Genomic DNA, 103989 nt, shown 5'->3' with positions numbered 1-103989 from the left:
AAATGCCATTTGGGTTGAGCAAGAACAGGTTGGCTGTACCGTTTGCCCGAATTAATCCATCAATATTAGAAATTGACCCACCTGTGACTCGTGTCAGGATGTTCTGGATGTTAGCAGCATTGTTGAAGAAGGCAGTACCGCCCCTTGGCACTGAAAATTGGCTGAAACTGTGGAACAGATTGCCACCACGCGTTGCCCCACCGTCAATCTGAAAATTGGGATTGCCTGAAACTTGCGATCGCTCTGCTCTTGGCAGCGTCTTATCGGGAACGACTTGAGCTGTGATCGGTTGGCCACAGTGAAGCACACTCAAGGCACTGCCAATTAAGAACCATGATTTCAGATGCCACCCGTTCATGAAAGCTGTTTTGCCCTCCGCATCCCTAACGACAACTCAGGCACTGCTTAAAAAACCTTAAACAATAGTAGCGATCGCCCTTAGTGTTTGTTACAAACGCTTCAACTTTATTAACAACAGCTTGAGCGTTCCTTAGGGATTTCCAACCAATAAATTATCCCATAAGAAAAGTTAGATATTTTTTAATTTGGAAGTCCCTTACAAGTTAACAATTCCTCGTTTCAACGCAACAATAGCTGCCTGTGTCCGGTCTTTGACATTTAACTTGCTTAAAATTCGGTTGATATGAGTCTTAACAGTACTCTCGCCAATACATAGGGCAGCGCTAATTCCTAGATTGCTCATGCCCTGTGCAATTAAACGAAGCACTTCTAACTCGCGATCGCTCAACTCCGGACTGGTCATTCGCTGCACTAGTTTGGCGGCTACTTCAGATGGAATGTATTGTTGTCGGTTGTAAACAGTGCGAATAGCAGTTCGCAGTTCGTTCGGTTTCAAGTCTTTGAGCAGATAACCCTTTGCGCCTGCCCGTAACCCCTGATAGATATCCTCATCTCCATCATACGTTGTTAGTACGATAATTTTCGCGTTGGCAAATTCAGCGCAAATGACAGCAATAGCTTCGACTCCTGCCATTTGAGGCATCCGCAAGTCCATTAAGGTTACGTCCGGTTGCTCTTGCCGAAATAGCTCGATCGCATCGGTGCCATCTTCAGCCTGACCAATCACCGTCATATCGGATTCTCCATTGATGATTGCTGCTAACCCTTGCCGCACAACCGGATGGTCATCAACGAGCAAAACGCGGATGATGTTTGTTTGACTCACGCTCGTTCATAGCATTTGCTTACACACAATTCACTTTATGCGATCAACGCCAGGTTGTCGTCAAACCCAGCATTGATATTCTAGTCAATCAAAAGGGCGACTGTTGATCAACCTTGGGAGGCAGCAGGGAATCAACCTTTAGATTACATCTATATCCACCTATAGTTTGATAGGCAGCACAAGCAGGATATTATCATGCTTTTACTGCCCTATAGGTGAACTTGGAGAAGTCGATTGAATTGATTGTTGTGTTTCTCGTACCTCCCACTGGCACCGTTTTTCATTCGGTAGGTTGTAATTAATCGCCATTGTAAAACTGCGGGATTGGACGCTGTTGTTGCGGAAATTTACAATAGCCTTAATATAGTTTCCTCCTGCAAGCCCCGTCCATTGCAACGCATTACCCGAAGACTGATCGGGAACGAAGCGCACTTTATACCTCACCCACTCTGGGGAGTCACCAGAACGGACAAACAGCAAATCATCAACAATGTCTGCTGATCGTTGCAGCAGATCGGTGGAGATAAAGCTACAACTGTTAGCAGTGTCTCCTTTAACTAACGCCAAGTAGGGACGGTCAAAGGAAGACTCTGCTTGTTGGGATTGGGCTCTCTGGTTAGAGAAGAGGATTAAGGTAATAGGGAGTATCAGGAAAACAGCTTTTCTCATAGTTCAAAATCTAACTAAATGTCGGGTAGAGAGTAGCAGAGTTTGGTTTCAAGTCATCTCTGCTTCATTCAGTTACAGATGAAAAAATTCATGCACCAGAAATTGTAGTCATTGTTCTAGCTTTTACGGATTCGTCAAAGCCTCAACTTCGCTCCCCGCAGCGATCGCTGCGGAGAGAGCGCTCTCGAAAGACTATGTTCAATTTCAACGTGCTACTTTACCCGTTGCAAATATTTATTAAGACAGTCTATTCCTAACAGCGTAAATGATGCTGTTTGATTAAACGTATATCATAGGAACAAGTTGACCTGCTCTACAGACAGAGTTTTAAATCAAGTCAATCTGTGATCTTCAATACATCTTGTTTTTTATTTTACAAGCGTGAACAATAGACTATCCGTAGTTGGTTGCATCACGCCTACAATTATGCTATCAATGCAGAACAATTCAACTGTTTAACTAATTTGGCGTAATTCGCAACAGCTTTATAGCCTGATGTGTTTTAAGTATAAAATTTACTTATAAGCAATATTACTTATTCATATATATTTTAAGTTTTATTTACAGGCTTTAGAGGATATTCTAAAAACTATATGTCATTAATTCATGACATTTGTGAGGTTGCTAAATTTTTTCAATTTGCACAGATGAAAGTATGTGAATTTTGCACTCTATTGAAACGCTGATTTGTCGGGTGGATATACCAATGAAATAGCAGGTTAGAAACCTACATTGTAGAGCCAGCCTGTTTACAAATTTGAGGTATTTTTTTGTCCACTGAAGTTGTCGTTGCTTGCCTTGTTCATTCGTAAATTTGAGGGTTGGCTAGGACACAGTATTATGCAGGCAACTTTCCCAACTTGGTGCCTGTTTGTTTTGATTGCTATGGAGAATTATGAAAGGCTATTTACCCAAAGGGCAAATTAATTACACCTATCTATCCAGATTGAATTACAAAAACGTTCAGTTGAAATGCAAGAATTACTGGTTCAAGATACGCGGGAGTAGGCGTTCACTTCCTCTAGATAAACCTCATCACAGACATATCTTTTGGAGTTGGTTCGGTAGTTTCCTGGGAATATCAGCAACGGCTTACCTCTCGGTGAAAATGAATTCTCCTCTGCTGATGGCTCCCTTTGGTGCCACGAGCGTATTGATCTTTGGTGTACCTGACAGTCCCTTGGCTCAACCCCGTAATGTGATTGGCGGTAATTTCGTGGCTGCTTTAGTCAGCTTGACTATTCTACATCTTTTCGGTTCAGAACCTTGGGCGATGGGAATGGCAGTGGCAACAGCGATTGGGATGATGCAGCTTACTGGAACTTTGCATCCCCCTTCGGGAGCAGTTGCATTAGTTGTGATGATGACGAAAGCACCCTGGCAATTTCTACTAACTCCTGCACTTGAAGGTTCTATTATTCTGGTACTTTGCGCTGTAGTTTTCAATAATCTTGCAGAAGAGAGGACTTATCCCAAGTACTGGCTTTGACCTCATCAGAACGAATCTCTATCAGGGATTTAAACTACTCTCAAAGGGTGGGCATTACCCACCCTACAATTTATCTTTCCAAGTCCGCGACTTCCTTAGGCACACCAGCAGTCAACACTTCATGACCTGTAGCCGTCACCAAAACATCATCCTCAATCCGAATGCCAATACCAACCCAACGCGGGTCTGTCTGTGGCTGGTCTTCAGCGAGCTTGGTATCTGGCACAATATAAAGTCCCGGTTCTACAGTTAGCACTTGACCTGGTTGTAGAATCTGCGGTTTATCTTCACCGTGCTGATACACACCCACATCATGAACATCTAAACCTAGCCAATGACCAGTACGGTGCATATAATATGGCTTGTATTTCTCCTCTTCTATGAGCTTGTCAATTTCGCCCTTAAGGATGCCAAGTTCGACTAAGCCTTCTGTCAGGACGCGCACAGCGGTATCATGAATGAGTTTGTAGGGATTCCCTGGTTGCACTTGGGCTATGGCTTGCTTTTGTGCTTCCAAAACTATCTCATACAGCGTCTTTTGTTCTGGTGTAAATTTACCTCCCACTGGCCAGGTGCGCGTGATATCGGAGTTGTAGTAACCATAAGCACAACCAGCATCAATCAGCAGCAACTCTTTGTCCTGTATCTGCCGATTGTTTTCAATGTAATGCAGCACACAGGCATTCACTCCAGAAGCCACAATTGAGGGGTAAGCAGGTCCATTCGCACCCCGAAGGCGAAAGATATGTTCGATTTCTGCTTGAATTTCGTACTCGTAGCGTCCGGGTTGCGTAAACTCCATTGCGTGATTATGTGCTTCAACTGCAATATCAGCAGCTTTGTGCATCAACTCCAATTCTGATTGACTTTTAATGAGTCTCATGCTATGGAGAATGGGACCAGTATCTTCAATGGCAATTGGTCCTGTACCCCGCTTGGGATAAGTCCGCATCAAACGCTGCCAAAGGTTGAGGATTTTGTCGTTGAAAGTGCGATCGCGTCCCAAATGGTAGTAAATGCGATCGCATGACTCCAAATACTGGGGCAACTTTTCATCAAGTTCGCTAATGGGGTAAGCTTCGTCTGCACCATACACTTGTTTTGCCGCTTCTACCCCACAGCGATAACCACTCCAGACTTCCTGTTCCCTATCTTTCGGTTGTACAAACAGCACAAACCGATGTTCTGGGTGTGATGGCGCTAAAACTGCTACTGCTTGCGCTTCGTTAAACCCAGTCAGATAGTAGAAATCGCTGTCTTGGCGAAAAGCGTATTCGACATCGTTGTGCATCACCGCTGTTGGCGCACTGCGAAAGATTGCAATACCATTGCCAATTTTTGACATCAATTGCTCACGGCGCTGCCGATATTCTGCCTGCATAATTCTAGTGGTGTTTTTTTATTACCTATCTTCTCAAAAGTATAAATTTATGAGTAAAATATGCGCTTCTTGAAATCCAAAATCATTATTATTATACTTTTGATAGATTTTCTTTGTTAAGATAAAAATGATCATGATGGTTATTTTACCGATCAACCAAATCGGACAAGAGCTGATACCATCTACTGACCGGGTCTCTACCTAAGTATTATTTCTCTATCAAAACATATAGCTTGTACAAATGAGTACAAGTTTGTTTGAGTTGAGCGGCTCAAACATGTTCCCTAGTCAGGCTAGAGATGACAATGGCTAAATTTCCCATAATTGAATACGATCAGCTGACGGATACCAAAGTCAAAACGATATATCAAGAAATCCAGGTTGAACTTGGGTTTGGTATAGTACCAAATCTCTTTAAATCAATGGCAATCAATCCTGATGTGCTGGAAGCGAACTGGAAGAAATTTCGCGCTACAGTCCTAAAAGGAGACGTTCCACGCACACTCAAGGAAATGCTGGGAATTGCTATTTCTCAGGCACATAGCAGTACTTATGCATTGAATGTCCACTTGCATGGATTATCATCCTTAGGCATGAGTGAGGAAGTTTTAAAAACGTTGGTATCAGATTTTGCAGCCTGTCCGCTTCCTCAACGTGAAAAAGCAGTGATCAGCTTTGGCTTGAAAGCCGCCACTGAACCCCATCAGCTGACAACTCAAGATTACCAACACCTGTATAAGCTAGGTTTGGACGATTCTGAAATATTTGAGATTGTTGCCACAGCAGACTTGTTTACGAGTATAAATATATATACTGAAGCGCTTGTACTCGAAATTGATACATTATGACTTTTATCCCCGCCTTTATTGGTAGTAGGCTGGACGAACAGGATTATCAACAACTGTTGGTTCTTTCCCGTCGCCTGCTTGCTGAGGCGCAAGCGCTTTCCAGTCGTATTGCTGCTGTTAATGAAATTGCGATCGCAATGAATCGTTCGCTCAAGTTGGATGAGATTTTGCAGGTAGTGGGCAAACAAGCAAAATGGTTGTTAGACTTCGAGCATTGTAGTGTTTGCCTGTGCAACACTAACAATTCTTGGCGTATAGTCAGGCTGTTTGGTCCTACTGTCGAATTTGACTTTTTTGATCTGACAAACATGGGTGCAGTTGGTATGAGCCTGAAAACAGGTCAAGTTCAACTCATTCAGGAAAATTCTGCAAGCGGTTTTCTTAGTCAGTACCAATCGCAGGTAATCATTCCTTTAGAATGCGATCATCAGGTGATTGGTACTATCAACTTTGCCACAAGAGCACCGAACATCTACACTCAAGAAGATGTACGCATTGGCTATTTACTAGCTGTGCAATTATCAGCAGCTATTCGTAATGCTCAACGTTTTGAAGAGTTAAATCGGTTGTATCTTCAATTAGAAGAAGAAAAACGTAAGACTGACCAATTGCTTTTAAATATACTACCAACAGATATTGCTTCTGAACTCAAGCAAACTGGTACAGTTCAGCCTGTTTATTATGAATGTGCCTCTGTTCTGTTTACAGACTTCAGGAATTTTACCAAGTTATCAGAACAGCTGACCCCACAAGAACTAGTTGATGAACTGGATTACTGTTTTTCTTGCTTTGACCAGTTTATAGAAGCACATAATTTGGAAAAATTGAAAACAATTGGTGACAGTTATATGTGTGCTGGAGGAATTCCTACTCCTAACAAAACCCATGCCATTGATGCTGTACTAGCTGCTATCAACATTCGTACCTTTATGGAATGGCGCAAAAAAGAGAAGCAGCTTTTGAACCAACCATACTGCGACATTCGTATTGGTATCCACTCAGGACCATTATTAGCAGGTGTGATTGGACACAAAAAGTTTGCTTACGATGTTTGGGGCGACACTGTTAACACCGCTTCCGGGATGGAATCGTCTGGTGTTTCTGGAAGCATTAATATTTCCCAAGCAACTTATGAGTTAATTAAAGATTTTTTTGCTGTTCAATACCGAGGAAAAATTACTGCTAAAAATAAGGGTAAAATCGATATGTATCTTGTGGATGGTATTAAAGATAGCCTGGCTTTAGATCCAACTGGTCTATTACCAAATAAAGAATTTAATCAACTGTATTTTGCTATCCAATCAGGTGCAAATACACAAGAAGCATCGGATTTTAGATAATTCCTTGATCAGATTGGCTGTTATCTTCGTTTCCAAACTCTTACAGGTGATTGAATCATGTGTCTAACCCAGATTCCCCATGAGTCAATGTACTTAAAAATTCTGCTCTCAGCAGCTTGTCGCTTTTCTCCCGTCGCTACACCCGGTACTCGGGGTGTAGCGGGGGATTCACTCATATTGCTCTTTGGGCTTCCTCTTTGTGTGAGTTGACTTGCTTGAAGGAGTTTCCTCACTCAAGTAGGGAAAGGGGCGTATGCCGCCGCCACGCTCTTGTCTTACCTTCTGCCTTCGGATGAGCGATTGGGGCTGCCTTTGTTTTGACACCTAACCCGGCTACAGCCGGATTCCCTCAATCACGCTTACGTTTGACTTTGTGGTAATGATTTTGGACAGCTTGAAGCCAGAAGCCTCAAACAGAGCTTCATATTCCATTTTTGTACGTTCACGACCGCCTGAAATGGCTATTAGCATATGGATGTCTAGAAACTTGCCCCAGAAAGGTTCATTGCCAGGTGGAATGATCCGCTCGACTAGCAAAAGTTTTCCATTTTCCACCATAGCGCGGTGGCAGTTCTTAAGAATAGCGATCGCACGTTCATCATCCAAAAGATGGATGACGTATTTGAGAATGTAGGCATCACCACCACTGGGTACAGACTCAAAGAAGCTTCCGGCAACGAGTTCGCAGCGTTTTGAGACTCCCTCCGCTTCCAGAACACTCTTCGCTCCTTCGATTACGGACGGTTGATCGAAGAGAATGCCTTCGATTGTGGGATTTGCCTTAAGGATAGAGGCTATGAAACTTCCGCGTCCACCACCAACATCAACTAACTTGCGGATAGATGAAAAATCGTATTCCCCATTGATCTCGGTTTTGTCCGTTGCTGAAACACTCGTCATCGCCTCGTCAAAAGTCTTTCCCGCTTGCGGGTTTTGCGCATAATACTGGAAGACTGGCATACCGTACAAATTCTGGAAAGCGCTATCGCCAGTCTGTATGCTGTGGATAATATCTCCCCAAGCGCGGTAATGTTCCTCACCAAAACTAATCGCAAAGGCACGTATTGAGTTAGGAGCATCGCTCTGGAGATAAGTGGCTAGTGGTGTTAGGGTGAAGCATTCCTGTTCGTCGAGAGCAAAGATCCCCACACTAGCAAGCCCACGCATGAGTCGATAAAGAGATCCTGCATGCGTTCCAGTTGAACAAGCCAGATGATCACAACTCTTTGGACCGTCTTTCAACAAATCTGCTATACCAAGCTTCGCCGCAGCATATAGCGCTCGCGAAATCCAGTAGCTAGTTGCCAATTCAACCATTACCATCTGCGACGGCATATCTTGTGAGATTTGGGTATTTTCTTGCAGGAACATGGTTGTTACTCCTAGTTAAGACAATTAAGTGAACGGGATTGGAGGGTACAACGCGAAAAATTATGTCCGAGGCAACAAAGCAAAGCTCTCCCAAATGCGTGAACATTTTCCCCTCCAAAGAGCGCCCCTTCACCGCGTTCCACCGAAGTTCTGATCCGAGGCTTCCTCGGATCAGACAACTCTTAGCGTTTAAAAAAGTTACGAACTTATGCAATTTTGTACTAACGATGTAGCCACCTGTATTGACCTGGAGAATCACTCGCCAAAACAGCAATCTCCTGTCAGTTATCTGTTAACTTGTCAAGAACCGAAATTATGCCATCTTCAGGCAAAGGTATAGGCTCAGGGTTCATGAGGAAAGTAGTCTGTGAATACCACTGTCCGTTAACCTCGAACGTTTCAAATTCGCTTTCTAATATGGCCCAACTACGTTGATTAAGTGCAGCATCATATCGCCACTTGAAACGGCTTGCAACCTGAAATTTACCTTCCAGTATTTCTAAGTCGCTGGGACGCCAAAAACGAGTCATTATCCGTTGGGTTGCTTCGATAGCAGGAGTTTGTAAAGCTATCTCCATTGGTTTATTGATAATGATTTGTTTGCGATCAGAACGTCTGACGATGGAGATGGGTCTTTGACTTTCTCCTACCTGCACTATCCGCTTTAGTAACGGCATAGGCAAATCTAGCAGAGAACAAAATACTGCCCCACCTGTGCGTAAAATCGCTTCTGCCGTTTCATATGCTGTTGGTGGTTGTTCTAATGCCATCCAGCTAAAAAATTGGATGGGACACTTGCAGCGCCGCCAGCCGATTTTTACCTTGCCTTTGATTCTGTGGGCTGTCTCAATGAGGCACTCCCGATACATTAAAGCTAACTGTGTTGCAGCCTCCTTGCTAGGAGCTTTGATTGTTACACCCTCATGGGTAAAGAAATAGTTCCAGTGAGGTTGGTTGAGAACTTTAAGTAGTTCCATTTTCGATGCCTTCCTCATGATTAGAGTTGTTGCCATATGTTGCAAACCAAAGCTTTTGCTGTAAGTTTTCAGGTACAGCTAAGGCTTGCATGATCAGAAGGAAATTATCTTTTGTCGGTAAAACCTCAGCGTTAGCAATTTGTTTGAGGTTTTTAATGCCTGTATGTCGTCGCAGCTTGTTGAGATTGCGCTGAACTAACTCATGAATATTTGCTGGCTCTGGTTCGGCTTCTTTTTTGATAGGTTTTTTACCTTGTCTTGTGGCGATCGCTTCACCAACAATCCGTCCCACAAGGCTACTAATGGTTTGTCCTTCTTCTTTCGCCCAGTACTCCAGTTCATTTTTTGTCTCTAAGTCACAAATGAAAGTGACTTTTTCTTTCTTTGTTGGCATCCTACACACAACCGCACTTGTGAAACCTTCATTACCTTCATTAATGATGCTCCCTGAAAAATCTTTTTTTTGGTTCTGACCCCTTGACAGGTTCCGAACCAAAAATTAATATACCATCAGCAACTAAAAAATGTCTATAGCAAATGCAAGTAATACCAAAAAGCGGTTTCATTGTCTGTGTTGTTTTCAACATTCATCTCATACGCCAAAATTAACAAAACACTGTATTTGACAATGCCCCAAGGCTGTCGATGAGGTTATGGTACGCTACCTTGCGTGTGCAACAATGATGCCTAGAAGTTAGCGAAACCAATGCTTTTGGCGTTTGATGTGATTGGCTCGAAAAGCTATCAAGGAGTTTGAATGAGATGATTTGGACAGCTGTTTTCGCAAAAAACAGGCAGTTGTCTTGCAAAAAAATTTTGTAGGGAAAAGCTTTGGGACATCACAGAATTAAGAAGCGCAATTTTTCATAAGTACAACTCAAAGGGCTTTATCAATCCCCACACCCAAGAGTTGTAAAACAAAAACTTAACACTTGGCACGTAAGCATAATTGCCACTCTCTCAATTTTTCTCTAAAAAAATAAAACTTAGTGGCACTTGATGATTATATCTGGATAAAACAGGGATCTGAAACCTGCTTTGGGTTGACTGACATCTAGCCAATTGTCTCAAGAGGGTGGAGGTGCTTGAACCTGCTTGCATTAAAACTAGCTGGGGAAGCAGCAATTTAAATTGTTTTCAATTGAAAGTGTCATTAAATACATCGGAGTGTCTCATGTCTAATCCTGCTATTGCGGTCATCGGGATGGGTTGCTGGTATCCCGGCGCGCATCATTTATCACAGCTTTGGGAAAATATACTTGCAAAGCGGGTTCAATTTCGCAGGATTCCTGAGCAACGGCTGCCGCTTTCTGAGTACCACGATCCAGATCCGACTGCACCCGAAAAGACCTACGGGACTCGTGCCGCTGTCATTGATGGTTTTGAGTTCGACTGGGTCAGTAAGCGCCTTCCAAAAGGAACCGTTGAGTCTGCAGACATTGTCCATTGGCTGGCACTTGAAGTTGCACTCAAGGCTTTGGAGGATGCCGGGTACACGCGTGGAAATGTTGTTACTGAGCGTTCAGGCGTAGTGCTTGGCAACACGTTGACTGGGGAGCAAATGCGATCGCACATGATGCGCTTGCGCTGGCCCTTTGTTCAACGGGCAATGCGCGCTGCAGCCGAGGCAAGAGGGCTGCCATCACAACTGGTAAATGAACTGGTAGAGACTACCGAGGAGTACTACAAGTCGGCATTCCAACCGATTACTGAGGATTCCCTAGCTGGATGCCTTTCCAACACGATTGCTGGGAGAATCTGCAACTTTCTTGACTTTAACGGCGGCGGATATGTAGTGGACGGTGCTTGTTCTGCTTCACTGATCGCAGTTGCTACTGCAGCTACAGCTTTAGCTAATAACGATCTGGATTTAGCACTTGCTGGCGGTGTCGATGTCAGTCTAGATCCTTTTGAAATCGTTGGATTTGCCAAGATGGGTGCGATCACTCGTCAGGACATGACGGTTTACGACCGTCATGCTAGCGGTTTTATTCCAGGTGAAGGTTGTGGTTTTGTTGTCCTAAAGCGTTTGGAGGACGCTCGCCGAGATGGCAACTATGTGTATGCAGTGCTGCGTGGTTGGGGTATATCCTCTGATGGAAGGGGTGGCGTTACAGCACCCAAACGGGAAGGTCAGGCGATCGCCCTTTTGCGTGCCTACACTCGCGCTGGCTACAGCCCAAACGATGTTGATTTTATTGAGGGGCATGGTACAGGTACGCCTGTGGGCGATCGCACAGAGCTGGAAGCCATTGGGCTGGTCATGGGTTCTGATCGAGAAGAAAGTACCCGCAGCTGTGGCATCACCTCCTTCAAATCAATAGTTGGTCATACCAAAGCGGCGGCTGGCGTAGGAGGGTTCATCAAAGCTGTGATGGCAGTCAATCGTCGAATTCTGCCGCCAACGGCTGGTTGCAAAGAACCTAATACGGTATTTGAAACTGCTGCTCGCTATGTTTACCCAATCCTTCAAGGAGAAGTCCGAAGCAAAACAGAGACTCTCCGAGCAGGTGTTTCTGCAATGGGATTTGGCGGCATCAACTGCCACGTGACTCTTGAGTCTGGTGATAGTCCCTCTTCTCGTCTCGAAACGTCTATTGAAGAGCGTGCTTTGCTTGTTTCTCAACAAGATACAGAACTGTTTGTGCTTGGTGCAGAGTCTATTTCCGCCTTGCGTCAACGCGCCCAAGCTGTGATCAGCATTGCAGAAGGAATCAGTGTGGGCGAACTCGTCGATCTGGCAGCGCACCTTGCCCATGAACTAGATATGAAATCACCAGTTCGGGCAGTTGTCATTGCTGAAACACCTGAGGAGCTGATTGGCACTCTCAAGCAACTTGAAAAAATGCTGGACGAAATGCCTCCTACCAAAGGAGAGGTGGTAATTAGCCCTGAGAAAAATGTCTGGATCGGAAACACAGTTTCCCGCAACCGAATTGGTTTTCTGTTTCCCGGTCAAGGCTCCCAACAGTTGAATATGGGGCGTACACTTGTTGAGCGTCATAGCTGTGCCCGCGAACTCGTGGAACAAGCAGATTGTTGGCTCGGCGAGATAGGAGCACAAGCAGTTAGTCAACTCATATTCCGTCCATTGGATCGGACTTTTGATCTCAAGCAGATCGAGGAGTGGTCAGCTACACTCGCACAAACGGAAGTCGCTCAGCCTGCTATTTGCCTTGCCTCCCTCCTTTGGACCCGTAAACTTGCTAACCTTGGAATCAAGCCTGTTGCCGTGGCGGGGCACAGTCTTGGCGAACTGACTGCTTTTCGGGTAGCGGGTGCCTTTGATGACAAAGCTTTGCTTAGCTTAGCGGCAGTTCGAGGACAAGCCATGTCTGCACCTGCAAACGACGCAGGAACTATGGTCAGTTTAGCCTGCTCACAACAGACCGCTGTTGAACTCTTGAAGCAAGTCAGTGGCTACGCAGTTGTGGCAAATATTAATAGTCCGAAGCAGGTGGTGATATCCGGTGAGCGGACAAGCATTCAGGAAGTTATTGAACTTGCCGCAGCTCATGAAATCCGGACGTATCAGCTTCCAGTTTCCAATGCGTTTCATTCTCAATTGGTTTCAGCAGCAGCTGAGCATCTGAAAAAGTGCGCACCAGTTCCTGAGCTACTTGGGGAAACAGACGTACAGCTGTTTTCTAGCGTGGATGGACAGCAAGTCAAGCGCGGGCTCAAACTACGTGAGCATTTTGCACACCAAGTTCTTGCACAAGTGAATTTTATCGCTTCAGTCAAAAAACTCGCGCAGGAATGTGATTTGCTTATAGAGGTAGGTCCTGGAAAAGTTCTTTCCAACCTGGTGAAAGATATTACTGAACCGAGCGGTCCTGTATGTCTTCCGATTGAATCGAAACCTGGATTGGATCGGGATTTGAATACTGTGTTAGCCAGCCTTTTTGTCCACGGTGGCGAAATCCGATGGGAAGCGCTTTACGAAAACCGTCTTGTCCGCCCGTTTGTTCCAGCGTCGGATCGTATTTTCATTGAAAATCCCTGTGCGCAACCATTTAAAGTATCCGCTGTCACTCCATCGTTTACCCTACCGACCTCTGGAGGTTGGGTGAAGTCAATGCCCAATGAACCCAGTGACGCGACTAATGTTTCACCGCAGGTTGTGTCTCAAGCGCTGTTCAATTACCTGACTCACAGAGGGAAGTTTTTGGCTGAGGTGATTCGAGCAGACTTGCAAACTCTGCCATTGCTCCCAGTTCCTGATAATAATGGCGTAACAATTCAAGAAAGCCGTGTACCGACTGCTCCCATCGCTAACGAACCAAAACCAAAAACAACAGTTGAAGCTCCCAGGAACTTCAACAAGACTGAGGCGATTGAGGAACTCTTAATCGATCAGGTTGTGCAACGGACAGGATATCCCCGAGAAAGTATCACGTTGCAAGCACGGCTGCTCGACGATTTGAACCTAGACTCTATTAAGGCTGGTGAACTGGTTGCCACCGTTGCAAAAGAATGTGGTATAGCAGGTGAGGTCGATCCATCTTCTTTAGCCAATGCCACGCTACAAGCAGTCGCTCAGGTGATTCGCGCAGTTATAGCGAATAAGAAAGCAGACGTTGAAGCGATCGCACCAAAGCTTCAAGTACCTAGTCAAGCACCCAAGGCTTCAGTAACAATACCTAATCTTCTCTTGGAACTGGTAGAACAACGTACTGGTTTTCCACGAGCAACCCTATCTCTAGACTTGCGTCTGCTGAGCGATTTGAATCTTGACTCAATTAAAGCAGGGGAGTTCGTTGCAGAAGCAGCCAAGTCTGCGGGAGTGGCAGGACGGCTTGACCCTTCAAAATTTGCCAATGCCACATTGACAGAGGTTGCAGACGCTCTAGAGCAGCTTTTTCAAGAAGGAAGCATTCTAAATCAGCCACAGCAGTTAGGATTGAGTACACCCAATACCACCAACGGTAAAGCAATCCCTGCAAGTAAACCCACAAGTTTGACTAGCCTTGAGGAAAAGTCTTGGGCGCGTAACTTTATTGTCCAGTATGTAGCCCAGGAAGCTCAAGCAACTCGCACCGCCAGCCAACAAAACCAGTGGCAAACTGCAAACGTATTGATTCTCTGCACTCCAAACCAGGCAAGCGTGGCAGAAGCGCTGTACCAAGACCTGCAAAGCCGGGGTGCCCGCGTTCAAATCAAGCCCTTTGCGGAAGCACAGGAGCAGCTACTGACTAGCAGTGTGAATTTCTCCCACTTGATTGCTGTTCTGCCCCAAGTACCAACTGACCAGCTTTCAGCAAACGTTAGCTTACAAGAGAGCATCAAACGACTACATACTGCGGCAGCACTCACACCTGTCTCAAGCAAATCGCGCCAGCCCATGACCTTAGCTTTTATTCAGTTTGGTGGTGGATATTTTGGCAAGCAACCACAGATAGCTAATATTGAGCAATGCTGTGCAACAGCCTTTGCAGGTAGTATCCATTTCGAGCGACCCGATTTAAAAGTCCGGGCGATCGATTTTTCTTGTGATGTTAATCTTGCTGCACTAGCAGAACGTGTGAGCAATGAACTCTCCACACCTGAGACTTACGTGGCTGCAGGCTATGATTCAGAGCTGACTCGACGTATTCCCCGACCAGTTCTGCAGCATCCAAAAAGCTACCAAAGAAGAGCGATTTCATGGTCATCAGATGATGTTATTCTGGTTACTGGTGGCGCTAAGGGCATCACTGCTACTTGTGCCCTTGCCTTTGCCCAAGCGACAGGCGCACGCATGGCGCTAGTTGGCAGCTCACCTTATCAGCAAGGAGCTGGTGAGCAAGGCAACAGCAACGAGCTTGTTAGCACTCTTGAAAGCTTCCGCAACGCAGGACTGACTTGCCGATACTATCACTGCGACGTTACTGATGCACAAGCGGTGACCGCTCTCATTCACCAGATACGCCAAGAGATGGGCAAGATCACAGGCGTGATTCACGGGGCTGGACTAAATAAGCCAAGAAGGGTAGAGCAGGTCTCTGCTGAGGCAGCTCGTGCGGAAGTTGCGCCTAAACTCGTTGGCGCTCTCAACCTCTGCAATGCATTGAAAGACAATCCACCAAAACTGTTTGTGGGTTTCGCATCGCTCATCGGCATCATAGGGGTGCCAGGCAATGCTTGGTATGCCTTCTCAAATGAAGCGCTAGATCTCATTTTGCGCCGCTTTGAGGCGGAACATCCAGAAACATCAGTTCTTTCCATCGCCTTCACTGTGTGGGAAGAGGTCGGCATGGGGGCACGCATGGGCAGTATTCCGGCTCTAGTGAAGCTCGGGCTATATTCCATCTCCAAAGAAGAGGGAGTGCGTCGATTCCTAAACTTGATGCTGAACGACCCTGGTGAGCGCCAAGTTGCGGTTGCGGGAAGGGTAAAAGTTGATACATGGCTACCAGCGCTTCCCCCACTACCAGCTGCATCAAGGTTTTTAGAGCAGCTCCTCTACGTCGAACCAGGCGTGGAAGTTGTCTCACGCGTCCACCTTAGCATAGAGCAGGATCTCTACGTCCAGGATCACGTTTATAAAGGATCGTACCTGTTTCCAACCGTGTTTGGTCTGGAGGCTATGGCTCAAGTTGTTGCTTACGCCATAGGTCAGTCCCACTTCCAGGCGCTGCGTATTGAAGATATCCGCCTTGAGCGACCCATCGTGGTAGATCCCACAAAGGGCGTGGACATCGAAATTCACGCAGAGGTGATTGAAGACTGGTCTTTTGGTGCTAAGCAGCGGGTGCGTGCGGGCATTAGAACAGAGCAGACAGGCTTCGCTATGGATCATTTCTCAGCAACCTTTGTCCTAAATATCGATAGCGATGTGCCCAAAGCAACTGTCGAACTCCCAGAGACCCCGTTAGATATTCAGCCCCAGCAAGATTTGTACAGCTGGTTGCTATTCCAGGGTCCTCGCTTTCAGCGCCTACAGCAGGTTTATACCCTCAACGCTAACCAGTGTGTCTTCAGCACAGAAATGCGCTCATCCTCGTCCACAGGTCAAGACAGCTTTGCTGACAGGATTTCAACACCTTTACTACTTGGAGATCCGTTTTTCCGAGACTCGCTGCTCCAGGTTGTACAGCTTGTCATTCCACAAGACATTAGCCTTCCTATCCGCATCGATAGTATAGAACTCTATCGCCCAAATGGAGATGTCTCAAACAAATGTATTGGAGTTGCCATCCTTGAGGGTCGCTCTGATCGACAGTATCGCAGTACCGTCTTTGCCCTTGACGAGGATGGGCGAGTCATAGAAAGGCTTGAGGGTTATCAGTTACGGATTCTGGAGCATCGAGAGGACCATCCCACGGCTGAAGAGTTAGCAGATCCCAGCCAACGAGATGAACAAATCCTACGCAGTAAACTGGCTCGCTGGGCTCATGACTTCAAGATAATTGTGCCAGAAGTTTCACTGGCTCATCTTCCAGGGTTACATGGGCTATCTGCAGCAGAACGCCACCAACGAGAAGTACCTATATTCTCAAAGGCGATCGCTAAGCTACTCAATCCTGGCAACTCATGACATGACCTCTAATTAGGTAGGTTAACGCTTACGCAATCAGATTGTCCACCCTCCATCTGTGGTCTTTATGCAGCTGCATAAACCTATTGAATACAGGTATTTCAAACATTCAACAGCAAGGAGAAGTGTTAAATGGTGAACACATCGCTACCAACTTCAGTCGAAGCTGAGGACAAGACAATCAACTACACAGCTACTCAATTGGATTCAATGCCCTTGCAGGTTGCAGGTTTCCAACAGGTTCAAATCAAATGGCTTAATTCAGGCAAACCAGTGCTTGAGGGCTTAGAAGAAAAAGCTGTGAATGTGTCCCTTTCTCATGATGACCGTTTTTGCTTGTGTGTTGCTGGTTATGGATCACAAGGTTGTGATATTGCCCCCATAACACACAGAACGCAGCAAGAATGGACTGCTTTGCTAAGCTATGCTCGCTCGCCATTGATGCAACAGTTGCTAGCTGTTAACGACTCGCTGGATCACGCAGGTACGCGCATCTGGGCAGCGGTAGAAGCCCTGCGTAAAGCCACGAATGCTTTGAATATCGATTTGGCGATCGCCCAAACAGAAGAAGATTGTGTTTTGTTTCAGGAGACAGTTTCTGGTAGTCAGTTTAAAGTTCTCACCTTTCCAATCGCGCTCACCCGAGGTCCTGAAAGAATGGTCGCGCTGGTTGTACAAAACACCTAGCTTACTCAAGCCATAGCGACCAAACATTCCTACTAATACCAACTTGCGTTCATACATCTTACCCTCACTCCCTCTCTCTCTCCCTCTCTCCCTTGTCTCCCCTCCTCACATCTGGAGCATTAACGACCACAATGCACAGCGAGCATTGCTCACGCGAATGTCCTCAAGAACTGACCAACAGTTTTGCAACAAAAACTCAATCCATTAGAAATGGAGTTATGAATGTACACCACTCAAGTATCTGAATATGACGTCATAGTCCTGGGCACGGGATTTGCTGGTAACTGCCAAGTCCGACATCTCTTGCTCAAAATTCCAAATATTCGAGTAGCCCTCATTGATCCCCGTCTCGAAGAGGACTTAGAAGAGGACTTCAAACCTGGCGAGTCAATGATTGAAATTGGCACACTCTTGCTTAGTAAAGAACTGGGGCTTTATGATTATATAGTTGAAAATCATCTGCCTAAAGTTGGCTCAAACTTCCACTGGCCGAAAGACCCAACTCAAACACAGAGCACAGATGACTACTATCACATTTGGTGCAATCGACAACCTGAACTCGATTCCACTCAAATAAACAGCGCCAGATTTGAGCAAGACTTGCTTCATATGAACAAAGAGATGGGCGCTAGCTTCTATAAAGGTCATGTGGTTGCCGTAGATTTGACTTCAGGTGATGCCCTAAAAACAGTTAAGATCCAGCTGGGCAACGAAAACATCGAACTGAAAGCCAAACATATCATTGATAGTGCAGGTCGCAAGTTTATTATCGGACGCAAGACAGACAACCTCCTGTTTGAACCAGAAAATCTTGATGGAGCGAACACTGGCTCAGCTTGGGTACGTGTCAAAGGTGTAGACCGTAACATTTTCCACAATGGTTATGACCCATTTAGTGCAACTTGCAGCCATTACTATGCCGGCAATTATTGGTTTGGTTATGGTCACTGGCTGTGGATGGTTCCCACAGACAAGTACACTGAGGAAATCTCGATTGGTATCATTCACCACCATGATATGATTCCTGCTTGTGACATCAACACCCAGGAAAAATTTTACGCCTTCCTGAAAGCAAATCATACCAACTTGTATAAGCTGCTGAACACTGGTGATAAACTTGATTTTCACTACTTGCCAAGAATCACTCACACCAGTAAAGTCATATTATCCCCGGACAACTGGTATGTGCTTGGTGATGCAGCTTGCTCTTTCGATATCTTCTATTCTTCGGGGACAACGATGATTTCATTTGGCATTGAGAGCATCACAGAAATCATCCGCGCCAAACTGGCTCTTGAACCAGATGCTGAGGAGAAGCGCTCTGCTTATAACGACTTCAGTATCGCCTACGCACGTCAAGTCAACCATCTCATGAAACATCGTGCGCAGCAACTTGGTCACGCCAGCGTCATGAGTTGGCGCATCTACTTGGAGCATATGTGGATTTTTGGGTTGAGTTTGCCAATGTATGTAGGCAAATGGTTTTTAGACCCGAAGTATATTCGTGCGTATCTGAAGAAAGCTCCTAGTATACAAAGAGTGATTTCTGAAGTATACGAGCAGTGTAACAAGTTAGTAGACCGAGGTGCCAACATCGGGTTGATAGATATCTACCGAGCCGATCAATTGTTTGGAAACTACACTCCGGTTAAGCCTCAGGGCGACTACTTGGAAAACACAAAATTTGAACCCAAGCATTGCAACATCTTCGCCAGCTTAAAACAGACTTACTTTTACACTGCTATCTGGTACATCCTCTTCCAGTGGAAAGGCTTTGGTCTTTTGGGAGTGCTGGCTCCACGCCATCTCTACAACTTCTTCCGTTTGTTGAAGGGAGCATTAGATGCTGCTCTTAGTGAGAAGGCTTACTTGCAAGAGACTAAGCATATGCCTACTAACACTGAAGTGGCTAAAATGCGGCAAGAGTTCAAAAACTATCGATATCGAGCGCAATTGCAGCCAAGGTGTGAGGTTGGAAACTAACAAGCCCCTTCACTAAAGTTACTCAACGCAAAAATTTAAGCGTTTGATACAGAGCTGATTTGCAAATTGATTGTTAACAAATTAAAACTGGAGCGGTAAATGCATACTACTCAACAGCTAGAATACGACGTCGTCATTATGGGTGCAGGCTTTGTAGGAGTTTGTCAAGCTCGGCACCTCTTACTTAAAATCCCAAATATCCGAATTGCACTGATTGATCCTCGCCCAGAAGAGCGCACAGAGAAAGACCTCAAACTTGGTGAATCAATGGTCGAAATTGCGACGCTCTTTGTGTCTAAAGAATTGGGTCTCCATGAGTACTTAGTCGAAAACCATCCTCCAAAATCTGGGCTGAACTTTCACTGGGCTAAAGACCCGGCGAAAACAGAGACAACCGACGATCATTACCACGTTTGGTCCAATCGACGCTCACCCATTCAAACTTTTCAAATGAACCGCGCTAAATTTGAGCGGGACTTACTGAGGATGAACAAACAAATGGGTGCTGTCTTCTACCACGGTCGCGTGGTTGATGTAGATTTGACCCCAGGGGATGCCCTAAAAACAGTCAAGGTCAAGCTAAGCAACGAGGACATCGAACTGAAAGCCAAACATGTCATCGATGGCTCGGGTCGTAAGTTTATTATCGGACACAAGACAGACAACCTCTTATTTGGACCAGAAAATCTTTTTGGAGTCAACACCGGCTCAGCTTGGGTACGCGTCAAATATGTGGACAGAACCATTTTCCACGACGGTTATGACCCCTTCGGTGCCACCTGCAGCCATTACTATGCCACCAACCACTGGTTTGGTTGTGGTCACTGGCTGTGGATGATTCCTACAGACAAGGACACTCAGGAAATATCAATTGGCATTGTCCAGCACCATGATGTGATTCCTGCTTCTGAGATCAACACTCAGGAAAAGTTTTACGCTTTCCTGAAGGCAAATCATACCAACTTGTATAAGTTGCTAACGAGTGGTGAAAATGTTGACTTTCACTACTTACCAAGACTTGCCCACAGCAGCAAGGTTATGTTCTCCCCAGATAACTGGTATGTGCTTGGTGATGCGGCTTGCATTTTCGACGCCTTCTATTCTTTGGGGACAACGATGATTTCGTTTGAGATTGAAAGTGTAACGGAAATCATCCGCGCTAAGCTGGCTGGTGAACCTGACGCTGAGGAGAAGCGAGCTCTCTATAACAGCTTCAATCTTGCTTACACACGCACGGTTAACCATGCCATGAAAAATCACTCCAAGCATCTTGGTCATGCCAGCATCATGAGTTGGCGCATTTACTTTGAGTATATGTGGTTCTTCGGGTTGATTCTACCCATGTACGTGGGCAAATGGTTTTTAGACCCGAAGTATATTCGTGCGTACTTGAAGAATGCTGGTGTTGGCAAAAGAGTGATTTCTGACGTATACGAGCAGTTTAGCAAGCTAGTTGATCGAGGTGCCAACATTGGGTTGATGGATGCCTACCGAGCCGATCAATTGCTTGGACATTACTCCACGATTAAGCACTTTGGCAATTATCTAGAAAACGCAAAGCTTGAACCTAAGCGCCATAACATTTTTACGAGTCTGACATATGCCTACTTTTACCTTGCCATCTGGTACATAATGTTCCAGTGGAAAGGCTTTGGGCTAAAGGGCGTGTTGGCTGTGCGAAATCTCTACAATCTCTTCAGCTTGTTGTCCTCATCAGCGAAGTTTAGTTTAAGCGCCCTTAGTTACTGGCTTAAAACCAGAGGTGTGCCGACTAACACTCAGGTGGCAAAAATGCACCAAGAGTTCAAGAGCTACCAGTATCGACGTGAACTACAGCCTTGGATAGAGGATATAACCCCTCTAGGCGTACAAACTCAGGGTTCTACTAAGCAACAGTCTAACACCACAAATGTCCCAAGACTTCCAGAACTTTCGGTCTCTGGTTAACTGACATAAACTCCAATACGGTTTAGTTAAGAAGAATTGTAGGTTGGGTTGAGCGTAAGCGAAACCCAACAAATGCCTAATAATGTTGTGTTTCGTGCCTCAACTCAACCAAATTGGTTTCGAGTTTTTAGCTTTAACTGAATCGTATTGACACAAGCAATTATTTGGCGTTGCTGAATTTGGTTATGAATTATGTTTGTACACATTTTTGTAGTTAAATGCACAATCCTTGTTTGTAGAGACGTGCCATGGCACGTCTCTACACAGCCATGAATTATAAATTCATAGCTTGATTCAGCAACGCCAACTATTTATTTAGCCGATGCTTGGATAATCCCCAGAGTTTTGATTTAGCAACTATCCATAATGGAAGTTCTTGGTAGGGCAACAATATGTCCAAATTATCTCAAACTCTATACAGTCACGAAATTCAGAAAGGTATTTATCTCCTTGGATTGAATATCTCAGAGTCTGAACTAAAAGAATTGTTGTCTGGCAATAGCATTTCACTGGAAAATAGAGGTTTAAGTGAAATAGGTTTATTATTTATTCTTGCAGAAGCTCTTTCGGCATTAAATTCATTTAAGAATGTGACTTTTCGAGATTTATCAGAGGTGGTGACAGAAGCATCATCCAGTTGTGGAATTCCAATTTTCTGTTGGGATTCTGAACTCGGTAAGTGCTGTCTTTATTTAACTTTAGTTAATGGTAAGCCAGCCCTAAAAACTTGCTACCAATTCTAAGCTGTAGTGGAAAGCAATTGAGGAAGAGGAGATAGTAGAGATGGTGTTTCTATCTGCAACACGTGCGCGAGTGAGAAGACCTCTTTATCAGCTGCCGTTTCTCTTACATACTATACTGAGTACATTTCAACTAAACCGTGCATCCGGCAAGCTCAGTGCTAAGTTTCGCTGGCGACCGAACGAGTTTTGGACGTTGAGTGCCTGGCAAGACAAAGCATCCATGCTAACCTACCGTAATACAGGGGCACACCGTCGACCCATGCCAAAGCTGACTTTGTGGTGCGACGAAGCATCCTTTGTGCATTGGCATCAAGAAAGTGCTGAACTTCCAAATTGGCAGGCAGTAGAACAACGCATGATGGAACAGGGAAGGCTGGTAAAGCTTGAGCATCCTTCACAAGGGCGTTACATGATATGAGGATGAAATTTCCTCATCATGCATCCACAAAACCCTAATAATCAAATAGCCGCTACATTTTTCCGAGACTTAACAGGACTTCCTTGGCGCAAAGCTCTGCGGGGGAAGCTTCCCCCGCAAGACTTTGCAAAAAAGGCGGGTTTATTTGTCAACAAGTACGGATAATTGAGAATGACCGCCGGGAGCATGCCCCCACCACAGATATCTGAGGAACCATTAGGAGTACTCGTGGGGGATGTTGTCCTGTTTTGTCATGGTTTCACCCAACCCTGCCCGCCACCGGGGAGGGGTTAGGGGTGGAGTTCCAAGGCATCGCTGTTTTCTAATAACGTACTAGTCGTATTTACGACAACCTGCGCTACTCCGGTAAAAAATTTGCGGTCGAGAGTTGCTGGTACATCGCTGGGTTGGTGGTAGTGAGGAGTACGTAGATTTGCGGTATCTGTTACCAGCACTGCACCGACTCCTTGATACCAAAATGGGGCGTGGTCGCTACGTAAAGTATCAGGTGTCAGCAAGCCTTTGAGGGGTATTGGCAGTGTTAGCACAGGTGGCATTGATTCAATCGTATCCCCCGTACTTGCCTTATTAAAAGAGATTGGAGGAAGCATCTGTGAATTTTGAAAAGCATGAAGCAGTGGTAAATGTTCTGCATCGCCCACCACCGCCAAAAAGTCACCCTGATCACTGGGTGGAGTCATTGGTAAACCCGTGGGGTATTTCTGACAACCAGGACTGTGACAAGCATAACCCACCATATCCATGACAATCACGCCTTGGAGGTTTTCCAGATGTTTCTTGTTTGTCACAAAAGCTTTACTACCTAAAAGCCCTGCTTCCTCCTTGTCAAAAAAGGCGAGCTGTAACGTTCTAGGAGTGGGACGCGAACCAAGAAGTCGGGCAATTTCCAAAACTACAGCAACACCACTAGCATTGTCATCAGCCCCAGGAGAGATGTAGACTGTGTCGTAGTGAGCTCCCACGAGAATTGCTCCGGCATTTTTATCAGTTCCCAGTCTTTGGGCAAAGACGTTGACACCATCTTCAAACTTCTCTAGCTGAGGTTTCCAGCCCAATTTTTTCAGTTCGGTTGTGATGTAAGCGCGAGTCCGCGATCGCTCGGCTGGAGTTTGGCGTGTAAAATTTAACCTTTGAACGTGGGCGAAAAGCTGATCACCAGAAACTTGTAAGGAAGCAGGGATACGGGGACGCAAAGACGTGGCAGAATTTTCTGTCTGCGTATCTTTGCCTTTGGTTGTCTTTACATCTTTCCCTTTTGGTGTCTTTGTGTCTTGATTTGCAGTGAGGGAATTGTCAACTCTAATACTGTAAATGACTGACTCTCCATGCTGCTTAACAAACGCGCTCGTGACAACCACGGCAACTATTGTCACCAGTAACAAAAGTACCAGCCAAAACCGTTTTTTCACATCTCTCATTAAAATCCCCTCATTGGTTATCCCCTTGTCACCTTCCTGTATTCCTGACATAGGATAGCGCAAACGCCAAGTTTGACACCGTGTCTTTTGACAGAACAACTCACTTCATATAAAGTTCCCATGAAACTTTTAAATTAAGAGCAATGCTCCAAAGACTTTTCTTAGCATCTACTGCATTGATTTGCCTGACAGTACTGGGGAACATGGCAATAGCCCGAGGTGATACTCCAGATAGTAATAGCACTCATCATCATAAGACAATGGAAATTGCTCCTGGTCAACCTGTCCCCTCAGTTAACGGAGGTTGTGCATCCAGATGCTAATAAAGGATGGAATTTGGAGGTAAAAGTGACTAACTTTAGCTTCGCACTCCTAAGCGTCAATACACCTGCCAAACCTGGAGAAGGTCACGCTCATCTTTATGTGAATGGACAAAAAATTGCCAGATTGTATGGTAATTGGTACTATCTGGAAAATTTACCACCTGGTAAAAACCGGATTACTGTTAGTTTAAATAGTAACAGTCATGAAAGTTTAGTTTCTAACGGAAAAGTCATTCAAGATACCGCAATTATAGAAGTTCCAGCAAAAAGTACCCACAAATATTAGAGATAATTAAGTCAAAAACGCATCAATACAATAAAAAGCATAGTATTTTTAATGAGTTATATTTTTCATTCTTAATTGTTGTCATTTATTTAATTTTTAATGACTGATGCTACATTTGTTGCTCATCATGGCTCTGGGGTTCTTGGGAAGTTTTGGACATTGCTTTGGGATGTGTGGTCCTTTGGCGGTGGCGTTTTCTCTGTCTGACAAGCAGGATTGCCATTGGCGACAGCAATTGCAGTTTCACGCACTCCTGAACTTGGGGCGAATGTTAAGCTATGTTCTCGTGGGTGCTGGTATTGGGGCATTGGGTTCAGTGTTGCTCGCCAGTGGACAAATGGCGGGAATTGGTAGCGAATTACGCCAATGGATAGCCATAATTACTGGTGTTCTGCTGATTTGGTTTGGGATTGGACAAATAAAACCCGACTTTCTGCCTAGAATTCCATTGCTACACCCTCTGATGCAAACTCGTCTACACAGCTCCCTCAGTCAGGGAATGGTGAAGCTTTCTCTACAAACTAAATGGTGGACACCAGCGCTTTTGGGTATGACTTGGGGTTTAATGCCCTGTGGTTTTTTGTATGCTGCCCAAATTAAAGCTGCGGAAACTGGCAATTGCTGGATGGGTGCTGCAACAATGCTGGCTTTTGGCTTAGGAACTCTGCCTACAATGTTAGGTGTAGGTGTGTCTACATCGTTAGTCAGTAAAGACAGGCGCAGTCAATTGTTTCGCTTGGGTGGCTGGGTGACTCTCACCATCGGCGTGCTAACGCTGCTGCGGACTGGTGACACAATGGTAGATTACACTGGGCACGCTGCGTTAATCTGTTTAATCCTGGCGCTTGTTGCTCGCCCCATCAGCAGCTTGTATGCCGCACTTTTGCGTTACCGTCGTGCGTTGGGAGTAGGCGCTTTTGTGCTGTCTTGTGCTCACACCACCCATATGATGGAACATTCCCTGCAATGGAATTTTGCAGCTTTCTTTTTCTTACCGCCAGAGTTTCAGTTGGGCATGGCTTTGGGTGCTGTAGCACTGGTATTAATGACTCCCGCAGCCCTCACCAGTTTTGATTCCTTGCAGAAGTCATTGGGCAAGCGCTGGCGATTCATTCATCTATTCAGCTTACCCGCTTTGCTGTTAAGCTCCATTCATGCTGTGATTATTGGCTCCCACTACTTAGGTTCTTTTCAATCTGGTTGGGGGAATAAATTAGCAGCAGTGTTTTTGGGATTTGTGACGCTGACTGTGTTGCTGGTGCGTTGGCGCTTTTTTTGGTCAATGTTATCTTTACAGAAATTTTATGTTCCCCCAAAAAAGACGTAACCCCACCCCTAACCCCTCCCCGCAAGCGAGGAGGGGAAAAAGTACTCCCGCCTCTGTTAACCCCTCCCTGCAAGCGAGAAGGGGAAAAAGTACTCCCCCCTCTCTGCTTGCGGAGAGGAGGGGGGTGAGGTTGTTTCAATCGATAATATTACTAGCGATTTTAGTAATATTTACAACAAACACTCTGATCGCCTCTGCCCATAAAGTAACGACTGCAGCAGATGTTGGCGCAACCTTACATCTAGAACCAAATGATAATCCCCGCGCTGGGGAAGCGACAAAAACTTGGTTTGCCCTGACTCGTAAAGGTGGAAAAGCTATCCCTTTAGCAGAGTGTAATTGTCAATTAGTTGTTTACGCTGAACCTCACTCACCTAAGGAACCACCACTCCTCGAACCACCCTTACAACCTGTTACCGCAGAACGGTATCAAGGCATACCTGGTACTGAAATTACCTTTCCCAGACCAGGAGCCTATCAGCTACAGCTAAGTGGCAAACCGAAAGACGGAAGGAGTTTCCAACCATTTGAGTTAAAGTTTGCGGTGACAGTAGCAGCGGGTTCAGCATCAACTCAAGAATCAGCAAAAGTACAAAATGTCAATCAAAATCTAGAAAACGTAACAGAGGAGCAAACACAGGGAATACCACTTTGGGCGATCGCCCTATCAGGTCTTTTAGCGGTGGGTGTTTTCTTTGGGGTACTGCGAATGGTCAAGAGGAGGTAGGTTTTAGGCACGACAATGTAGAGACGTGACGCCCTATGCCTGTGGCACGCCAAGGGCGTTAGCGTAAGCGCAAAGCGCAGGCTCCGCCAACGCGCTTTGCGTGTGCCTTTGGCACTCAGCTCCTCTGTTAGCGAAGCTCTCCCGAAGGGAGCAAGAGGCACGGGTATCTCCTCGCCTTGAGGCTGCGCCTTAGCGTAGCTCCTCATGCACAGAGGCACGCCAGTTCCCAGGGCGCGGGAAACCCTCATTCGCCCTGCGGGCAGGCTACGCCAACAGGACGCTTACTCACCAGCCACCTAGTAGGTCGGGAGAACGCCACTTGCTACAACCGGGGCAACCCCGGCAACGCAGTGGCTCCCCTCCTGCATAGCGCTGGCTCGCCATGGCACGTCTCTACAGTATGGAATTATCACAAATACCCTCTACTGCGCCTACTCCTTACTGGTGGCGACTCTGGTGCCACTGCCAAGCGTGAGTGATAATCTCCTTGAGAGAAGAGTATTGTGGATGCCAGCCGAGGATTTTTTTGGCTTTGTCCCCACTACCAATCAGTGCTGGTGGATCGCCAGGACGGCGATCGCACTCTACGACTTTGATATCTTTTCCTGTAACTTGCTTTGCAGTTTCAATAACTTCTTTGACTGAGAAGCCGTTACCATTTCCTAAATTAAAAACTTCGCTGTCACCGCCTTTGAGCAAATACTCCAATCCCAAAACGTGAGCGTCTGCTAAGTCGCTAACATGAATATAATCCCGAATGCACGTCCCATCAGGCGTGGGGTAATCAGTGCCGAACACGGAAATAGATTCGCGCTTACCTAACGCTGTCTGCAACACAAGGGGAATCAAATGGGTTTCTGGGTTATGGTCTTCGCCAAGCCTACCATTGGGATCAGCACCAGCAGCGTTGAAATAGCGAAACCGCACCGACTTGAAACCGTAGGCAACATCAAAGTCAGATAGAATCCGTTCTACCATCAGCTTAGTCGCGCCATAAGGGTTAATCGGATTCTGGGGATGGTCTTCCGGAATTGGCACAACTTCAGGCACCCCATATGTTGCACAAGTAGAAGAAAATACAAAATTCTTAACAGACGCTGCTAGCATGGCTTCTAACAGGGTCAAGGTGCCGAGAACGTTGTTGCGGTAGTACTTCGCAGGGTCGCTAACCGATTCCCCCACGTAAGCGTATGCCGAAAAGTGGATGACAGCGGCTACATCGTGCGTTTTGAATAGGTCATCCAATAGCGCGCGATCGCCTGTGTCTCCTACCACAAGTTCTACTTGTAAAACTTTTTCTACCAAATCGCGGTGCCCATACACCAGATTATCGAGTATTATCACGTCAAAACCAGCCTGCTTCAGAGCAAGCACTGTGTGCGAACCGATGTATCCAGCTCCCCCTGTCACCAAAATGGTGGGTTTTCCAGGCGACATATTTTTTCCTTTTGACTTGACAACTACTAAATTAATTTAATTTACGGGAGGCAGATTACTGATCTGGAAAATTACAGATTGTGGATGCAGTTGTAAGAAATTGCTCTAAAATCACTACGATGGTTGTCGTGGTGTGAGGGTGTGAGGTATTTGAAGTCAGGTAACAGTACGATTACAATTTGACGATACAATAACCCCACTGCCCCAAAACCTGTAGGCTGACCGCAAAATGAAGCTTTGAGAGTCAATCTATGACATTTGTACTGTTAAGCCGGGTATTACTGTGGCTGCTTGTTGGAACAATCTTATACTCTTTGTTCCAGAGATTCTTTCCCTCAGGAAATTACGTCGCACGATTATTCTTAGTCATTCTGTTCGTCGTCGTCTTGCTGTCGTTTATCAATCCCAGGGAGCCAGCTGTCGCCTCCTTGTGGAATGTGATATCTTTTCCGCTCAAACCTCTGGGAGCAGCGATTTTACTGATGATTTTTGCGGCACAGAGGATAAAAGGTGGAGGGGGAATGGACGCACCAGGAGGATATTTAATAGGTTGGGCGCTGACAATTTTGTTGTTGGCAAGTACACCAGCTTTTGCTTATTTCCTGGAGCGTTCACCTGTAGCAATGCTGGGCGAGCCATCCATAGCTAGTCTTGACATTGTCCAAGGGCGGCTTGCATCGTCCATAGGACCAACCGTGCCAACATCTGGGACGCTTGTGGCATTGAGGCAAGACAATACTGTAGCCGACGTCAGTATGACACCATACCTGGCGCAAACGACTGTAACTGACATTCGCAGACGAGGGTTGCGACTGGAAGACTTTGTACCTAATGCGGAAGCACTGCAACAAACAACGCGAGTGTGGGAAAGTTATCTCACCTATATTTCCGGTTTCTTACGTGGGTAGATAGGCGTTGAGCTAGAAAATGAGTTATCACAAGGTCAGCACGGTATACTGTCGTGGCTGACCTTATTTTTGAGTCATGAGTTGCTTTTTGCACCTGTAGTATGAAGACACCTCGGCTTTAGCTTAGTCTAATATTGAAAAGTTACCAGGATTGAACTCAGAACACAGTTGTCAGAACCTAGAATAAAAAACTCTCATACGTTGCTCGGTATAACTTCTGACAACCGGGTGGAGAGTATTGGTATAAAGCCCTTGGCAACTTCCGTGGAGACCAAGAAACCTTTGGTAATTAAATCCCCCCGAAGTTTGCTTGAAAGGAAACAAGGACTGGCAACTTCTGTTTTGGATTCCATCCGTGGGAATATTCTGACTACTGCGTTCTGCGTTCTGCGTTCTTCTTAAGTAATTGCTTCAATGGCAAAATCACGACGGCTGGCTACACTCTTTGCATACCTGCGCCCCCATTGGCGGGAGGTGACACTAGGCATTATCGCCTTGTTGATTGTTAATGGGTTGGGTGTTTACATCCCTCTGTTGATTCGCGCTTGCGTTGACCAACTCTCAATAGAATTCAGCTTAAATCAAGTTAGAAATCTTGTATTACAAATTGTATTGTTTAGTTCAGCCATGTGGCTGATCCGGATGGCTTCCCGGATTTGGCTGTTTGGCGTAGGGCGTCAGGTGGAATTTGACCTAAAACAACGGATTTTTGGACACTTGCTGACACTGGAACCGTCCTATTTTGCCAGCAATACCGTAGGCGATTTGATTAGTCGGGCGACGAGTGATGTGGACAATATCCGGCGTCTGTTAGGTTTTGCAGTCCTGAGTATAGCAAATACGATATTCGCCTACGTTCTTACCCTACCAGTCATGCTGTCGCTCAGCGTGGATCTGACATTAGCTTCACTGGCAGTGTATCCTGTAATGTTTTTCTTGGTGCATTTGTTTAGCGATCGCTTACGCAGCGAACAGTTAGGTGTGCAGGAAAGACTCTCCGACATCAGCGAACTGATTCAAGAGGATGTCAGCGGTATTGCCTTAATAAAAATTTACTCTCAAGAAGAAAACGAGCGCCGTGCCTTTGCTAGCAACAATCGGCAGCTATTGCAGGCTAATTTAAAACTGGCAAAAAGTCGCAACACACTGTTTCCACTGATTGGTGGGCTAGCCACAGTGAGTTCTTTTATCATCATCTGGCTGGGAGCGACGCGGATAGTCAATGGAAGCCTTGCTGTTGGTGATTTTATCGCACTCCTGCTTTACGTAGAGCGTCTGGTTTTCCCCACAGCTCTGTTAGGATTTACGATTACTACCTACCAACGGGGTGAAGTGAGCATTGACCGCCTTGAAGCAATTCTTAGTGTCAAACCTAAAATTAAAGATGCATCAGATGTTATTCATCTGCCACGAGAACAGGTTAAAGGAGAACTCAGAGCAAAAAACCTCAGTTACACCTACCCTGGTTCCACCACTCCCGCGCTAGAAGACGTAAACTTTACCATAGCTCCTGGGGAAACGGTGGCAATTGTGGGCGCTATTGGTTCGGGGAAATCAACTTTGGCAAATGCTGTGCCAAGACTGTTGGATATTGAACCAGGACAGTTATTTTTAGATGGCGTGGACATTACCAAAATCGCCTTGGCGGATTTAAGGAGTGCGATCGCCTATGTCCCTCAAGATAGCTTTCTCTTTAGTACAACAATTAAAAATAACATCCGCTACGGCGACCCCGTTAGCGAACAACAAGAGGTAGAATACGCTGCCAAGATGGCGCAAATTCACCAAGAAATTACCTATTTTCCCCAAAATTATGAAACCATCGTTGGGGAACGCGGCATTACTCTTTCTGGCGGTCAAAGGCAACGTACTGCTTTGGCTAGAGCAATGCTCGTTGATGCTCCTGTGTTAATTTTGGATGATGCTCTTTCCAGCGTAGATAATCAAACAGCGACAGCGATTTTGAGAAATCTCTCTGGTGGTAAGCAACGAAAAACAGTCGTTTTCATCACTCATCAACTCTCTGCTGCGGCAGCGGCTGACCGAATTTTAGTAATGGACAAGGGTAAAATAGTTCAGACAGGTACGCAGATAGAACTTTTGCAGCAACCAGGGCTTTATAGAACTTTATGGAGCCAGCATCAGGTAGAGGAATTATTGCATTAGTTATAAAAATCTGGTGTAAATAAACAAAGCCCGCGTCGGCGGACTTTTCCAAAAGAAGGTTATTGAACTCGATTGTGGATAATAACTGATAACTGATAATTTAACACTATTAATCACGTGGTTAGAAAGCTCCGACTCGACCAAGAATCATGAAGAATGTCTTCACAATTAATAACACGTCGTACATTGGATACCATTTCTTCTGATACTGCAAGTCTAAGTCAACGACTTGCTCAAAATCTTTGATATGAGAACGACCGTTAACTTGCCACTCGCCAGTCAAACCTGGTTTAACATTTAAACGTTGCCAGTGACGTTGATTGTAGTGAACAACTTCATCTGCTGTCGGTGGGCGTGTGCCTACTAAGCTCATTTCGCCTACCAGAACGTTCCAAAACTGTGGGAGTTCATCTAGGCTTGTACTTCTTAAGAAGCGCCCGACCTTTGTGACTCGAAAGTCACTCTTATTTTTAAAGATTAATCCGTTGACTTCGTTCTGAACTAAAGATTTTAACTTCTCCGCGTCAGAAACCATAGAGCGGAATTTACGGATACGAAATGGGAGTCCGTTGAGACCATAGCGTTCCTGTGTGAAGAAAATTGGACCAGGACTGTCGATTTTAATAGCGATCGCTATTGGCACAAACAAAATAGCGAAAATTAATAGTCCTACCAAGCTCCCCACAATGTCCAAAAATCGTTTAAATTTAGAATTTACTGAGGCGTGAGGAGTCAGTAGCAATTCCCAAGTATCGGTAGTTGCACCTTCAATAACAGTCGTGCGCGAGGATATTTCGTACATCGTTAAGCCAATTATTCAATGAACAACGTATTATTACGTAGCATTAACTTGAATATAGACTTAGCTTCTCAAAAGGAAATCAAGCTCTCCCGTACTTTCACCGAATCTTCATCAGAGTTCCTGGGATCATCATTTTTTATAAATTTAAGTTAAAGCAGAATAAATATATCTTATGAAAGATGAGAAAACAGTATAAATGTGACGATTGAAAACAAGTGTGTTAGGATCTGCTACCAACTCAGTCCATCAGTTGGAAAGCTAAACTTATACCTGGCTTATGCAAACAAACGGCAAAATCCATCGTCTCTTTTTCATATCCCATAACGGAGTTGGGGGCTTGTATCCTACCGTTCTTTATTCTGAATCCTGAGTTCTGAGTCCTGAGTTCTTTTTTTCGGTCAGGCGTTCTTAAAAAGGCGTCTACACATAGTCTTAAGATGGCAGTCGCTATTTGGCACTGCTGCTTATATTCACCTGTTCAAAAATAACAGTAATTCTACTGTAATGAATCTGAAATGGGGGTGCTAAAAAAATGGTTGTAGCAGAAGTTGGAGTTAAAGTTAGTCGCTTGGAATCGATTGTTGAACAAATCGGGGAAGCAGTACTTGCAACCACTGAGACGATTGAACGTCTGGCTGAAAGAGTCGATACTCTCAGTTCACAAGTTGAAGAACAAGGAAAGCAATTACAGCAGCAAGGATATCAAATCCTTGCTTTGTGTGATGCCGTGCAGACTCTTGCTGAAACCCAAGATGATTCTCTTCAAAAACTCACCCAACTGACACAAAGTTTAGAGCGCTTGATGGCAATGATTGAAGAACCATCTGAATGAAACGGAACTATAGGGGCTTCCTTTCTTAAAAAATATCCAATTTTTTCTTGTGGGATGGGGGCACTAAGATGCCCACCCCACTGTTAGGGGATAATTTATTTGTTGGAAATCCCTGAATTAAACCGTTTCATACCCTCAGTTTCGTAACAGCTATTTTCCCTGAAAAACAGACATCAACATCGCTGCCTGGAGTGCGATCGCGCTTGGCATATTCTCCTTCATAATAAAAGTTATTGCCCTCAATCCGGTAATTGACGGGCAACGGTTTGGTAGAGGGTTGGCAAAACACAACTTCTGGATCGGGTTCTCCTGGAAGCAGATGAGGCAAATTCACATTCCAGAAAGTTCCTGGTTCCAGAGAACGGTTGAGTAAGTCAGCTAAAACAGAACTCGTCCACCGTGCTACAACATCCCAATCAACATTCAACTGGCGTTTGCGATAGTGGGAAACTGCAATCCCAGGAATGCCGTGTATCGCTGCTTCCCGTACGGCGGCGACAGTACCGGAAATGTAAGCATCCACGCCCATATTGCCTCCAGCATTGACCCCAGACAGCACAAATTGGATATTTTTGCAAATATGTGTTGAAGCAATTCTGACACAATCGGCGGGAGTACCTGCAATAGCATATTCGTTCTGGGAGCGTTGCTCGACATGAATTGCTCCAGTCGTGGTGACTTGATGTCCACAGCCAGAAAGATGGTCGCGAGGAGCAGCGATAATTATTTCTTTACCATTGACAGCTTTGCGCAACGCTTGAATACCGGGAGCGTCGATACCGTCGTCGTTGGTGAGAATTAAGGTCATAGATTGTCTTGTTAGGGCTGGTAGAGATCTAAGCAACAAGACCGATTTTCAAGCAAATTTGCTTTGGAAGCAATTACTTACAGCAGTTTTCTATTGGGTAGAACACAGGTTGGTTGTAGGGGCACAGCATTGCTGTGCCCTTACCATCGCTCTTTGTGGTCTATGGAAATGAAAAGCGCTGTAACCAACAACGATGTGAATTCTTGTTAGGAATAGGTAATTTGTTCTTGGTAATTCAGTTTGAATTCATCAATTACGAATTATTACTTAGGCATGAGTTAATGAATACCATTCTTGATACTTATGTATCAAGGATGTCTACAAAAATACGTAGAAGAACATTTGAAATCAGAATTAAAAAAAAATTCATGATTCTTTCTTACACCTTTACAGTTACTTATCAAATACTTATCAAAGTTTTTTTTACTTTATTAAATACACAATCTACTAACCAACTGCTTATTAGATTGGCAAGTCGATTGTTAAGCAAATATGAAATTAGTGGCTAGAGTCATTCAATGCAAATATTGAAATCAGAAAAATCTACCGAACAGAGGTTGCGTCTTCATTACTTAGATGGCTTACGTGGGTTGGCAGCTCTGTATGTGGTGATAGTTCATATAAATCGATACATGGGGCAAGAGCCTGTATTTTTGCAATTAATAGGTAAAACTCTAAGATATGGGAATTTTGCTGTAGCAGTTTTCATTGTGCTTTCCGGTTACGTTCTCATGCTACCGGTAGCGCGTTCGCAAAGCGGTTATCTTTCAAGAGGCTTGTGGGATTATATTCAACGGCGATCGCGTAGAATTTTGCCCCCTTACTATGCGGCTCTTCTTTTTAGTCTGGTTATAGCAATCATCGTATTAGGGCTGATTAAATTTTTCCATTTTCAATGGCATGAATCTCCACAATATGGAGAATTTCATCCTTTCTTTTCCCCTATTGATGTCATCACCCACTTGCTACTCATTCACAATCTTAGTCGCGACACACTTCCTTCTATTAATGCACCTATGTGGAGTGTTGCCACTGAGTGGCAGATATACTTTTTCTTTCCACTATTACTGCTACCTATATGGCGGCGTTTCGGCTTATTTTCGGCTATTATTTCTGCCTTTTCAATTGCCTTAGCACCGATATATCTCCTGAATGGATTTTTGGAACCAGCTCATTCTTGGTTTCTCGGCTTATTTGCCTTAGGAATGGCAGCAGCAGATATTGGATTTTCTCAAAAACCGCAGTTAACAGCAATGAGAAAATCGTTACCTTGGGGTGTGCTGGCTCCTATATTCTTTGTTGTTGCGCTGATAACCGAGTGGCAAGCACTAGGATTAGACAGGTGGATTGGTGATAGTTTTTGTGGTTTGGCAACAGCCTGTCTACTGATGTACTGCACGAAAGTAATAGTTGAAGGTAAAAAAGTACCTCCAGTTTTGCAGTTATTTGAGAATCGTTGGGCAGTTGCACTGGGAGGATTTTCCTACAGTTTATATCTGACTCATGGAGTCGTAGTCACTGTGGTGGGTAATTTCCTTCTTAATCTTCAATTGCCACCAATTAACTTTATAGCTACATTTTATCTGGTAGCTGTGCCACTGTCGTTACTAATTGCCTACCCGTTTTACTTGGTCTTTGAGCGACCATTCATGTCCAATTTTCTGAAAAAGCGCGAGGTAAAAGATGCGGTGAGTTAATTAAAGTCAAAAGTCATTAGTAAAATACTTTTGACGAATGACTAATAGACGAATTGCACTCATTCCGCTTTACTAAGATCAAGCCTCGAGTTGCAACAGTGAGTCGGCTGAGCCTCCAAACCCTCGTTACCAGGTTCAACCTGGTAACGAGATATTAGAGCCTCTGGCTCTTGTTGAGAATGATGCAAGATCTGAGCCTCTTACTAGCGGCTTACGCCTACATCTGTGGTTTTATTTTCATTCAATTGACTTTTGCACTCTTGTTTAATGACCCATAACTCATAACTGTCTTCAAAACTTCAAAGTACGTGGTTTCCCATCGTCTTGAAATTGCTGCTCACCAACTCCCACAACTTCAACAATCACCCCACGCGGCGATGGTATCCATTCTCCCTCTCGCGCTTCAATTTCTACAATTGTTTGTTCCCCATTGGACGAAACACGGTATTTTGTAGTTGTAAAAGCTCCTTTTTGATACTCAAATGTATGTCCATCGTCTTCGTAAAGTGTAAATTCACCAGTACCAGGGAAAACACGTAGCCGTAGCTGCTCAAGTGGATGTTCATCAACATATTGCATGACAGGTTGCATGGGGATAATCGCACCAGCACGCACATAAAGAGGCATTTTTTCCAAGGGTGCATGAGCGAGGATATGAACCGAACCAGAGTAACTCTCACCAGTCCACCAGTCATACCAAGTCCCTTCGGGTAAGTAGACGGCGCGATGCTCAATTCCAGCACGGTAAATTGGTGCAGCCATCAGGGACGGACCGAGTAAAACTTGGTCGTAGAGTGTGTAGGTTGTGGGATCGTTGGGGAAATGGTAGAGTAATGGTCTTAGAATGGGCGCTCCTGTTGTTGCTGCTTCCCAAAAGAGGGTGTAAATGTATGGCAGCAACTGGTAACGCAGATTGATGTATTCTCTACAGATTTTCTCCGTGCGCTCCCCAAACACCCACGGCTCATGACGAGCTGTACTCATTGCCGAGTGACCCCGCATCAAGGGGTACAGCATTCCTACCTGCATCCACCGCGCGAATAATTCAGCTGTGGCATTACCAGCAAATCCGCCGATATCGCAACCCACAAACGCTACACCAGAAAGTCCCATGTTACACAGCATTGGCAGGGACATTTCTAAATGTTCCCACAACGACTGATTATCGCCCATCCACACCGACGACCACCGCTGCACTCCTGCAAAACCAGAACGAGTTAGCACAAAAGAACGCTCATTTCGGCGCAGTCGTTGCAAACCCTCCGCAGAAGCTTGTGCCATTGACAAACCGTACAGATTATGCACCTCTGCATGAGTCGCCCTTTCCTTAGATGAGGAGGATGAGGAAGATTTTACTCCCTCATCTCCCCCATCTCCTCCTTGCGGTGCATCCAGAGGAAACCAAATTTTATTACCACCATCCCCAAAAGGGCGATCGTCAATGGCTGGTTCGTTCATATCATTCCAAATTCCTGCAATACCAATATCTGTCAGGGTTTTGTGTAAATCGCCCCACCACTGACGCACATCGGAACGCAGAAAATCAGGAAAAACGGATTTTTCAGGCCATACGTAGCCATGAAATAATCGTCCATCGGCTTGACGCACAAAATAGTCGTTTTCTATGCCTTGCTCAAAAACGTGATAGTTGGCTTCTGGTTCGTACTTTACACCTGGATCGATAATTGTCACTGCCTTAAAGCCATCTTGCGCCAAGTCACCGATCAGTTTTGCAGCGTCGGGAAAGCGTTTGGGACTCCAGGTAAACACGCGATAGCCCCGCATATAGTCAATATCGAGGTGGATAACATCGCAGGGAATGCGGCGATCGCGGAATTCCTGCGCCAGTTCACGCACAACGATTTCCGACTCATAACTCCAACGACATTGATGATAGCCAAGCGACCACTTCGGCGGTAACGGCATTTTACCAGTGAGCTGGGTGTAGGTGCGGAGAATTTCCGCAGGTTCAGGACCATAGATGATGTAGTAGTCCAACTCGCCGCCGCGAGTTTCCATTTTCCAGACACCTGGTTTCTCTGCACCAATGTCGAACTGACTCCAAAACGTTGTGTTGAACAAAATACCGTAACTTAGATCAGGACGCAAGGCAATAAAAAATGGAATTGCCTGGTACATTTCATCAGTCAGGGAACCGTAATCTAAGGCATCAACTGTCCAATTCGTTTTGACTTCGCTGAGTTTGTCAAGAAAGCCTGTGCGTTCCCCAAAGCCGTAGAAATGCTCTTCGGCTTCAATGTGTTTCCATGCAGCAACTGCACCTAAGCGCCAACCCATACCTAAATCTGCATCTTGGGCAAAGGGACGACCAGATTTGTCGAAGCAGGTGATACGGCAATTTTGCCGTTGTACACTCACACGTATTTGCTCTGTTTCAATTTCTACTGTTGCGTCAGTTTCCCGCACCTGGAAGGGTATGACTGCCCATTCTGCATCATCCAGTGCGATCGCCCAAGGACGGCGGCTTGTGAATTCGCCATTAGGTGACATCCGTACACGAACTAAATTTGGTGCTAGCACACTGATGGCTACGCGTGAGTCACCACACTCAAAGTTGATAGTGCGTTCATCCCAATGTACGGCTTGCACTGTCCCAATAGTTGTCCAAGGTTGGTCAGTTGTGGGCAGTTTTCCAAAGTATTGCGGCATGCATCCTCCAATCTAGACGGCTGATCACAACTGCAACTGTAGTACAGCTAACCATTGGGTATAAACCTACCGACGGATGAATTAGTCAATACTTCGTTTTTGACCTTATTTTTAAACTGCTTTAAGTACCTGTAACCAGAAACATTCTTACCAAACTTGCGTCAATTAGGGTATTAAATCATTCTTAAAAAGTTTGTATATCTTCCCAAGGTAAGAAGTTAAGCCTTTGGAGGCTTGTAAATATTTAAATTGTGAAATGTATCACATCTATTATTTTGAAGAATTAATGCACCAAAGGTTATTTATGTCGCTTAGGGAGAAAGAGGAATTTTTGCATACAGAATTAGTCAGACATGGTGTGGAATACCACAAGGCAGCAGAAGTTGCTAGGATTTTAGTGTCTGGCAAACCTGATGAACTTTTAACGGACAAAGAGATACAACTTGCTACAGAAGTTTGCAGAAAGTGGGTAATACAACGTAAACGCTTGGCTTTCATACACAAGCAATAGAGTTTACTCCAACCCATGAAATGAAGATAAACCACACATGAGCAACAGCAGCAGATTACCTTTGTTGTTCTGCTGTCTTCTCTTGCTCAGATATTGTCTTTAAATCATCCAAATTACACAGCAAACGTGGCTTTTCTGGATCTGTTAAATCTAGTTTGTCCCAAGGTATACTGTACCCACTGTGAATTTTTTGCGCTCCAAATAGATGTAAAATTCCCAACGCAATTGTCCAGGCTGATAGCCGTTCTAATATAGCAGGGTATCCGATAAGATATTCTTGAACGACCCATTCCGAGCCTTGCTTTTCGCCACGTACTTCTTCAATGCGTCCTACAGCCTTGCCTGTTGAGTCTAGCACCTGTTTACCTAGCAGCAGTTCCAAATGAATTTCATGATTCGCCATGTTCTGCTCCTGGAATTCGTTCGATGATGTGTTCGCTCACCCATTCTTCGTAAGCTAATGCTGGTGTTGCTTCTGCTTCCACATCGACTTTCACATCGATACCAACGTCACGCACTTTTGAAAAGGGAATTCGCAACGATTCACTACGCTTTGCACCCCACTTACTTTGAATTGTTGCTATCCAACGTGCTAATTGTGGATGTAATCTACGGGCTAGGGTGGGCATACCAACTTCAATATATGTCAATCGTGGCGGTTGGTTGTCGCGCAATTCCATAACAATGCCGTCAACTTTCCCCATTTTTCGCCCTTTAGTATCAACAAGTTGGTTATCGAGTACATCTCTGATAATGTCCATGAATCCAAAATTCCAAATCTAAAATTAATTTAACCGCCAATAATTTCTAGGGGAATGGCAGCGATCGCTAACACAAAAGCCAGCACCATTGTAAAAATGACAACGCTGTTACTCAGAAAGCCGTTACGATATTTACCAACGTATAATTTGTCATTCATTAACACCAAAAATGGCAAAATAACGGGTGGCAAAATGACTGCTGTAATCGCCATTGAAAACAAAGTGAGTTGCAACGGGTCAATACCAATCGCCATCAGTAGCGAGGCAAGGAAGACAAAGACGGTGTAAACTAAGCTAAAGCGCGCTGCATCTTTGGGTTTAAGATTTTCCCCCCAATTCCAACCAAAAGCTTGAGCAACAATATAGGCTGTGTCGAGGGTGACTTCTAGCGCTGCACCAAAGCAGGCTATTCCCAGTGAGGCTGCAAATAAAATGAAACCCCAGTAACCGAAAGGTTCTGTCAGCATCAGCGCCGCCTGTTCATAGCTATCAACTTGGATGCCTTTAGGATGGAGTACCAGCGCTGCGACAATCAGCAAACCCAAGGATACGATGCTACCAAAACCCATACCCAAAGTGGCAACGGCACGATTAACACCAATGTGTCCTTCATCCCACTTATCTTCTACCGCACCAGATGAATAGAAATAAAACAGATATGGACTGATTAATGCACCCAAAATACTTACTGCAATAAATAAATAATGTGCCGTATCTTGGCGTGGTAGTGTTGGCAATAAACCAGAACCGATTTGTGTTAGAGATGGATGCAGTTTGAACGTGGCGACTACAAAAGCTAGCGTTATCAGTCCCAACAGAGAAATGCCATTTTCGATAATACTAAAGTTGCCGTACCAAATTAAAGACCAAATAGCAAATGCTACAGGTAAAGCAAACCATTGAAAACTGATACCTGTTACGAGTTGCAGGGCGATACAAACACCACCAATTTCAGCTGCTAAAACGAGAAAATCAACAGCAACTTCTGCAACCAACGGGATAATATAAAAGTTGAAGCCAAAACGCTCGCGGACTGCAGCAGCTAATGTATGTTTGCTAACTGCTGCCAAACGCCCGGACATTTCTACGAGAAAAATGACACAAATTGTCCCCAGAACAATCGCCCAAATGAGTTGAAAACCGAATGTAGATCCAGCTTCAGCTGCGGTTGCAATTGCACCTACATCCAGAAAGCCACCAATACTTGTGACTATTCCCAAGGCAATTTCAAGAATTTTCTTCATGGCTTTTCACCTGCTGATTTTGCCAGCCTGCGAATTGTTTGTTCTTGGGTTGAGAGCTGTTTGATCTGAGTTGCAATTGCACTCCGGTCTTTTTTTTCCACAGCTAGTGACATTTGATCTACTATATATTTAAGCTGCTGTATCGGCTTTAATAGACTCTGCTGCTGATTAGGTGGTATTGATAATTTTGACAAGTTATCTGTTTCTTTTTGGAGTTGTTCCTGTGTCGTTTTTAGTGTTTGTTTAGCATAGTTTGTCGGCACAGCCTTGCGTATCCATGCATCACCCACCATGTGTGCCGTTGCTGCCCATGAAGATATTGTGTCTAGATCTTTTGTCACTTCTTCTGTAGATTTTTTATTGCTACAAGAAGCTATTAATAATATCATAAATAAGAGAATATTACTTATTAATATCCATTTTCCACTTCCTGACATATTTATGTCCTCTTTTACCCATATGTAATTAACTTCTCAATATCATTTTACTTCTGGCAATATCATCTACTTTATAGTAGGTTTCTAAACTCTATCACTGTGCATATAGGTACTTTATACAGCGCTTTTTATTAAATGATGAGACTACAAACCTTCGGTTGGAACTACATACCAATATCTCAAATGTCCATTACATAGGCTTTTATGCGACAATGCCCACTTTGGAGAAAGTTATACAACAGCGATTGACACGATAGAAGCTATACACCAAACAGTGAACAAACCTGGACAACCAGTACGTAAGCTGGAGATATAGCCAGATCCAGTCTGAAAAGACTACGTTAATTGGGGCATGATACCCGTAGGTGCTTTCCAGCTTGCGGCACCGCAGTCGCCACAACGGGGGGAACCCCCGCAAGGCGCTGCTCTCTATCGTTGGATGTTAAACAGATGTATTTGCGTAGGTAGGTGCATCCAGCGTAAAAACTCTTTTTAACATGATCGAGGAAAACATTACCCTAATGACGGCTCTTTATGAGCAAAGTATTCGTACTCGACACCGAGAAAAGACCACTAGATCCCGTTCATCCGGCACAGGCAAGACAGCTTTTAAGAAATGGTAAAGCCGCGGTATGCGCGCAAATTTCCCTTTACTATCATTTTAAAAGAATCACGTCCAGATGTACCAGTACAACCTTTAAGAATCAAAATTGATCCAGGTTCAAAAACTACAGGGATAGCCGTAATTAATGATTCAACTGGTGAAGTCGTATTTACCGCAGATCTTAAACATAGAGAATTTTCTGTAAGAGTTGCTTTAACTTCTCGCAGACAATTAAGAAGAAGTAGGAGAGCCAGAAAAAGCCGTTATCGTCAACCACGTTTTAATAACAGAAAACGTCCTGACGGTTGGCTGCCACCAAGTTTAATGAGTCGTGTTTACAACATTCAGACGTGGGTAAGGCGATTGATGAGACTTGCACCAATTACGGCTATATCACAAGAACTAGTTAAGTTTGACACTCAACTCATGCAGAATCCCGCTCTTTGTGGTAAGGAGTATCAACAGGGAACATTGGCAGGCTACGAAACTCGTGAATACCTGCTAGAAAAGTTTGGTAGAAAGTGCGTATACTGCGACAAGCAGGATGTACCTTTACAGATTGAACACATTCACCCACGAGCTAAGGGAGGAACGAACAGAATTTCAAACCTTACCTTGAGTTGTGAAAAATGCAACATCAAAAAGGGAACCAAAGATATTAAGGATTTCCTGAAGAAAGACCCTGAACACTTGAAAAAAATTGAAGCGCAAGCCAAGAAACCATTAGCCGACACTGCTGCTGTTAATTCAACTAGATTCAAGTTACTTGAAGTTTTAAAATCCACCGGATTGCTAGTAGAAACAGGTAGTGGCGGTTTGACAAAGTTTAATAGGACAAAACTTGAACTACCCAAAACTCACTATTTTGATGCGGCATGTGTGGGTCGGTCAACTCCAGATAAGTTAATCGTTAAAGGCGTCAAACCTTTAATAATAAAAGCTACTGGACATGGAAGCCGACAAATGTCTGTAACTGACAAATTCGGTTTCCCTAAAAGCCATAAAACTAATACCAAGTTTCATTTTGGATTCACAACGGGTGATATTGTCAGGGCTAATGTCCCCAAAGGAAAAAATGCGGGTACTTACACAGGAAGAGTAACTACTCGCAAAATTGGACAGTTTGATATCAACACTGGAACAAAAACCCTACAGATAATCAATCACAAGTACTGCACAGTATTACAACGCCATGATGGTTATTTGTACTTGTTGTCGAGTATTGTCCATTGAATCCGCCATTAGAGGCGTACCGATCGCCACTAGGGCGTTGGGCAATGCCTAGCGTATCTGAGTGATGTCTGGGTTTTAGTGAGCATTGCCCACCCGAAAGATACTTAGTACTGCATTTCATAAATTCTTATCGCAATAAGGGCTTGTAGTTGCGCTAAGCGCGTGCCTCCTACGGAGGAGCTACGCTAACGCCGTCAGGCGAAGGCAGGTTCGACAGCGCAACTACGAACTATAACGCTACTTGCCTTGTGCAATCTTGTACTTAGATTTTTTTAAAAATAAAACCCGATTGCTATAGATGGTTACTTATTTCATGTTGATCTGATACCAAATCCGTTTTTATACCCCCCTTTTAACCCTGGCGGCTGGAAGTCTCGGCTACACAGACAAAGCCCGCCTCCGCGGACTACTGTAAAAGGGAGGTCATTGCTCCGGATTTGGTATGAGTTCAGCCGCAGATGAAATAAATCATGGTAGGCATCCTGCCCATCCTATTTCTTAGGCACTTGCAAACACTTGTCAAATATTTAGAAATATTGATTTTTTTTTAGGTATTTATACATTTGTGGGTTTGTAAAAAAAATTTCTGGTAAATTTTTAGTGTTATAAAAATTCGTACATCAGACTACCGAAGAAATAGCAATATTTCATCGCCCCTAGTCTGCTCAGATTTATCCTCTGTACCGTTTGACCTGATTTACCAGCAGTTATTTTCACGTCAGCGTTGTTTTTGATACTAAAAGTTGAACATGACTACAATACCCACCAAGATAGTGTTTTCTGTTCTGGGACTAGCAGGAATTAGTCTTTTGTCTTCTTTGACACCAGCAAGCGCCACCATTTTGGTGGAACCCATCGTGACGACACAGAATGAAGACATCTTAAAAACGAGAAACCCAAGAGCGCTTGGACCAGAAATAACACCTGGGCTAGTCATAGAATATGGTGTCCCAGATGTAGCAAACAACCTCTTAAACGCTACTGGGCAAGATATAGGAAGCTTGGTTTTTGAATTACAAACACTGTCATATTCTAATCCAAATTCCACTCCACCATTCAATAATGAGCCAGTGCAGTGGGGAGATGTCAATGGAGATGGCAAGATTGGTTTTTCTAATGTTCCTGGTCTCAATGATATTTTTACAAACGTTACCGTTACGGATAACGTCCTCACCTATAGTGGTGGTGTCATACCCAACGGAACAGTGTTTTTCAATCCATTCTCTACCACGCCTGATTTACGCCCAGGTCGTGGTATCATCCCACCAGCACCACCTGCACCAGCAGATCAAGATGGACCGATTCGGGTGAAAAGCTATTACACTGCTGTTCCCGAACCAACTGCCGCCTTGGGTTTACTGTTGCTTGGTGGCATAAGCTTAGCTTCAAGATTACAGCGGAAACTAAAGCAGGAAATTAATTCGTAATTAAATAGATTTCTTGCAAAAGTATGATGAATGGATGTTTAGAACCACCGATGCAGACTTATGGAACACAGATAAATTATCTGTGTGCATCTGTGGTTTTTTCATAAAATAGACTTAACTATAAGCTTCATTGTCCTTTTTAGTCAGGACTTACGCAAAAATCGCCCTTACGCTTAATTTATCAAACCGCCAAGACGAGGCAACGTAGAGACGTTGCATGCAACGTCTCTACACGTGTGGAATCTATGGCACATTCGTCGTGGCACGCTAAGACCGCTACATAAAACCTACTCAAATCTATCTATTAGGCTTGAGATGGCTTTACTTCCTGCTTCCACGCCCGGGAGTCGGTGAGCCAGCGCTGCAGGAGGGTTTCCCTCCGTAGGCGACTGGTGAACCCGAAGGGCTCCTTCTTGTCTACAGGCGTCAATTCGGGAGTAGCTCTCCCTATTTTCTCTAAATTTAAAGCTGCATTCAAATCTCTATCCCCGATCCACCCGCATTTTGAGCATTCAAAAATACGTTCACTCAAGGATAAAGATTCTTTTTTCTCACCGCAACAATGGCAAGTCTTAGAACTTGGAAACCAACGGTCAACTATAATCAGTTTTGAATCATAAAGTTGACATTTGTATTCCAGTTGTCGTTTGAATTCATAAAAACTTCCATCGCTAATCGCCTTTGCTAATTTATGGTTTGATAACATCCCACTGACATTTAAGTCTTCAATCACTACGAAGCTGTGGTTTTTAGCTAAGTAGGTTGTTAACTTATGTAAGTAGTCAGTACGAATGTTCGCGATTTGGTTGTGCAGTCGAGCTATTTTTATGTTGGAATCAGCCCAGTTTTTTGACTTGAGTTGCTTGTGACGATTACGCCATTGTAATAAGCTTAGCTTCTTTTGTAATTGACGTGTTTTTTTTGCCCCACAAAAGATTTCTCCTGTCGAAAGAACTGCCAGGTTGAGAATCCCTAAATCCACTCCCACAACATCAAAACGCTTGGGAGTTGGTTTGATATCAGTCTCTATTTTGAAGGAAATAAACCACGAGGCTGCTTTTCGACTCAGAGTAACTGTTTTGGGTTTTACCCCTGATGGTAGAGATTCATAAGTTTTTAAAACTCCGATGACTGGTACTTGTATTTGAGTCTCACCAATAATTTTAATTGTTCCATCTAGAGTGAAGGAATCATCACGTCCTTTCTTTTTAAATCTGGGAGCACCTGCTTTTTTACTAAAACATTTTTCCCAACCCTGCCTTAAATTTCTTAAGGCGAATTGAGGTGCACATTTAGAAACTTCATAGTACCAGGAATATTCTGATTTGACGAGCGCCACTAACCATTTGTGTAAATCAATGGAAGTGGGAAACTTTATTTTCTGTTGTGGATTGAGTTTGTTGTGATTGAGAATTGCTTTGGTCAGTCCTAATCCCCAATTCCAAGCATGACGTGCTACTCCCGCATGTTTGCCAAGGATTTGTTGTTGATGAGAGTTGATTTTTATTTCTGTCTTAAATCCGAGTAGCAATGTTGCCAGACTCCGCAACAACTATACAATACAAAACTAACATACATTTATTGTAATTCTTCTCAAGTATCCAGAGCCAAATATTAGTATTTTGTTACTGAAGGTTTAATGATGAGAAGATTTGAGTAGAATTAGATAGATTTTTCTTAACTGCTGCCAGCCCTTCGGGACACGCTGCGCGTTGGCGGAGCCTTCGCTTTGCGCTTACGCTATCATCAACAATCCTTAACTGAACCGTATTGCTTTTCGGACACCGTAAAAAACTAAATTTCAATGGTTTCAGCCCTACCTAATTTCCTTAACCGAGCAGTATTCTAACCCATCCTGCCCTTTGCGATTGATGCGTGAGCCGTGGCTCACACATCCTACAAAAAATTCTGTCCGCCTACTGAGCTTGTACTGGCACAACTTCTGGGTCATCATCAAGTGACAGGAGAAATTCAATCAAATCAGTTTGGTCTTGAGTGGAAAAACCAGCCTGTTTATCCACCCAGTAATTGTGCCCACTACCGTCTGCATTGGACTTTTGCAAGTCAGAATGAGCGCGGTTAGCTAAAACGACTTGTCTACGCAAGTTGCGGTCTACAAGTACCCGCAAACTGGTACTCGGATCTGGTAAAATGCCATTTAACAACGTGCCTGGTATTCCCAGCTCGTCAGGATTAACAATCTCATAACCATCTTTCTCCACTTTCAGGGCTTCCGGTCCTGCTGCAGCACCGCCATCATGTAGATACGGTGCGGTGACGTGAAGTCCAATCAAGCTAGGAACTTTGTAACCGCCTGCGTTGCCAATGGCAAAAGCAAGTTTAAAGTCTTCTTCTGATGTGATGTCTGTGGGAACTTCCAGTACAGGCGGGTTTGCTGGCAGAGGAACTGACACGTTACTGGGATATGTTTGCGGTGCCACGAAGTTGCGGGCGACGGGTGCTTGTGCCTTTGCCCGTGAAGGCTGAGATTTGATTTCCTGTTCGGCAATGACATGATTGTTAGTGAAATACCGCCCACTATGACATTCAACGCACCCAGCCTGTGTGAAAATCGCTGCGCCGCGCTTCACCGCGTCTGAGTTGGTAGATTGATTTGGCGGCGGTGCGAGCGAGTTTTGAAACGCTGACATTCCATTGAGTTGTGCGGCAACTGGCATTCCCGGTGAACTTGCCATCAACCCATCAAGGATAAATGGTGAACCCTTCGGGTATCCTGGCATGACAATCACCTCGTTGATGATAGGTGTGCCAGGAGTTGGGTCATTTTTCAGGAAAAATTCCGATGGTTTAGCACCTTGTGGCAACCTAAACATTGGATTGGCGGCATTCTGCAGAATAACGCCTAAATACGTATCTTTATCAATGCCTAGCAGCTGCTGGCTAGCATCAGCAGTTGATGTCTGGTCTGAGTTTGTCCCATGAACGTTGCTGTTGAGTGAAGTCAGTCCGTGGAACCAGCCAATCGCAGAATTTCCACTCCAGCCGTAGGGGTATGCACCGAAAGTATAGGAAGATGGATTTTGAGAGGGATTGTTGTCATTATCGGGGGTTGAGTCAAAGTTGCCAGGTGCCCAGGTGAGCAATTGGGCATCGACAGCATCTTCTAAAGCTTTTGCATCTGGTAGACGTGCTTTATTGTTGTCGGCTTTAATGTAAGTATGTTCACCACGGCGAATTGTCAAAGGATTAACACCGGTTTGCCGGAACCATGCTGCTGAGTTACTGGCTAATGCGACAATTAAGCCTGTATCAAGGTCGTTGTTGGGTGCGCCTTCGAGGATGCGTCCGGTATCTTTATCAACAGTCGCATGGCATGCCGCGCAGGTGATACCAATGCGAATTTTGCCGTCGTTGATGTGGGTGATAATTCCCAATGGAACGAGGGAATTAGCGGGAACGTCGAGCCCGGTGTTGAGGATATCGCCTTCTTTGAAAGTGCGTACGCCTTTGGCGTTGCCGGAGGCATCGCCCACCTTCATATCCCGATCCATCGTCACTTGCAGATTTGTTGTAGGCTTACCGCCAAGGGCTAATATTGCTTTCGTCAAGTTGCCGATATTCATTGGACCATCTAAGGCACCAGTGACATCAGTCAAGAAAACCTCATTCCCAAAGGTTTCTGTATAAAAAGCTTTGCGCCCGAAATTTATCAAATCCTCAGTGATCGCAACAGCTCCATTATCTGCTGAGAGTTGCTGTTTACCTTCTTCTGTTTTTAGCAAACTTGCTGCTTCATCTTTAGTGATAACCTTACCCAGCACATCATAGGAGCCAATCTCTTGGGCTGTAGGCTGCGTCAGGGGAGTATACGTGTTATTAATACTTGGCGTTCCTGGCAATGCAATGTCAATTTGGTATGCCCAAAACCCAATAAAGAGAATCAAGGCAAGCAGTATAATAACCCCGCGTAACCGCGTGAAAGTTTGAATTAATCTAACTTTCGGCGCTTTCGAGTTATTAGCTTCGTTTTCGGTTTGCTCTGGGGAAGACAACATGATACCTATAGCAGTCCTATTTGAGTTGTAAATTGCCTCATGAGGGCGCTTAACAGGGAACGGGGAACAGGAATTTTTATAAATGATTTAGGATTGCTATATGTTGAAAATGCGGGAGATGCAGGGACTTTAAAATCCTCGACCACAGATAGAATCAACAACTGCGGCTGGCTGACTACTATTGCGTTCTCGACAGAGTAAAATTTGAGCCAAACGTTGCTGGTAATAGTATTGATGAGCAATCCAGCCGATAGGCGTACCAGCAATAGTACCAATAATCAGACCAGTAATCAGACTATAAACAAGATGCTTTCTTTTGATATTATTTCCTCTAACAGCAGTGTCTTGTCCTAACATAAAACTCTTCTTAGATATTAATTTTCAAATAGTTAAACGGATATAGGTAGGGCACAGCCCCACCTACAGTTCTTTGATTTCTTTGAGCAGACCCTACTCTACAGGAAGCCTCTCTGGTGGGAATCAACCAGAAGCTTCAGAGCAAGCGTCTAGAGAACTTAGAATTTTTTAAACCACCTGTGTCAGAAAAGACACCAATTCATCAGTGTTCAGAGCTTGGATTGAGTTCAACACAATTGTGACTTGCTCACTAGGTGTCAACTCACTTAAAGCACCAATGATATTGCTTCCCAATCTTTGTGCTAACAGATACCAGAAAGCTATCCTAGCTTCAGCGCTCAATGAGCTATACTCATGAGCGGGAATTGTAGTTCCGCCGCCAGTAACAAGTTCACCAAGTGCCTTGCTTGGGTTTGGATTGAGGACCGTTGCATCTTGGTCATTTTTTTCTGCTCCTAGGAAGTCACGCAGAGCAGATAGCTGATTTTCTTGGGACAGTTGCTGAACTCGTGTTACCAAATTTGCAGCATCTTGTGTTGGCAAATTATTTGCAGCATCAGCGGGAACTGATTGAGCAATGTTGCGGTAGATTAACCCCAGCACTAGTAGCTGATCGTCGATAATCAAACCCTTAATTCCTCTTACAGCTTCTTGTACTGCATTGACATTTGTAGAAGTCATGAAACCTCCTAATTGGTAATAAATTTTTAGTGGCTTGGAGAAGGTTAGCAACATAAATTGATTTGCTAACATTCTTTCTGCGTATCATTCACGACAATCTAGGATAAATTAGTAACAAATCTATTCCTAGAATGGCAACATTGCTTTATGTTGTGAAAATCTTTCTGCTAAAGCAACAAAGTAGAAATATTGACTGCTCTTGCTCATGCCTCTTCCAAGATTAAAGATTTAAGTCATAACCAAATCACTGTTAAAAGATAGAAAATTTATTTGAAAACAATATTTTTATACCTGTCTAAAGAGAGATAAAAGAGGTACGAGAAAATTAGAAAATTGAAAATTACCAAGTCAAAGGCGTGACGGCTATTATTAGGGTGCAACGACTTTAGTGAGCAACATAGATAAACACAGAGTGAATACAATGCTTGGTTGACTCTGTGCTTATCTATGATTTTTTATTTGCTATTTGCCGAAGAGGCTGCTACTTTAAATTCTGGAAATTTTAAACTTCGGCACCTGGTTTTGGTTTAGCACCGAATGGCGCGACGTAATCGCGGAAAAGAGTAATTTGCTGTTCAAATTCAATTTGCTTAATTCTGTTGAGCAGTTCTTGAGATTGGGAGGAAAGCTTATAGTCAGCAGGCATAGGAACGATAGTAGCGTTTTCCATGCCTTGAGCTAGGCGATACCAAAACAGTAGCTCGGTAGTATCGCCTATTGAGCCATACATCCGAGTATATTGATTATCTACCTTGTTAATCAAATCGCGCTGGAACTGCAACTGTTCTTCATGGGATAATTCCTTAATTTGATTGAACAAACCGTCAGCAATATCTGAAGAAACAGTGCTAGCTCCGGGCGCAGCGGGGGTAATAGAACCGCCCATTTCTTTGTAAATGAACCAAAACAAAGCTAGCTGTTCATCTACATCTAAGCCTTGCCAAGCTTGGACAATTTCGCGAATAGTTGGGTCGTTCGTTTGAGTAAATGTCATAAAAAACCCCGATTGCAATTAATAACCAACAGTAGCAAGATTATCAAACGTGCATTTGGTGTTTAACCCCACTGAAGACAGATGTATTTAAATCAAAGAGAAGAAGAATTAGAAAACGAAGAACTCAGAAATCAGGACTTAGAACTCATAAGAGTTCTTTATTTTTGTTGTCATGACTCATGAGAAAGAACTCAAAATCCAAAACCTAAAACTCAAAAGGGCTTGTTGATTCTGAGTTCTTGACTAGATTTTCAGGAGGTTGAAACGTGGAGAGACGTTTAGAAGGAAAAGTAGCAATTGTTACAGGTGCGGGGGCTGGCATTGGGGAGGCGATCGCCGAAAGCGGCTCATGAAGGAGCATCGCCCACAAATTCGCCAAAGAAGGAGCATCAGTCGTTGTTAGTGACAACTCTCCCGAAGACAGCAAGCAATGTAGCGGGAGCATCTCAAGTTCACAAATGAGACTTGCTGCTTCACAGGACTTGCATCCAAGTATCCTCCACAGCCAGGAATCGGTAGTCCAACCGACCCATGTTTTAACACTCGAGTCGCTCCACTTGGGGAGCCAGTGCGTTGGCGGGGTTCCCCCGCTTGAAGCACCTGGCGTGAAACCCCAAGACCGCGCTACGAAGGTAAGCCTTGCCAAAAGCCTCAAAACTACGTTTCTGATGGGCTGATTGGTTTAGACTTGAACATTTCCAACATTGCCTTTGTTGGTGATAACCATGCTGAGTTGCTACCGTTCGCAGAGAAAGTCCCTACTTTCCAGCGTGAAATGACTGCACTGCAAAGAAAAATGCAACGCTCTCAACGTGCCAATAACCCAGACAACTTTGAACCAAACTTCAAGGCAAGGAAGGGACGCAAGACCGTTGTAAAAAAAGGTAAGGTCAAGAAGAACAGCCGTCAGTGGAACAAATCTAAGAATTACCACAAAGCTGCTGCAAAGAAGCGTGAGTTGGAGCGTCGCAAAGCTGCATATGCCAAGACTCAGAATCGTCGCGTTGTTAACGAGATTTTGAGACATGGCAAGCATATAAAAACTGAGAATGTCTCAGTAAAAGGATGGCAGAAACGTTATGGCAAAGCCATATCTGCTAAATCTCCTGGTTTTGTACAATCCGAACTTATCCGCAAAGCTGAGAACGTTGGCGGGTCAGTTATCAAGTTTTCTACTCAAACAACGGCGCTGAGTCAGACTCATATGGATGGGACACGCATCAAAAAGTCCTTGTCTCAACGAGTCCATCGGGATGTAACGGGGATTCCGGAACATCATCGCGACTTGTTCAGTGCATTTTTGAGTAGATACATAAATCAGTTGGGAGTTGGTGTTGCAGGATACCCTTAATGCGTATCCGGGGCTGGAACCAGTCCTGTTGGAGGCATATCAACGTTATTTAACCCGCGAACAAGTAGGCAAGTCTGAAAGTAGGCAGTCTGATTCTCCCGACTAGCGGGTTTCCAACGAGTTACTAACCTAAGCGCCAGATAGCCAATATGGGCAAAAAGCTAGACGGGGATGTGGCGTGATTCTCCGTGTATGCGCGACCGGAGAGGGTTCAACATTCTGGTTACGCTCTCAACCCAAGGGCGAATTACGCCTTGACCACTCGCGTGAAGGACTGGAAAATAAGGAGACAAAGAGTCTGATGTAGGAAGGAAGAACAAAGAATGAACACAGAAGAATTTCTTCATTCTTCCTTGTTGTTTCTTTGTTGCTTAGTCCCTTCTGTCTTGATAATCTGGCGAGGACATTGGGTCTAATTCCCACCGGTTGTCGTCGCGCTGCTCAAGTATTTCCGTTGTGCGTAGAAAGGCTCTGTCCTCCATTTCTATGCCAACAGCAGCACCAATTTCATCAACAATATCTTGATCGGGAGTCGGAGCGGTACCACCAACAGCCTCATCACCTACCATTGATTCGAGTTCCCAAGCTGCATCAATATCCCCCCCAGTGAGTTCTGGGCTACCACCAATTTCATCCTTCTCTACTCTAGCAACTTGTTCCCAAACAGCATCCTCATCTGCAGCAGTTAGCCCTGGGCTGTTTACTGTATATTCTGCCCACTCAGATGGCATAGCTCCTGCACCAGTGATAGGTTCCGGCTGGTCTTTAACACCAGTTCCGTAAGATTCGGTAACTACCTGTGGCAAATCATCCGTTTCAAGCTCATTATCACTATTTTGCTCTGCTAAATCTCTTTTTTCTGCCATAATCCTAGCCCTTGCTGCATCCTCACGATAACGCTTTCTCTTATAAGGATAGTCATCCTAAAGAAGTATGACTTCAGGAATAAAACAATCTCTTCCTTAAGAATGAAGAGATGCTACTCATTGATCCATAGTCTTGTATGTATCAATTCAGGTTATAGCCACTTCACACAAGGTTATGAGTTCATGAAGTAGGAGTTAAGAGATAGTTTCTTGTGCTAACTCCCATATTTTAACTTATAACTATTTTTTTGATTTGTGAAGCAAAGAAAAATAGTAAATACTCAATGTATCACTTTAGAAATAAAAAACATATATCCCCTAAGAACGACGAAAAAGTAGTCAGAAAAGCGTAATAATTAAGCTATACATGAATTCATGGTCGAGTGATAAGGGAGTTAGGATTCATGACTTGTGGTCTTATTGATTTGATAAAACCCCAACTCATGACTCCTAACTATTTTCTAAAATCTCGAATTCATTCCTCGAAAAATAAGTTAACTTTCTATAAAAATTCATTATTGAAACATACTGAATACTTAAGCCTGCTCAATCCAAGTATTTAGTTAGATAATTCGGAGGCAGAAAATGAAATACGGCGAATTTATCAAACACGTTGAAAGTGTAGGTCAATTGAATTCTCGTGAAGAGGCAGAACGTGCAACCCGTGCCACACTAGAAGTCATCAGAGAGCGCATCGTTGGCGACGAAGCAAAAGATTTAGCATCACAGTTACCTAAGGAACTGGGCGAGTATTTGCGTGGGCGAGAGGGACAAAACGGTCAACACTTCGATATGCAAGAATTTATCAGCCGCGTAGCTGAAAAAGAGGGAATAGAACCGACCAATGCCGTAATACATATTAGATCCGTTTTCGCAGTGCTGAGAAACGCTGTGACGCCTGGTGAATTTGAAGATTTTCAGGCAAATTTTACAAACGACTACGCAGAACTGTTCCCAACATCGCCCACGAGTGAAGTCCCTGCGTAAGGAGCGTCATGAGCGTAGTGAGCCGCAGCGCTTACTACTAACCAAAAATTCATCACTAAATAATTGCATAACTGAATAATTGCATAACTGAATATTCAATTAGTAAAAGGAGTAAAGGAAAGTCAATGGTCAGCAATCATACTGGTAAGAAAAAAGTTGCTATCCTCATTGAAAACTTTGTAGAGGATGCAGAGTTTCAAGTCCCTTACAATGCGCTAAAGCAAGCGGGAATGGAAGTGGTTGTCCTCGGTTCCCGTGTGAACGAAACTTATAAAGGTAAACAAGGAAAACTTTCCAAGCAACCCGATGGTACCACAACTGAAGCAATAGCTTCTGAATTTGATGCAGTGGTGATTCCTGGTGGTATGGCTCCTGACTATATGCGGCGCAACCCCAACACAGTCAGGTTTGTGCAAGAAGCAATGCAGCAAGGAAAATGGGTGGCTGCGGTTTGTCACGGACCACAAGTTTTGATTGAAGGCGACTTGCTTAAAGGCAAACAAGCCACAGGCTTCATAGCAATCCGCAAAGACATGATTAATGCGGGTGCCAATTATATAGATGAGCCTTTGGTCGTTGACGGGAATTTGATAACTTCACGTCAACCTGGAGACTTGGCAATTTTCACCACAGCTATATTGAGTCGTCTGGGTTATGGTGGCAAAGATGCAGCTTTACCAGATGAGAAAAATCCAGCCGCCGAATGGTGGAAACTGGCTGATGCTTGGGGTGGTTCTACCAAGGGTGAGATTGTCAAAGCTTTGAATACAGCCCTTGCTGGTGAGCGTTATTCGCAGGAAGCGCTGGATAAGTACGCCGAGAAAGAATCAGATGCAGAAGTGAAATCTGTCTTTCAAGAGATAAATGGCGGTAAACAGCGCCACATCCAAATTTTGGAAGCGCGTCTCGATCAACTGGGTGAGAAACCTTCTTTAGCAGCAAATATCGCTAACCACTATGCGAAGGTCAAAACCGCCCTCACAGGAAGTGACGATATCTATCAGTTGCGTTCAGCCTTGGGCGATGTGCAAACGGGTATCGGTGATATTGGCAACTTGATAGCAGCAACGACCGACCCAGTATCGACTGCAATGTTCACACAAATCCACAAAGAGCTATTGACGTACGAGCAGCGGCTGGTAGACTTGTATCGGGCGCGGATGGGTGCAGGAGTGAAGCCTGCTAAACCAACTACAGGGGCTGCTGTGTCAATGTAAGGTCTTTGTGGGACGAACCACGTAGGCGCAAAGTAAAGAGAGGAAACGATATCAAGAGGGGATCTTTGCGCCTTAATGGTTCGTATTTTAGAGTAAAGGGAGAGAGAAAAACGTGGCATCAACATCGGAAAATAACCAGAATCAAGGTCAGACGGAAGCCAGTGAAACTGAGCGTTGGGCTTCATTAATTGGCGGTGGTGCAATGGTGTTAATGGGGTTAAGTCAACGCTCCCTCAGGGGGGTGTTGACGGCTGTCGCGGGTGGCGGTCTGATTTATCAGGGTGCTACAAAACAAAGCACGATTAAGCAAGCACAGCAAGCAATCACTGGCAGCGTGAGTCAAGCGATCAAAGTTGAAAAGACGGTAACGATTGATAAGCCAGCTTCGGAGCTTTACCACTTTTGGCACAACTTTGAGAATTTGCCCAATTTTATGAAGCATCTCAAGTCTGTGAAAGTGTACGACGCAAAGCGTTCCCATTGGATTGCGAGCGCACCTCTGGGCGGAAGTGTGGAATGGGATGCAGATATTATTGAAGACCGGGAAAATGAATTTATTTCTTGGGCTTCAGTGGAAGGTGCAGATATTGACAACTCTGGTTTCGTTCGCTTTAAAAAAGCGCCCGGTGACCGTGGGACTGAGGTCAAGGTGGTTATCGAATATAATCCACCTGGTGGAGCGTTGACAGCTACTTTCGCTAAACTCTTCGGCGAAGAACCAGAACAGCAAATTGGTGATGAATTGCGCCGATTCAAGATGTTGATGGAAGCAGGCGAAATTGCCACAAATGAAGGTCAACCCAGAGGTGGGCAATAAGGAGATGAGGGAGATGAGGGAGATGAGGGAGCAATATGCTTCTGATGCCCCTCGTCCTTGTGATGTTCCCCACTTCTTCCAGGGCTTATAGAGGAGAACGCTTAAATGAAGGCAGTATGTTGGCACGGCGCTAATGATGTGCGGGTGGAGACGGTACCAGATCCAAAAATTCTTAACCCGCGTGATGCTATTTTGAAAATAACGTCAGCAACTATCTGTGGTTCTGACTTGCACATCTATGATGGCTACATCCCGACTATGAAATCTGGTGACATTATTGGTCACGAGTTTATGGGGGAAGTGGTTGATATTGGTAGTGAAGTTAAGAAATTGCGAAAGGGCGATCGCGTTGTCGTCTCTTCAATTATCGGCTGCGGTCAATGCCATTACTGCCAGCATCAGAAGTGGTCGCTGTGCGATAATTCCAACCCCAACGGATGGATACAGGATAAGTTATTCGGGTTTGGTACGTCGGGGATTTTTGGCTACTCCCATGCTTTTGGAGGCTATGCAGGAGCCTTCGCGGACTACATACGCGTACCGTTTGCTGATTACGGTGCTGTGAAAGTTCCGCAAGGCATTCCTGATGAAAAAGTGCTGCCCATCTCCGACGCCTTCCCCACCGGCTATATGGGCGCGGAAATGTGCGATATCCAACCGGGAGATATCGTCGCGGTTTGGGGTTGCGGTCCTGTGGGACTGTTCGCCATGAAAAGCGCCTATATGCTGGGTGCAGAACGCGTCATTGCGATCGACCGATTCCCCGAACGCCTCCAAATGGCTAGAGACTTCGCCAATGCGGAAACTATTAACTATGAGGAAATCGATGCAGGCGAAGCCCTCAAAGAAATGACGGGTGGACGTGGTCCTGACTCTTGTATTGATGCCGTCGGACTTGAAGCACACGGTATGGGTCTAGAAGGATTCTATGATGAAGCCAAGACAGCGGTGAGGCTAGAAACTGACCGCCCCCATGTGTTGCGGCAAATGATTCTAGCTTGTCGCAAAGGTGGTACTCTTTCAATCATGGGTGTTTACTCTGGCTTTGTGGACAAAATGCCACTGGGTGCAGCCATGAACAAAGCTTTGACCTTCAAAATGGGGCAAATGTTCGGTCAAAAGTATATGCCCATCTTGTTGGATCATGTTTTGAATGACAAAGTTGACCCATCCCGCGTTTTCACCCATCACTTACCCCTTGAAGAAACAAAGCAGGGCTTTGAGATTTTCAAGCACAAGAAAGACAACTGTGTAAAAGTTCTGCTTAAACCATAAGGCTTTGGTAACGAGTTCGTAGTAAGCTCTGCCATCGCTTACTACAAACAAATTACCACATTTCAAACTGAATATATCGGAGGAATTGTATGAATCGCTTGCGTCAGATTTTGACTGTTTTTCTAGTAGGATTAACATTTTTCGTAATGCAGGCTTTTGGCTACGGTAACGCACTGATAGCACAAGCTGAAGAAACCGTAGAATCCCCAGTGGGTATTTATTACAAGGGGACCCCTTCTGATACAGGCTCTAATACAAGCTCTAATAAAAGCTCTGATACAAGCAAGATCCAAAACGACAACAAGCTGGTTGAAAAAGCCAGAAAGAACCTGAAAGAAACTGCTGATAATGTCAGAGAAAAAGCTAACAATTTTGGTGAATCTGTTTCTGGCAGTAGTGATGGAAATGTAAAATCCCCAGTAGGTATTTATTACAAGGGGACACCTTCTGATACAAGCTCTGATACAAGCAATATCCAAGACGACAACAACCTGATTGAAAAAGCCACAAAAAAGGTGAAAGAAACTGCGGATAATCTCCGTGCATCGGTCGATCTAGATGAAAACGTCACAACACCAGAGGCGAATTATTACAAAGCACAACCGCAAACAACCACGACCAGTAAGGGCAACAACCCGATTAAACAAGCCACAGAAAGCCTCAAAGAAACCGCTGACAATGTCCGCGAAAAACTCAATCTAGATGAAGAACTTCCTCGCAGCACCAAAGAATTTCTGAATTCAACTGAAAAAAGAGTTGAAAAAACAGTTGCGCCAGTAACTGGAACAAAAGAAGGGTACTATCAAGAACCCCCTCAAGTTAGATAAGTAGAAAGAGAGTAGGGGAAGTGGAGAAAGTGGGGGGAGTATCTTCTTCCCTATCTTCCCTTACTTCCTTATCCCCATACTCCACTAAATTAAGGACTATTGAATATGAAAGCAGTTTGCTGGCATGGTGCCAAAGATGTGCGAGTCGAGACGGTGCCAGATCCAAAAATTATTAACCCCCGAGATGCTATAGTCAAAATCACCTCGACGGCAATTTGCGGTTCTGATTTACATCTTTACGACGGTTTCATCCCCACGATGGAAAAAGGCGATATCCTTGGTCATGAATTCATGGGGGAAGTCGTTGAGATTGGCAGCGCAGTTAAGAATATCAAAATAGGCGATCGCGTTGTCGTTCCCTTCACAATATCCTGCGGTAACTGCTATTTTTGCCAACGCGATTACTGGTCGCTCTGTGACAACTCTAACCCGAACGGCTGGATGGCAGAAACGTTGATGGGTTATTCACCATCTGGTCTATTTGGTTACTCCCATATGATGGGCGGTTACGCTGGAGGTCAAGCAGAGTATGCCAGAGTTCCCTTTGCCGATGTAGGCTTGTTCAAAATTCCTGATGGATTAACGGATGAGCAAGTATTATTTTTAACAGATGTTTTTCCAACTGGCTACATGGCAGCAGAGAACTGCAACATCAAACCTGGTGATATCGTTGCTATCTGGGGTTGTGGACCAGTTGGACAATTCGCTATCAAGAGTGCTTATTTACTGGGTGCAGAGCGTGTCATTGCCATTGACCGCGTCCCTGAACGTCTACAGATGGCGAAAGAATACGGCAACGCAGAAGTCCTCAACTACGAAGAAGTGGATGTTGGCGAAGCCCTCAAAGAAATGACTGGTGGTCGTGGTCCTGATGCTGTGATGGATGCAGTGGGAATGGAAGCACACGGCACTGACTTTATGGCGTTATACGACAAAGCAAAGCAAGCAGTGCGTCTAGAAACAGACAGACCTACAGCCTTGCGCCAAGTCATTCTCTCTTGCAGTAAAGGTGGTCATGTATCAATTCCGGGTGTTTACGGAGGCTTTTTAGACAAAGTACCGATGGGTGCTGCCATGAATAAAGGCTTGACGTTCAAGACAGGACAAACCCACGTCCACAAGTACTTACGTCCTTTACTTGAGTACATACAGAACGGCAAAATCGACCCAACATTTATCATCACCCACCGCTTACCTTTAGAACAAGCGCCCCACGGCTACGAAATTTTCAAGCATAAGAAAGACAACTGCATCAAAGTTGTACTGAAACCCTAACATCCTTTGGGAACTGGCGACAGGGGACTGGAAACTGGCGACAGGGGACTGGGTACTAGACAATTCCTAATCCCCAATCCCCAATCCCCAATCCCTAATCCCATTCACTCCGCGCTCCTGTGGGTTTAAATCTTAAATAACATATGTTTGACTCCCTCAAAAAAGAACTATCTCGCCGCGCTCTTTTACATAAAGCAGGTTATGGGTTCATGGGGCTCAGTGTTGCTGGGGCAGTCGGACACATTATCAAACCTGTACGTACTTTCGCTCAAGCAGCACCATCTAAAGAACCGTCTTTGCCTCCAGAAAAAAAGCTAGGATGGGCGGTTGTTGGTTTAGGTAAGTTTGCCACCGAACAGATCATGCCCTCGTTCGCTGAGTGCAAAAGCTCAAAGTTGGTAGCTTTGGTGAGTGGCGATCGCCCTAAAGCCGAAAAGTACGCACAGCAATACGGCATCAACCCAAAAAATATCTATAACTACCAAAACTACGACTCTATCCGTAATAACCCTGAAGTAGACGTTATTTATATCATCTTACCAAACGGAATGCATGCTGAATACAGCATTCGTGGGGCGCAAGCAGGCAAACACATCATGTGTGAAAAGCCGATGGCGATTACACCAGAAGAATGCCAAGCAATGATTGACGCGGCAAAGAAAGCAAACCGTAAGTTGATGATTGCCTACCGCGCCCAATACGAACCGTACAACCTCGCCACCATTCAACTTGCTCAAAGTGGCAAACTTGGCAAGCTCAAGTCGATCACCTCAGATCACGGACGCACACTGAACCCCAAAGACCCCGCCGACATATGGCGAATGCAAAAAAAACTAGCTGGTGGCGGTTCCCTCTACGACATTGGTATCTACAGCTTGCAAGCAGCACGGTACGTTACTGGCGAGGAACCTGTAGCAATTAGCGCCATGATGTACAGCACCCCAGGCGATCCCCGCTTCCGTGAGGTCGAGGAAAATGTCAACTTCGTGCTACAGTTTCCCAGCGGCGTCCTTGCCAACTGTACCTCAAGCTACGGCTACTCCAATACCAAACGCATTCAAGTTTTCGGGTCTGATGCTGTCTTGGAATTAGATCCAGCCACCGACTACTACAAACATCGCCTAGTGATTAAGGACAAGAACGGTAACCAAGAGCAAAAAATTGAGGAAAAGAACCAGTTTGCCCTAGAGATAGACCACCTTTCCGAGTCTATTATGCAAAATAAACAGCCCAAAACTCCTGGTGAAGAAGGCTTGCAAGACGTTAAACTTATGCAGCTCATTTACGAAGCAGCCCGTACAGGCAAAACCATCAAAGTTTAGCACTTCCCTACTCTTCTCTTCTTTCTCTGCGTTCTCTGCGCCTTGGCGGTTCTTTTTTTCATAAAACCTAATTGAGGAAACAAATATGGCTGACACAAGTGTTAAAAAAGTAGACTCCGCTTATTCCCCTAAAGGTCAACAAGGTCAAAAATATCTTGCATCCGGCAAAACTGTTTCAATGCGTCTTTGGGAGAACGAACAACCAGGCGAACCCAAAGAACCAGCAACGCGGGAATATGAAACCGTTGGTTATGTCATTAGTGGTCGTGCTGAGTTGCACATCGAAGGTCAAGTCATTTTACTAGAAACTGGCAATTCCTGGGTCGTGCCAAAAGGAGCATCCCACACTTACAAAATCCTAGAACCATTCACCGCCGTTGAGGCAACCAGTCCACCTGCTCAAGTTCACGGGCGAGATGAGGATTAATTTATACAGCTTTACTTTTTACCAGAATCACTCATAGTAACATCTTACCAGAGGCTGAACCTCTGGTTTTTTCTTTATTTTATAAGGATAGTAGTCCCTCGAATAGCATTTTTAGTCTTCTGCCTAAGAACTAAGTTCCCTCAGTCAATTTACTTATTTTTTCAGTATTTTTTATTTAACTATAGAGTGAGGTACAACAAGCATTAAATAGGTTTCCTAGAAAGCATAGGCGACACAAATATCAATTGAGCCTGAATTTGTGCCGCCCTGTATGCAAATGAGGTCACAATAATGTTTTACCACACTAAGAAGCTTCAGTACTTCAGACCACCAGAAAAACCCGATCCAATTTACGCCAAGAAAATTCAAGAACTCATCGGTGGCACCTTTGGTGAAATGACCGTGATGATGCAGTACCTGTTCCAAGGCTGGAATTGTCGCGGACCTGCAAAGTACCGCGATATGCTTTTGGACATTGGTACCGAAGAAATCGGTCACGTCGAAATGCTTGCCACGATGATTGCTCACCTATTAAATAAAGCACCCATCAAACTACAAGAACAAGGTGCACAAGATCCAGTGGTGGGCGCGGTTATGGGCGGTACCAATCCACAGGATGTGATTGTAGATGTTATGGCGGCAGCTATGAACCCCCAGCACCTTATCGTCTCCGGTTTGGGTGCCCAAGCAGCTGACAGCGTAGGCTATCCCTGGAACGGTCGCTTCATCGTCGCCAGTGGTAACCTGATGGCAGACTTCCGGTCAAATCTCCACGCGGAATCTCAAGGACGCTTGCAAGCAGTGCGGATGTACGAGATGAGCAACGACGCAGGAGTGAAAGATACCCTGAGTTTCATGATTGCCCGCGACACCATGCATCAAAACCAGTGGCTAGCAGCCCTTGAGGAGTTAAAAGCAGATGGACTGGAAGACACTCCAGTTCCCAGTTCCTTCCCGTTGGAATTGGAGAAGCGCGAGTTTGCTTATCAGTTCTGGAATCACTCAGAAGGCACCGAAAGTGCTCAAGGTCGCTGGGCACAAGGACCTTCCCCAGACGGCAAAGGGCAATTCGAGTATGTTGAAAATCCTAGACCGCTAGGACCAGAACCCCTACCACCCGTACCCGATCCAAGACTGCACGGGACACCTACAGACAGACAAGCGGAAGGTGGAGCAGACCCTTTAATTAAGCGCACAACCATTGGCGGCGAAGGAAGTACCAAATAAATTATCCATTATGTAGGGGGGCTGACGGCGTACGACAATTGAGATTTTACATACAGGACTTGCCGCAGCGCCGTAACCCACGATGCGTCACTACAAATTGGAGATTTTTTTAATTGCAAGTCCCTAATCTTGACGCTTCCCGCCATGATAATTTTGGTTGTCACTGGGAAAAATAGATAGTAACCAACTAACTGGCACGTACACCTCATACGTGCCAGATTTTTTATGCTGCATTTATAAATGTTAAAATCTTGATATTACATGTCTGGTAATTACCGATAACTACACCTGTAGCGCTGCTAATGATGGGTGTTGGTATTGCTAGTGCTATGACTTGGAGCTTATTATTCAAATGGTCGAGTGTTGTTTACCAAGTGCTTCCGGGAATGGGTGCCGGTATCCTTGTCTATTTGGTTGCTCAGCTTTTTACCCCCAATTCATTATCTTTGTTCCGCAGGCAGAAGTAAAAAAGAGTTTAGTGATTGCCTACACCCAACGAAAATCATGCTAACCTTCACCCAACGTAAACCGCCCAATGCTGAGACACAAGTGACCTTAACCCTGGCTTTAACAGCAGAAGAACGTACCCGCAGTCGTCATCGTTTTGAGAAAGATGGACAAGTTGTATTTTTGTGTTTACCCAGAGGAACGGTGTTACGAGATGGGGATATTCTCCAAGATGAAACAAGTGGTAGTTTAGTAAGAATTATTGCAATACCAGAACCAGTTTTTACTGTGACTGCCAAAACACAGCTAGATTTACTACGGGCAGCGTACCATTTGGGAAATCGCCATGTCCCAGTAGAGATGACAGCAACCTATTTACGGTTATCTCCTGATCCAGTTTTACGCACCATGCTAGAAAAACTTGGGCTGGAAGTCAAGGAGGAATTTTCACCGTTTCACCCAGTACCAGGTGCTTATGGACATCATCACACTCACTGATGGCAATCTTTTGTGTCTTTTGCAACTAGCTAGCCCAGCTTTACCAGTGGGAGCTTATAGCTATTCTGAAGGATTAGAAACGCTGGTTGAAAATGGCGCGATCGCTAATCAAGCAGCCTTACAGCATTGGTTAGAGGCAGAACTGCGTTACGGGGCAATACGGTTAGAGGCGGCGGTGATGGTACGAGCTTATCAGTCTGTCAAGATGGGTGATTTGAAGGCGCTATCCTACTGGAATATGTGGTTATCTGCTGCTCGGGAAACAGAAGAATTACGCGCCTCTAGCTGGCAAATGGGGCGATCGCTCATCCAGTTGCTTGGGAAACTAGAAACACAAATTATGCCGATTGTCAATGCTGTTGGTAATCCTTGCAATTATGCGATCGCTTTTGGCATTGGGGCTGCTCATTGGGATATCAATATCAAAGCGGCATTATTGGGATATCTGCATACTTGGGCAAGTCATATGATCACTGCGGTCGTAAAGCTGATTCCTTTGGGACAAACAGTAGGACAGCAGTTAATGCGATCGTTACAAGGATTGCTTTGTGATGTAGTCGTGGAGATTATGAATTTGGAAGATGATGAACTCGGTTGTTGTAGCTGGGGTTTGTCTTTGGCAAGTATGATGCATGAAACGCAGTATACAAGGTTGTTTAGGAGTTAGGGCAAAATGAAGAGGCAGGGAAGCCTGTCGGAAATTAAAGGTTGAGCCTTTGAGAGGATGTCTGAGAAGTTTTAGGTGAGCTTCCTTACTTTTCAGACATCCTCTAATGTTCAAAGAACAACTCTTTCTTTTCCACATCCCGTGAAAAGTCAGGATTTAATCCGAAATTTCTGTTTAGCGATCGCCTCTGGTGGGGCAAAGCATCCTCACTCGTTTTTGTCCGACTTCAGAAAATCGCGTTGCTCCCATGAAATGTTATAAAAATTTTTACTATCTGCTTAACTGTCTTAAATGTCTTAACTGTCCATATCATTATTCACTTAACTGTCTTAACTGTCTTAAATGTCTTAACTGTCCATATCATTATTCACTTAACTGTCTTAACTGTCTTAAATGTCTTAACTGTCCATATCATTATTCACTTAACTGTCTTAACTGTCTTAACTGTCTTAACTGTCTTAACGGACAAAAAGACAAAAAAGATGTGTTCGTGGATATTACAAAATCGCGTTGCTCCGAATTTTATTGTTTATGATATTGTCTTACTTGTGTACAAAAAACTAATTTTTTCATGGAGGCAATATAATTGATGTACACTCTTGAGCATCGCGAGCTTCAAGAAGGCGAATTTTGGCGTGAAATCCCTGTTTTCGCTAAGGTTTCTCAAAACGAATTTCTCGACTACAAATGGCAGATAAAAAATTCTATTTCCGACTTCATAAAGCTCGCCGAGACAATCAAGGGCGTCGTTAGCGACGATTTTATTGTAGCTATGAGCAAGGGATTTCATTTGGCACCAATGAATGTTCGTGTCACTCCCTATTTGCTGAGTTTGATTGACTGGAATGACCCCTGGAATGACCCAATTCGCAAACAGTTTATACCTGTAAGCACCCAGCTTCATGAAGACCACCCGATGCTGACACTTGACTCCCTTCATGAGCAGAAAGATGCTCCAGTATCAGGTCTGACACACCGCTACATTGACAAAGCACTTTTTTTGACAGTAAATGCATGCCCAGTTTACTGTCGTTTCTGCACGCGCAGCTATGCTATTGGCGCGGACACTGAAACTGTTAAGAAAGTTGATCTGTCCCTCAATTCCAAACATTGGGAAAACGCATTTCAATACATTGAGTCCCGTCCAGAGCTTGAGGATATAGTCATTAGCGGTGGTGACACATATAATCTATCTGCTGAAGCTCTTAAAAAAGTCGGTTTTCGGTTACTTCAGATGCCCAATATTCGACGCATTCGCTTTGCAACCAAAGGGCTTGCCGTCATGCCAATGAAAATTCTCAGCGATGAGAAGTGGGTAGACGCACTCACGGAAGTATTCCTTTTAGGACGTAAATTACACAAACAAGTAGCTATCCATACGCACTTCAATAACGCTAAAGAAATCACGATGATATGCAAACGCGCTATGGATAAATTGTTTGAGCGTGGTATAAGCGTACGTAACCAGTCGGTACTTCTGCGTGGCATCAATGACACATCTGAAAAAATGCAGCTTCTCGTTAAACGATTGAGTTATATTAACGTCCAACCTTATTATGTCTTCCAACATGACATGGTCAAAGGTGTCGAAGATCTTCGCACTAGTGTTCAAACTGCTATCGAAATTGAAAAGAATGTGCGTGGTGTGACTGCGGGCTTCAACACCCCAACATTTGTCTTAGATGCCCCTGGCGGTGGTGGCAAGCGTTGCATTCATTCCTACGAATACTACAACCGTGAGACGGGTGTAAGTGTCTATACAGCACCATCCGTCAAGCCAGGTCAGTACTTCATGTATTTCGACCCCTTCCACAGTCTGTCAGAAGAAATTCGTCAGGCATGGAGAGACCAAAAGAAACGACAACAAATGTGCTTGGATGCAATATACCATAGCGGTGTGGGAGTGTACTCGCGCTTAGCCTGAGAAGTAGGGGATTTCTATAGGTTGATTCGTCATGCCTACCCGCTTTGGGTGGGCTCGTAGGGCTGGTCATTTTTTGGGGAGTATGTTAGTGATTGCTTGAGGACATCAGGTGTATTATTACAAGTAGTCTATGATAAAATTTATTCCAGAAAGTCACAGACACTCTCTGGGTGTTGTGTTGATCGTTGTTACAGCTTTAATATTGGGAACTATTCCTGCAGCAATCAAGGAGGCGATCGCTAGTCTTTCGCCAGCTACGCAATTTGCAATTCGCTTCACAATTGGGGCAATAATTCTTACCCCGTTTGTTCGTAACCTGAGTCTAAAGTTAGTACGTGACGGGCTAATTCTCGGAGTATTACTTTTTGCAATCTTTGCTACTGCAACGATTGGATTGGAAACTATCTGTGCAAACCAAGCTTCATTTATCTTTGGTCTCAACATGGTCTTTGTCACCTTGTTTGAGCTACTGTTTCGCAAGCGCCTATCCGTTAGGGCGGTACTATCAGTGATACTTGCTTTTACCGGAATTGGGGTGATGTCTTGGAACAGTGGGGAGCCTCTTATCGGCGACTTTTGGTTGTTGGGTTCTGCCTTCAGCGATGCCGTTTATATCATTGTGCTTGAGATGTTTTCGCCACACCACCCACCCATACCATTGGTTACAATCCAGCTTTGGGTTGTAGCAGTGCTAGGCATATTGTGGGCTGGTTTCGGAGTGACTGAACACATTGAGGCAATTCAAACGAGTTTGGGTGTACTAATCTACCTTGGCGTAGTTGCCACTGCTATAGTCATTTTGTTCCAAACAGTTGCACAGCAATGGATATCTGCCCACGAAGCAGCACTATTCTTTGCTCTAGAACCTGTGTTCGGGGCAATTGTCGCATTTTTGCTACTCGGCGAAACCTTTTCAACTCGCAGTTTCATTGGTGCAGCAATGGTGCTGGTTGGAATAATTCTGACTTTGATCCGTCCCAAAATTGACGAAAGTGATACAGAAACCCCACAATTACAGGAAAGCACGGTTCCAGACGGTATGGCACAAAAAGGCGAAGTTTTGGTAGGAATGCTAAGTGCTAATCAGGAAATTGAGGAGCTATTTTAACAGTTATCAGTTATTAGTTTTTTTGGTCACTGTTTACTGTTTACTGTTCACTGTTCACTGTTCACTGTTTTAATTTTTTCTCATAGCCTATTATAAGTATCAATGTAAAAAATAACACATGAAAACACCTATCAATTCCATAAACTCCTCTCTTGCTAATGCATGTCAGCTAACTCAAGCTAGCTGCTGCAAGGCGGGTCTGTTGTTTTTGCCCGAACAAGAATATCAAGCAATTGTTCAGTGGCTCGCAGGCAACTCAGCAAGTGAACTTAGTGAATTCGAGTCTCGATGTGTTAAGTACGACGGGTTCTACCTCTACAATCAAAAAGATAATTGTCAGTTTCTAACCGAAACAAACCTGTGCAGGCTGCATCCAGAGGGTGTAAAACCGTCTGAGTGCTTTTGGTGGCCCGTCCATATTTACGGCACAGAGCCAGAAAATCTTGAATTGTGTGTTGCAACTAAATGCTGTACTGCCTGCGAGTACATTGACGCTAACTCATGTTTGCTTGACGACATTACGAAGAGGGCTCATGAACTTGGATGTGATGTAATTTGTCGCTTTAGAAAAGTCTACTCGGGAAGCTATGAAAAACGGTTCTTGCGTAAGTTGTAGCGGCTTTAAGACCCCATTGGGCACCCTAAAGTGTTAGACTACGGATTTTGGACGAGCGATCGCTATGAAGCAAAATTTGGTTGCTTAAGAAGTGGCGGAAATTGTATGCGATCGCCATGACATCACACGCGAACTTGCTTTTTTGTCCAAAGTCCAATGACTAATGACTAATGACTAATTGCTTATGAACGCTTTTCGAGTTGGTGTTGCAGGTCCAGTGGGTTCTGGGAAGACGGCTTTGGTTGATGCTTTGTGTAAGGCGATGCGTGATAAATATCAGATTGCTGTGGTGACGAATGATATTTATACGCAGGAGGATGCTCAGTTTTTGGTGCGTTCTGAAGCTTTGGTAGGCGATCGCATTTTGGGTGTCGAAACTGGGGGTTGTCCTCACACTGCTATTCGGGAAGATGCTTCAATGAATTTGGCAGCAATTGAACAGTTAGAAACGCGGTTTTCAGATTTGGATTTAGTCTTTTTGGAAAGTGGCGGTGATAATTTAGCTGCAACTTTCAGTCCGGAATTGGTGGATTTAACGATTTATGTTATCGATGTTGCCGCTGGTGATAAAATTCCCCGCAAAGGTGGTCCTGGGATTACTAAGTCTGATTTGTTGGTAATTAATAAAACTGATTTAGCTCCCTATGTCGGCGCAGATTTAACTGTCATGGAACGGGATGCTAAAAAAATGCGTGGTGAGAAACCTTTTGTTTTCACAAACTTGAAAACACAGGAAGGTTTGGCAGAGGTCATCCAGTTTGTTGCTATAAATGTTTGCTAATGTGGTATGTTCAGCAGCTTGACTGCACCCCACCCCGCCAAAGCTGTGCTTAGGCTCCCTGCCCCTAATCCCCAGAGGGGACCCCGAGTTCCCCGCGAGCGGTGAGTCCAGCGCTGCAGGCGGGTTTCCCGCCGTAGGCGACTGGCGTTCGCGTAGCGTCTCCGTTCGGCCTCAAGCCGTGCCCGAAGGGCTCAGGAGATACCCAGAGGGGGAGGGGATAAAGGGGTGGGGTTCTTCAGGAATGATAAGTAATCAACCGAACCTGATATGACTATTATCTAGCGTCTACGTCTTTGTATAAAAAAGAGGAAATCAATGGCAATTTTTGAAGTTATAGCAAGAGAAGGATTGCGTTTAGTCAAGGTTCTTTTGCAAAACGAAACAGTGAAGACAGAGTCAGGTGCTTTGTACTATATGCGTGGCAATATTACCATGCAATCTAAAGCACCTTCAGCAGGTGGTTTGTTGAAATCCCTAGCAACAGGTGAAAACATTTTTCGCCCCACTTATACAGGAACTGGTGAATTATATTTGGAGCCTTCTTTATCTGGATTTCATATTATGGAATTAAACGGCACTGAATGGATTTTGGATAGTGGGGCATATTGGGCAAGTGATGGTTCTGTAGAAGTGGGTGTTGAGCGAAATAAATTGGTTGCTGGGTTAGTGGGTGGTGAAGGCTTGTTTCAAACAAAAGTCAAAGGCAGAGGTAAAGTGGTCATGGTAGCACAAGGACCTGTAGAGGAGGTGCATTTGCAAAATGACCGTTTAGTTGTGGATGGTAATTTTGCAATTGCTCGCACAAGTACCTTAAATTATCGAGTTGAAAAAGCCACTAAGTCTATTTTTGGTTCAATGACTTCAGGAGAGTTTTTAGTCAATACCTTCGAGGGAACGGGTACTGTGTTACTTGCTCCTGTTCCTTATTGGGGAGTGATGTTGCTACGTCAAATTACCGCAGCGATTCCACATAACTCTGGTTCAAAATAACTAGAAAAATTTAGAAAAGGAAGGAATTAGAAATTACAGCTATTTTCAGCTAATTGAACCACAGATTTTTGTAGGGGCAAAGGCTAGCCTTTCTTTGCCCCAAAGAGCGTGGTTTATCTACTTGAAAACCGCTGTAAATCATCACAACTACCCCAACTAGTGGTTTGTTTCATTAATTCTAATGGGTTACAAGAACCCCGACTTTGTAAAAGTTGTCGGAGATCTGACTGTAATTTGTAATTACCAATACAATTACAAATTACGAATTACAGACTACTAATTATATTGCTTTTTGGAGTTTGCAGGCAAGCTGAATTAAGTCATCCGCAGCGGCAGGTTGGAAGAGAAAAAACAAAGATTCGGGTCAAGCTGTTTATTTTTCACTTGTGCGATCGCCTAACTAATAAAACGAGTAAAATTTATATTAAAAACCCGCTTACCCTGCCCCTGTTGATCTATTGCATTTTATAATATTTGCAGCCCAAGCAGCACCTTCTCTACGAAAAAATAAAAAAACACAAGATTAAACCAGAACAAAAGCATTATTAAAAATGCAGTCATAGCTTTTTTTAGTATAGTCTTATACTTAATTTTTTCATAAGCAATATAGGCTGACAGTCCTAGAAGCATTTCTGGAATAACCAAATACACAGCCCAGTGATTAATTATCATAACATTCTGAGAAGACCATGAAGGCAATGCCCACATTGTTTGTTCAGCTACTCCAAAAATTAGCAAAGAAACAGTAGCTACACAAATGTAAGCAGTTCTCTGAGAAATATGCTTCTGTACTTGCTTTCCTGCCAAGATTATCAGAATAAGAGGAATAGTCCACATAAAAGCCATGTAGACTGGTATTGGACCAATTTTTATAAAACTATCTTCGGGATAAACCAGCACACCAAGCCCAGAGCAGAGAAACCAATCTGGCAAGACCATAAAGAGACTAAAGGGGAAAACAAATAGCCACAAATCAACCCAGTCATTGTGTTTAAGCCACAAACCTATTCCAGGAATAGCCAAGTTATAAATAACGACTAAGGCGAATAGTCGAATGCCTATGGGTAGCCCCAGAGGAACCATGAGCATTACCATACAAAGAACGGTAAATGCAATATGTAAAATCAGAATATCCCGTTCTTTGTTTTCTATTAATAGCCTGTCCATATATCTGACGTTTTATTCCAAATTGTCTTGATGGTTGCAAGAATTCAGAATTCAGAATAAACAATGCTTACAGCTATAGGGATAAATAATTGCACAGAATCCATAGAAATGAGATTCCTTGCTCTCTATAACATTCTAAGTTCTGGCTCCTGATTTCTGAATTCTTACTAATGATTGGTACTGTTTGGACCAATTAGGTCACCAAACATCAAATGACTAAGAAATTAGAATTTTTCGCTTATGAAAAATCAAGTTAATCTCTGAGCGGTGATTTTTCGTATATCTTCGGATACTATCTCAGCTTTGTTCGGTGTTAATTCCAGCAATACACGCCAAAACATTCGAGGAGTAAAAAGTGAAGATGTTGGTTTCAACATATGCATTACCTCAGCAAAAGATTGGCAGATATCTGGTTCTCTAGCAGCTTTTTGTAAAAGCTGGTAAGTATATCTTTGAATTAATCTATAAACAAACCAAGGCTGGGGTTTAATACCCTTAGTTTTGCTCCAATTTAAGTCTTCTAAAGTTGCCAGTAACCAAGGATGAGCAATCACTTTGGCTAATTTTTTCTGAAACCGGATTGAAAAGCCAGTCAGTTTGCCTTTCTTGTATTTTTCTTCTTGGAGCAAATCATCTAAAGTTAATGCACTTAAAGCTGCTACTGTAATTCCCTGCCCATAAACAGGATTAAAGGCACAAACAGCGTCTCCAAGTGTAATAAAACCATCCGGCATTTGAGAAAGTTTTTCGTAGTGATAGAGACGGTTTTGTGTTTGACGATAACTGTGAATTTTCGACACAGGTTTTGCAGATTTTATCGCTTCATGTATTTCTAAACCTGGTAGCGTTTTACTAAACTCCAGAAAGCCTACTTCATCAGTTGGAGGATAGTCGCCATTAATTCCAATCAAACCAACATGCCAAAGATTATTTCCTACCGGATAGATTCCACCACCACGTAAATACGGTGGTCTTGGGTACATTTGAACAGCTTTCCAATCAAATTTGAATTCAGGCGAAGGTTGATATAAACGCGATGCATAACCAATTGATGCATCAACTACAGTTTTTTTTGGAAGTGTATAGCCTATTGTTGCTAACCATTTGTGAGCCTCTGTTGCTCGACCAGTCGTATCTACAACAAGTTCGGCAAGTAAGGAGTTAATAGATGGGCTGTCATCGTTTTTTCTGTTGTCGCTCCTACACAGTAAGACGCCAGTCACCCGTTTTTGAAGTGCGTCATATAATAACTCAGTGACTTCATGCCCCTCAAGAATGTGGAAGCCTTTAAAAGCTTCTAAACGAGATTTTATAGTCCAATCTAGAAGTGGTCTGCCCAGAAATAGCGTATTTAAATTGAAAGAAAATCTTGGCACTAATTGCGAACCATAAACAATTAATACATCTTTAGGCCAATCTATCTGTACTGCACCTAAATTCAGAAGTTCTTGCTCAATTCCAGGGAAAAGTGATTCCAAAATGATATTAGCGCGTACCATTAACTGATGGAGTTGATGGGCTTGAGCAATACCTCGGCGAAATTCTGGTTTGACAGGATAAATATCGCGTTCAATGAGTGTGACGCGTTCAAAATGATTGAGTAATATCCTACTGGTTAAAAGTCCGGTCATGCTACCGCCAATTACAATGGCGTGATTTAATTTTGTTGTAGTCATCATCATTTTTGAACAGAAGAAAACACTTTAACTAATTCAACGTGCATTCGATGAATCTCCCCCTCGCCTTCTCCCCCTCAGCCCTAACGATAAGTATTCAAGCCAACACAATATGGCGTCACTATTTTCAAGGAAGCTTTTACAACATAATGTTCCACTGTCTAAACTTCGCTAACAGCTTCTTGATGCCTATTATCAGCGCAGGATAACTTGACCTTACATGACTGCAATAAATTGAATACCTCACATCTTGCACCAAGAAAAACTGATGTAATTTTTACACACAGTACAAAGCCTAAATCCCTTATTTTAGCCAGCAAAGTCAAAAAAAATGCTGTAGCTTTATTGCGCTGCTTTTGACTAAACCCAGGGTTATACGGTTAGGTGCAAGATCTGAGATACTGCATTTGATCTCAAAATATTACTATTGAAAAAAAGTGTATTGAGCTATCTCGTAATTTAGCAGTATATCAACAAGCTAGTCAATTATTTATCGCAACTATATTACTTTTCCTACTTTTTATTGTCGAGAGCGCTCCAGCAAGAAATCGAAACTTGGATTTATTCCTAAAATCTTTACCCGATCAATTTTCTCCACATGAACTGAACGCAATGCTGCCAAGATTTTTTGTAAAACTCGTCTCATAATTTCTCGTGTAGCTACTGCCAAATTCAATGATTGTCTACCGTATAATTTCAAACTTTTAGAGAAAATGCAAGGACAGTTAAGACAGTTAAGACAGTTAAGCAAAGGTTTAAAGAAACTTAACACAATAGCTTAATAGCTTAATACTAACTTCAAAAAGTCAGCTGCACTCTTAGAACAATTGAACACACTAGCGCCACAGTGCCTGGAAATAAACCGATTACCATTAGACACTGGAGTTTAGACTAAAGCAGGCGATTGCGCGCAGCGCAGTACCTAAAGGGCGATCGCTACGCGGTCGCAATGCAAAAAAATGAAGGGATGCTTGTAGTTAGAACAAGCACCCCTTAAGCGGAAGATGAGAGAAGCACAACCCTTCGGGTTCGCCAGTCGCTACAACGGGGGGAACCCCCGCAACGCGCTGGCTCACCAACTCTCAACAAGCGCTATCGATTCTTTTGCCAGATTAAAAGCATTTCGTCAAACCGTAATACTAGTTGAACGACTTAAATGTTGCTTAGTCTAAACTCCAGTTTTTACGCTTCAGCAGTGAAGCGATGCCCAAAGCAGACAACATTAATACCCCTAATGTAGAAGCAGGTTCAGGGACACGCGAAATCGAAGTAAAGGCATTTGTGGAAGATAGGGTAGCTCCTGTGGGAGTATTGATGAGCGCAAATCCGGAGGACGGGAGAGTCGTAACTAAATCGGATAAAGCATTGGAACCCAGGGAATTAGGTAGGTAAGCAAACGTAGCCAAAAATTTAGGATTGGTAGGATCAAAGTTTTTAAAATCATTAAACCCGATGACGTCTGCAGAAAGCCCACTATTATCTGGTCTCGCTAAATTACTTCCCACTACAATCGAATTGGAAGAACCTTTAAAGATATCTTTTCCGGCATTAATAATATACTCTGGACTCGCGTTTCCATACAAAGTGGCACCGTCAGGTGTCACGCCCGCTGGGATTGAGTCATCAAAGACAAAGTTACCGCTAACTGGCTCACCAGTTTCTTGAGCGTTGAACTGGAACTTGAAGTTAAAAAGGGAAGCTTGAGCGGGAGCGCTACTTACAGTTCCCAGCAACGTAAACACTGCTCCGACTATAGCCATTAATAACTTTTTTTTGGCTTTCATAACACATCTCCGAAAAGTGCCAATGCGTCTCTATAAGTGGCTGAAGTGCAAAGACGTAACGAGAAAATCAACCAGTTTCTACTTTAAGAATATACTTATGCCTAAAAATAAAAAATGAATTATCTTTAGGAAAATTTAGTATGTTTTTTATTATTTAAAAGACGACTAATAAGGTATTGCTGATTTTAAGTATGAAACGCGATTTTGTCATGCTGTTAGCGTAGCTCGTCGCTCTGATAAGCACGCAGAAAACCGAAGAATGACAGCATTCATTCGTCGCTTGGGCAAGCCCACTCATAATATCTCCTCAAATTCGGTAAATGTACCCCCCTAAGAGATATTCTGCGGCTGATACAAAACTGAATGCAACAATGCAACTTTGTGTAAGTTCGGGCATAAAACCCGCTATTCTAGGCAATAATTCTGACAAAGCACCTTCAGCCGCCATGACTCACCACATTCTCAAAGCCACCAGAGAAACCGTGCATCTGGGTGGGTTCTCTCATCTTTTAGAACCAGCACTCACTGTTGACTCTGGCGACACAGTTGATGTAGAAACATACACTGGCTACTACCTTTACGACAAAGCACCACCGGAGTTTCTCACACCTGCCTTCGTGGATATTTGTCAAAATCTTCCCCCAGAACGCAAAGTTGCAACAGGACCACATCTACTCACCGGACCAATTTACGTGCGGGGTGCGGAACCTGGAGATGTTTTGGAAGTAAAACTAGAAGCAATCTCACCCAGTTTAGCCGTTGGCTTCAATGCGATTCGTACAGGTTGGGGAGCGTTACCACATCAGTTTCATCAACCCGCCTTGAGATTTATTCCCCTCAATTTAGAGGATAACATCGCTGAATTTCCCAAAGGTAGTGGTATTAAAATTCCCCTCAAACCCTTTTTTGGTATCCTAGGTGTTGCGACTACGGAAGCATTGCGAAACTCAATCCCTCCTGGTCACTATGGTGGTAATATCGATAACCAGGAACTACAGGCTGGTTCTAGGATTTTTTTGCCGATTTTCGTTCCTGGTGCCCTATTTTCTATCGGTGATGGACATTCAGCACAGGGAGATGGTGAAGTCAATGTCACGGCAATTGAAACTTCTATGAACGGCAAGATTCATCTTAAACTTCGCAAGAATTTGCCATTGACAATGCCAATTGCTGAAACTCCCACAGATATCATCACAATGGGATTTGGTCAAACATTAGATGAAGCCTTAGAGTTAGCTTTAAAAAACATGATTGACTTTTTAGAGCGCTTCATCAATTTGTCGCCGGAAGATGCTTATGTCTTGTGTAGTTTAGCCGTAAACTTTCGCATTACTCAAGTTGTCAATAGTCCACAAAAAGGCGTTCACGGAATGCTACCAAAATCGATATTTTCCTCGAAAATCAATCTATAATTAGCCATAATTAGCCATCTACCCACATTTTTATGTCTAATATAGCCATCCAATTGTTGCTTATTGGTTTAGCTGCTGGGGTTGCAGGAGGTATGTTTGGCATCGGTGGCGGTGCAATTATGGTACCGGCAATGGTGCTTTTAATAGGTATGGATCAAAAGTTTGCCACTGGCACTTCTATTGCTGCTCAAATATTGCCGATCGGTATTTTGGCAGCAATAGTTTACTATCGAAACGGTAACGTCAATATCAAGTATGCTGTGTTTATTGCAATTGGCCTGATAGTTGGCAATTTGTTTGGGGCGCTATTTGCTAATCAACCCTTTATTAGCAGTGAAACAATGAAAAAGCTGTATGGGATCTTTTTGTTACTAATTGGTCTGCGGTATTTACTAGTACGCTAACGAGAATTAACAATTTCACTTGCTTTGAAGGGTGGTATTTACCACCCTTTTATCAATAGACTTCTTGCAAAAATTGATTTTTCGTGAGGGGAACTTATAAGTTAGTACGGAGAACACAGTATTTTTTCTGAGTTATGTGTTCTTCTTTATTCTGTCAAAGTTTATCTTTAGTTTGTATAATCGAAATCATTTATATCTCAATTATTTATAACAGTTTGACCTGGTAGACAAATCGATAAATATGCAGCGTCGAAAATTTCTAAAGTATGCCACTTTAGTAGGAACGGGCTTTACGTTTGCTGGCTGTAGTGGCGGTCAGTCTCAACCACAAGGTGAAGTCCCAGTTCTAGCTTCCCCTATGGCAGCGAATGAAGTTCTCAAGGTAGGATTTGTCTATGTTGGATCTGTGGGTGATTTTGGGTGGACTTATGCCCACGATTTAGGTCGCAGAGAAATGGAGGCAAATCTTCAGCAGAAAGTGAAAACGACTTTTGTGGAAAATGTCAGCGAAGGTGCGGACGCTGAGAGGGTGATTCGTCAATTGGCATTAGAAGGCAATAAGTTAATTTTTACGACTTCTTTTGGCTATATGAACCCCACAATTAAAGTAGCAAAAGACTTTCCCAATGTTGTTTTTGAAAATTGTACTGGATACAAACGCGTCAGGAATGTCGGTACCTATCTAGGACGCTTTGAAGAACCGCGATACCTCACTGGTATGATTGCTGGCAAGATGACAAAATCGAATATGATTGGTTTTATTGGTTCATACCCAATTCCTGAAGTCATTCGCGGAATAGGTGCGTTTAAGCAAGGACTGCAACAGACAAATCCCAAAGCAAAAGTGAAGGTGGTTTGGGTGCAAAGTTCGTATGATCCAGCTAAAGAAAGAGAAGCTGCCCAAGCTTTAGTTAATTTAGGTGCGGATGTCCTAACGCAGCATACCGACTCGATCGCTCCTATTCAACTAGCAGAGGAAAAGGGTATTTATGCTTTTGGCTACAACACTGATATGAGTAGGTTTGGTGCAAAAGCTCATCTAACATCAGCTATCAATAAATGGGGGAAATTTTATACAGATAAAGCCTTGGCTGTGATCAACGGGACTTGGAAGTCTGAGGAAGTTTGGTATGGAATTGCTCAAGAAATGGTGGATATTTCGCCCTTGAATCCTGTGATTCCTGAAGATGTTCAACAATTGGTCATAAGGAAACGAGAGGAATTTATCAGCGGTGCTGCACATCCTTTTGATGGTCCGGTGAAAGACCAAAATGGTGTGGTGCGAGTCCCCAAGGGTCACGTGTTGGGCGATAAGGAACAACTGGCGATGGATTGGTATGTTGAGGGAATTGAGGGAGGAATTCCCAAGGCAAAGTCTTGAAAAATGGACAGCCCTAAGCGATCGCGATTCGGGGCACGCAAGAGAGCGCGATCGCATTGCTGCAATCTACAAAGGGCTACTTTCTCCCCTCAAGTCAATGCAAGATACCAAACGTGTTAACAATTCACTAAGAACGCTCATTCATAAGCTACAGCATTGAAGATAGTTTCACTCCTTGGATTTCAACCCCGACTGAAACTGAGGAGCCAGTGTCGTGGGCGGGTTTCCCGACTTGAGACATCTGGCGTACTACGTATAGACACTCGTGGTCTTAAACCCTTTAATTTGGGCTGGTCCAGACTTACGTGGGTATGAATAACCAGAACTATCAGTAACATCAACAAGGCTAATTCCATATAAAATACCCTGTAGAAACACTGAGCAAATCAAAAATGTGGATTTTGTATTAAAAACAAAACCAAGGCAAAACTTTCCGGATTCCTTTGCCAGATATATTGGCAATCTTGAAAGGCTGCTTGAACAATTTGTTGGGGTATATTTATTCAACTAGATAAAAAATTTCACATAGAGACTTATTAGCTTGAAGCTCAATATTTTGAGTTGCTACAGCATACTGTTGAACAAGTATCAGAATATACTAAATTATATTATGTTGTGTATTATACATAAAAATACTTAATATATCTAAACTTACTCTTTTTTTGTGCAATCAGCTAAAAATCATAGTTAATATAGACTATTGAGTTTTGACCATTGCTGAAATAATCAACATAAGTTATAGACTTTGAATTTTGCCTGCGTGAATTTTTAATTATGCAACCTCCATTTTTTCAATCAATGACACAACGTTCGGTTCTCAAATTACCGAATAATGCCAGAGTTGCTGTTTGGGTGGTGATGAATATCGAACACTTCACTTTTGGGAAACAGGGGACAGCCATTCAACCTGATTTAAATAGTTATCCAGAAATTGCCAATTATGGCTGGCGCGACTATGGCAATCGAGTAGGGATTTGGCGCTTATTTGACTTATTCGCTGAATTAGAAATTCCCGTGACGGCAGCAGTGAACGGCGAAATAGGCACACTTTCTCCGGAAATTATCGCAGCCATGCAGCAACATCATTGGGAAGTGATGGCACATGGTCTTAACAATTCCAAAGGTCATAGTGGCATGGATAGGGAAGCAGAAATAGAAATAATTGATAAAACGCTGAGTTTACTAGAAGAAGCCACTGGAAAAACTCCAAAAGGTTGGTTAACTCCGGGATTGTCGGTAACAGAATCAACATTTGAATTGTTGTATTCTGCGGGAATTGTTTATACTGCTGACTGGGTAAACGATGACCAACCCTATTGGTATGATTTACCCAACGGACGCTTGCTGGCAATTCCCTATAGTCTCGAGACAAATGATATTACCTTATGCTTGAATAACCGATTTTCGGGTGCAGAATTTGCCCAAGCGATCGAAGACCAATTTGACCAACTTTGGTTAGATGGAGAATCTCAAGGGCGGGTTATGACTATTAGCTTGCATCCGTTTATTGTAGGTCAGCCACTGCGGTTTAAGTATTTAAAACAATGTTTGTTACATATTAAAAATCAACCTAATACATGGTTGACAACAGGTGAGGGCATTTATGAATGGATGACTGAAACCACAGGAGTCAAGACAACACAATATGAAGAAGACAATGAATAAAAAGATTAAGTAGATCGGCACAAATAAAGTTAACTCGTTCAGTCATTAGTAAGAGTGCGGTGGACGGGTTCCCCGGCATAAAGCACCTGCCGTTCATTAGTCATTAGTAAGAGTGCGCGAGTTTCAGGCGTTATTACCTTCGCTCTTCTTCGAGCTGTGTATTCCTACTTATTTCACAAATTGAGCAAAAAACTAAAAATGGGAAAAATGGCAATATTTCAGTAATATTACTGATTGACGAAGGAAACGCTATTTGAAAATATTACGAATGTTCATAAGTCCAGAGTTTATGCGGATTTGATGGCAGCAAAAGTGTAGTCAATAGCAAAACTCAGGGACAATAGAATTATGAACAAAGTTATGAAGTCCAGCAAAAAATATGTTGTTCCGTTTATGGTTGTGGGTATAGTTGCCAGCCTCAGCAGCTGTAGTTTTCATCCAATTTCTCATCATCTTGAAAGCACAATGCCAACAGCTAATACAACAACTAACAGCCAACCTGCTGCACAAGCAGCAACTGATAGCAAATTATTTTCAACAGAAGAAACCCCAATCCAAAATAAGGCTTCCTTGAGTTCTGCCGCTGTTACTAAAACAACTGTCAACGTCAGCCTATTTACAAGTGATACTCAATGTCAAGAATTGATTCCACAACAAGTCTTAGTACCAAAGCAAGAACCTGTGATAAGTGCGGTGAGTAACATCATAAAGCAATTTGACAGTGCTGATTTTAGCTTGTCTGGGTATAGTGTCACTGTCAAAAATCAAGTCGCAACAATTGATTTAGGAATATCCCCTGATTCCGAGCGTCAATTCACTTCTCTTTCCAGTTGTGAGCAGTTTGCTCTATTTGGCAGCCTTCGCAAAACTTTATTAAGTCATGTTGAATGGAATATTAAAAAAGTTCGCTTCACCCACCAAGGGCAGGAAATAGTTGTTTGAAAGAAAGAAAATAAAAGATAAAAATATTTTTTTTATTCATTCTTCTGTCTTTATAGATAGACTATATCCGCTGCTCAACTATCTTCATAAGCTAGGATTTTTTGTGGCTTTCTTATAAGATGAAGAGCGAAGGCAGTATCGTTTGGTTTGTCCTTTTCCTTGTTGTGGTTTGCCCATGAATTTTTCTTTTGCTCAGGATGTGTCCGTTTATCAGCTGGCTTTGGGAATGCAACCGACTCCCCAACCATTGCCCCATACTCCTGCTAGTCTACTGTCACTTGTCAGATCACAAATTGATTTACTTATTGAGCAACAGATTGCAGCCACTTTGTGGGTAAAGCTACCACCAGGAAAAATTTGGCACTCAGAAATTGAACGCTATCACCAACAACTAAGAATATCTGACGTCATTCGTACTTTGCATATTGAGGAAAGCAGCAGAGGAATAGAGGGAGTAGAAGAGAACACCTGCGTGGGTGGGTTCCCTGATTTGAGCGGGCTGTCGAAGAGCGAAAATGCGCACAGTAGGAGTGAAAAACTCTCCGCGTCACTGCGTCTGCCAACGGCAGTCCCACGCCAGTCGCACGACATACACACTCCGGCGAACAGAGGCAACGCGCTGCCTCCTCAATCGGAACCACAGGCGAACACCTCCTCAATGCTAACTTCCCCACGGGGCAGTCTCCTGTGTGCGTCTTCTGATATACGAATACAGAGCTTACCAAATAGCCTGTTGCGTAGGGAATACTTTCTAATGGTGTTGTCGCCGCAGTTTTGCTTTCTCATTCTGGCTCATAGACCATTTAGAAGACGCAGAAATAATTCGGCAACGAACAGAAAAAAAAACCCGCCGTTACTTGCTATAAGTACCTTTGATGGAAAAGTCATTCAGCGAGTGTTAGATGTTATCAAACAGGCGATAACACCAGAATCATCCGTGTTTATACCGAACGATTTTATTTGTCCCGCCGCAAGCGAGCCAGCACTCATAAGTCAACTGTTGGCAAAACAACTCCAGCAACAGGATGAAATTCATCGTCAAAGAACGACAAAGCGTCTTGCGCAGATGCAGCAGCAAAATCAAAAATTGCAGGAAACTCTGCAACTTCAAGATGAATACTTGAGCAATGTGTGTCAGGAACTGCGCGCGCCTTTAACACATATGAAGACAGCCCTGAGCCTTTTAAATTCCCCGAATCTCAAATCCCCTCAGCGACAACGTTATTTCCAGATGCTCAAACAAGAGTGCGATCGCCAAAATGCCCTGATTACTGGTGTGTTAGATCTGGTGCAGTTAGAGCGCAATTTGGAGCGGATGCCTTTAGAGGCTGTGCGTCTGTCGGACATTGTGCCTGGAGTTGTTAGTATCTACCAGCCCTTAACCCGAGAAAAAGGTCTGATGTTAGCCTACACTGTACCTACTGACCTTCCACCTGTTTGGTGTGTGAGCGGTGGGCTGAGGCAGATTGTGATTAATCTGCTTTCCAACAGCATTAAGTTCACCCCCAAAGGTGGACAGGTTTGGGTACGAGCACGTGTTCAGGGTGATTATGTCCAATTGGAATTTAGCGATACTGGTATTGGTATTGCCGATACCGAGATTCCCAAAATCCTTGAGCGCTTTTACCGGGTACGTCCAGTCGCAACTGAAGATCCTGGTGGTGTTGGTTTGGGCTTATCAATTGTGCAATTATTGCTATGGCGCTGCGGTGGCTCTCTGTCTGTAAAAAGTAAACTCTATGAAGGTTCTACTTTGACTGCGCAGCTAGCGATCGCCATGCGCGGGCGCTGCGCTACAACCAGCGATCGCCCCTGAAAATCCACGACAATCAACCATTTGAGATAAGTTTATGTTCATCACCTTGATTGCAGATTATGGTAATGGTGACCCAGCTTTTGCTGAAGTGACGCAACGTTTACTGATAGGACTACCGGAAGCACAGATTCATACTCTCTCAGTTCCTGCTTTCAGTACTCTGGCGACAGGCTTTTGGATTGCCCAACTTGGTCTTAACCCTGGTCCCCCAGACCGTTTAATTTATCACAACTGCGCCCCTCGTCAAGATGATAAACAACCTAGACAGGATAATGAAGGCGAAGGGCTCACTTATGCCTTGCTACCCAATGGTGTCACAGTCGTAGGCGTCAATGCTGGTTACAGTCTCTCTTTTATCAAAGAATCAGCACAAAAACTGCAAATAGTCAAGGTTTCTAGAGGTGGGTCGCAGTTCCGTTCTCGTGATGTGTTTCCGAATGCGGCAGCGGCGATCGCCCAAGGCGACTTTAGCCTTTTAGGAGAAGTCTTGAACCCAAGCAATATACCCGATCCCCCGAGCGATCGCGTTGCTTGGATTGATGGCTACGGTAACATCAAAACCACGATCCCAGCAGATTCTGTCAACCTCAAACCTGAAGAGAAGGTGGTCATCCGCGTAGGTGATGTGGTCAGTGATGCAGTGTATTCTGATGGTAGTTTTAAAGTGCCAGAAGGAACTTTAGCTTTTTCTCCAGGGAGTTCTGGTTGGTCAATGGCTGATGGGTCGAAATCAGTTCGTTGGATGGAACTATTTCTACGTGGTGGGAACGCCTGGGAACGCTTTGGTAAACCGCGTGTTAATCAGTTAATTACTCGCATCGGCTAGGAACACGAAAAGAGCTTGACTTTGCATAAATCAGATGCGGGTGATCAACGATTAATTCTTCACTTCCCACTTTTGCTGACTGCTGACTTCCAAGGGAAGGAAAATCGTTAGTACTTCTCCATAACGCGGACGTTCGCGCACAATCAGTTTACCGCCGATCGCCTGAAACAAATGCTTCGTTGCAGCGAGATTCAAACTGATCGTACCTGTTTCTGGTTGGAACATCAGCAATTGACCAAGAGCCTTGCGAATTGGCGGTGTGCAAGTTGATGCTGAAGTTCTGCCATTATCTCCCACTTCAGGTAAGGGCAATAACTGTAATTTCAGTTGATCCCCAGCAGGTATAACTTGTACTTGAATACGACTACCACCGGGTAAGCTGCGGGTGAAATTCTCCATCAAACCAGTGAGAACTCGATCCAACATGGTAGGATTACTGATGACAGTGGGTAACTGCTGAGGTAAAACCACATCCAAAGTCAAGTTCCGCCGATTTGCTGCTTCTTGCCAGCGAGGGATGCTTTGCTGCAACACTTGCTCGAGAGACATTGCTGTGAGTTGAGCGTGTGTGCATTTTACGGTGGGAGATGTTTCCAGTTCTGCTGCTCTAAAGAGCAACTCCATCCGGTCAATTTGCTCAGTGCATTCACGGTCGATCATTTCCAAACGCTTGATAACGTTGGCAGGCAAATCACGCTGTTTGAGCAGTAGACGAGTGATGGTGCGGATTGTAGTCAGAGGAGTGCGAACTTCGTGAGCAAAAGCTTGCAGCAGTTCTACATCAGGACGAGGTGAGGAGAGATGCGGCGATGGAGAGCTAGGGGTTCCCAAAAAGTGGGGTTGACGAGAACCGTCTGGTGCGGGAGTTCCGATTGAGCGAACTCCTCGTTGAGGAATCAGGGGCTTTGGGGTTCCTTCTGGGGTTGGGGAATAAGAAGCTTTGGGTTCGGACAAAGTAGAGTTGGGGGGCAATGAAGAGATTTCCTCGTGTACCCGTGTCCCTGTGTCTTCTTGTGGTTGTGGAAATTGGGTTAGCAACAACCGACTGAACTCCATAACTATACGATAATCTGGAGTTCCTGGAGAATACTGATGTACTAATTCCTCTAAATCGGCAAACAACTGGGGATGACTTAATCTGACTCTTGCTCCGAGCGATCGCCATGCTAACTCAACGATTTCTGAGTCAAAAGAAAATGAAAAAGTTTTATCACCATTGCTGTCTTCTGATAAAACCAGCACTAATCTAAATTGCTTGGTGAAAACCAAACAAAACTGCTCCTTAGCCAATGGATCTGTTGTTAGCAGAGGTAAAACCGACTCATCAGGAGCAAATGCATCTGCCACAGCCACACCAGGAGGCATTTGAAATGGCATGAGTGCCAAGGGGTTAAATGGCTTTGCCGTAAAAGTGACTGTCTGCAGGCTTTGAGCTAGTCTTGGTTCGCTGAAGACAGGTGCTGGCGCAGCTAAAACTAATCCTTGGGTCGCCTCAGGTGAAGCCGTTGCTAGAATATTTAATAACAACTGTTCTGTTGCTGCTACGCTGACGCGCCATTGCTGCTCTGCTTTAGCAGATGAGCATTCAGCCACTGTTGATTGACTATTTGCTAAAACTTCGCTCAGGCTTGGCAAGATCCATTTATACACAACTTTTCACCCCTTCAATAAAGAGCGACTGACAGCATTTTGGGCAGACATTCACTACTTATTTACGAGGTTATAAGCATTTGTTTATTAGTGAAAGTCGTATAACCGAACAATTGAAGCGCAATTTCCCCTGTAATCTCTCATAAAGCTTATGCTTTGTAGATATTGCACTGTCTTGAAAAATAGCTTGCGAATCGAAACCTCGCAACGCTTTTTTCGCTTTTTTTTGTTAAAAAGCCAGCGTGTGAGGTCTCCTTCATTGTAGCGACTAGCGTCAACTGCTGAGTTCCAAATCACGCAGAATTCTTCTGTCGCCGCGTCTTTGCGCCCTCGTGTCCCCGTGTCTTTTTCAAGACTCTAGCAAATAACCAATCTGTTGATAGATACCTAGCTTACACTTATGGACGATGAAAGTTAGAGCAAAACAAGGCAAAACAGTAATGTGAGCGCAAAACAAATGTAGAAACTACATAATGCATGTGCTTACTTTTCGCTATGAAATGGAGGAGTAAAATGGCTTTGGGCGAACACAAGCGTGCGGTTGGCGTATTTTCTAGCCGTCGTGAAGCTGAGTATGCACTCACCGAACTCAGAGATGCTGGCTTCCCGATGAATAAGATTTCTATCATTGCTAGAGATGCGGATCGTGAAGGTGATATTGCTGGTGTCGAAACGCAAAAGCGTGTTGGCAACAAAGCTGATGAAGGAGCCGCAACCGGAGCAGTGACCGGTGCAACATTAGGGGGCATTACTGGCTTGCTGGTAGGCTTAGGTACCTTGGCAATTCCTGGTGTGGGTCCTATATTACTTGCAGGCGAAGTAGCTACAACTCTGGCGACAACTGCTCTTGGTGCTGGTATTGGTGCAGCAACTGGCGGATTATTGGGTGCGCTAATTGGTTTGGGAATTCCTGAAGAACGAGCCAGAGTATACAATGATCGGGTCTCTCGTGGTGATTATTTGGTGATAGTAGACGGTACAGATGATGAAATTCGTCGTGCTGAAACTGTTCTGACAAACCAGGGTATTCAGGAGTTTGGCATTTACAATGCACCTGGTGTTGCAGACACTCGTACAGATTACACTGATCGCGTTGTCAACAATCAACCTTCGGTAACTAACAATCAACCTCCGGTAACTATAGTTGACCGTCGGGATGCAAGTATTTAGTAAGTCATCAGTCATGAGTCGCTCATTAAAAAACCGCTTTTTCTAGACTATTGACTCTTGAGTTTGGACTTTGAAAGATTCGCTCCTCAACCTCACACACAATTAACAGTGTTCAGTTATCAGTCAGTTATCAGTCAGTTCTCGTAACAGAATGAAGTTAGGCAATTTCAACAAGGATTTGCGTGTTCTTGTATCCATTTTGTAAATGAAAAGATAACTGTCTACTGTTAATAACTGCTTCTGTCAATGAATCTTTTAAAACATTCAAGTGGAAGAGAGAAGATGAACAAGTTTATTCCATTGATCATTAGTGGCGTTATAGCTGTTGCTGCGGTTGGTTGCGAAGCACCCCCTTCTAAAACGAGTGCAGATGCTCCTTCACAAACAAGCGAAAGCCCCAACGCTCCAACAACAGAAACAGCTCAGAAGACCCAAGAAGACGCTACTGGTCAAGTTCGTAAAGACCAAATAGAGTCTGACATTAGAGCACGCGAACAACGTAACAATACCACTGGCGGTGATGCACAAAGAGCTGATGCCGATCTAAAAAGCGAAGTTCGCGGCAAGTTAGAGGCAAATTTGCCAGCCAGTCAGTTAACAGTTGACGCTAAAGAAGGTGCTGTCACTGTAGCGGGAACAGTTCCTACTCAGGAGCAACTGAATAAAATTCCTACTTTGGCAAAAGAGATTAAAGGTGTCAAAAGTGTGAAAGTTGAGGCAAAAGTCGCTCCAGCAGAATCTGGATCAAACACGAACAATAAATCAGGTCAGTAGCAAGTTTTGTAGCTCATAAGGCTACCATAGGCATCTACCATACTAGATTCGAAAACTAACGCTCGCATTCTTCAAGGAAACAGAAGAATGCGAGTACTTCTATATTTGAGCTAATACCGCTTTGAAAAAAGAATGCGACACATCGACAAGACCCCTCCTCAACCCTCCCCAAGGCATCGGGGAGGGTGCGGTCAGGCGGGTGGCGTATCTGTCGCGTTTTTAATTGGTATAAGCCACCAAATTGCAGAAGGGAAAAACTTAGCCTTTTGTTTGTGTACGCCAGTGCTTGAGAGTGACCATGTAAATGAAAATTATCATTAATACAAGGGGCGTTATTGTTGTTGGCTCCGGTACCTTCTTCACTTCCTGTCCAGGCACAATCACGGGGTGATGAGATGGCACTTCAATGATTTGGTTTTCACCGGGAGGACCACCATTGCCGATAGGAGGAACAGACCCACCGCCACCAGAGGAAGACGAACCCCCAACAGGCGGTGTAGCTGCGATGCTTCTACCACCGTGACCGGAGGAATCACCGCCACCAAACGAGAGAAGAAGTAGGAGTAAAGGAAGAACGCCAGCGCCAATTAGCCAGCTTGGAAAAGAACTGCCTGAGCCTTGTTGCAACGCCACATCTTCTGCTATGTTCCCAGGAAAATCAACTTCTGCAAGGCTGGAAGGAAGGTCAACGTTCATCTCTTCCGGCGCTAACGATACTAGAGGTTCCCATGAAAAGAGTTCTCCAGCGAGAGTTTCAGGTTGATCAGTGAACCCATCACTGAGGGGGGGAACGCCAAGATTTGGACGGTTGAAATCACCACCATCTGGTGAATATGGCACGGAGAGTTCTTTGAGAATGGTCTCTTTGAGAGACTGTTCATTCCCATTCAACGCAAGCTTGGCTGCTGAAAGTTTCTCTAAGAAAAACTTGGCTTCCTCCGGCTTTAGACCCATAGCTTGAATCTGCTGCTGAGCATCGGGAATTTTTGCAATCTCCCGAAGCAACAGACGCCCATAAGAGTATTTCAAATCCAGCAAGGCATTGCGAGGATCAAGCGAGTTTCCACCTGCTTCAGGTGCCCAGTCAAAGTTTTTGGTAACTTGTCCCAAACCTTCTTGAGGAGTCTGACTTACCGTCTGCCCAAGAAGATATCGGTACCCGTCCACGATATCAGGGTTGTTGTTCTCCCAGAATGAGGCGTACGGTATCTGAGCAAGATTGGGATTGTTTCCATAAAAGGAAGCGAAATTGCGGAAGTTTTCTTCCCCACCAGCGGCTTTCATCAGCAACTGCTCGTAGGTTGGTCCACCATTCGACTCAAGTATTTTCTGGAAGACTGCTCCAGCCTTGTTACAAGAAGCACCAAATCCTACACTACATGCAGGAATGCCTCGCATTTGGCTTAAATCTCGCCCTGATACCTGGTACTGGAGATAGTTTTGCTCCAGTCCTTGTTGGATACCATAATGTCCAACGTTGAGTTGAGCAGAAGCAGGTTGAGATGCATTGACTACTGTTGCAAAGGATGATACGGTGACTACAATTTTTTGAACTTTTGACTTCAAGGGATTTACCTCCAACAAGTAATTTTCGATGCACCTTATGAGACTGGAGAGGAAGCTAAATTCTGAGGCGAGTTGATGTTAATTGTGATTGCTGTCCCCTTAAGTTTCTCGCCTGTAACAGAGTGGTAGATGACAACAGCGCTGTTTGGTTGGTCGAAGAGGTAACCACGACTAGAAGGTTGTACCTTTGCTTCCTTCACTAAGGAAAAGAAGGATTCCAGATATCTGCGTATACTTTCACGGTTCCCTTGATTTGTCTTTGTATGCTTCTCTATGAGTGTCATGAATAAGTCCAGGCTGCGGTTGTCCTGCCCTTCAACCAGCATGCCGCCCTCGAGGAAAGAACTGGCTATAAGCTTTCCTTTGATTTGTTGAACTTTCAATAGGGTGTAATAACGTCCCTGCTTCCTAGAATCACTTGCATAACAAACCCAGGCACCATCTGGATTCTGTGTAAAACCTTGCTGCCCTAAGTAGGAAAGCGGTTCTCCACTTTTCTCGCTCACGAAAGGAGGCAACAAATCTTCCACAACATCGGCAGAGCAAAGTTTCTGCGTGCTTTTTTGTTGGGGAGCAGTTGGAGTCTCTTGCGCTATTACAAAGTAAGGCATAACAGCAACAGCAGATAGAGAGATAGCAAATGTACTTAGTAAACGAGTAAATATATTCATGTTTTTCTTTATAAGTTATTAAGGAATTCCTTCAGTCGATGGATGTCCTCTTTATTTCTTTGTTCTAAATACAATTATCTAGATATTGTTTCCTGATTTAGTTAAAATTCCCTATAATTCTTTAAAAAGAATGTATGAATCATCAGTATCTGAGCTACGTAGAAATAACGAATTACCATCCTGCTGAAATTTTACCTTTCCTGTCTTGTTTAGCTTCAAGCTATTAACAACAAGGCTTTCAGATTTTATCTTTGTAAATAAATTTATGAAAATCCCTGATAATTATAAGCATTTTTACTTATACACGTTCCGTTAACTTCCTGTCACCTAAAATCTGATTTATGAAGTCAACTTGAAATTCTCGTAAATTGCCATTATGAAGCCAACTTTCAATTCTCGGAAAGTGTCATAGCGCTTGTTGTTGGTGATATTCCACTGTGTACACAACTCATTTGTTGCTATAACGTCGCGTACAATCTCCGTATATGAAACACTGTAGAAAAATTGTACGGTTTTAAGATTTAGTTTATGTACCAGCCCTGACTTCTAAAATCTAAAAAATCTCCAGTTGATTCATGACAGTTTTGGGTGCAATCATCATTATTTTGCTTTTCTGACTAACTTTTTGGACAGTATACTACTAGCTTTGTTGCTGTTTTAGCACCCAGATAAAAACATACCAAGCAGTGACCTGAGTCACAACATGAATCTAAAGCTCTACATTATAGTTATGAGCAGGATTATATATATCAACAATCAGGTTCACAGAGCAGTGATCTGAGTCACAACATGAATGTCAAGAGCTACATTGTTAGAGGATGATTACCATAAATCAAATTTACTCAGCAGTGATTTTAATCACAATGTTCATGTGAATCTCTGCATGATCAGGATATTTTTAGCAAAATAATAGGGTGGGGATTGCGATATTTTTGAACGCAACTGTGTATATGCCGTCAGAGCGAGCCTCCCCGGTTCTACAACTTCGGTGGGAACACAAGCAATTACGGGAAAACTTGCGCAAGTATCTCTACTAGTTTCTCAATATGCGCTGGTTCATGAGTTGCCATCACAGAAATTCGTATCCGACTGGTAGGAACGGTTGGCGGACGAATAGCCGGGGCAAAAATGCCAGCAGCTTTCAGTTGCTTTCCAACTTTGAGCGCATCTGCTGCACTTGGCAGTTGAAAGCAGAGGATGGGTGACTCAGAGGGTAGTAATATCAGCGATACTGGCTGCTGTTGCGTGTTCTGTTTGAGTTGGGCTACATTCTGCCATAATTGGGCGCGGCGTTGCGGTTCTTGCTGTACTATTTTTATTGCTGTTAGCGCCGCTGCTGTATCCGCAGGAGAAAGCGCCGTAGTGTAAATCCAGCTAGGTGCGCGATTCCGCAAAAAGTCTATTAAGGTTGCACTTCCCGCCACATATCCGCCTAGACTACTCAAAGCTTTACTCAAAGTGCCAATTTGAATTAATTGCCTTCCCGTACATCCGAAATGTTCTACACATCCAGCGCCAGTTTCTCCCAGTACCCCTGTGGCATGAGCTTCATCAACGAGCAGCATACAGCTAAATTCTTCAGCTATATCCAACAGTGCAGGTAAAGGACACAAATCACCATCCATGCTGAAGACGCTATCAGTGATGATCAGGCAACGTCGGTAGTTTTGCCTTTGTTGACTCAGTTGCGTTCTTAATGCTTCAACATCACAGTGAGGATATTCAATAATCGTTGCTCCACTGAGGATTGCCCCGTTTTTGAGACTAGAGTGATTGTACTGGTCAGATAAAATGAAATCACGTTTGCCTACAAGGGCAGTTATTGTACCCAGGTTTGCTAGATAGCCGGAACTGAAGACTAGAACATCTTCTGTTTGTTTGAGGGATGCGATCGCTCTTTCTAAATCCCTATGTAATTCTCTATGTCCGCTGAGTAATCTAGAACCTGTTGCACCCGTACCAAATTCTTGGACAGCAACAGTAGCCGCCTTAATCAGCCGCTGATCCCCAGCCAATCCCAGATAATCATTACTGGCAAAATTAATCACCTCTCGTCCTTCCAAAAGTACCGTTGCACCTGGAAGACCGTGGATTGTTTGTACTGAGCGATACCAATCAGCACGGTGAATTGTAGCCAAAGATTCTTCTATCCAAGCGTAAGGGTCTGTAAGCACGGTAGAGAAGTGAGCGAAGTTGTTTTTTCCTACTTAATACAATTAAGTTCTAGTTATTAACTATAAAACAAATTTATAAGTAAAACTCGTACTCTGCTTGTAAGTTTATCTTTAAACTACTTGATAGTAGTTCAAACAAACTTATACACAAATGCAAGCTAGTGACTATGACAAAATCATCCACACTGCTTTCATGGTTAGCAAAGCCCGACAGTTCACAGATATTCCTTATGCCAAGGAATTGGCAGAATTGGTAGAAGCGCAAGGATTGGTAGAGCTATCTGAATCACAAAACCAAGACAAAAGTGCTTTGCTTACTGCACGTGTGGAAGCTCGCTATAAAGCCGTCAACCAAGTCATGGCTCAATATCAAATAGGGCAAGTTCTAGAACTAGCATCCGGTTTGCTACCGCGTGGTCTTTTCATGTCTTGTCATCCGAACATCACATTTATTGAAAGTGATTTGCCCAGAATGATTCGTTGCAAACAGCAACTGGTTAAACAACTCGTTGGCGAACGTCCCAATCTGCACTTTCTCTCAATTGATGCTACTAGCCGTCCAAGTCAGTTTTTGAAAAGTGTTGAGCTACTAAAAGTCGGACAGCCAATCATAATTTTGTGTGAAGGGTTGCTGACACATCTGAATATGGCAGAAAAACAACTTGTGTGTGCCAATATTCGCGAGATGCTTCAACAGTACGGTGGCGTCTGGATTACCCCTGACTTTATTGACACAGCTAGTTTAAGGCAGTCACAAGAATTTGACCCTTCTTTACAGAAGCTATTACAAACAGGTACTAACCTTACAGGCAGATCTTTGGTGAATAATAATTTTACAACACTTGAGCAGGCACGGCAATTTGCTTATGAGCAAGGTTTCTGTGTGGCAGAGCACAGTATGTTGAACGTGATGGATCAGTTAAGCTGCTTGAAAATCTTGGGCATTGACACACAAGTCGTAAGGAAAATGCTTGGGCTTTGGTCTATCTTTGCGCTAACTCTGGATGTCTCTTGATTTTCAACGGGTTGGAGCAAACCATGACAAAACCTGACTTCCTTCACTCGCGTGTACTCTTGAGGCACCCATAGATATATAACGATTCATACACGGTTTAGTCGCCTCCTCAGGGAGATGACTCTGTGGCTTAGGTATCCAACTACTGACTATATTCGCTGCTGAGATGAGCGATCGCCTGTTTAATCCACTCCTCCACATAAGCATCTTTAGGGAGTCCAATGTCTTCACTCACCACATGCAAGGCGTGACTCACCTCATTGGCAGTGTAGCCCAGTGCCAAGAGCGTCATTTGTACCTCTTCTAGAATACTTGGTGCAGGACCGCCTGTCGCGACGAAGAATCCTGCTGTCTTACGCCACTCTACTAACTTGCTTTTTAGTTCCAAACATAGGCGTTCTGCGGTTTTTTTGCCAACACCAGGGGATTGAATGAGTAATTGAGTGTTGCCGGCAATAATCGCCTGCACTAAGTCTGGTAGTTCCAAAGTGTCCAACAGGGCGATCGCCAAAGCGGCACCAACGCCACTCACACTCAACAAATGGCGAAACAGATCTCGTTCCCCAGGTGAACCAAAGCCGTACAGCAATGGCACTTCTTCGCGAACTTGGTAATGGGTAAAAATTTGCACTTCGCCTCCAGAGTCTGGCAACTGCTGTGCCAGTCGTGCCGGAATTTGCAAATCGTACCCTATACCATTCACTTCCAGAGTCAGTGTATAGCGATGACCACTATTGTTTTGGATACCAGCAACGATTCCTTTAAGATAACTAATCATTCTAAAAAACCAAAATGTTTTAAGCCTTCTAGTATTCCACCAGCACAAAAATTTGTTGCTAGGTAACGGTAGTCAGCAGGATGTTCATTATGCCATTGAAGTAGCTCGGGACGAGCATTGCCAACAATAATTCCCCGTTCTGATCCTGCAGCGAATAAAGCAATATCATTACCAGAATCGCCACAAACAACCGTTTGCTCTGCTACAAATTTCCACTTTTGGCGGAGAAACTGTACTGCCTGTCCTTTATCGCTGTGATGGGGTACGATGTCAAGGTCTATACCGCTACTGTAGATTAACTTTACATTTAAACCACTTTGTTGCAATTCTGATTGAAGTTCTGGTAAAACCCTTGCAGATGGCTCTTCTTGGAGGAAAAAACTCACCTTAAAAGGACGCTGTTCTGAGTTTGGCTGCGGAACTAACTCAGGAAATTGAGTCGTTTTTGCGACTACAACGTCACGGTTCCAACCAGATGAAAGTTTTTCTGACCATTCTGAATCAGGATTGCCACTACCGTCAAGGTAAATTTCTGTTCCCACAGCTAAAATCAGGGCATCTGGTTCTAAAAGATTTTTTTCCTCTTTGAGTTCTTGGTAAAGAACAGGCGATCGCCCTGTCGCATACACAACCTTACTGCCATGTTCTTGGCGTGTCTTGTGCAGGCGATCGTTGAGTTCGGTCAGCGCATTGTCATCGCCAACCAGAGTATTGTCTAAATCGGTTACGAACAGGAATTTAGCCACAGCAACCTCTTTTATTAGCTTTACCACCAAAAAGTTTATGCTGATTTGGCACCAATCTCATCTGTTTTCGTTTTTAGATAAGCAAGTTGACCAGTTATGCTAAAACCATGATCTGATCAATCTAAACGATTTACAGGCGTTGAATTTAATATAGTCAGAGAAATTTACAATCATCATCAGCCCTTGAGGTTCTAACTAGATCTATGGAAAACCGGAGGATTTTGGAGTGGCGACCATTTTTAGGTTTTTACATAACTTAGTAACTGCCAAGCGAAATCCTCTCCACAGCCTCAGAACCCGATTAGGGCTGGCAATTGGCGGTGTTGCCTTTGTGCTGTCAATTTTAGCAAGTCTGATTGTCGGACACACTACCAGCGAACAGGTCAAAGTCGATGTTGGTCAGTCGCTAGCGCAAATCGCTTACCAGATGGCTGATAAGTTAGATCGAGGGATGTTTGAGCGCTATCGCGACATTCAAATTATCAGCGCACTGGATATCATCCGCAATCCAGATTCTGTCTCACAGCAGCGTACACTCTTAGAAAAGCTGCAAAGCACTTATACTGATTATGCTTGGATAGGTTTAACTGATAACAAGGGTATTGTTCAAGCCAGTACAAGAAAATTATTAGAAGGCAAGGATGTTTCTCAAAGACCTTGGTTCATTTACGGGCGAAGAGCAACCTACATCGGTGACGTACATGATGCTGTAAAACTGGCGAAATTGCTACCCAATCCGACGGACGAACCACTGCGTTTTGTAGATATCGCGGTTCCTGTAATGAATCTTCAAGGTCAGCCACAGGGTGTTTTAGCTGCCCATTTAAGCTGGACATGGTCTAAAGAGGTGGAAAAATCTCTATTGCGTTCAGTGGAACAACGCGACAAAGAAATGTTTGTCCTCAGTCAGAATGGCAATGTTTTGCTAGCCCCCCCCAAGTTCCACGGTGTCAATTCCCTATCCCTTAAAAGTATTAAAGCAGCGCAACGCGGGATCAATGGTTATCTGATTGAGAATTGGTCGGATAATCACACTTATCTGACTGGGTACGCTCAAAGTGTTGGTTATCGGAATTACCCTGGATTAGGGTGGTTAGTGCTAGTACGGCAAAAAACTGATGTCGCATTTGCTCACATAAGGCATATACAACAGCAAATATTTATTGCGAATATGATACTAGGTATATTGTTTGCTGTTTTGGGTTGGCTTGTGACAGCAGCAATTACCAACCCGATGTTGGCGATCGCCAAAGCCGCCAACTACATCCGTCAAGGTCACAAACAAGTTAAAATTCCCGTCCTGCAAGGTCAAGATGAAATCGCCAATCTCTCTCGAAACATCAGCCAGCTCGTTTTTACTTTAACCCAACAAGAAAAAGACCTCAAGGCAAGTAACACCCAATTGCAGGTAGAACTCACCTCCAAGCTATTGGCGCAGGAAATGCTACGACAAAGCGAAGAGAAATTTCGTCAATTAGCAGAAAACATTCAAGAAGTTTTTTGGCTTCAAGACTTCAAAACCTCCAAAATTATTTACATTAGTCCTGCATACGAGCAAATGTGGCAACGCAGCTGCGAAAGTTTGTATGCTAACCCTAATTCCTGGTTGGAACCTGTTCATCCAGAGGACAAAGAGCGCGTAATTATTAACATTCAGAACAATGCATATAGCACCTACCACAATGAATATAGAATCGTGCTACCTGATGGATCTTTACGCTGGATTTGGGATAGTAGTTTTCCAGTTTACAACCATCTTGGAGAAGTCTATCGTCGAGTCGGAATTGCCCAAGATATTACCGAGCGTAAACTTGCAGAAAAAACACGTTTGGCACTAGAGAAAGAAAGAGAAATTAGTAAACTTAAATCCGACTTTATTGCCATTGCATCTCACGAATTCCGCACGCCTTTAACGACTATTTTGTTATCTTGTGACTTTCTCCAGAACTGTGGCGACAAATTATCTTATGAGAAAAAAGAGCGACATTACAATAGAATTAAATCAAGCGTAAAACATTTGACTCAGATATTAGAAGATGTTTTAATTATCGGCAAAACAGAAGCAGGAAAACTTAAATTTGAACCAACTCCCATAGACTTAATCAGCCTTTGCTTAGATTTAGTCGAACAGCTACAGTTGAGTGCTGGCGAAAAATATCATCTCAACTTTGTTGAGCAGTGCGTTTACGGCTGCAAAAGAGAAGACCTACCTGTGATGGATGAAAAACTGCTGCGACATATACTTACCAATTTACTTTCAAATGCCATAAAATATTCTCCACAAGGAGGTACCATTCTCTTTGAACTTATTTGTAACCATAAAAGTGTGATTTTCCGTATTCAAGATGAAGGTATTGGCATTCCAGAAGAAGACCAGTCCAAGCTATTTACCTCCTTTTTTAGGAGTAGTAACACAGGCAATCTTCCCGGAACAGGACTAGGATTAACTATTGTCAAAAATGCAGTTGAATTGCACGGAGGACAAATTACTCTGGAAAGTCAAGTGGGTGTAGGTACAACATTTACCGTGATACTGCCGCTGAATAAAACAGTTGCAGTGGAGAAAATCTTGACAAAAGGAAGTGGTTAGTCGTTAATCAAATCAGTCGAGACACTACAATGCCTACTGAAGCGGTAAAATGTGGGAACGTAGGGAGTTCACTCTTCTATCATCAAGTCGTTTTTAATTAACCGTTTTTGTAAAGCAACAACAACAGCGGTGTGGCGATCGCCTACTCCCAATTTATGCAAAATGGCATGGACATGCACCCTAACTGTTCCAGGTGTAATGTAGAGTGCAAGCGCAATTTCTTGATTGGTTTTTCCTACTGCCAATAGCGACAAGATTTCCTGTTCGCGATGGGTGAGAGGATTGGATAGTTTTGAGCTATTTTCTGAGTCTGGTTGAGACGGATCGAATGCAAATGTTGAACGAATTTCTTTGGTTGCAGTTTCATCCCACCAAGATGCCCCAGCAGCGACAGAACGGAGTGCCAACACCAATTTTTCAGCTGCAATTCCTTTGAGGCAGTAGCCTTGGGCACCTACCTCAATTAACCGCGCAATCAGGGATTTTTGAGAATGGGAAGTTAAAACTAAGATTGGCAGATTGGGATTTTGCTGCTTAATTTGTCTACACGCCTCGATTCCCCCAATTCCTGGCAATCCCACATCTAAAAGCACCACATCAAGAGGATTTTGGTTGACTAACTCAATAGCTGTTTCACCATCTTCAGCCTCAGCGATAATCTCTAACCCAGTTTCTTGTTGCAGCCGAACGCGCAAGCCCAAGCGGAAGAGTTCATCATCCTCAACTAGGAGAATTTTGATTGGGGTAGATGGCATCTCACACAGTTAGAGAGGACTGAAATGGATAAACGGGGAGTTTGAAAGCAAAGATAGCACCTGTGGGTACTCTGTTCTCTGCCCAGATTATACCGCCATGTGCTTCAATAATTTGGCGAGATAGGTAAAGTCCCAATCCAGAGCCTTTGGCTTGCCGGTCGCTATGCCCCTGGTAAAACCGCTCAAATAAGTGGGGGAACTGTTCGGGCTTGATACCCGCACCTGTATCCAAAATTTTTACAACTTGATACGACGTTTGCGGCTCTAACAGGACTTCAACATGATCACCGCGCCGGGAATGGTTGATAGCATTTACCAAGAGATTGGTAAAAACTCGCTGAAGTTGCAGGTTATCACCCTTAACCCAGAGCGATCGCCGCCAATCAGAATCACCATAGTTCAACGAGAGATAAACACGACGATTTGCAGCTAAATCAGCGAGAGTACCAGCCACCTCTTCTGCCAACATCGCTAAATCCACAGGTGCTAAGTCAAGCTTTAAGCCTTCAGTATCATTGCGATAGACATCCAACAAGGTTTCTAGGAGTTGTAGGGAAGTTTTATGACTACGTACCATCGTGGCTAAAACTTTCTGCTGTGCTGGCAAGACTACACCAAATTTCTCTTGTTGAAAGGCTTTGAGAGTTTCGATTGCTCCCAGCAACGGCGTTTTTAGGTCATGGGTGAGTGTGGAAGCAAAGTCTTCTCGCAGTCTAACCAATTCCTCTTGCGCGTCTAGCTTTGCGCGTGTCAGGGCGATCGCTTCTTCTGAACGCCGAATGCGATCGCTTAAAACACCTGTCACAATCAACGCCATCGCGGCGATCGCTCGATCAGCAAATGTGGAAACTTGAGTCACTTCACCCACAGGCACCCACATATTCAGCATGGTTAAGCATACAGCAACGAGCGTTGCATAAAAGGTGCCAAGCCGACCTAACCAGGAGTTCGCCAACAAAATCGGTCCCGTGTAGAGATACCCAAACACGTATTCACTTGGCGTAGAGAACTCCAGAACTATAACAAATGTAAATAGACTAGCGATGAGCAAAGACTTGCCTAAACGCGATTCTTTGCCCGGCAATCTAGCTTTTAAAGATATCATTCATTAATTGCTTATTGCTATAAATTATGTTAATTCAACCAGTCAAATTAAACTTATATATTCATTTTATCCTGTTTACCATATTTACAATAACAAAAAAGCGTTTATATAAAAAATATACTTGGGATATAGATATTACCTAAACAACTTAAACTTTTACATACACTTGCAAGTAAACGCTGCATATAAAAAAGTAAATTTTGTTTTATATCCTTCTATAACTTGTTTTTTTTCACAATTTAAATAATGATATAAGTTGATACGAATGAGAGAACATTTTTCTCGAACTCGCAAAAATGCGTTTATGGCATTAGGTTTAACAAGTGTAAAAATTACGCTCAATAGCTGCCATTGTGGCATGGTTTTAACTACCTTGCAGTTGCCAGAAAAATGCTTGGTTATGGGTATCGTTAGAGATAATCTACTTATCTTGGCGAGTGCAGAACCTATTATTTGGTATGGAGATTATGTACTGGCTATTGCCTTAAGTCAAGCCTTGGTTCCCGCGTTGAAAGTAGCCCTTAACAAAAAGCATCCAATTCATTACTCACACAAAGAGTGTTTCATCAAAAATTTGACAATACGACAATAATGTATCGGGAGCTTCTTTAATTCATGTTACAAGGATGGATTCAAATTGCTATGACGTTACTCATCGTTATAGCAACGACTCCCGTGCTTGGGAGATATATAGCTCGCGTTTTCCTTAGGGAAAGAACACGGCTTGACCCTGTCATAAATCCGCTAGAACGAGCCATTTATACCTTTAGTGCAGTGCATCCGCAGGAAGACATGACGGGCTGGCAGTATGCTAAAGCAGTGCTGTATAGCAATCTCGTCATGGGGATTTTGGTATACCTCATCCTGATGTTTCAAGGATTATTACCACTTAATCCCACAAGGCTTGGTGCGCCTAGTTGGGATTTAGCACTGCACACCACTATCTCCTTTCTCACCAACACAGACCAACAGCACTATTCTGGCGAGACAACCTTGAGCTATGCTAGTCAAACTTTTGCGCTTGGTTTTTTAATGTTTACCTCGGCGGCGACGGGTTTGGCAGTAGGTATTGCCTTTATTCGTGGTTTAACTGGCAGACCCTTAGGCAACTTTTATAGTGACCTCATCAGGTCAATTACACGAATCTTGCTGCCCATATCTATTGTGGGGGGATTGTTGTTAATCTTGGCGGGTGTGCCAGAAACCTTCGCAGGTCCAGCAACAGTAACCACCCTAGAGGGTGCAACTCAGGTCATTGCCCGTGGTCCCGTTGCCCACTTCGAGATGATCAAACAACTGGGAGAGAACGGCGGTGGCTTTTTTGGCATTAACTCAGCCCATCCCTTTGAAAATCCTAATGGGTTCTCTAACTTGCTAGAGACTTGGGCAATGATTTCCATCCCCTCAGCGCTGATTTACACCTACGGTGTGTTTGCCAATAACCGCAAGCAAGCATGGTTAGTGTTTTGGATGGTCTTTATCATCTTTGTCTTCTTAGTAGGCATTGCAGCAGTCGGTGAGTTTCAAGGAAATGATCTCATTAATCCCCTATTAGGAGGACAGCAACCGAACTTAGAAGGCAAAGAAGTTCGATTTGGTTGGGCGCAAACAGCACTATGGGCAGTCATGACCACAGCAACCATGTGTGGTGCAGTGAATGGAATGCACGATTCCTTAATGCCACCAGGTGGTTTTGCCACTCTGTTTAATATGTTCTTGCAAATCATTTGGGGAGGTCAGGGAACTGGCACGGCTTACTTGTTTATATACTTGATTTTGGCGGTGTTCCTGACTGGGTTGATGGTGGGACGGACGCCAGAATTTTTAGGACGCAAAATCGAGAAAAAAGAAATCGTCCTTGCCAGCGTCGTCTTGTTAGTTCATCCCTTTGCCATTCTTATTCCTTGGGCGATTGTCTTTGGCTTTCCCGATACCCTGTCAGGCATTAGTAACCCAGGTTTTCATGGGGTTTCGCAGGTGGTTTATGAATACGCTTCAGCCGCAGCCAACAACGGTTCTGGTTTTGAAGGATTGGGAGATAACACCCTTTGGTGGAACCTCAGCACCATTGTCAGTTTGTTGGCAGGGCGTTATATCTCCATCATCGCCCTACTGCTACTAGCGGATAGTATGTCTCGCAAGCAACCTGTTCCTGTGACTTCAGGCACCTTGAGAACTGATACCAGACTCTTCACAGGAGTGACAGGTGGCGTGATTTTGATTCTTGGTGCCCTCACCTTCTTCCCCGTACTCGTTTTAGGTCCTCTGGCAGAAGCATTTCAAATTGCCAGAGGCGGATAAACAATTCAAAATTCGCATTCATGAGAAATTCAAAATGGAAATATCCACGAAACGGCGACAAGAAAGCAAACACAAGACCAAAGTCAAACAAGCCGGACTCTACAGGCAAGCATTTCGGCAAGCATTTGTCAAGCTGCACCCGCGTCATATGCTCAAAAATCCGGTGATGTTCTTAGTATGGGTAGGCACGATTATCACAGCACTAGTGACGATCGCACCAAATCTCTTTGGTCCAACTCCCGGTGACAATCCCAGATTATTCAATGGTCTGATTACCCTGATTTTGTTCTTTACCGTTGTCTTTGCCAACTTTGCCGAAGCCGTCGCCGAAGGACGGGGTAAAGCGCAAGCAGATGCTTTGCGATCCACAAAATCCGATGTGAAAGCTCGTAAACTTCTTCCCGATGGTTCCATTCAAGAGGTTAATTCCACAGCTTTACATCGCGGCGACCAAATCAAGGTGATTGCTGGCGATATCATCCCCGCCGATGGAGAGGTCATTACGGGTGTTGCCTCCGTTGATGAATCTGCCATCACTGGGGAGTCTGCACCAGTATTGAAAGAACCAGGGACAGATATTGCCAGTTCCGTCACTGGAGGAACACGTATTATCTCTGATGAACTGATCATTCGTGTCACATCTGACCCAGGCAAAGGCTTTATTGATCGGATGATTGCCTTAGTAGAGGGAGCTGCCCGTAGCAAAACGCCTAATGAAATTGCCTTAACAGTTTTGCTGGCAGTCCTTACCCAGGTATTCTTAGTGGTTATTGCGACTTTACCTACGGTTTCTGTATACGTACAATCACCAGTTAGTATTGCCGTGTTGATTGCCTTGCTGGTGGCGCTGATTCCCACCACCATCGGAGGATTATTAAGTGCCATTGGGATTGCCGGGATGGATAGAGTCGCCCAGTTCAACGTGATTGCCACCTCCGGACGCGCGGTAGAAGCCTGCGGGGATGTGAACACCTTGGTATTAGATAAAACAGGTACAATTACTTTAGGGAACCGCTTGGCAGAGGAATTTATTCCCGTCAACGGTCATTCCCTTGATGAAGTCGCAAAAGTTGCGCTGGCGTCCAGTGTGTTTGATGAAACACCAGAAGGAAAATCCATCGTCAAACTAGCAGAGAAATTAGGGGCAAGATTAGATTTTGACCGCAAGCAAGCAGAAGGTATCGAATTTTCTGCCAAAACGCGCATGAGCGGCACTGACTTACCGAAGGGAGTACAAATTCGCAAAGGTGCTGTGGATGCGATTAAAGGATTTGTCCGCTCCCGAAATGGACAGCTAACTCCCGAACTTGATACAGCCTACGAGCGAGTTTCCAAATTGGGTGGAACCCCGTTAGCTGTATGTCAAAACCACGACATCTACGGAGTGATTTATCTCAAAGACATCATTAAACCGGGCATTCGAGAACGGTTTGATCAAATGCGGCGCATGGGGATAAAAACCGTTATGCTCACGGGAGATAACCGCATCACTGCCTCTGTCATTGCCCAAGAAGCCGGAGTCGATGACTTTATTGCCGAAGCCACCCCAGAAGACAAAATTGAGGTGATTCGTACCGAACAAGCGCAAGGAAAGTTGGTTGCCATGACTGGAGATGGTACTAATGATGCTCCAGCTTTGGCACAGGCAAATGTGGGAGTGGCAATGAATTCTGGCACGCAAGCGGCGAAAGAGGCTGCCAATATGGTAGACCTGGATTCTGACCCCACCAAGTTGATTGATATCGTCACCATTGGCAAACAACTGCTAATTACCCGTGGCGCACTCACCACCTTTTCCATTGCCAACGATGTCGCCAAGTATTTCGCCATCATTCCTGCTATCTTCGCCGGTATTGGCGTTGGCAGTCTCAACATTATGGGTTTGGCAAGCCCCGAATCTGCGGTCTTGTCAGCCTTGATCTACAACGCCTTGATTATTCCTGCGCTTATCCCATTAGCACTAACTGGTATCAAGTTTAGACCGCTAACAGCAGATCAACTTTTGCAGCGCAATATTTTTATCTATGGACTCGGTGGCGTAATTGCTCCTTTCATTGCTGTCAAAGTGATTGATGTGCTGATTACTGCCGTGGGTTTGGCATAATTACGATTTTGGATTTTGAATTATGGGATATTTACCACAAGATTTTTTTGAAGTGTTTGCCTTCCTAGCCTGCAAACGAAATCGCATTCCTTTAAGTCTATTTTTGCTGCTGTGTTTTAACGTGCTGCTAGCACCAGCAGTACAGGCAGCAACACCAGGAGTATCACGTTCTGCATCTTACACCATTGCCCTCCTGGGACTTGTCACCCTAAGCCTGTGCGTTTATTTATTCGTTGTCATTTTTCAACCGGAGAGATTCTGATGAGTCAGCCGCGCCAAATCAATAAAGCTATTCGTTCTACCATTGCTTTGTGGCTGCTAACAGCATTAATCTATCCGTTATTCATGCTGTTTTGTGGACAGATAGCGTTTCCCTTCCAGGCAAATGGAAGCTTACTCACCAACCCCCAAGGAACAGTCATTGGTTCAGCATTAATTGGTCAACCCTTTAGGGGCGATCGCTACTTCTGGAGCCGTCCCAGCGCTATTGAGTACAGCACCAAACCCGAAGTTGCCACCACAGGAGTGACAGGAGCCAGCAACCTCGCCCCCAGCAACCCCGACTTACTCAAACGCATTCAAGGGGAAGCGGCACAGCTTAAAAGCGCCAATATTCAGCCGATCGCCGATTTAGTTTATACCTCTGGCTCCGGTCTAGATCCACATATTAGCGTAGCAGCAGCCCAAGCACAGGTGCAACGTGTCGCCACTGCCCGCCGTATTGACCCCAACCAACTTCAAACCCTAGTAGCCAAAAATACCGATGGCAGATTCCTGGGTATTTTTGGCGAACCCGGAGTCAACGTCCTGAAGCTGAATCTGGCATTAGACGCTTTGCAACCTAACGTTTAGTCCTCGTATATGTTCCATTCCTCTACCCCCTCCCCCGACACTTCCTACATCCGCCCTGCCCGACGTGGGAAGCATAAGATTTTTATTGGTATGGCTCCAGGTGTCGGCAAAACTTACAGAATGCTGGAAGAGGCACATCTTCTCAAGCAAGATGATATTGATGTTGTCATTGGCATCTTGGAAACTCATGGACGCAGAGACACCGCTGTTAAAGCCACCGGGCTAGAGGTGCTTCCTAAAAAAGCTCATATCCATCAAAACATCACCCTGCAAGAAATGGACACGGACGCAATTCTGGCACGCTCCCCCCAACTTGTGTTGGTTGATGAACTCGCTCATAGCAATGTGCCAGGTTCACTTAGAGAAAAGCGCTACCAGGACGTGGAAGTGATTTTGGCTGCTGGAATTGATGTCTACTCGACCGTCAACATCCAGCATTTGGAAAGTTTGAATGATCTTGTAGCGAGAATTACAGGTGTCGTGGTGCGAGAGCGCATTCCCGATCGCCTGCTTGACGAAGCTGATGCTGTTGTTGTGATTGATGTCACACCAGAAACTCTAGAAGAGCGCTTGCGAGAAGGCAAGATTTATGCAGCTGACAAAATCGAGCAATCCCTCAAAAACTTCTTTCAGCGTCGTAACCTAATTGCTTTGCGGGAACTGGCATTACGAGAAGTCGCAGATACCGTTGAGGAAGAAGCAAACACCTCCACCTCGGTCGGACAGACTTGCAATATCCACGAACGAGTTTTAGTCTGTGTGTCTACCTATCCCAACTCAGTACAATTGCTCCGTCGGGCGGCACGCATTGCCAATTATATGAATGCCCGGCTGTACGCTGTGTTTGTAGAAGCCCCCGAGCGTTTCCTGACCAAAGAAGAAAGTTTACACATCGATACATGCAAGAAACTGTGCCGAGAGTTTGGCGGCGAATTTTTACACGTCAAGAACCACAACGTCGCCAAAGAAATCGCTCAGGTTGCAGCAACTCATCACATCACCCAAATTGTCTTAGGTGAAAGCCAGCAATCCTCATGGAAAAGATGGCTCAAAGGTTCCTTTACGCAACGATTAATGCAGTTAATCAGACATCAAAAAATAGATTTACACATCATTGCCACTGAGAAATAACTGAACAAAGATCACAACTGCACCGCTAACTGTTGGCAGAAGTTCACTTCCGTGACAATGACTGCTCGCAGCCGTCCCAGAGTATCGACTATTCATCCTTTAACGTTTCAATCAACAAATCCACCTTCTGCTGTCGTTCCTGCAAAAAACTTTCACACTGACGTAAAGACTCAACAGCCGGTGCAAATTGGTCAAACACCTCTTGTAATTCCAAATCACCCGCCTCAATGCGAGCAATAATTCTCTCTATTTCAGCAACCTTAGGTGTAGGCAAAAGTTTGTAGGTTGGGTTGAACGAAGTGAAACCCAACAAAACCTTGCATTGGATTAATCTTGAGTTGTGCGACGCACCTCCATACATGACTACTCTCCCACAGTATTTAAAATACGGGCGTAGAGAGCATCAGCAACTCTAAACTGTGCGGTTGCAATTAGGTTATCAAGCACAGGTTTGACAGCTAAAATCAATCCCTTTTGTTTGGCTTCAACTAGAACACCCAACAACCCTATAATCCGCAATCCTAACCTATCAGCTTCTGCTCTACCTCGTCGTTCGTCGATAAGCAGCAGTTCGGCATTCAGTTCAATAGCTAGCGCAATAGCTTCACATTCACCGAAATTCCTCACCCCGGAAGCCCCTGCTTTCCAAGCATGGGGAGGAAGGGGT

The 103989-nt window shown here is 44.1% G+C and carries 89 protein-coding genes and 1 pseudogene; 54 read left to right on the top strand and 36 right to left on the bottom strand.

The features are described 5' to 3' along the window. The 3 genes from AACT52_RS16335 to AACT52_RS16325 all read right to left on the bottom strand — a co-directional run. The coding region (locus AACT52_RS16335) for a filamentous hemagglutinin N-terminal domain-containing protein (protein WP_143172806.1) at positions 1 to 358 on the bottom strand (358 nt) is incomplete at its 3' end. A 198-nt stretch (positions 359 to 556) separates the two neighbouring features. Continuing rightward, positions 557 to 1186, bottom strand: coding sequence for a response regulator (locus AACT52_RS16330; RefSeq protein ID WP_073632267.1), 630 nt, complete (start codon positions 1184 to 1186; stop codon positions 557 to 559). Between the two features lie 201 nt (positions 1187 to 1387). Further along, positions 1388 to 1855 carry a hypothetical protein gene (locus AACT52_RS16325; protein ID WP_073632265.1) on the bottom strand — a complete coding sequence of 156 codons (468 nt, stop codon included), beginning with the start codon at positions 1853 to 1855 and terminating at the stop codon, positions 1388 to 1390. Between the two features lie 895 nt (positions 1856 to 2750). Between AACT52_RS16325 and AACT52_RS16320 the strand changes: the two genes are divergently transcribed. Next, on the top strand, positions 2751 to 3344 hold the full coding sequence (locus tag AACT52_RS16320; RefSeq protein ID WP_073632263.1) for an HPP family protein: 594 nt from the start codon (positions 2751 to 2753) through the stop codon (positions 3342 to 3344). Between the two features lie 70 nt (positions 3345 to 3414). On the opposite strand, the gene AACT52_RS16315 is transcribed toward AACT52_RS16320, so the two are convergent. Next, a complete protein-coding gene (locus AACT52_RS16315) occupies positions 3415 to 4725 on the bottom strand; it encodes an aminopeptidase P N-terminal domain-containing protein (protein ID WP_073632260.1) in 1311 nt (436 codons plus the stop codon). A gap of 305 nt (positions 4726 to 5030) precedes the next feature. On the opposite strand from AACT52_RS16315, the gene AACT52_RS16310 reads away from it, so the two are divergent. Both AACT52_RS16310 and AACT52_RS16305 read left to right on the top strand, forming a co-directional pair. Beyond that, positions 5031 to 5573 (top strand): carboxymuconolactone decarboxylase family protein, encoded by a 543-nt coding sequence (locus AACT52_RS16310; protein WP_073632258.1) that lies wholly within the window; start codon positions 5031 to 5033, stop codon positions 5571 to 5573. After that, on the top strand, positions 5570 to 6913 hold the full coding sequence (locus AACT52_RS16305; RefSeq protein WP_073632256.1) for an adenylate/guanylate cyclase domain-containing protein: 1344 nt from the start codon (positions 5570 to 5572) through the stop codon (positions 6911 to 6913). Before AACT52_RS16310 ends, AACT52_RS16305 begins: the two co-directional genes overlap by 4 nt. A 333-nt stretch (positions 6914 to 7246) precedes the next feature. Here AACT52_RS16305 and AACT52_RS16300 read toward each other — a convergent pair whose 3' ends face one another. The 3 genes from AACT52_RS16300 to AACT52_RS16290 all read right to left on the bottom strand — a co-directional run bounded on the left by AACT52_RS16300 (position 7247) and on the right by AACT52_RS16290 (position 9655). Further along, the gene (locus AACT52_RS16300) at positions 7247 to 8284 is read right to left on the bottom strand and encodes a methyltransferase (RefSeq protein WP_073632254.1); all 1038 of its coding nucleotides are present in this window, start codon (positions 8282 to 8284) and stop codon (positions 7247 to 7249) included. 281 nt (positions 8285 to 8565) lie between these two features. Then, positions 8566 to 9261 (bottom strand): hypothetical protein, encoded by a 696-nt coding sequence (locus AACT52_RS16295; RefSeq protein ID WP_073632252.1) that lies wholly within the window; start codon positions 9259 to 9261, stop codon positions 8566 to 8568. Further along, positions 9248 to 9655 carry a hypothetical protein gene (locus AACT52_RS16290; RefSeq protein ID WP_073632249.1) on the bottom strand — a complete coding sequence of 136 codons (408 nt, stop codon included), beginning with the start codon at positions 9653 to 9655 and terminating at the stop codon, positions 9248 to 9250. The genes AACT52_RS16295 and AACT52_RS16290 overlap by 14 nt, the downstream gene beginning before the upstream one ends. Before the next feature lie 780 nt (positions 9656 to 10435). Between AACT52_RS16290 and AACT52_RS16285 the strand changes: the two genes are divergently transcribed. From AACT52_RS16285 to AACT52_RS16260, 6 genes are all read left to right on the top strand, one after another. Next, complete coding sequence (locus tag AACT52_RS16285) at positions 10436 to 16780, top strand: type I polyketide synthase (RefSeq protein ID WP_073632247.1); 6345 nt, start codon at positions 10436 to 10438, stop codon at positions 16778 to 16780. A 132-nt stretch (positions 16781 to 16912) separates the two neighbouring features. Beyond that, complete coding sequence (locus AACT52_RS16280; protein WP_073632245.1) at positions 16913 to 17467, top strand: hypothetical protein; 555 nt, start codon at positions 16913 to 16915, stop codon at positions 17465 to 17467. Positions 17468 to 17689: 222 nt separating this feature from the next. After that, on the top strand, positions 17690 to 19450 hold the full coding sequence (locus AACT52_RS16275) for an NAD(P)/FAD-dependent oxidoreductase (RefSeq protein ID WP_073632243.1): 1761 nt from the start codon (positions 17690 to 17692) through the stop codon (positions 19448 to 19450). Between the two features lie 99 nt (positions 19451 to 19549). Then, positions 19550 to 21397, top strand: coding sequence for an NAD(P)/FAD-dependent oxidoreductase (locus AACT52_RS16270; RefSeq protein WP_073632241.1), 1848 nt, complete (start codon positions 19550 to 19552; stop codon positions 21395 to 21397). A 392-nt stretch (positions 21398 to 21789) separates the two neighbouring features. Then, positions 21790 to 22140 (top strand): hypothetical protein, encoded by a 351-nt coding sequence (locus AACT52_RS16265; RefSeq protein ID WP_073632239.1) that lies wholly within the window; start codon positions 21790 to 21792, stop codon positions 22138 to 22140. A 40-nt stretch (positions 22141 to 22180) separates the two neighbouring features. After that, complete coding sequence (locus AACT52_RS16260; RefSeq protein WP_073632237.1) at positions 22181 to 22558, top strand: hypothetical protein; 378 nt, start codon at positions 22181 to 22183, stop codon at positions 22556 to 22558. A 290-nt stretch (positions 22559 to 22848) separates the two neighbouring features. Here the strand turns inward: AACT52_RS16260 and AACT52_RS16255 are convergent, their stop codons facing one another. Then, complete coding sequence (locus AACT52_RS16255; RefSeq protein ID WP_198940939.1) at positions 22849 to 23997, bottom strand: M28 family peptidase; 1149 nt, start codon at positions 23995 to 23997, stop codon at positions 22849 to 22851. 143 nt (positions 23998 to 24140) lie between these two features. Here AACT52_RS16255 and AACT52_RS16250 point away from each other — a divergent pair, with 143 nt between their 5' ends. From AACT52_RS16250 to AACT52_RS16235, 4 genes are all read left to right on the top strand, one after another. Continuing rightward, complete coding sequence (locus AACT52_RS16250) at positions 24141 to 24320, top strand: hypothetical protein (RefSeq protein ID WP_233153968.1); 180 nt, start codon at positions 24141 to 24143, stop codon at positions 24318 to 24320. Positions 24321 to 24345: 25 nt separating this feature from the next. Continuing rightward, complete coding sequence (locus AACT52_RS16245; protein ID WP_233153967.1) at positions 24346 to 24606, top strand: hypothetical protein; 261 nt, start codon at positions 24346 to 24348, stop codon at positions 24604 to 24606. A gap of 106 nt (positions 24607 to 24712) precedes the next feature. Continuing rightward, positions 24713 to 25933 carry an urease accessory protein UreH domain-containing protein gene (locus tag AACT52_RS16240; protein ID WP_073632235.1) on the top strand — a complete coding sequence of 407 codons (1221 nt, stop codon included), beginning with the start codon at positions 24713 to 24715 and terminating at the stop codon, positions 25931 to 25933. A gap of 130 nt (positions 25934 to 26063) precedes the next feature. Then, entirely contained in the window at positions 26064 to 26660 is a 597-nt protein-coding gene (locus tag AACT52_RS16235; protein WP_073632282.1) for a hypothetical protein, read from the top strand. Positions 26661 to 27098: 438 nt separating this feature from the next. Here the strand turns inward: AACT52_RS16235 and galE are convergent, their stop codons facing one another. Further along, positions 27099 to 28097, bottom strand: a complete 999-nt coding sequence (galE, locus tag AACT52_RS16230) for a UDP-glucose 4-epimerase GalE (RefSeq protein WP_073632233.1) — start codon at positions 28095 to 28097, stop codon at positions 27099 to 27101. Positions 28098 to 28348: 251 nt separating this feature from the next. On the opposite strand from galE, the gene AACT52_RS16225 reads away from it, so the two are divergent. Next, positions 28349 to 29005: a hypothetical protein gene (locus tag AACT52_RS16225; RefSeq protein ID WP_073632231.1), complete on the top strand. Its 657-nt coding sequence runs from the start codon at positions 28349 to 28351 to the stop codon at positions 29003 to 29005. A gap of 414 nt (positions 29006 to 29419) precedes the next feature. After that, positions 29420 to 31171 (top strand): ABC transporter ATP-binding protein, encoded by a 1752-nt coding sequence (locus AACT52_RS16220; RefSeq protein WP_073632229.1) that lies wholly within the window; start codon positions 29420 to 29422, stop codon positions 31169 to 31171. Positions 31172 to 31292: 121 nt separating this feature from the next. Here the strand turns inward: AACT52_RS16220 and AACT52_RS16215 are convergent, their stop codons facing one another. Continuing rightward, a complete protein-coding gene (locus AACT52_RS16215) occupies positions 31293 to 31973 on the bottom strand; it encodes a sugar transferase (protein ID WP_073632227.1) in 681 nt (226 codons plus the stop codon). A 532-nt stretch (positions 31974 to 32505) separates the two neighbouring features. Here AACT52_RS16215 and AACT52_RS16210 point away from each other — a divergent pair. Next, positions 32506 to 32805, top strand: coding sequence for a hypothetical protein (locus tag AACT52_RS16210; RefSeq protein WP_073632225.1), 300 nt, complete (start codon positions 32506 to 32508; stop codon positions 32803 to 32805). A 127-nt stretch (positions 32806 to 32932) separates the two neighbouring features. Here AACT52_RS16210 and surE read toward each other — a convergent pair whose 3' ends face one another. Next, on the bottom strand, positions 32933 to 33613 hold the full coding sequence (surE, locus tag AACT52_RS16205; RefSeq protein WP_073632223.1) for a 5'/3'-nucleotidase SurE: 681 nt from the start codon (positions 33611 to 33613) through the stop codon (positions 32933 to 32935). 518 nt (positions 33614 to 34131) lie between these two features. Between surE and AACT52_RS16200 the strand changes: the two genes are divergently transcribed. Next, a complete protein-coding gene (locus AACT52_RS16200; RefSeq protein WP_073632219.1) occupies positions 34132 to 35310 on the top strand; it encodes an acyltransferase family protein in 1179 nt (392 codons plus the stop codon). 291 nt (positions 35311 to 35601) lie between these two features. Here the strand turns inward: AACT52_RS16200 and AACT52_RS16195 are convergent, their stop codons facing one another. Then, positions 35602 to 37980 carry a glycoside hydrolase family 31 protein gene (locus AACT52_RS16195; RefSeq protein ID WP_073632217.1) on the bottom strand — a complete coding sequence of 793 codons (2379 nt, stop codon included), beginning with the start codon at positions 37978 to 37980 and terminating at the stop codon, positions 35602 to 35604. 256 nt (positions 37981 to 38236) lie between these two features. Here AACT52_RS16195 and AACT52_RS16190 point away from each other — a divergent pair, with 256 nt between their 5' ends. After that, positions 38237 to 38491: a hypothetical protein gene (locus AACT52_RS16190; protein ID WP_337251601.1), complete on the top strand. Its 255-nt coding sequence runs from the start codon at positions 38237 to 38239 to the stop codon at positions 38489 to 38491. Positions 38492 to 38546: 55 nt separating this feature from the next. Here the strand turns inward: AACT52_RS16190 and AACT52_RS16185 are convergent, their stop codons facing one another. Genes AACT52_RS16185 through AACT52_RS16170 form a run of 4 tightly spaced genes read right to left on the bottom strand, consistent with a single transcriptional unit; the run spans position 38547 to position 40933 of the window. Continuing rightward, entirely contained in the window at positions 38547 to 38894 is a 348-nt protein-coding gene (locus tag AACT52_RS16185; RefSeq protein WP_073632215.1) for a hypothetical protein, read from the bottom strand. Beyond that, positions 38881 to 39252 carry a hypothetical protein gene (locus AACT52_RS16180; protein WP_073632213.1) on the bottom strand — a complete coding sequence of 124 codons (372 nt, stop codon included), beginning with the start codon at positions 39250 to 39252 and terminating at the stop codon, positions 38881 to 38883. Before AACT52_RS16180 ends, AACT52_RS16185 begins: the two co-directional genes overlap by 14 nt. Before the next feature lie 29 nt (positions 39253 to 39281). Then, the gene (locus AACT52_RS16175; protein WP_073632211.1) at positions 39282 to 40496 is read right to left on the bottom strand and encodes an NRAMP family divalent metal transporter; all 1215 of its coding nucleotides are present in this window, start codon (positions 40494 to 40496) and stop codon (positions 39282 to 39284) included. Further along, positions 40493 to 40933: a hypothetical protein gene (locus AACT52_RS16170; RefSeq protein ID WP_143172805.1), complete on the bottom strand. Its 441-nt coding sequence runs from the start codon at positions 40931 to 40933 to the stop codon at positions 40493 to 40495. Before AACT52_RS16170 ends, AACT52_RS16175 begins: the two co-directional genes overlap by 4 nt. A gap of 534 nt (positions 40934 to 41467) precedes the next feature. Here AACT52_RS16170 and iscB point away from each other — a divergent pair. Together iscB and AACT52_RS16160 are read left to right on the top strand one after the other, a co-directional pair. Next, positions 41468 to 42770: pseudogene (gene iscB, locus AACT52_RS16165) on the top strand (RNA-guided endonuclease IscB). Positions 42771 to 43519: 749 nt separating this feature from the next. Continuing rightward, positions 43520 to 44197, top strand: a complete 678-nt coding sequence (locus AACT52_RS16160) for a PEP-CTERM sorting domain-containing protein (protein ID WP_073632207.1) — start codon at positions 43520 to 43522, stop codon at positions 44195 to 44197. A gap of 304 nt (positions 44198 to 44501) precedes the next feature. Here AACT52_RS16160 and AACT52_RS16155 read toward each other — a convergent pair whose 3' ends face one another. From AACT52_RS16155 to AACT52_RS16130, 6 genes are all read right to left on the bottom strand, one after another. Beyond that, positions 44502 to 45728 carry an RNA-guided endonuclease InsQ/TnpB family protein gene (locus tag AACT52_RS16155; protein ID WP_233153966.1) on the bottom strand — a complete coding sequence of 409 codons (1227 nt, stop codon included), beginning with the start codon at positions 45726 to 45728 and terminating at the stop codon, positions 44502 to 44504. Positions 45729 to 46113: 385 nt separating this feature from the next. Next, positions 46114 to 48213, bottom strand: a complete 2100-nt coding sequence (locus tag AACT52_RS16150; protein ID WP_143172804.1) for a di-heme oxidoredictase family protein — start codon at positions 48211 to 48213, stop codon at positions 46114 to 46116. A 129-nt stretch (positions 48214 to 48342) separates the two neighbouring features. Continuing rightward, entirely contained in the window at positions 48343 to 48570 is a 228-nt protein-coding gene (locus tag AACT52_RS16145; protein WP_073632203.1) for a hypothetical protein, read from the bottom strand. Positions 48571 to 48738: 168 nt separating this feature from the next. Beyond that, a complete protein-coding gene (locus AACT52_RS16140) occupies positions 48739 to 49251 on the bottom strand; it encodes an orange carotenoid protein N-terminal domain-containing protein (protein ID WP_073632276.1) in 513 nt (170 codons plus the stop codon). A 502-nt stretch (positions 49252 to 49753) separates the two neighbouring features. Beyond that, entirely contained in the window at positions 49754 to 50245 is a 492-nt protein-coding gene (locus tag AACT52_RS16135; RefSeq protein WP_073632201.1) for an orange carotenoid protein N-terminal domain-containing protein, read from the bottom strand. Between the two features lie 205 nt (positions 50246 to 50450). After that, entirely contained in the window at positions 50451 to 50690 is a 240-nt protein-coding gene (locus AACT52_RS16130; RefSeq protein WP_198940938.1) for a hypothetical protein, read from the bottom strand. 13 nt (positions 50691 to 50703) lie between these two features. Here AACT52_RS16130 and AACT52_RS16125 point away from each other — a divergent pair, with 13 nt between their 5' ends. Continuing rightward, positions 50704 to 50922 carry a hypothetical protein gene (locus AACT52_RS16125; protein ID WP_198940937.1) on the top strand — a complete coding sequence of 73 codons (219 nt, stop codon included), beginning with the start codon at positions 50704 to 50706 and terminating at the stop codon, positions 50920 to 50922. Between the two features lie 11 nt (positions 50923 to 50933). Then, positions 50934 to 51596, top strand: coding sequence for a hypothetical protein (locus tag AACT52_RS16120; RefSeq protein ID WP_073632197.1), 663 nt, complete (start codon positions 50934 to 50936; stop codon positions 51594 to 51596). Between the two features lie 371 nt (positions 51597 to 51967). Here the strand turns inward: AACT52_RS16120 and AACT52_RS16115 are convergent, their stop codons facing one another. Next, entirely contained in the window at positions 51968 to 52462 is a 495-nt protein-coding gene (locus AACT52_RS16115) for a DUF6335 family protein (protein WP_073632195.1), read from the bottom strand. Positions 52463 to 53047: 585 nt separating this feature from the next. Between AACT52_RS16115 and AACT52_RS16110 the strand changes: the two genes are divergently transcribed. The 15 genes from AACT52_RS16110 to AACT52_RS16040 all read left to right on the top strand — a co-directional run bounded on the left by AACT52_RS16110 (position 53048) and on the right by AACT52_RS16040 (position 68867). Next, positions 53048 to 53449: a DUF2267 domain-containing protein gene (locus AACT52_RS16110; RefSeq protein WP_073632193.1), complete on the top strand. Its 402-nt coding sequence runs from the start codon at positions 53048 to 53050 to the stop codon at positions 53447 to 53449. 125 nt (positions 53450 to 53574) lie between these two features. Next, a complete protein-coding gene (locus AACT52_RS16105; protein WP_073632190.1) occupies positions 53575 to 54666 on the top strand; it encodes a DJ-1/PfpI/YhbO family deglycase/protease in 1092 nt (363 codons plus the stop codon). Between the two features lie 112 nt (positions 54667 to 54778). Continuing rightward, the gene (locus AACT52_RS16100; protein ID WP_073632188.1) at positions 54779 to 55483 is read left to right on the top strand and encodes an SRPBCC family protein; all 705 of its coding nucleotides are present in this window, start codon (positions 54779 to 54781) and stop codon (positions 55481 to 55483) included. 105 nt (positions 55484 to 55588) lie between these two features. After that, entirely contained in the window at positions 55589 to 56758 is a 1170-nt protein-coding gene (locus AACT52_RS16095; RefSeq protein WP_073632186.1) for a zinc-dependent alcohol dehydrogenase, read from the top strand. Positions 56759 to 56967: 209 nt separating this feature from the next. Continuing rightward, on the top strand, positions 56968 to 57585 hold the full coding sequence (locus tag AACT52_RS16090) for a hypothetical protein (protein ID WP_445263925.1): 618 nt from the start codon (positions 56968 to 56970) through the stop codon (positions 57583 to 57585). 105 nt (positions 57586 to 57690) lie between these two features. Beyond that, entirely contained in the window at positions 57691 to 58860 is a 1170-nt protein-coding gene (locus tag AACT52_RS16085; RefSeq protein ID WP_073632182.1) for a zinc-dependent alcohol dehydrogenase, read from the top strand. 143 nt (positions 58861 to 59003) lie between these two features. Then, complete coding sequence (locus AACT52_RS16080; RefSeq protein WP_073632180.1) at positions 59004 to 60182, top strand: Gfo/Idh/MocA family protein; 1179 nt, start codon at positions 59004 to 59006, stop codon at positions 60180 to 60182. 85 nt (positions 60183 to 60267) lie between these two features. Continuing rightward, positions 60268 to 60609: a cupin domain-containing protein gene (locus AACT52_RS16075; protein ID WP_073632178.1), complete on the top strand. Its 342-nt coding sequence runs from the start codon at positions 60268 to 60270 to the stop codon at positions 60607 to 60609. 291 nt (positions 60610 to 60900) lie between these two features. Beyond that, entirely contained in the window at positions 60901 to 61836 is a 936-nt protein-coding gene (locus tag AACT52_RS16070) for a manganese catalase family protein (RefSeq protein ID WP_073632176.1), read from the top strand. A gap of 504 nt (positions 61837 to 62340) precedes the next feature. After that, complete coding sequence (gene ureE / locus AACT52_RS16065; protein WP_073632174.1) at positions 62341 to 62781, top strand: urease accessory protein UreE; 441 nt, start codon at positions 62341 to 62343, stop codon at positions 62779 to 62781. After that, entirely contained in the window at positions 62759 to 63448 is a 690-nt protein-coding gene (locus AACT52_RS16060) for an urease accessory protein UreF (protein WP_073632173.1), read from the top strand. The genes ureE and AACT52_RS16060 overlap by 23 nt, the downstream gene beginning before the upstream one ends. Positions 63449 to 64037: 589 nt before the next feature. Further along, positions 64038 to 65372, top strand: coding sequence for a KamA family radical SAM protein (locus AACT52_RS16055; protein WP_083630355.1), 1335 nt, complete (start codon positions 64038 to 64040; stop codon positions 65370 to 65372). Positions 65373 to 65502: 130 nt separating this feature from the next. Beyond that, positions 65503 to 66480: a DMT family transporter gene (locus AACT52_RS16050; RefSeq protein WP_073632171.1), complete on the top strand. Its 978-nt coding sequence runs from the start codon at positions 65503 to 65505 to the stop codon at positions 66478 to 66480. Positions 66481 to 67280: 800 nt separating this feature from the next. Beyond that, entirely contained in the window at positions 67281 to 67877 is a 597-nt protein-coding gene (gene ureG / locus AACT52_RS16045) for an urease accessory protein UreG (RefSeq protein ID WP_073632167.1), read from the top strand. A gap of 315 nt (positions 67878 to 68192) precedes the next feature. Further along, a complete protein-coding gene (locus AACT52_RS16040; protein WP_073632165.1) occupies positions 68193 to 68867 on the top strand; it encodes an AIM24 family protein in 675 nt (224 codons plus the stop codon). Between the two features lie 465 nt (positions 68868 to 69332). Here the strand turns inward: AACT52_RS16040 and AACT52_RS16035 are convergent, their stop codons facing one another. The 3 genes from AACT52_RS16035 to AACT52_RS16020 form a co-directional block, all read right to left on the bottom strand. After that, a complete protein-coding gene (locus AACT52_RS16035) occupies positions 69333 to 70034 on the bottom strand; it encodes a DUF6989 domain-containing protein (protein ID WP_073632163.1) in 702 nt (233 codons plus the stop codon). A 248-nt stretch (positions 70035 to 70282) separates the two neighbouring features. Next, positions 70283 to 71533: an NAD(P)/FAD-dependent oxidoreductase gene (locus tag AACT52_RS16030; protein WP_158054660.1), complete on the bottom strand. Its 1251-nt coding sequence runs from the start codon at positions 71531 to 71533 to the stop codon at positions 70283 to 70285. A gap of 1340 nt (positions 71534 to 72873) precedes the next feature. Beyond that, positions 72874 to 73494 (bottom strand): PEP-CTERM sorting domain-containing protein, encoded by a 621-nt coding sequence (locus tag AACT52_RS16020; protein WP_073632159.1) that lies wholly within the window; start codon positions 73492 to 73494, stop codon positions 72874 to 72876. A 446-nt stretch (positions 73495 to 73940) separates the two neighbouring features. Here AACT52_RS16020 and AACT52_RS16015 point away from each other — a divergent pair, with 446 nt between their 5' ends. The 7 genes from AACT52_RS16015 (at position 73941) to AACT52_RS15985 (ending at position 81940) form a co-directional block, all read left to right on the top strand. Then, positions 73941 to 74906: an acetamidase/formamidase family protein gene (locus AACT52_RS16015; RefSeq protein ID WP_073632273.1), complete on the top strand. Its 966-nt coding sequence runs from the start codon at positions 73941 to 73943 to the stop codon at positions 74904 to 74906. A 32-nt stretch (positions 74907 to 74938) separates the two neighbouring features. Beyond that, entirely contained in the window at positions 74939 to 75310 is a 372-nt protein-coding gene (locus tag AACT52_RS16010) for a TSUP family transporter (protein ID WP_073632157.1), read from the top strand. Positions 75311 to 75551: 241 nt separating this feature from the next. Next, positions 75552 to 76691 carry a BMP family ABC transporter substrate-binding protein gene (locus tag AACT52_RS16005; protein ID WP_073632155.1) on the top strand — a complete coding sequence of 380 codons (1140 nt, stop codon included), beginning with the start codon at positions 75552 to 75554 and terminating at the stop codon, positions 76689 to 76691. 774 nt (positions 76692 to 77465) lie between these two features. Then, positions 77466 to 78356 carry a polysaccharide deacetylase family protein gene (locus AACT52_RS16000; protein ID WP_073632153.1) on the top strand — a complete coding sequence of 297 codons (891 nt, stop codon included), beginning with the start codon at positions 77466 to 77468 and terminating at the stop codon, positions 78354 to 78356. Positions 78357 to 78704: 348 nt separating this feature from the next. Then, positions 78705 to 79298: a sporulation/spore germination protein gene (locus tag AACT52_RS15995; protein WP_073632151.1), complete on the top strand. Its 594-nt coding sequence runs from the start codon at positions 78705 to 78707 to the stop codon at positions 79296 to 79298. 175 nt (positions 79299 to 79473) lie between these two features. Continuing rightward, positions 79474 to 81114: a DICT sensory domain-containing protein gene (locus AACT52_RS15990; protein ID WP_073632149.1), complete on the top strand. Its 1641-nt coding sequence runs from the start codon at positions 79474 to 79476 to the stop codon at positions 81112 to 81114. Between the two features lie 34 nt (positions 81115 to 81148). Further along, positions 81149 to 81940: an SAM hydrolase/SAM-dependent halogenase family protein gene (locus AACT52_RS15985; RefSeq protein WP_073632147.1), complete on the top strand. Its 792-nt coding sequence runs from the start codon at positions 81149 to 81151 to the stop codon at positions 81938 to 81940. Between the two features lie 51 nt (positions 81941 to 81991). On the opposite strand, the gene AACT52_RS15980 is transcribed toward AACT52_RS15985, so the two are convergent. Further along, entirely contained in the window at positions 81992 to 83590 is a 1599-nt protein-coding gene (locus tag AACT52_RS15980) for a sensor histidine kinase (RefSeq protein ID WP_073632145.1), read from the bottom strand. Positions 83591 to 84103: 513 nt separating this feature from the next. Here AACT52_RS15980 and AACT52_RS15975 point away from each other — a divergent pair. Together AACT52_RS15975 and AACT52_RS15970 are read left to right on the top strand one after the other, a co-directional pair. Continuing rightward, complete coding sequence (locus tag AACT52_RS15975; RefSeq protein ID WP_073632143.1) at positions 84104 to 84760, top strand: general stress protein; 657 nt, start codon at positions 84104 to 84106, stop codon at positions 84758 to 84760. A 282-nt stretch (positions 84761 to 85042) separates the two neighbouring features. Then, positions 85043 to 85534 carry a BON domain-containing protein gene (locus tag AACT52_RS15970; RefSeq protein ID WP_073632141.1) on the top strand — a complete coding sequence of 164 codons (492 nt, stop codon included), beginning with the start codon at positions 85043 to 85045 and terminating at the stop codon, positions 85532 to 85534. Positions 85535 to 85792: 258 nt separating this feature from the next. Here the strand turns inward: AACT52_RS15970 and AACT52_RS15965 are convergent, their stop codons facing one another. From AACT52_RS15965 to bioF, 3 genes are all read right to left on the bottom strand, one after another. After that, on the bottom strand, positions 85793 to 87100 hold the full coding sequence (locus tag AACT52_RS15965; protein WP_073632139.1) for a hypothetical protein: 1308 nt from the start codon (positions 87098 to 87100) through the stop codon (positions 85793 to 85795). Between the two features lie 35 nt (positions 87101 to 87135). Beyond that, the gene (locus AACT52_RS15960; protein WP_073632137.1) at positions 87136 to 87771 is read right to left on the bottom strand and encodes a hypothetical protein; all 636 of its coding nucleotides are present in this window, start codon (positions 87769 to 87771) and stop codon (positions 87136 to 87138) included. 1004 nt (positions 87772 to 88775) lie between these two features. Then, a complete protein-coding gene (bioF, locus tag AACT52_RS15955) occupies positions 88776 to 89945 on the bottom strand; it encodes an 8-amino-7-oxononanoate synthase (protein ID WP_073632134.1) in 1170 nt (389 codons plus the stop codon). A gap of 151 nt (positions 89946 to 90096) precedes the next feature. On the opposite strand from bioF, the gene AACT52_RS15950 reads away from it, so the two are divergent. Continuing rightward, the gene (locus AACT52_RS15950) at positions 90097 to 90960 is read left to right on the top strand and encodes a class I SAM-dependent methyltransferase (protein WP_073632133.1); all 864 of its coding nucleotides are present in this window, start codon (positions 90097 to 90099) and stop codon (positions 90958 to 90960) included. A 142-nt stretch (positions 90961 to 91102) separates the two neighbouring features. Here the strand turns inward: AACT52_RS15950 and ruvA are convergent, their stop codons facing one another. Further along, a complete protein-coding gene (gene ruvA / locus AACT52_RS15945) occupies positions 91103 to 91738 on the bottom strand; it encodes a Holliday junction branch migration protein RuvA (RefSeq protein ID WP_073632131.1) in 636 nt (211 codons plus the stop codon). Continuing rightward, a complete protein-coding gene (locus tag AACT52_RS15940) occupies positions 91735 to 92484 on the bottom strand; it encodes a sucrose-phosphate phosphatase (protein ID WP_198940936.1) in 750 nt (249 codons plus the stop codon). The genes ruvA and AACT52_RS15940 overlap by 4 nt, the downstream gene beginning before the upstream one ends. A 226-nt stretch (positions 92485 to 92710) precedes the next feature. Here AACT52_RS15940 and AACT52_RS15935 point away from each other — a divergent pair, with 226 nt between their 5' ends. Next, positions 92711 to 95074, top strand: a complete 2364-nt coding sequence (locus AACT52_RS15935) for an ATP-binding protein (RefSeq protein WP_073632128.1) — start codon at positions 92711 to 92713, stop codon at positions 95072 to 95074. A gap of 68 nt (positions 95075 to 95142) precedes the next feature. Here the strand turns inward: AACT52_RS15935 and AACT52_RS15930 are convergent, their stop codons facing one another. Further along, positions 95143 to 95829, bottom strand: a complete 687-nt coding sequence (locus tag AACT52_RS15930; protein WP_073632127.1) for a response regulator transcription factor — start codon at positions 95827 to 95829, stop codon at positions 95143 to 95145. A 1-nt stretch (position 95830) separates the two neighbouring features. Further along, positions 95831 to 96934: a sensor histidine kinase gene (locus AACT52_RS15925; protein ID WP_073632125.1), complete on the bottom strand. Its 1104-nt coding sequence runs from the start codon at positions 96932 to 96934 to the stop codon at positions 95831 to 95833. Between the two features lie 304 nt (positions 96935 to 97238). Between AACT52_RS15925 and AACT52_RS15920 the strand changes: the two genes are divergently transcribed. The 6 genes from AACT52_RS15920 to AACT52_RS15895 are packed head-to-tail and all read left to right on the top strand — an operon-like array spanning position 97239 to position 103322. Next, positions 97239 to 97526, top strand: coding sequence for a TrkA C-terminal domain-containing protein (locus AACT52_RS15920; protein ID WP_073632123.1), 288 nt, complete (start codon positions 97239 to 97241; stop codon positions 97524 to 97526). A gap of 23 nt (positions 97527 to 97549) precedes the next feature. Continuing rightward, positions 97550 to 99235 (top strand): potassium-transporting ATPase subunit KdpA, encoded by a 1686-nt coding sequence (gene kdpA / locus AACT52_RS15915; protein ID WP_073632121.1) that lies wholly within the window; start codon positions 97550 to 97552, stop codon positions 99233 to 99235. 34 nt (positions 99236 to 99269) lie between these two features. Then, a complete protein-coding gene (gene kdpB / locus AACT52_RS15910; RefSeq protein WP_073632119.1) occupies positions 99270 to 101339 on the top strand; it encodes a potassium-transporting ATPase subunit KdpB in 2070 nt (689 codons plus the stop codon). A gap of 22 nt (positions 101340 to 101361) precedes the next feature. Continuing rightward, positions 101362 to 101601 carry a K(+)-transporting ATPase subunit F gene (gene kdpF, locus AACT52_RS15905; RefSeq protein ID WP_073632117.1) on the top strand — a complete coding sequence of 80 codons (240 nt, stop codon included), beginning with the start codon at positions 101362 to 101364 and terminating at the stop codon, positions 101599 to 101601. Further along, complete coding sequence (gene kdpC / locus AACT52_RS15900; protein WP_073632115.1) at positions 101601 to 102191, top strand: K(+)-transporting ATPase subunit C; 591 nt, start codon at positions 101601 to 101603, stop codon at positions 102189 to 102191. Before kdpF ends, kdpC begins: the two co-directional genes overlap by 1 nt. Positions 102192 to 102200: 9 nt before the next feature. Next, positions 102201 to 103322 (top strand): sensor protein KdpD, encoded by a 1122-nt coding sequence (locus AACT52_RS15895; protein ID WP_073632113.1) that lies wholly within the window; start codon positions 102201 to 102203, stop codon positions 103320 to 103322. An 88-nt stretch (positions 103323 to 103410) separates the two neighbouring features. Here the strand turns inward: AACT52_RS15895 and xseB are convergent, their stop codons facing one another. Together xseB and AACT52_RS15885 are read right to left on the bottom strand one after the other, a co-directional pair. Further along, on the bottom strand, positions 103411 to 103596 hold the full coding sequence (xseB, locus tag AACT52_RS15890) for an exodeoxyribonuclease VII small subunit (RefSeq protein WP_233153964.1): 186 nt from the start codon (positions 103594 to 103596) through the stop codon (positions 103411 to 103413). Positions 103597 to 103685: 89 nt separating this feature from the next. After that, positions 103686 to 103989, bottom strand: a 304-nt coding sequence (locus AACT52_RS15885) for a DUF3368 domain-containing protein (protein ID WP_233153963.1), incomplete at its 5' end; no start/stop codon positions are given.

Source organism: Scytonema sp. HK-05 (assembly GCF_963872035.1).
Lineage (GTDB): Bacteria > Cyanobacteriota > Cyanobacteriia > Cyanobacteriales > Nostocaceae > Kalymmatonema.
Note: the sequence above shows the minus strand (reverse complement) of the source record. Positions and strands in the feature narration are given on the sequence as shown.

Excerpts from the sequence above, each read along its gene's own strand:
- AACT52_RS16325 (WP_073632265.1), bottom strand. The coding sequence starts at position 1,855 with ATGAGAAAAGCTGTTTTCCTGATACTCCCTATTACCTTAATCCTCTTC.
- AACT52_RS16320 (WP_073632263.1), top strand. The coding sequence starts at position 2,751 with ATGAAAGGCTATTTACCCAAAGGGCAAATTAATTACACCTATCTATCC.
- AACT52_RS16315 (WP_073632260.1), bottom strand. The coding sequence starts at position 4,725 with ATGCAGGCAGAATATCGGCAGCGCCGTGAGCAATTGATGTCAAAAATT.
- AACT52_RS16310 (WP_073632258.1), top strand. The coding sequence starts at position 5,031 with ATGGCTAAATTTCCCATAATTGAATACGATCAGCTGACGGATACCAAA.
- AACT52_RS16305 (WP_073632256.1), top strand. The coding sequence starts at position 5,570 with ATGACTTTTATCCCCGCCTTTATTGGTAGTAGGCTGGACGAACAGGAT.
- AACT52_RS16300 (WP_073632254.1), bottom strand. The coding sequence starts at position 8,284 with ATGTTCCTGCAAGAAAATACCCAAATCTCACAAGATATGCCGTCGCAG.
- AACT52_RS16295 (WP_073632252.1), bottom strand. The coding sequence starts at position 9,261 with ATGGAACTACTTAAAGTTCTCAACCAACCTCACTGGAACTATTTCTTT.
- AACT52_RS16290 (WP_073632249.1), bottom strand. The coding sequence starts at position 9,655 with ATGCCAACAAAGAAAGAAAAAGTCACTTTCATTTGTGACTTAGAGACA.
- AACT52_RS16285 (WP_073632247.1), top strand. The coding sequence starts at position 10,436 with ATGTCTAATCCTGCTATTGCGGTCATCGGGATGGGTTGCTGGTATCCC.
- AACT52_RS16280 (WP_073632245.1), top strand. The coding sequence starts at position 16,913 with ATGGTGAACACATCGCTACCAACTTCAGTCGAAGCTGAGGACAAGACA.
- AACT52_RS16275 (WP_073632243.1), top strand. The coding sequence starts at position 17,690 with ATGTACACCACTCAAGTATCTGAATATGACGTCATAGTCCTGGGCACG.
- AACT52_RS16270 (WP_073632241.1), top strand. The coding sequence starts at position 19,550 with ATGCATACTACTCAACAGCTAGAATACGACGTCGTCATTATGGGTGCA.
- AACT52_RS16265 (WP_073632239.1), top strand. The coding sequence starts at position 21,790 with ATGTCCAAATTATCTCAAACTCTATACAGTCACGAAATTCAGAAAGGT.
- AACT52_RS16260 (WP_073632237.1), top strand. The coding sequence starts at position 22,181 with ATGGTGTTTCTATCTGCAACACGTGCGCGAGTGAGAAGACCTCTTTAT.
- AACT52_RS16255 (WP_198940939.1), bottom strand. The coding sequence starts at position 23,997 with ATGAGAGATGTGAAAAAACGGTTTTGGCTGGTACTTTTGTTACTGGTG.
- AACT52_RS16250 (WP_233153968.1), top strand. The coding sequence starts at position 24,141 with ATGCTCCAAAGACTTTTCTTAGCATCTACTGCATTGATTTGCCTGACA.
- AACT52_RS16240 (WP_073632235.1), top strand. The coding sequence starts at position 24,713 with ATGCTACATTTGTTGCTCATCATGGCTCTGGGGTTCTTGGGAAGTTTT.
- galE (WP_073632233.1), bottom strand. The coding sequence starts at position 28,097 with ATGTCGCCTGGAAAACCCACCATTTTGGTGACAGGGGGAGCTGGATAC.
- AACT52_RS16225 (WP_073632231.1), top strand. The coding sequence starts at position 28,349 with ATGACATTTGTACTGTTAAGCCGGGTATTACTGTGGCTGCTTGTTGGA.
- AACT52_RS16220 (WP_073632229.1), top strand. The coding sequence starts at position 29,420 with ATGGCAAAATCACGACGGCTGGCTACACTCTTTGCATACCTGCGCCCC.
- AACT52_RS16215 (WP_073632227.1), bottom strand. The coding sequence starts at position 31,973 with ATGTACGAAATATCCTCGCGCACGACTGTTATTGAAGGTGCAACTACC.
- AACT52_RS16210 (WP_073632225.1), top strand. The coding sequence starts at position 32,506 with ATGGTTGTAGCAGAAGTTGGAGTTAAAGTTAGTCGCTTGGAATCGATT.
- surE (WP_073632223.1), bottom strand. The coding sequence starts at position 33,613 with ATGACCTTAATTCTCACCAACGACGACGGTATCGACGCTCCCGGTATT.
- AACT52_RS16200 (WP_073632219.1), top strand. The coding sequence starts at position 34,132 with ATGCAAATATTGAAATCAGAAAAATCTACCGAACAGAGGTTGCGTCTT.
- AACT52_RS16195 (WP_073632217.1), bottom strand. The coding sequence starts at position 37,980 with ATGCCGCAATACTTTGGAAAACTGCCCACAACTGACCAACCTTGGACA.
- AACT52_RS16190 (WP_337251601.1), top strand. The coding sequence starts at position 38,237 with ATGTATCACATCTATTATTTTGAAGAATTAATGCACCAAAGGTTATTT.
- AACT52_RS16185 (WP_073632215.1), bottom strand. The coding sequence starts at position 38,894 with ATGGCGAATCATGAAATTCATTTGGAACTGCTGCTAGGTAAACAGGTG.
- AACT52_RS16180 (WP_073632213.1), bottom strand. The coding sequence starts at position 39,252 with ATGGACATTATCAGAGATGTACTCGATAACCAACTTGTTGATACTAAA.
- AACT52_RS16175 (WP_073632211.1), bottom strand. The coding sequence starts at position 40,496 with ATGAAGAAAATTCTTGAAATTGCCTTGGGAATAGTCACAAGTATTGGT.
- AACT52_RS16170 (WP_143172805.1), bottom strand. The coding sequence starts at position 40,933 with ATGTCAGGAAGTGGAAAATGGATATTAATAAGTAATATTCTCTTATTT.
- AACT52_RS16160 (WP_073632207.1), top strand. The coding sequence starts at position 43,520 with ATGACTACAATACCCACCAAGATAGTGTTTTCTGTTCTGGGACTAGCA.
- AACT52_RS16150 (WP_143172804.1), bottom strand. The coding sequence starts at position 48,213 with ATGTTGTCTTCCCCAGAGCAAACCGAAAACGAAGCTAATAACTCGAAA.
- AACT52_RS16145 (WP_073632203.1), bottom strand. The coding sequence starts at position 48,570 with ATGTTAGGACAAGACACTGCTGTTAGAGGAAATAATATCAAAAGAAAG.
- AACT52_RS16140 (WP_073632276.1), bottom strand. The coding sequence starts at position 49,251 with ATGACTTCTACAAATGTCAATGCAGTACAAGAAGCTGTAAGAGGAATT.
- AACT52_RS16135 (WP_073632201.1), bottom strand. The coding sequence starts at position 50,245 with ATGACATTTACTCAAACGAACGACCCAACTATTCGCGAAATTGTCCAA.
- AACT52_RS16130 (WP_198940938.1), bottom strand. The coding sequence starts at position 50,690 with ATGCTCCCGCTACATTGCTTGCTGTCTTCGGGAGAGTTGTCACTAACA.
- AACT52_RS16125 (WP_198940937.1), top strand. The coding sequence starts at position 50,704 with ATGAGACTTGCTGCTTCACAGGACTTGCATCCAAGTATCCTCCACAGC.
- AACT52_RS16115 (WP_073632195.1), bottom strand. The coding sequence starts at position 52,462 with ATGGCAGAAAAAAGAGATTTAGCAGAGCAAAATAGTGATAATGAGCTT.
- AACT52_RS16110 (WP_073632193.1), top strand. The coding sequence starts at position 53,048 with ATGAAATACGGCGAATTTATCAAACACGTTGAAAGTGTAGGTCAATTG.
- AACT52_RS16105 (WP_073632190.1), top strand. The coding sequence starts at position 53,575 with ATGGTCAGCAATCATACTGGTAAGAAAAAAGTTGCTATCCTCATTGAA.
- AACT52_RS16095 (WP_073632186.1), top strand. The coding sequence starts at position 55,589 with ATGAAGGCAGTATGTTGGCACGGCGCTAATGATGTGCGGGTGGAGACG.
- AACT52_RS16085 (WP_073632182.1), top strand. The coding sequence starts at position 57,691 with ATGAAAGCAGTTTGCTGGCATGGTGCCAAAGATGTGCGAGTCGAGACG.
- AACT52_RS16080 (WP_073632180.1), top strand. The coding sequence starts at position 59,004 with ATGTTTGACTCCCTCAAAAAAGAACTATCTCGCCGCGCTCTTTTACAT.
- AACT52_RS16075 (WP_073632178.1), top strand. The coding sequence starts at position 60,268 with ATGGCTGACACAAGTGTTAAAAAAGTAGACTCCGCTTATTCCCCTAAA.
- AACT52_RS16070 (WP_073632176.1), top strand. The coding sequence starts at position 60,901 with ATGTTTTACCACACTAAGAAGCTTCAGTACTTCAGACCACCAGAAAAA.
- ureE (WP_073632174.1), top strand. The coding sequence starts at position 62,341 with ATGCTAACCTTCACCCAACGTAAACCGCCCAATGCTGAGACACAAGTG.
- AACT52_RS16060 (WP_073632173.1), top strand. The coding sequence starts at position 62,759 with ATGGACATCATCACACTCACTGATGGCAATCTTTTGTGTCTTTTGCAA.
- AACT52_RS16055 (WP_083630355.1), top strand. The coding sequence starts at position 64,038 with ATGTACACTCTTGAGCATCGCGAGCTTCAAGAAGGCGAATTTTGGCGT.
- AACT52_RS16050 (WP_073632171.1), top strand. The coding sequence starts at position 65,503 with ATGATAAAATTTATTCCAGAAAGTCACAGACACTCTCTGGGTGTTGTG.
- ureG (WP_073632167.1), top strand. The coding sequence starts at position 67,281 with ATGAACGCTTTTCGAGTTGGTGTTGCAGGTCCAGTGGGTTCTGGGAAG.
- AACT52_RS16040 (WP_073632165.1), top strand. The coding sequence starts at position 68,193 with ATGGCAATTTTTGAAGTTATAGCAAGAGAAGGATTGCGTTTAGTCAAG.
- AACT52_RS16035 (WP_073632163.1), bottom strand. The coding sequence starts at position 70,034 with ATGGACAGGCTATTAATAGAAAACAAAGAACGGGATATTCTGATTTTA.
- AACT52_RS16030 (WP_158054660.1), bottom strand. The coding sequence starts at position 71,533 with ATGGTACGCGCTAATATCATTTTGGAATCACTTTTCCCTGGAATTGAG.
- AACT52_RS16020 (WP_073632159.1), bottom strand. The coding sequence starts at position 73,494 with ATGAAAGCCAAAAAAAAGTTATTAATGGCTATAGTCGGAGCAGTGTTT.
- AACT52_RS16015 (WP_073632273.1), top strand. The coding sequence starts at position 73,941 with ATGACTCACCACATTCTCAAAGCCACCAGAGAAACCGTGCATCTGGGT.
- AACT52_RS16010 (WP_073632157.1), top strand. The coding sequence starts at position 74,939 with ATGTCTAATATAGCCATCCAATTGTTGCTTATTGGTTTAGCTGCTGGG.
- AACT52_RS16005 (WP_073632155.1), top strand. The coding sequence starts at position 75,552 with ATGCAGCGTCGAAAATTTCTAAAGTATGCCACTTTAGTAGGAACGGGC.
- AACT52_RS16000 (WP_073632153.1), top strand. The coding sequence starts at position 77,466 with ATGCAACCTCCATTTTTTCAATCAATGACACAACGTTCGGTTCTCAAA.
- AACT52_RS15995 (WP_073632151.1), top strand. The coding sequence starts at position 78,705 with ATGAACAAAGTTATGAAGTCCAGCAAAAAATATGTTGTTCCGTTTATG.
- AACT52_RS15990 (WP_073632149.1), top strand. The coding sequence starts at position 79,474 with ATGAATTTTTCTTTTGCTCAGGATGTGTCCGTTTATCAGCTGGCTTTG.
- AACT52_RS15985 (WP_073632147.1), top strand. The coding sequence starts at position 81,149 with ATGTTCATCACCTTGATTGCAGATTATGGTAATGGTGACCCAGCTTTT.
- AACT52_RS15975 (WP_073632143.1), top strand. The coding sequence starts at position 84,104 with ATGGCTTTGGGCGAACACAAGCGTGCGGTTGGCGTATTTTCTAGCCGT.
- AACT52_RS15970 (WP_073632141.1), top strand. The coding sequence starts at position 85,043 with ATGAACAAGTTTATTCCATTGATCATTAGTGGCGTTATAGCTGTTGCT.
- AACT52_RS15960 (WP_073632137.1), bottom strand. The coding sequence starts at position 87,771 with ATGAATATATTTACTCGTTTACTAAGTACATTTGCTATCTCTCTATCT.
- AACT52_RS15950 (WP_073632133.1), top strand. The coding sequence starts at position 90,097 with ATGCAAGCTAGTGACTATGACAAAATCATCCACACTGCTTTCATGGTT.
- ruvA (WP_073632131.1), bottom strand. The coding sequence starts at position 91,738 with ATGATTAGTTATCTTAAAGGAATCGTTGCTGGTATCCAAAACAATAGT.
- AACT52_RS15930 (WP_073632127.1), bottom strand. The coding sequence starts at position 95,829 with ATGCCATCTACCCCAATCAAAATTCTCCTAGTTGAGGATGATGAACTC.
- AACT52_RS15925 (WP_073632125.1), bottom strand. The coding sequence starts at position 96,934 with ATGATATCTTTAAAAGCTAGATTGCCGGGCAAAGAATCGCGTTTAGGC.
- AACT52_RS15920 (WP_073632123.1), top strand. The coding sequence starts at position 97,239 with ATGGCATTAGGTTTAACAAGTGTAAAAATTACGCTCAATAGCTGCCAT.
- kdpA (WP_073632121.1), top strand. The coding sequence starts at position 97,550 with ATGTTACAAGGATGGATTCAAATTGCTATGACGTTACTCATCGTTATA.
- kdpB (WP_073632119.1), top strand. The coding sequence starts at position 99,270 with ATGGAAATATCCACGAAACGGCGACAAGAAAGCAAACACAAGACCAAA.
- kdpF (WP_073632117.1), top strand. The coding sequence starts at position 101,362 with ATGGGATATTTACCACAAGATTTTTTTGAAGTGTTTGCCTTCCTAGCC.
- kdpC (WP_073632115.1), top strand. The coding sequence starts at position 101,601 with ATGAGTCAGCCGCGCCAAATCAATAAAGCTATTCGTTCTACCATTGCT.
- AACT52_RS15895 (WP_073632113.1), top strand. The coding sequence starts at position 102,201 with ATGTTCCATTCCTCTACCCCCTCCCCCGACACTTCCTACATCCGCCCT.